Source organism: Cellulomonas terrae (assembly GCF_007990265.1).
Classification (GTDB): Bacteria; Actinomycetota; Actinomycetes; order Actinomycetales; family Cellulomonadaceae; genus Cellulomonas; species Cellulomonas terrae.
The window spans coordinates 1-108,292 of the sequence record NZ_BJWH01000014.1 but is presented as its reverse complement, the minus strand read 5'-3'; the positions used below and the strand labels follow the sequence as shown (position 1 = coordinate 108,292).

Sequence of the window (108,292 nt, the reverse complement as noted above, 5' to 3'; positions counted from 1 at the left end):
CGGGGGTGGCGCGGGCCTCCGCCCCTGCGGGCGGGACGAGCCGGTGGACTTGCCGGACGCGCGCGACGTCGCCGGCGCACCGGAGCGGGCGCGGGGGGTGGACGTGCGAGTCGCCATGGTCCTCAAACTAGTCGGGGCCGTGGCCGACACGTCGACGGACGGGCGCGTGTCGGGCGCGCGTTCACCCGAGCAGCAGGCCGACACCGAGGGTCGCGACGCCCCCGGCGAGCAGGACGGCCCCGGCACCGAGCAGGACGACCGCCCGGTTGGGCGCCTCCCGGCCGCGGCCCATCGCCGAGAAGAAGAAGCCCGCCGACATGACGATCGCTGCGACGAGCACGCCGGTCTGCGCGAGCCAGCGCCAGAAGCCGGTGAGCGTCGTGGCCTCGCCGAGGACCAGGCAGACCAGGCCGAGCGTGACCAGGACGCCCGCGTGGGCGTGCCCGGCCCGGAAGAAGCTCCTCTGGAAGTCGGTGACCTCCTCCTTGCCGGCGACGACGCGCAGCAGGAACGCACCGCCGGACTCGATCGCGACCACCGACAGCGCGACGATGCCGGCCGTGACCCGGGCGGCCTCGGTGAGCTCGATCATGCGCGTCCTCCTCGTTTGCGAACACTGTTATAGAACACTGTGCGTAAACTCCCGTCAACCCTCTAGACTCGCCCGATGGCCCGCCCGCGCGTGCACGACGACGCCCTCCGCGCCCGCCTGCTCGAGGAGGCGTCGGCGATCGTGGCATCCGTCGGCGCGACCGGGCTGACCGTCCGCGACCTCGCGGCCCGCGCGGGGACCTCGCCCTCGGCGGTGTACTCGCTCTTCGGCAGCCGCGAGGACCTGGTGCGGGCCGTCGGCGACGAGGCGTTCGCGCGCTTCGCCGAGCGGCTCGCCGCCGTCCCCCGCACCGCGGACCCCGGTGCGGACCTGCTCGGGCTCGGCCTCGCGTACCGGGAGAACGCCCTGGCGGACCCCCACTTCTACCGTGTCATGTTCAGCGCGACGGGCGCCGGGCTGCAGGACGGGACGCGCGGACCGGCGACGTCGAGCACGACGTTCCTCGTCCTGCGCGACGCCGTCGCCCGGGTCCTGGGCGACCCTTCCGGGGCCGAGGAGCCGGCCCTGGGGCTGTGGGCGTTGGTGCACGGGCTCGTCGAGCTGGAGCTCGACGGGATCCTGCCGGACGGAGGCGAGCAGCGGTACGCGCACGTGCTGCGCGTCGCAGGGCAGGGGATCCTCGGCGGCTGACCTGACGGTGTCGCAGGCACGTGCCACCGTGGACCCATGGCCGTGACCCGCACGCAGGTGCTCCGCTACCGCGTCCACGCCCAGCAGCTCGACCGGGCGACCAGGAAGGACCGGCGTCCCGACGCGGCGGCGGTCCTGGATCTCGGCGTGCAGGACACCGGCCCCGACGGCGCGCTCTGGGCGCTCGCGCTGCGCGGCGTCCCCGTCTCCGCGCACACCTGGCCGAAGGAGCTCGCGCTGGCGTGGTCCGTGCGCGCCTCCCCGCACGCGTACCGCAGGGCCGACCTGCCGGCGGTCCAGCGGGCGCTGCGCCCGTACTCCGAGGCCGACGCGGCCAAGCGCGTGCTGAGCGCGTCGCAGCCCCTGAAGGCCGCCGGGATCCCCGCGCTGGACGCACTCGCGACGGTGGCCCGGACGATGCACGACCTCGTGGCCGAGCCGATGGTGAAGGGGACGCTCTCCACCCGGCTGACCACGAGGATGACCGAGCCGTACCTGCGCTGGTGCCCCGCCTGCCACGCCACGCACGTGTACGAGATGCCGTTCCGGCTGGGCGCGCTGCACGGCGGGCTCGAGCTCGAGCCGGACACCTCTCCCCCGGTGGTCCGGCGCATCCCGCGCTGGCCCGCCGGCCAGGTGGGGAACCTCGAGCGGCCCACGGACGACGACGACGGCCCCGTGGACCTGCTGCGCAACCTCCTGCACCTGCTGGGACCGATGACGCCCGCGCAGGCCGCGACCTACCTGGACGGGGCCGTCCGGGACGTGAAGGCTCGGTGGCCGCAGGACGCCGTCGAGGTCACGGTCGACGGCCGGCCCGCCAGCATGCTCGACGGCGACCTCCCCGCCCTGCAGGACCCCCCGGACCAGCCGGTCGTGCGCCTGCTCGGCCCGTACGACCTGTACCTGCAGGGTCGCGACCGTGACCTGCTCGTCCCGGACACCGCCCGGCACAAGGCGCTCTGGCCGGTGCTCGGCCGACCGGGTGCGGTGCTCGTGGACGGCGAGGTCGTCGGGACGTGGCGGCCGCGCGCGAAGGGGAAGGTGCTCGCGCTCGAGCTCGACCCGTGGGTGCCGTGGTCCGCGGCGACGACGACCGCGGTCGGCGTCGAGCACGAGCGGCTCGCGCAGTTCCGGGGCCTGACCCCGGCCTGACCCACGACCGACCGGGACAGGGTGTCGGTGGTCGGTCCTACGGTGAGCGCTATGCGTTCTCGTCTCGTCGCGGTGCCCTCGTGAGCCGCCGCGGTTGGTTCCTGCTCGTCGCCGTCGGCATCATCTGGGGCGTCCCGTACCTGCTCATCAAGATCGCCGTCACCGACGTCACACCTGTCATGGTCGTGTTCGTCCGGACCGCGCTCGGCGCCCTGCTCCTCCTGCCGTTCGCGCTGCGCGGCGGTGGCCTGCGGGTGCTGCGCGGACACTGGCCGGCCGTGCTGGGCTTCTCGGTGCTGGAGATCGTCCTGCCGTGGATCCTGCTGTCCAACGCGGAGCGCACCCTGTCCAGCTCGACGACCGGCCTGCTGGTCGCGACCGTCCCGATCGCCGCCGTGATCCTCGGTCGCCTGGTCGGCGACCGCCGTCCCGTCGCCGCGATCCGCTGGGTCGGCCTGCTCGTGGGCCTCGGCGGTGTCGCGCTGCTGCTCGGCCCGGGCGCGGCCGGCGGGGACCCGTGGGCCGTCGCCCAGGTGCTCCTCGCGGCCCTCGGGTACGCGGCCGCGCCGATCATCGCGGACCGGTCGTTGCGCGACGTGCCCGCCATCCCGCTCACGGCCACCTGCCTCGGCATCACCGCGCTCGCGTACGCGCCGGTCGTGCTCGTCACAGGTCCGCACCCGTGGCCGCCGGTCGACGCCGTCCTGGCCCTCGTCGGGCTCGGGGCGCTGTGCACCGCGCTGGCGTTCGTGCTGTTCTTCCGGCTGATCGTCGAGGTCGGCGCCGCGCGGTCCACCCTCGTCGCCTACCTCAACCCGGTCGTCGCGGTGGCCCTGGGCGCCCTCGTGCTCGACGAGGTCATCACCCTCACCGTGCTCGCCGCGACCGCGCTCATCCTGATCGGCTCGGCGGCGGCGTCCCGGCGCACGCGTGAGGTCGCTGCGGGCGTCGACGAGCCGACACCCACCGCCGACGAGGTCGCGCGCGTCACCCCGACGTGACGACGGCCCCATCCTGCCGTGGCAGGACGGGGCCGCGCTGACCGGACGGTCAGGCCTCGACGACCACCGGGATGATCATCGGGCGACGGCGCAGGCGGTTCGACACCCAGCGCCCCACGACGCGGCGCATGACCTGCTGGAGGACGTGCGCGTCGGAGTTCCCGTTGCGTGCCGACTCCTCGAGAGCGGCGGTGAGCTCCGGGAGGATGTCCTCGAACACGGCGTCCTGCTCGGCGAACCCGCGGGCGTGGATCTGCGGCCCGGCGAGCACCTTGCCGTCGGCGGAGCTGACCACCGCGAAGATCGAGATGAACCCCTCGTCGCCCAGGATCCGCCGGTCCTTGAGCTCGACCTCCGTGATCTCCCCGACGCTCGAGCCGTCGACGTACACGTACCCGCAGGGCACGGCGCCGACGATCCGGGCGCGACCGTCGATGAGGTCGACCACCACGCCGTCCTCGGCGAGCACCACACGGTCGGCGGGGATGCCGGTCTGCACCGCGAGCGCCGCGTTGGCCACGAGGTGCCGGATCTCGCCGTGCACGGGCATGACGTTGCGCGGCTTGAGGATGTTGTAGCAGTAGAGGAGCTCACCGGCGCTGGCGTGGCCGGAGACGTGCACCTTGGCGTTGCCGGAGTGCACGACGCGGGCACCGAGCCGGGTCAGGCCGTTGATCACGCGGAAGACGGCGTTCTCGTTCCCGGGGATGAGCGACGACGCCATGATCACGGTGTCGCCGGGGCCGACCGAGACCTTGTGGTCGTTGTTGGCGATCCGGGACAGCGCGGCCATCGGCTCGCCCTGCGACCCGGTGCACATGAGCACGATCTCGTCGTCGCGCAGGGTGTCGACCTGCTTGAGGTCGATCAGCACGCCCTCGGGCACCTTGAGGTAGCCGAGGTCGGCGGCGATGCCCATGTTGCGGACCATCGACCGGCCGACGAGCGCGACGCGACGCTGGTGCGTGTACGCGGCGTCGAGCACCTGCTGGACGCGGTGCACGTGCGAGGCGAACGACGCGACGATGATCCGCTTCGTGGAGTCCGCGAAGACCTGGTCCAGGACGGGACCGATCCCCCGCTCCTGCGCGACGAACCCGGGCACCTCGGCGTTGGTGGAGTCCACCATGAACAGGTCGACGCCGCGCTCGCCGAGCCGGGCGAACGCCCGCAGGTCGGTGATCCGGCCGTCGAGCGGCAGCTGGTCCATCTTGAAGTCGCCCGTGTGCAGCACGGTGCCGGCGGCGGTGTGCACGGCGACGGCGAGCGCGTCGGGGATGGAGTGGTTCACGGCGACGAACTCGCACTCGAAGCCGCCGAACGTCGCGGTCTGCCCCTCGCGCACCTCGCGCGTGACGGGCTGGATGCGGTGCTCCTTGAGCTTCGCCTCGATGAACGCGAGCGTCAGCCTGGAGCCGACCAGCGGGATGTTCTTGCGCAGGCGCAGCAGGTACGGCACGGCACCGATGTGGTCCTCGTGGCCGTGCGTGAGGATGATCGCCTCGATGTCGTCGAGGCGGTCCTTGATGTACTCGAAGTCGGGGAGGATCAGGTCGACGCCGGGCTGGTGGTCCTCGGGGAACAGGACGCCGCAGTCGATGACGAGCAGACGTCCGGCGTGCTCGAGGACGGCCATGTTGCGGCCGACCTCGCCGAGCCCACCCAGTGCGACGACGCGCAGGGCACCGTCGGGCAGTGCCGGCGGCAGGGTGAGCTCGGGATGCGGGTGACTCATAGGGCTCCTGGTGGGATCAGCGCACGACGACGTCGAGCAGCCCGGCGGCCCGCAGGCCGTCGCGGATCAGCGCGAGCTCGTCGTCGGTCGCGGGGACGAGCGGGAGGCGCACCGAGCGCTCGGGCAGGACGCCCAGCACCTGGAGCGCGGCCTTCGCGGCGACGGCCTGGAAGCCGGCACCGTTGAGTGCGTCGATCGCGGGCATGATCGATCGGAAGGTCTGGAGGGCGGCCGTGTGGTCGCCGGCGTCGAACGCGGCGACGATCTCGCCCAGCTGCCGGCCCACGACGTGGCCCGCGACGCTGACGATGCCGACCGCACCGTGCGCGAGCAGGCCCAGCAGCGCGCTGTCGTCGCCGGAGTACCAGGCGAGGCCCGTCTGGGCGATCGACTTGGCGGCGGCGTACGAGTCGCCGCCGGCGTCCTTCATCGCGATGACCCGGTCGTGGCCCGCGAGCGCCGCGATCGTCGACGGCGCGAACCGCACGCCGGTGCGGCCGGGCACGTCGTAGAGCATGACGGGCAGGTCCGTGGCGTCGGCGACGGCCTCGACGTGCCGGCGGACGCCGTCCTGCGAGGGACGCGAGTAGTACGGGCTGACGACGAGCAGGCCGTGCGCTCCGGCCTCGGCCGCCTGCTCTGCCATGCGGACGGCGTGCGCGGTGTCGTTGGACCCGGCACCGGCGACGACGGACGCGCGGTCGCCGACGGCCTCGACGACGGCCCGGACCAGCTCCGCCTTCTCGGGTGCGTGCGTGGTCGACGCCTCGCCCGTCGTGCCGTTGAGCACGAGCCCGTCGTTGCCGTGGTCCACGAGGTGCTTCGCCAGCCGCACGGCTCCCGCGAGGTCCACCGCTCCGTCCGCCGTCATCGGCGTGACCATCGCGGTGAGCACGGACCCGAACGGGCGGGTGGGCGTGGAGGTGCGCGGCATGGGGCCACGGTACCGCCCCGCGCGCGCCTGCCGTCGTGCGGTTCCGCCCCTCAGGCGCGCAGGTACGACTCGAACCGGTACCGCGTGCCACCGGCCGACGAGACGTGCCAGCCGCGGTCGGGGTCGACACCCGCCCGTCGCCAGGCGCCTGTGTCCAGCGCAGGGGCCCGGGTATCGCCGCCGACGTCGAGCGACACGACGGTGACCTCGACGCGGTCGGCGAGCGGGAGGAACGCCCGGTAGACCTCTCCCCCGCCGATGATCCAGGCGTCACGGTCGCCGACCAGCCGGAGCGCCTCGTCGATGCCGTGCACGACGAGAGCCCCGGCGGCCTCGAAGCCGGGAGTCCGGGTGAGCACGACGTTGTCGCGGCCGGGCAGCGGCCGGAACCGCGCGGGCAGCGACGCCCACGTGGCGCGGCCCATGATCACGGGGTGACCCCGCGTGAGGTCACGGAAGTGCGCCATGTCCTCCGGGACGTGCCAGGGCAGGCTGCCGTCGCGCCCGATGATCCCGGTGGGGGTCTGGGCCCAGACGAGCGCGAGGCTCACACGGCCACCGGAGCCTTGATGGCCGGGTGGTACCGGTAGTCGACGACCTGGACGTCCTCGAACGTGTAGTCGAACAGCGAGTCGGCCTTGCGCAGCTCGAGCGTCGGTGCCGGGTAGGGCGTCCGGCTGAGCTGCTCGCGGACCTGGTCGACGTGGTTGTCGTAGATGTGGCAGTCGCCGCCGGTCCACACGAAGTCGCCGACCTCGAGGCCCACCTGCTGGGCGACCATGTGCGTTAGCAGCGCGTACGACGCGATGTTGAACGGCACCCCGAGGAACAGGTCGGCGGACCGCTGGTAGAGCTGGCACGACAGCCGCCCGTCGGCGACGTAGAACTGGAAGAACGCGTGACAGGGTGCGAGCGCCATCGAGGGGATGTCGGCGACGTTCCACGCCGAGACGATGTGCCGGCGCGAGTCGGGGTCGCGACGCAGGTTGGCCAGCAGCTCGGTGATCTGGTCGACGTGGCCGCCGTCGGGCGTCGGCCAGCTGCGCCACTGCACGCCGTACACCGGGCCGAGCTCGCCGTCCGGGCCGGCCCACTCGTCCCAGATGGTCACGTCGTTCTCGTGCAGGTAGGCGACGTTCGACTCCCCCCGCAGGAACCACAGCAGCTCGTGCACGATCGAGCGCAGGTGGACGCGCTTCGTCGTGACCAGCGGGAACCCCGCGGACAGGTCGAACCGCATCTGGTGGCCGAACACGCTGCGCGTCCCCGTCCCCGTCCGGTCCGCCTTCGGGGTGCCGGTCTCCAGGACGAGCCGGAGCAGGTCCTCGTACGGGGCGGGCGTCTCGCTCATGCGCGCCATCGTAGGTCGCCGCCGACGGCGGGTCCGAGCGCCGACGCGCCGCGGACGACATACTGGCGGGTATGACGCCGCCGTCCCTGCCCCCCACCGTCGCCGCCCACGTCCCCACCGGGGTCCTGATCGACGGGGCGTGGCGCCCCGCGAGCACGGGCCGGACGTTCGAGGTGGCCGACCCGGCGACCACCGAGGTGCTCTTCGACGTGGCCGACGGGGGCGAGCAGGACGCGCTCGACGCCCTGACCGCCGCGGACGGGGCGTTCCCGGAGTGGCGGGCGACCGCTCCCCGGGTGCGCGCCGAGCTGCTCCGGGCGGTCTTCGAGACGATCACCGCCCGCACCGAGGACATCGCCGCCCTGGTGACGGCCGAGGGCGGCAAGCCGCTGGCCGAGTCGCGTGCCGAGGTCGCCTACGGCGCCGACTACGTCCGGTGGTACTCCGAGCAGGCCGTCCGCTTCGAGGGGCTGGCCCGGCGCGCGCCGTCGGGCGCCAACCACCAGCTCGTCCTGCGCCGGCCCGTCGGCCCCGCGCTGCTCATCACCCCGTGGAACTTCCCGATCGCGATGATCGCCCGCAAGGTCGCCCCGGCACTGGCCGCGGGGTGCACCGTCGTCATCAAGCCGGCCCAGCTGACCCCGCTGACCACCGCGTACGTCGCGGAGATCATCCGGGAGGAGCTGGAGGGCCGCGGGCTCCCGACGGGCGTGGTCAACGTGGTGCCGTCGGCGTCGGCGCGCACCATCTCCGGTCCCCTGCTGGCGGACCCGCGGCTGCGCAAGCTCTCGTTCACTGGCTCGACCGAGGTGGGTGCCGCGCTGCTCAAGGCGTCGGCGGACAACATCCTGCGCACGTCCATGGAGCTGGGCGGCAACGCGCCGTTCCTCGTCTTCGAGGACGCCGACATCCCCGCCGCCGTGCAGGGTGCCGTGCAGGCCAAGATGCGCAACGCCGGCCAGACGTGCGTCGCCGCCAACCGGTTCCTCGTGCACGCGTCCGTCGCCGAGGAGTTCACCGCGGGCCTCACGGAGGCCTTCGACCGGCTCGTGGTAGGGCACGGAGCCGACGAGGGCACGACGGTCGGTCCGCTGATCGAGTCGTCGGCCGTGGACCGCGTCGAGGAGGTCGTCGCGGAGGCCGTCGACGCCGGGGCGCGCGTCCGCATCGGCGGCGACCGGCCCGACCGCCCCGGGTACTTCTACGCACCGACCGTCCTCGACCGGGTGTCGGCGGACCTGCGCGTGATCACCGAGGAGACCTTTGGTCCCGTCGCCCCCGTCGTGACGTTCGGCTCGGAGGACGAGGGTGTCGCCCTGGCGAACTCGACCCCGTTCGGTCTGGTGGCCTACGCGTACACGCGGGACATCGCTCGGGCGCTGCGCCTGGCGGAGTCCGTGGACACCGGGATGCTCGGCGTGAACCGGGGCCTGGTGTCCGACGCGAGCGCCCCGTTCGGCGGCGTGAAGTCGTCGGGACTGGGCCGCGAGGGCGGCGAGGCCGGCATCGAGGAGTATCTCGACAGCGTGTACGTCGCGATCTAGCCGACGCCGCCTGTGCGACAGTTGCCCGCGTGACGCACGACGCCGAAGGACGGGCCGCCATCCGGCAGGCCGTCTCGGTCTCGCTGGCCACCGGTCTGTACGGCGTCTCCTTCGGCGCGCTCGCGGTCGCCGCCGGGCTGACCGTCCCCCAGGCCATGGCGCTCAGCCTCCTGATGTTCTCCGGCGGCTCGCAGTTCGCGTTCATCGGCGTCGTCGGCGCGGGCGGGCTCGCCGGAGCAGCGATCGCGACCGCGGGACTGCTCGGGGTGCGCAACGGGCTCTACGGTCCGCAGGTCGCGCCCCTGATCGACTCCCGCGGCTGGCGCCGGCCGCTCGCCGCGCAGCTGACCATCGACGAGTCCACCGCCGTCGCGACCGCGCACAAGCCCCCCCACGCCGCGCAGCTCGGCTTCTGGTGGACCGGCGTGGGCGTCTTCGTGCTCTGGAACGTGTTCACGCTCGTCGGGGCCGTCGCCGGCGACCGGATGGGTGATCCCGCGAGGTACGGGCTCGACGCCGCCGCGGCGGCCGCGTTCCTCGGCCTGGTGTGGCCGCGGATCACCGGGCCGGGCTCCCGCCTCGCGCAGACGGTGGCGGCGGGCGCGGTCGTCGTCGCGCTGGCCCTCACCCCCCTGGTGCCCGCCGGGATCCCCGTGCTGCTGGCCGCCGTCGTCGCCATCGCCGCGGGTCTCGTCGCGCGCGAGCCGGAGCCGGTCGCATGAGCCCGGTCGGCACCTGGATCGCCCTGGTCGTCGCCAGCGCCGTCGTCTTCGCGCTCAAGCTCGCCGGCCACCTGGTGCCCAAGCACTGGCTCGCCGAGCCGCGCGTCGCGCGCACCGCGGCGCTCGTCACCGTGGCCCTGCTGTCCGCGCTCGTCGCCGTGCAGACCGCCACCCGCGGGAACGAGCTCGTGCTGGACGCCCGCCTGCCCGCGCTCGTCGTCGCCGCGATCGCCCTGGCGCTGCGGGCCCCGTTCATCGTCGTCGTCCTGCTGGCCGCCGTCACGGCGGCCGTGCTCCGGGCACTCGGCATGCCCTGAGATCATGGGCACCATCGACGGCCGTCGGCCGTTGGGGTGTCGGAACACCCCCCCGCTGGGCGCCGCAGTCGCGCGCCCGCACCATCATCTTCCCGGAGGACCCCGTGGCCACTGCCGCCCAGCGCAGCTCGCTCGGTTCGCTCATCTTCCTGTCGCGCTGGCTTCAGGTGCCGCTCTACCTCGGACTGATCGTCGCCCAGGCGATCTACGTCTGGCAGTTCATGCTCGAGCTCTGGCACATCTTCGAGGAGGTGTTCCTGCACGGCGGCATGAAGGAAGCCGACATCATGCTGGCCGTCCTCGGCCTCGTCGACGTCGTGATGATCGCGAACCTGCTGATCATGGTGATCATCGGCGGCTACGAGACCTTCGTGTCCCGCATCAAGCTCGACGACCACCCGGACCAGCCGGAGTGGCTCTCGCACGTCAACGCGAACGTCCTGAAGACCAAGCTCGCGATGTCGATCATCGGCATCTCCTCGATCCACCTCCTCAAGAGCTTCATCGAGGCACCCACGATCCTCGCCCGCCCGGACGGGTTCGACACCCTGCTGTGGCAGACGATCATCCACCTGGCGTTCATCGTGTCCGCGATGGCGCTGGCGTGGATCGACAACCTGTCGGTCAAGCACCCGCCGAAGGCGGTGCCCGCGGTCGACCACGGCCGGGAGCCGCTCGCCAACCCGCCCAAGGTCACGGACGACCGCCACGACCCGGTGCACGTCCTCTGATGCCCCTGTTCAGCGAGAACGCCGACGTCTCCGTCCGCCCCGCGATCCGGGGCGACGAGCACGCGATCGCCCGCATCCAGGTCCAGGCGTGGCAGCTGTCGCACGCCGAGGTCCTGGGTCAGGGTGCGCTCGACATGCTCGACACGTCCGCCATCGAGGCGCAGTGGGCCGCGGCGGTCTCGTCACCGCCCGGAGCGGGGTACCGCGTGCTGGTCGCCTGCGACGGTCCGACCGTCGTCGGCGTGGTCTCCGTCGCGCCGGTCCCGACCCCGGAGGACCGTCCGTTCGACGCCCCGGGCGGTGCGATCCTCGCGCTCGAGGTCGAGCCTGCGCACCAGCGCGTCGGTCACGGGTCGCGGCTGCTCGCCGCGGCGGTCGACACGCTGCGCGAGGACGGCGCCGACCAGGTGCACACCTGGGTGCTCGACGGCGACGACGCGCGGGCGCAGTTCCTGTCGTCCGCCGGTCTCGGTCCCGACGACGTGGTCCGCGAGCTGGTCTCCGGCCGGATGCCCGACGGGTCGACGCGGACCGTCACCGAGCACCGCTGGTCGGCCTCGATCTAGCCCCGGTGCAGCCGGCTGGCCGTCCGCAGCGACTCGCGGGCGCGCCGCCGGTCCCCCGCCGCGTCGTAGGCGAACGCCAGGTGGTACCAGGAGCGCCAGTCGTCCGGGTGCTCCTCGGCCCGCTCGCGCGCCGGCCCGAACGCCTCCCGCGCAGCGGCGCGGTCGATCCTTCCGGCGGGCGACCTGGGCAGGTCGTCGACGGGCAGCTCGTCGGCGTCCGCCAGCTCGTCGGCCATCCGCTGCACGTCGATCGCGAGCCGCCACTCCCGCGCGACCAGCCAGATCACCAGCGGCGGCAGGATCCAGAACGCGATCCCCAGGCCGATCCCGACGGGCTCGCCGGTCCGGATGAGGGCGGTCGCCCGGGTGGCGACGAGCCACACGTACAGCCCGAGCAGACCCGTGAGCGCGACGGCAGCGGCGATCGACGTCCAGCGCAGGCGGCTCGAGCGGGCGGCCACGGTCATGCCAGGTCGAGCAACTGCTCGAGACCGACGGTCAGCCCCGGCCGCGAACCCACCTGGCGCACCGCCAGCAGGACGCCGGGCATGAAGCTGACCCGGTCGAACGAGTCGTGCCGGATGGTCAGCTGTTCGCCGGCGTTGCCGAGCAGGATCTCCTCGTGCGCGACGAGCCCACGCAGGCGCACCGAGTGCACCCGCACGCCGTCGACGTCCGCCCCGCGCGCACCGTCGAGGGACTGCGTGGTCGCGTCCGGCAGCGGACCGAGGGCGGCCGCAGCGCGCGCCGCCGCGATCGCGGAGGCCGTGTGCCGTGCGGTGCCGGACGGAGCGTCGACCTTGTCGGGGTGGTGCAGCTCGATCACCTCGACGGACTCGAACCAGCGCGCCGCGCGCGCCGCGAACGCCATGGCGAGCACGGCGCCCAGCGCGAAGTTCGGGGCGACCAGGACGCCGACGCCGGGCCGGTCGGCGAGGTGGTCGCGGACGCGTGCGAGCGAGTCGTCGTCCCAGCCGGTGGTGCCGACGACCAGGTGCACCCCGGCGTCCACGAGCGCGTGCACGTTGCCCTCGGTGGCCGACGGGACGGTGAAGTCGACCGCGACCTGCGCACCGGCGTCGACGACCACCGACAGGTCCTCGTGGGCGTCGACGGCGGCGACCAGCTCGAGGTCGGGGGCGTCCTGCACGGCCCGGACGACCGTCGATCCCATGCGTCCCGCCGCACCCAGCACGGCCACCCTGATGCGCTCGCTCACGAGGAGAAACCCTAACGTCAGGCGGCGACCCCGAGCGCCGCCGCGATGCCTGCCTCCAGACGACGCAGCTCCACGTGGCTGAGGCCCGTGAACCGCTCGACCTCCCGGGGCGGGTAGCCGGCCCGCAGGTACCACTGCAGGACCGCCAGGACGTCCTGCGGCCGCACGGGACCCGGGCCGACGGCGTCCCGGACGAACGCCGAGAACCGCACGGCGGCCAGGAACGCCTCCGGGGTGATCCCGAGGGTCTCGACGATCTCGCGGTGCAGGACACCGATCGCCAGGTCGGCGCGCCGCGCCAGGTCCGACGCGCGCACCAGTCCGCGCTGCTCGACGACGTCGCGCAGCACGGGCGTGAGAGCCTCCAGCGGCGACCCGACCGGGGCGGGCACGGCGTGGGCCGCGAGAGCCGCGCCGAGCGTCGCGGCCGCGTCCGCGTCCCGCCCCTGCTCCAGCGCGGTCGCGCACTCCTCCTCCACCCCGGTGCCGAGCACGTCGGAGATCGCGACGGGGTCGTGGGCGCCCGCGTGCACCCCCGTCCGCGCGAGCGCCACCGGGTCGAGCTGGGCGCCGAGCCGGACCGCCGGTCCGTGCTGCTCCCGGACGAACGCCCGGTCGGCGAGGCCGCGAACACCGCTGCCGTCCGTGGTGCGCACGAGGCTCAGCGGGTCGATGTGCACCCCGGCGGTGCCGACGGCCACGGTCACCAGGCCGTGCCCGTCGGGCAGCAGCACCTCGCGCTCGACGGCGCCGTCCGGCAGGCGCACCACCCACAGGTGCTCGACGATCCCGTGCGCGCCCGGCGGGGGTGGGTAGCGGTGGTAGACGACCTGCTTGAGGGCCATGCCCCATCATCGCGCGCGCGGGCCCTCGCCGGGAGCGCATCGCGGTGGCGCCGCCACGCGTCCTCATCCCGGCACCGGTGCGTACCGATGCGTCAGTGTGCCTGCCTCGCGTCCCGGTCCCCTGACCCAGGCCGCGTGCGGGGTTCTCGTCGTCGCGTGCGTCGTCGCGTTCGGCGTCCTCGCCATCGTCACCCGGGAGGCCGAGCTCGCCGCCGCGTGGGGCCTGCGGCCCGGGATGCCGCGCGCCTTCTGGTGGTACGTGTGGCGCTGGCCCGTGGAGACGGTCGGCTGGCTGGTGCTGGTGTGGGCCGCCACCCGACGCCTCGCCGCCGCGGGGTCCCGGCTGGTGCACGCCCCGCTCGCCGTGGGCGGCGCCCTCGTCGGGGCGTCGGTGGTCTCGGCGTTCCTCGACGGCCCCGGCCTGGGGTGGGCAGGTCCTGTCGGCATCGTCGACAGCGACGTCCCCGCCTTCTCGCAGTCGTGGTGGTGGGGCGTCGCCGGCCCGTTCGTCGTGGGCGGCGGGCTGCTGGCCGCAGGGTGGCTCGCGCGACGCGGCGCACGCCCCTCGCCGGCGCCGGTGCTGCGGTCCCTCCTCGAGGCCGGCGCGCTCGTCGCCATCCCGCTGCTCAGTCTGGCGTTCGGGGCGGTCGCCCTGACGGCGACCGCGCTCGGGCTCGAGCTCGCGCTGGTCGAGTCGGGGCTGCCGTTCGTGCTCCTCGCGATCGGCGCGCTGGCGGCGTCGGGCGGCGGCCGCACGAGCACCGTCGCCGTCTCGGTCGCGACGCTGCTGGTGGTCAACCTGTCCCTGGTGTGGCGGCCTGCGGCCTACCTGACCGTCTTCGCGGTGGCGTGCGCGCTCGCACTCGTCCCCACGGCCAGGGGGATCGAGTGGCTCACCGCACCGCGGCGCCCGATCCCGGCCGACCGACCGTCAGTCCCCGAACGGGCCGACGCGGACGACCGAGCGCGGGCGTGACGCCAGCTCGGCGGCGAGGTCCTGCACGTCCTGCACCGTGACGGCACGGATCAGGTCGAGCGACTCGTCGATGCTCAGCAGCGAGCCGTGCACGAGCTCGGACTTGCCGAGCCGGCTCATGCGCGAGCCGGAGTCCTCCATGCCGAGCACCAGTCCCCCGGCGAGCTGCCCCATCGACCGCTCGAGCTCGGCCTGCGTGATGGGCGCGTCGGCCATCCGCTCCCACTCCGCGACCATGAGGGCGACGACCTCGTCGACCTTGCCCGGCGTGCAGCCCGCGTAGAGGCCGAAGACGCCGGTGTCGGCGTGCCCGGAGGCGAACGAGTAGGTGGAGTAGGCCAGGCCGCGGCGCTCGCGGATCTCCTGGAACAGTCGCGACGACATGCCGCCGCCGAGGACCGCGTTCAGGACCGAGAGCGTGAACCGCTTCGGGTCCGTCGCGGTGAGCGAGGTGCCGCCGACGATGACGTTCGCCTGCTCGGTGTGCCGTCGGATCGTGCGCTCGACACCGGAGGCGGGGATCCCACCCTGGCCGGCCTGCACGGCGACGTCCGTCGGCACGCGGCGGCTGTGCGGCTCCGCGCCGACGTCCAGGGGCCAGCCACCCGTGGTGAGCGCCTCGCTGACCTGGGCGCACAGCACGTCGTGGTCGACGCCACCGGCGGCCGTGACGACGAGCGTCGAGGGCCGGTAGTGCTCGCGGTAGTGCTCCCACACGGCGTCGCGCGGGACCGCGCGGATGGTGTCGGGGGTGCCGCCGATCGGGCGACCCAGGGCGTGGTCGCCCAGGACGGCGGCGGCGAACTGCTCGTGGACGACGTCGCTCGGGTCGTCGTCGTTCATCGCGAGCTCTTCGAGGATCACGCCGCGCTCGGTCTCGAGCTCGTCGGTGTCCAGGCGCGCGGAGGTGACCATGTCGGCGATGACGTCGACCGCCATCGGGAGGTCCGAGTCGAGCACCCGTGCGTAGTAGCAGGTGTGCTCCTTGCCGGTGGCGGCGTTGGCCTCACCACCGACGGCGTCGAACGCCTCCGCGATGTCCATCGCGGTACGGCGTGCGGTGCCCTTGAACAGCAGGTGCTCGAGGAAGTGCGTCGAGCCGTGGTGGCCGTCGGACTCGTCGCGCGAGCCGACACCGACCCACGCACCCACGGTCGCCGAGCGCAGGCCCGGCATGTGCTCCGTGAGCACGCGGACCCCGCCGGGCAGGACGGAACGACGCACGATGGCGTCGCCGTCCTGCCCGACGGACTGCTCGGCCCCGGGCTGACCCGGGCGGACGAGCGGGAGGTCCAAGGGCATCGTCAGGCGTCGACCGGCTCGGCCGTGCCCTCGACCGAGGAAGCCGCCGCGTCGCCGTCGGCGCCCTCCTCGATCACCGCGTGCAGCGACAGCTTGCCGCGCGGGTCGATCTCGCCGATCTCGACCTGGACCTTCTGGCCCACGGCCAGGACGTCCTCGACGTTCTCGACGCGGCGACCACCGACGAGCTTGCGGATCTGCGAGATGTGCAGCAGACCGTCCTTGCCCGGCGAGAGCGAGATGAACGCGCCGAACGTCGTGGTCTTGACGACCGTGCCGACGAAGCGCTCCCCGATCTCGGGCATGTGCGGGTTGGCGATCGCGTTGATCGCCGCACGCGCGGCCTCCGCCGACGGACCGTCGGTGGCGCCGATGTAGACCGTGCCGTCGTCCTCGATCGAGATGTCGGCGCCGGTCTCCTCCTGGATCTGGTTGATCATCTTGCCCTTCGGCCCGATGACCTCGCCGATCTTGTCGACGGGAACCTTCACCGTGATGACGCGAGGAGCGAACGGGCTCATCTCGTCGGGCACGTCGATCGCCTCGGCGATGACGTCGAGGATCGCCAGGCGAGCCTCCTTGGCCTGCGTGAGCGCGCCACCGAGCACCGAGGCGGGGATGCCGTCGAGCTTGGTGTCGAGCTGGATGGCCGTGACGAACTCGCGGGTACCGGCGACCTTGAAGTCCATGTCACCGAACGCGTCCTCGGCGCCGAGGATGTCGGTGAGCGCCGCGTAGCGGGTCTCACCGTCCACCGTGTCGGACACGAGGCCCATCGCGATGCCCGCGACGGGTGCGCGCAGCGGCACACCGGCGTTGAGCAGCGACAGGGTGGACGCGCAGACCGAGCCCATGGACGTCGAGCCGTTGGAGCTCAGCGCCTCGGAGACCTGGCGGATGGCGTACGGGAACTCTTCGCGGCTCGGCAGCACCGGCATGAGCGCGCGCTCGGCGAGCGCCCCGTGGCCGATCTCGCGACGCTTCGGCGAACCGACGCGACCCGTCTCACCCGTGGAGTAGGGCGGGAAGTTGTAGTTGTGCATGTAGCGCTTGCGCGTCTCCGGGGAGAGCGTGTCGAGCTGCTGCTCCATGCGCAGCATGTTCAGCGTGGTGACACCCAGGATCTGGGTCTCGCCGCGCTCGAAGATCGCCGAGCCGTGCACGCGGGGCAGGACCTCGACCTCGGCCGAGAGCGTGCGGATGTCCCGCAGGCCACGGCCGTCGATGCGGAAGCCGTCCGTGAGGATGCGCTGGCGGATGAGCTTCTTCTGCACCGAGCGGTACGCCGCGGACAGCTCCTTCTCGCGACCCTCGAACTGCGCGGAGAGCTGCGCGACGACCTCGGCCTTGATCTCGTCGAGGCGGTTCTCGCGGGACTGCTTGTCCGCGATGCTCAGCGCGTCGCTCAGCGGCTGCGTCGAGGCGGCCTCGACGGCGGCGTAGGCGTCGTCCTGGTAGTCGGGGAACGTCGGGAAGACCTGGGTCTCCTTGGCGGCCTTCGCCGCGAGCTCCTGCTGCGCCTGGACGAGCACCTTGATGAACGGCTTCGCGGCCTCGAGGCCCTGGGCGACGATCTCCTCCGTGGGGGCGACGCCACCCTCGAACTTGATGATGTTCCAGGACTTCTCGGGGGCCTCGGCCTCGATCATGGCGATGGCGACGTCGTCACCGACGACGCGACCCGCGACGACCATGTCGAACGTCGCACGCTCACGCTCGGAGTACCGCGGGAACGCGACCCACTGGCCGTCGACGAGCGCGATCCGCACGCCACCGACGGGGCCGGAGAACGGCAGGCCCGACAGCTGCGTCGAGATGGACGCGGCGTTGATGGCGAGCGTGTCGTACGCGTCGTCCGGGTGGATCGACAGGACGGTGATGACGACCTGGACCTCGTTGCGCAGGCCCTTGACGAACAGGGGACGCAGCGGGCGGTCGATCAGGCGGCACGCGAGGATGGCCTCGGTGCTCGGGCGACCCTCACGGCGGAAGAACGAGCCGGGGATCTTGCCCGCGGCGTACTGCCGCTCCTCGACGTCGATCGTCAGCGGGAAGAAGTCGAACTGCTCCTTCGGGTGCTTGCCGGCCGTCGTGGCGGCGAGCAGCGTCGTCTCACCGTCGAGGTAGGCGACGGCGGCACCGGCGGCCTGCTTGGCGATGCGGCCGGTCTCGAAGCGGACGGTGCGGGTGCCGAAGCGACCGTTGTCGATCAGTGCCTCGGCGAACTGGATCTCGGGACCCTCCACGGGTGCCCTCCTCTTTCTTGAAGGCGCCGGCCGTCCGCGAGCGATCTTCGATCGAGGCCACCGGACTCCCCTCGCGGAGCTTCCGGAAGCCACTACCGAGGACCGAACCGAGCGGACCGACGCGGTGTGGTGGTGCTGTGGTGCTGGACGTGCGTACTGAAAGGCCGTGACGCCAGACCAGCCCGGACCCTGAGCGGGTCCGGGCTGGTCGGAGGCGTTATCGGCGCAGGCCGAGCCGCTCGATGATGCTGCGGTAGCGGTTGATGTCGACCTTCTGCAGGTACCCGAGAAGGCGGCGACGCTGACCGACGAGCAGCAGCAGACCGCGGCGGCTGTGGTGGTCGTGCTTGTGGGTCTTGAGGTGCTCCGTGAGGTCCTTGATGCGCTGCGTGAGCATCGCGATCTGGACCTCGGGGGAACCGGTGTCACCCTCGTGGGTGGCGTACTCGGTCATGATGGACTGCTTGACGGCACTTTCGAGCGGCACGGTTCTCCAGGTTGTCTCGTTGCGCGGTGCGCCGGGGCATGTCCACCCGGGCTCTCTCTGTCCGCGGCCGTTCGTACGGCGCCCATAGACTATCAGGCTGCGGGGATGCCTCCGGCACCGGGCTGGTCTCCCAGGATCGCCCGCACCCGTGCGACGTCCTCGTGCATCCGCTCGACCAGGTCGTCGATCGAGTCGAACCTCAGCGTCGGCCGCAGCCGCTCGACGAGCTCGAGCACCACGACCTCGTCGTACAGGTCGAGGTCGGTGCGGTCCAGGACGTACGCCTCCACGCGGCGCTCGACGCCGTCGAAGGTCGGGTTGGTGCCGATGGAGACCGCCGCCGGCAGGACCCTGTCGGGGTCGTCGGCGGCGGCGGACGTGCGCCGCAGCCAGCCCGCGTACACGCCGTCGGCCGGGACCATGCCCGTCGCGTCAGGTCCGAGGTTGGCCGTCGGGAAGCCGAGGTCACGACCCCGTGCGTCGCCGTGCACGACGACGCCGCGCAGGCGGTGCGGCCGGCCCAGCACCCGTGCCGCCTGGACGACGTCGCCGGCCTCCAGCAGCTCGCGCACCCACGTCGAGGACCAGCGTCGCCGCAGGGGGTCCGCCACCCGGTCCTCCGCGCTGCCCGGGTCGGCGGACTCGGCGGGGGTCACGTCGTCGATGACCTCGACGTCGAAGCCGTGCTCGCGTCCCAGCTCGACCATGGTCGACAGGTCGCCGGAGTTGTTCCAGCCGAACCGCACGTCGCGCCCGACCACGACCGTGCACGCGTGCAGGACGTCCACCAGGTACCGCCGGACGAACTCCTCGGGCGTCTGCCGGGCGAACTCGAGGGTGTACTCCAGCAGCAGCACGGCGTCGAGACCCGTCTGCTCCAGGAGCTCGAGGCGGTCCGCGTCGCCCGTGAGCAGCGGCGGGGCGGTGTCCGGCCGGTGCACCTGCTGCGGGTGCGGGCTGAACGTCACGGCGACCGCCTGCGCCCCCACCGCCGCAGCGTCGGCGCACATCCGGCGCAGCACGCCCACGTGACCGCGGTGGACGCCGTCGAAGTTGCCGATCGTCACCACCGACGGACCGAAGTCCGCGGGCACGTCGGACAGCTCCCTCCAGACCTGCACACCTGCTCCTCGTCGTCCGTGCCCGCGCGCGATCGAGGGCTCGACGGACAAGCCTGCCATCCCGTCCACCCGGCGCACGCCATCGAGGCGCGCGCCGGGCGGAGGAGCAGGACCTACGAGGGCTTCCCCGGGTGGTGCCCCGGCAGCGTGACCGTGAGCCGCGCAGGGTTCGTCGCCGCGGTCCCGGCCGGGTTCTTGAAGACCGCCCGGTACTCCGTGCCGACGCTCAGCACGCTGGTCCTGAACGTGAGCGTCGTGCTCTTCGCACCCGGCACCGTGACCCACGGGCTGCCGAACCAGCGCACCTGCCACGTGACCGACGGTGCCGGGTAGCCGGTCGCGGCCGCGGTGAACGACACGGTCTTCCCGAGCGCCGCACGGACCGGCTCCGGGTGCTTGGTGACGACCGGGGCCGACTTCGCCACGGTCAGCGTCGCCACCTTGGTCGTCGCCGAGCCGGCCGCGTTGGTGAACACCGCGCGGTACCGGGCGCCGGCGGTGACCACGACGTCCAGGGTGGTCGACGTCGCGCCCACGACGTCGCGCCACGGTCCGGCCTGCTGGACCTGCCACTGGACCGTCGGCGTGGGCCGCCCGGACGCCGCCGCGGTGAACGACGCCGTGGAGCCGAGGGCCGCCGTCACCGACGCAGGCTGCTGCGTGATCTCCGGAGCCACCTGCGCCGGGGCGCCGGCACCGAGGTCCGCGACGAACGACGCCACCCACGACATCGACGAGTTCCAGTTGATCGTGATCTCGTTGGACGCCCAGGAGGAGATGACGTCGAGGTAGCACATCGCCGGCGCGCAGCCCTGCGTGAACGTCGCCTGCATCGTCGGGTCCCAGGTGCCGGTGACCGAGTTGGGTCCGCCCGCGAGCGAACCCGGCGGGGGCTCCGGCAGGCCCGGGTCGAGGGAGTGCGCGAACCAGCGGCTGTGCTGCTGGTGCGAGGCCACCTCGCCCCACCCGGTGACGTACGACTGGTTGAGACCGTTGCGGCCGAGCAGGTAGTCCATCCCTTCGAGCACCGCGTTGCTGTACGTCGTGTCACCGGTGAGGTCGTAGGCGACGCCGAGGACGACCAGGTTGTTGGTCACCGACGAGCTGGAGCCCCAGTCGTAGGTGCCCGACGTGGGCGAGTAGACCGAGCCGAACGGGTGCACCGCCTGGCTGGCGACATACTCGTCCGCCCCGGCGACGACCGACGCCTTGACGTCGGCGAGCCCCGGCAGGTCGTTCGGCACCGTAGCCAGGTCGATCCGACCCAGCGCCGCGGTGCTCCCCCAGTTGAACCCGCCGGCGGTGAACACGTCCGCGGTGTGCTGCGGGCTCGTGAGGACGAACTGCTCGAACTCGTCCTCACCGGTGGTGAGGAACAGCTCCGCGGCCGCCCAGTAGAACTCGTCCGTGACGACGGAGTCGTCGTACGGGCCACCGCCGTCGGAGCCCGCCGCGGCCGGCGCGTAGACGGCCGGGTGCTCGAGAGCGGCAGCCCAGGTCGACCGCGCCGTCTCCAGCAGCGAGTCGGCGAACGCCGGGTCGTACTCGCGGAACAGGCGGGCGCCCTGCGCAGCCACCGCGGCGACGTTCAGGGTCGCGGCCGTGGACGGACGGTGCAGCGAGCGCACCTGCGGGTCGTCCGCAGGAGCCAGCGGCAGGCCCGTCCAGCCCTCGTCGTGGATCTTGTGGTGCACCATGCCCGCGTACTCGCCGGACGGCGCGATCATCTTCTGCATCCACTCGAGCTCCCAGCGCGCCTCGTCCAGCACGTCGGGCACGCCGTTGCCGTGCTCGGGCACGTCGAGGGTGCCGTCGCCGAGCGCTCCGGGCGTCGCCGTGGACGCCGTCAGGGTGCGCTCGTACGTGCCGAGCAGCTGCGCGACCGAGATGCCGCCGTTGACGACGTACTTGCCGTGGTCACCGGCGTCGTACCAACCGCCCGAGACGTCGAGCGTGTAGTCGCAGGTCCAGCCGTCGTAGTAGTCGCGCGGCCCGATGCACGGGACCTCGGTGTCGCCCTGGTTGGGTGCGACCCCGACGTGCCCGGCCTCACGGGCGTACTCCTCGCCGACGATCGCGCCGTCGATCGGCGTGCCGGAGCGGGCCAGGTAGAAGTAGTCCAGCGCGTCCTGGCGGAGCTGCTGGTACAGGTCCGCGTCGATGTCGAACGGCCGGCTCGTCTCCCCGTCGGCCACCAGCGTGTAGCCGGCGCCGGAGGTCGTCACGTCGGAGAAGTCGATGACGTGGACGTTCAGGTCGGTCGAGGCGTCCGTGCCCTCCGGCGTGGTCGTCCCGCTGGCCACCACGGCGTCGGCAGCGTCGTGCAGCTCCCACGGGAGCGCCTCGGTGGCGTCCGTCACGAGGGTCGCGCGCTTCGGTCCCTCGGGGACGTAGCCGACCTGGTTCACGCGCACGCGCGGCCCGGTCTCGGGCTCGTACGGCGGCGGCGGGCTCGCGGTGGTCCGCAGCGACACGTCCGTGATGCAGAACTCGTACGGGACCGACTTGCCCAGGTGGAAGGCCAGCTGGCCGGGCGCCGTGCCGTCGGCGGGGAACGTGAGGTTCGCCGTGAACGGATAGGTGTACGTCGTCAGCTCGCTGGTCAGCGGCACCGAGGCCTGCTCGAACGTGGTCCGGTACGCGCCGCCGCCCTCGCCGACGATGACCCGCACGGGAGTGTCGGGCGTCGCCTTGGCGGTGAAGGACAGGACGTAGTTCTGCCCCTCCTCGACCGGGATCCCGGTGAAGGCCAGCCCGGCGTCCCACGGGTTGCTCTGCCCACCGGGCAGCGTGGTGCAGACGCCGCCGTCGGCGAACACCGGGTCCGCCCCGCCGTACAGGCCCCACGGCCCGAGCGACTCGGCGAACGAGGTGTGCGGCAGGAGCTCGACGTCGGAGGACAGCGACACGTCGTCCAGGCAGAACGTCCACGCGTCGGGGCTGAAGCCGCCGAGCTGGAACGCGATCTGCCCCTCGGGCTCGTCGGGCGTGGCGGTCGCGGGGTAGCTGTCCGCCGCGGTGAACTCGTAGGAGAAGTCCGTGAGGTCCGAGGTCAGCGCCGGGCTCGTGTCGACCACGGTGCCGTACGGGGCTCCGTTCTGGCCGACGAGCGCGCGGATCGTGACGTCGGTCGTCGCCGACGCCGAGAACGCGAGCGTGTACGTCGACCCCTGCTCGACCTCGACGCCGTTGAGCAGGACGCCGACGCCGTACTGCGCCGAGCCGGCGGGGACGTCGACGCAGAAGGCGTCGCCGCTGGTGTCGATCGCCCCCTCGTGGCCGTAGGCGACCCACGCTCCGGGCCCGTCGTCGAACGACTCCTCCGGCACGTCGGCGACGGCCGGGGCGATGCCCACGAGGACAAGTGCGGCTGTAGCGGTCAAGGCGGCGCCTGTGCGCCAGGTGCGACGAGAAACCACGGTGTCTCCCTAGATAGGAGCGCTCCCACAACCCTGTGGGGCGCCGATGACGCTCCGCGCAGAGTAGCCCTCGAAGCGGACATATCGGAAGGGCCTCGAAACGATTCGCCCGGACGGGTGACCGACGCTCAGGCAGGTGCGAACACCAGCGCCGGACGGACCGCGCCGCCCCGCTCCTCGAGCAGCGCCACGAGCTCGCCGTCCGGGCCGATCCCCGCGACGGTCGCCCCCGGTGCGCCGTCGACCACCGCGATGGACTGCCCGTAGGACAGGGCGCGCGCCTCGGCGGCGGTGAGGTCCCGCACCGGGAACGTGGCACGGGCGGAGTCGGCGAGCGACACGACGTCGATCGGCACGTCCGTCGGCAGGGCACCGAGGTCGTCCAGCGACCTGGCCACGTCGAGCGCGTAGCCCCCGACCCGCGTGCGCCGCAGCGCCGTCAGGTGCCCGCCGACGCCGAGCCCGGCGCCGAGGTCGCGGGCGAGGGCGCGGACGTAGGTTCCCGACGAGACGACGACCGTCACGTCGACGTCGAGCGCGGGCGAGCCGTCGTCGGTCCGCACCGGTCGCACGTCGTGCACGTCGAACCGGCTGACGGTGACCGGGCGTGCCGCCAGCTCGACGTCCTCGCCGGCGCGGACCCGGGCGTACGCACGCTGACCGTCGACCTTGATGGCGGAGACGGCGCTGGGCACCTGCTGGATCGCTCCTGTCAGCGCGGCAGCGCCCGCGACGACGTCCGCCGAGGTCACCCCGGACGCGTCGACGGTGGCGAGGGTCTCCCCCTCGGCGTCGTCCGTGGTCGTGGTGACGCCCAGCCGGACGGTCGCGGTGTACTCCTTGTCGGCACCGACGACGTAGGTCAGCAGCCGCGTCGCGCGCCCGATCCCGACGACGAGGACGCCGGTCGCCATCGGGTCGAGCGTGCCCGCGTGCCCGACCTTGCGGGTGCTCGCCAGGCGGCGCATGCGCGCCACGACGTCGTGGCTGGTCCACCCCGCCGGCTTGTCGACGACGACCACACCGTCCGCAGCGGTCGGCCGACGGGGACCGGGATCGGTCCGCGTCACGCGGTGCGCCGCTCGGTGATGCTGTCCTCGACGCACTGCACGAGCGCGTCGAGGCCGCCGTCCTCGCCCCGGTGCGCGGGCGCGTCGACCGCGAGCAGCACGTTGATGAGCATCCCGTGCGCGACGAACCCGCGGGCGGTCTCGTCGTCGGCGCCCGACCGTTCCCGGAACAGGTGGAACGCCTCCCCCAGCGTGTGCCGGGCGACGCGACCGACCTCCTCGTCGGCGCCGGCGATGAACCCGTGCATGACCAGGCGGAGCAGGTCGCGGTCCGCCAGGAGGCTCACGTACGCGTCGCCCATCGCGCGCCCGGCGTCGGGCCCCGCAGGCACGGCGCCGAGCGTGGCGAGGATCTGCTCGCTGGCCTCCGAGTACGCCGCGAGGAAGAGCTCACGCTTGGTGCCGAACAGGCGGACGACGTACGGCTGGGACACCCCCGCGGCGCGGGCCACCTCGTCCGTGCTGGCGGCGTATCCCCGCTCCGCGAACACCCGGCGGGCGGCGACCAGGATCTCGGCGCGCCGCTGCGTGCCGGACATGCGCCGGCCCGGCTTCTTCGCCGTCCAGTCGACGGGCTGCTCCTGAGACATGGTTGACATGTTATCAGCCGATGCCTACGGTCTGCTCTTGTTAGTAATCAATCAATGCCAACGAGGAGACTCCCGTGGCCGTCACGATGCCGGCACCCGCCGAGCTGCCCGTCGCGCCACCTCCGGTCCGGCGCCGCCGGGGCACCGCCGTCGCGCTCGTCGCCGCGTCCGTCCCGATGTTCATGGCCACCCTCGACAACCTCGTCATGACGACCGCGCTCCCCGTCCTGCGCACCGAGCTCTCCGCCACGCTCGAGCAGCTCCAGTGGATGGTGAACGCCTACACGCTGAGCTTCGCCACCCTGATGATCGCTGCGGCGACCCTGGGTGACCGGTGGGGACGCCGCCGGGTGTTCGTCGCCGGCATCGTCGTGTTCGCGCTCGCCTCGATCGCGTCCGCCCTGGCCACGAGCGCCGAGCTGCTCATCGCCGCCCGCGCGGTCCAGGGCGTCGGCGCCGCGGCGATCATGCCGCTGTCCCTCACGCTCCTCGCCGGCGCCGTGCCCGCAGCACGACGGGCGATGGCGATCGGGATCTGGGGCGGGGTCTCCGGGCTCGGCGTCGCACTCGGGCCCGTCATCGGCGGCGCGGTGGTCGACGGCATCTCCTGGGAGGCGATCTTCTGGATCAACGTGCCCGTCGCCGTCGTCGCGATCCCCCTGGTGCTCTGGGCGCTGCCCGAGTCGCACGGCCGGCGCCAGCCGCTCGACCTCGCCGGGCTCGCCCTGGCCGGTGCGGGCATCCTCTCGCTGACCTGGGCGATCATCCGGGGCAACGACGACGGCTGGGGCTCGGTCACCGTCGTCGGTGGGATGGTGCTGGGCGCGCTGCTGCTCGTCGCGTTCCTCGTCCGTGAGTCACGGACCGACCACCCGCTCATCCCGCTGCGGCTGTTCCGGGTGCGCTCGTTCGCGGTGGCCAACGGGAGCGCGCTGGTGTTCTCGTTCGGCGTCTTCGGTCTGGTGTTCCTGCTGGCCCAGTACCTGCAGATCGGGATGGGCTACACGCCGCTCGAGGCAGGCATCCGCACGCTGCCCTGGACCGCGGCGCCCATGATCTTCGCGCCGATCGCCGGCATGCTCGCGCCGCGCGTCGGGGTGCGGCCCCTGCTCACCCTGGGACTCGCGATGCAGGCCGCCGGCCTGGCGTGGCAGGGGTTGATCGTCTCCACCGACGGTCTCGTGTACGCCGACCTCGTGCCCGGGCTCGCCCTGGCCGGCATCGGCATGGGCCTGACCTTCGCCCCGAGCGCGACCGCCGTCCTCTTCGACATGGCGCCCGACGACCACGGCACCGCGAGCTCGGTCAACGCGACGATCCGGGAGGTCGGCGGCGCGCTCGGCATCGCCGCGCTGGTCGCGGTCTTCACCGCGTCCGACGGCACGCTGACCCCCGACGGCTACGTCGCGGGCCTGCAGCCGGCCGCCCTGGTCGCCGCCGGCGTCGTGGCGCTCGGAGCGCTGATGGTGCTGCTGTGGATGCCGCGGGAGACCGGACGCCAACGCGTCTGACCCCACGCGCACGACGGCGCCCCCTGGTTCTCCAGGGGGCGCCGTCGTGTGCGTGCGTCAGTCGTCCGCAGAGTCCTCGTCGTCAGCCCTCTTGTACGGGTCCGCATCGCCCGCGAAGCTCGCCTGCGCGGCCAGCGCCGCGACCTCACGGTCGCGACGGGCAGCCTCGAGCAGCGCCGCGTCGAGCTGCGCCGAGGTGTCCGGCAGCGCGTCGAGGTGGAAGTCCAGCGACGGGGTCAGCCGGATGCCCGTCTGCTTGCCCACCTCGGAGCGGATGATGCCCTTCGCGCTCTCGAGCGCGGCGGCGGTGTCGGTGCGTGCGGCGTCGTCGCCGAGCACGGTGTAGAAGACGTCGGCGTGCTGGAGGTCGCCGGTGACGCGTACGTCGGTGACCGTGACGAAGCCCAGACGCGGGTCCTTGATCCGGGTGTCGAGCATCTGTGCGACGACCTGCTGGATGCGCTCGCTGAGCTTGCGGGCGCGGGCGGTGTCCGCCATCGGCATGCTCCTTTCTGGTGAGAGACCGCGGGGCGGGCGAGGAGGATTCCTCGCCCGCCCCGCGGGCGTTGATCACTGGGGTCAGGCGCGAGGCTTCTCGCGCATCTCCCAGGTCTCGATGATGTCGCCGGTCTCGACGTCGTTGAACGACCCCAGGCCGATACCGCACTCGAAGCCCTCGCGGACCTCCGTGGCATCGTCCTTGAACCGCTTGAGCGACTCGATCGACAGGTTGTCCCCGATGATCTTGCCGCCACGCGTGATGCGGGCCTTCGAGTTCCGTCGGATGAGGCCCGACCGCACGATCGAGCCGGCGATGTTGCCGAACTTCGACGAGCGGAAGACCTCGCGCACCTCGGCGGTACCGAGCTGCGTCTCCTCGTACTCCGGCTTGAGCATGCCCTTGAGAGCAGCCTCGACGTCGTCGATCGCCTGGTAGATGACCGAGTAGAAGCGCACGTCGACGCCCTCGCGGTCCGCCAGCTCCTCGACGCGCTCCGCGTACTTGACGTTGAACCCGATGATGATGGCCGAGTCGACCGTGGCCAGGTTGACGTCGTTCTGCGTGATGGCACCCACCCCACGGTGGATGACGCGCAGCTCGACCTCCTCGCCCACGTCGATCTTGAGCAGCGCGTCCTCGAGCGCCTCGACGGCACCCGACACGTCGCCCTTGAGGACCAGGTTGAGGGTCTCGACCTTGCCCTGCTGGAGCGCCTGCGTGAAGTCCTCGAGGCTGATGCGCTTGCGGCGCTTGGCCAGGAGGGCGGCACGCTCGGCCGCCTCGCGCTTCTCGCCGATCTGACGCGCGGTGCGGTCGTCCGGCGCCACGATGAACGTGTCGCCGGCGCGAGGCACCGAGGTCAGGCCGAGGACCTGCACGGGACGCGACGGACCGGCCACGGTGACCGGCTCGCCGTGCTCGTCGAACATCGCACGGACGCGGCCGTAGGCCGTTCCCGCCACGACGGCGTCGCCGACCTCGAGCGTGCCCGACTGGACCAGCACCGTCGCGACGGCACCGCGGCCCTTGTCGAGGTTCGCCTCGATCGCGACACCACGAGCTGCCTTGTCGGCGTTGGCCCGCAGGTCGAGCGCGGCGTCCGCCGTGAGGAGGACGGCCTCGAGCAGCTGGTCGATGCCCTGGTTCTGCTTGGCGGAGACGTCGACGAACATCGTGTCGCCGCCGTACTCCTCGGCCACCAGGTTGTACTCGGTGAGCTGCTGGCGGATCTTGGCGGGGTTGGCCCCCTCCTTGTCCACCTTGTTGACCGCGACCACGATCGGCACACCGGCCGCCTGGGCGTGGTTGAGCGCCTCGATGGTCTGGGGCATCACGCCGTCGTCGGCCGCGACCACGAGGATCGCGATGTCGGTCACCTGCGCACCACGGGCACGCATGGCGGTGAACGCCTCGTGGCCCGGGGTGTCGATGAACGTGACGGCACGGTCGATGCCCTCGTGCACGGTGTGCACCTGGTAGGCACCGATGTGCTGCGTGATCCCACCGGCCTCGCCCGCGACGACGTCCGTCTGGCGGATGGCGTCGAGCAGCTTGGTCTTTCCGTGGTCGACGTGGCCCATGACGGTGACGACCGGCGGGCGCGCCGTCAGCTCGTCGTCGCCCTCGGCCTCGAGCTCGGCGTCCAGGTCGATGTCGAAGGCCCCGAGCAGCTCGCGGTCCTCCTCCTCGGCCGACACCATCTCGATGACGTAGCCGAGCTCGACCGCGAGGGTCCCGAAGGTGTCCTCGTCGAGCGACTGGGTCGCCGTGGCCATCTCACCGAGGTGGAACAGCACGGTGACCAGCGAGGCCGGGTTGGCGTCGATCTTGTCGGCGAAGTCGTTCAGCGACGAGCCGTGACGCAGGCGGACGACGGTCTTGCCGTTGCCGCGAGGAACCTGCACGCCACCCAGCGAGGGGGCCTGCATCTGCTCGAACTCCTGACGCTTCGCGCGCTTCGACTTGCGGCCACGGACGGGACGACCGCCCGCACGACCGAAGGCACCCTGCGTGCTGCCGCGACCGGCACCGCCGGGACGACCGCCACCGCCACCGGGGCGACCGGCGAAGCCGCCGCCACCAGGAGCGCCACCGGGCGCACCGCCACCGCCGCCGGGACGCCCGGCGTAGCCGCCGCGCGCGCCGCCACCGGCACCGCCGGGGCCACCACGGCCGCCACCGGGACCAGCGGGACGCTCGCCGGGGCGACCGACACCGCTGGAGGTGCGACCGGGCATCATGCCCGGGTTGGGACGCGGGCCACCGGGACGGGGACCGCCCGGACGGGGACCGCCGGGACGCTCGCCGGCCGAGGCGGCCGGAGCACCCTCGGCGGCGGGACGCCGGTCACGGTCACCCGGACGCGGCATGCCCTGCGAGGGCGCGAACGGGTTGTTGCCCGGACGCGGCGGACGGGGACCGCCGCCACCGGGACGCTCGCCCTGACGGGGCATGCCCTGGGACGGAGCGAAGGGGTTGTTGCCCGGGCGGGCGGCAGGCGGGGCCTGACGCGGGCCGGGTCGGACAGCAGGGCTGGCCGGAGCAGCGGCAGCAGGGGCCTGCGCGGCGGCCGGGGCCGGGCGCGCGGGAGCCGGACGTGCCGGAGCGGGGGCTGCCGGAGCCGGGGCTGCGGGGGCAGCCGGCGCGGCGGGGGCCGCAGCGGCCGGCGCGGGGCGCGGAGCCTCGACCGGTGCCGCGGGTGCGGGTGCTGTGGGCGCAGCGGCGGCCGGGGCGGGCGCCGGGCGTGCCGGTGCCTTCGGGGCGGGTGCTGCTGCGGGGGTGGAACCTCCACCACCACCGACCGGGTAGGTGTCCCGCAGCTTGCGGACGACCGGCGGTTCGATGGTCGAGGATGCTGAACGGACGAACTCTCCGAACTCGTTCAGCTTGGTCATGATGGTCTTGCTGTCGACCCCGAGCTCTTTGGCGAGCTCGTAGACGCGGACCTTGGCCACATCTCTCCTGTCTCGGTCCGCCCGGACAGGGTCGGACCGTCGTTAGTGCTGGGTACTCATCGCTGGGTACTCATCGGTGCGTGCTCATCGGGCAGCCATCGGCTTCCAACCCGCTTTCCGTATCGACGATCGGCCTCGCCGCCGGGAACTACCCGACGACGTCCTGCTCCTGCTGCTCGAGGTGACGGTGGACCGCGCTCGTACCGGGCTGCCCTGCAACTCGCAGGGCACGCCCGAACGCACGCCGGCGTTCGGCCTTCTCGAGACATCCAGGATCGGGGTGCAGCCATGCCCCCCTGCCCGGCATCCGGCGAGCGACGTCCACGACGAGCTCGTCCTGGACGACGACCACCCTCAGCAGGGCTGACCTCGGGCCGGTGGTTCGGCACCCCACGCACGTGCGCACCGGACCCATGCCAGAGACACCGTTGGGTGTCTGTGGGGTCCGCCGGCTCGACGGGAGGAGCCGGACATCCGGCCCAGCCGCAGCAAGTCTACCGCGCCGCGGCTCGGGCGGCGTCACTCGTGAGGTCACTCACTGCCGTCCGCTCCGTCACGCCCGCCCCGGGCCGCGGACTCGGGCACCTCGGCGTCGGACCGGATGTCGATGCGCCAGCCCGTGAGCTTCGCGGCCAGGCGGGCGTTCTGGCCCTCCTTGCCGATGGCGAGCGACAGCTGGTAGTCCGGCACGATCACGCGCGCCGCACGCGCCACGGGGTCGACGACGGTCACGGAGAGCACGCGGGCGGGCGACAGCGCGTGGGCGATCATCTCCGCCGGGTCGTCGGCGTGGTCGACGATGTCGATCTTCTCGCCGTGCAGCTCCGCCATGACGGCACGCACACGGCCGCCCATCGGACCGATGCAGGCGCCCTTGGCGTTGACGCCCGGGACCGTCGCGCGGACGGACATCTTCGTGCGGTGACCGGCCTCGCGCGCCATCGCGGTGATCTCCACCGTCCCGTCGGCGACCTCGGGGACCTCGAGCTCGAACAGCTTGCGCACGAGGTTCGGGTGGGTCCGCGACAGGGTGACCTGCGGGCCGCGCTGGCCGCGAGCGACCTCCAGGACGTAGCCGCGGATCCGGTCGCCGTGCACGTACTCCTCGCCCGGGACCTGCTCGTGCGCGGGCAGGACCGCCTCCGTGCCACCGACGTCGACGAGCACCGTGCGGGGGTCGCGACCCTGCTGGATGACCCCACCCAGGACCTCGCCCTCCTTGCCGCGGAACGCGCCGAGGACCTGGTCGTCCTCGGCGTCCCGCAGCCGCTGCACGATGACCTGCCGAGCGGTCGCCGTGGCGATGCGCCCGAAGCCGTCCGGGGTGTCGTCGAACTCGGGGCCGTCAGGACCGGGCGGCGGCAGGACGCCCTCGTCGTCGGGCTCGCCCACGGGTGCGGCCTCGCGCGCCCACACGGTCACGTGCCCGGTCTTGCGGTCCACCTCGACGCGGGCCCGTGCCTGCGCGCCCGGCGTGCGGTGGTAGGCGGACAGCAGCGCCTGCTCGATCGCGGAGACCAGCACGTCGAGGCTGATCTCCCTCTCGCGCTCGAGCAGCCGCAGCGTCTGCATGTCGATGTCCATCTCAGCTCTCCTTGCCGGCAGCGGCGTCGGAGCCGGCCATCTCGTCGGGGTCCACGCCGTCCACAGGGCCGATGCCCGACAGGTCCACCTCGACGTGCGCGTGGCGCACCTCCGACAGGGACACGCGCACGGGGTCGCCCACCACCGGCTTGCGGCCCTTGAGCCCGGGCGTCACGGGCACGACGACGATCGCGTCGTCGGAGCGGTCCACCTCCGTCAGGCGGCCCGCGAGCGTGCCACCGTCCGCCAGGGTCACGGTGACGAGGTGCCCGACGGCGTGCGTGAAGTGGCGACGCTCGGTCAGGGCGCGGTCGACGCCGGGGCTCATGACGTCGAGGGTGTACTCGCCGACGATGATGTCGGCCGCGTCGAGGGCGTCGGAGACCGCTCGGGTGGCCTCGGCCACGCGGTCGAGGTCCAGGCCGTCCTCGTCGTCCTCCGTGACGTCGAGGACCACCTCGACGACGGACCGCGAGCCCGCCTTGCGCACGGTGACGTCCTCGAGCAGCAGACCTGTGGCGACGACGGCAGGCTCCACGACGTCCCGGACCCGATCAGCGTGTGTCGGGTGTGCTGGCGCGACCATGTCAGCCTCCTGTCGGTCCAGCGGGTCGTCGGCGAGCGACGTTGCGACCCTGTGATGTTGTGGGACCACAGTAACGAGTCCGCGCGCGCCCGACGGCCGCGGGCCCGCGGCATGGCAGGATCACCGGCGATGAGCGCGGACGAGAACCCTGCAGGCCACCGGGATCACGCGCGCCCGGCGCGGGTCGCCGTGCGCGCGCTCGCCGCGGCAGTGACGGTTCTCACGCTCGCGGCCTGCGGGCTCCGGGTGGAGACGCCCCCTCCGGTCGAGCCGTCCCCCGACGCCGTCGAGCAGGTCCGGGCGCGGACCGTCGCCGACTCCCTGGCCCTCTCCGCCGCGGCGAGCGCGGCCGCGCTGCTCCCCGACGGCGCCGTCGAGCCCGTCGCCCCGGTGCTCGCCGACGTCACCGGCTTCTCCGACCAGCACGCCGACCAGCTCGGTGGGGTGTACGTGTCCGGCCTGCCCGCACCGTCCGGCTCGACGACCGCCACCAGCGCGCCGCCCACCCCGTCCGTGGCGGACGTCCTGGACGAGCTCGCGGCGGCGACGCGCACGGCGCTGACGGATGCCGACGCCGTCACCGACGGACCTCTCGCCCGCCTCGTCGCCTCCGTCGCGACCTCCCGGGGCGAGCTCGCGACCCGGCTCGCGCAGGCGACCGGCGCCGAGCTGCCGTCGCTCGTGCCGGACGGGACCACCGCACCGACCGCCCCGACGCCGACCGCCGACAGCACCGCGCCCGAGGCCGACGCGCTGTCCGCCACCGAGGTCGGGGTGCTCGCCCTCGTGCACGACGAGGCGGGGTACGGGTTCGAGGTCATCGCCGCCAAGTCCTCCGCGGAGCGGCGCGCGACAGCCTCCGCCACGGCTGCCGCCCACCGTGCCCGCAGCGAGGACTGGGCGGCTGCCGCCGGCATCGACGGGTCGGCGCAGGATCCCCGCCGCGCGTCCTACACGCTGCCGGCAGGACTCGACGACCCGGCCGTCGCGACCGCCCTCGGGCGCACGCTCGAGACCGCTGTCGCCGACGCCTACGCGAACGCCGTCGCGCAGGCGGGAGCCGGCAACCGGACGGCGCTGGTCGAGGGCCTGCGCCGGGCGACCGTGGACGCCGCGGTCTGGGGCGCCACCCCGGTCCCGTTCCCGGGCCTCCCGGAGCGCGCCCAGCAGCCCACGGGCTGACCCGCACCGGCGGAACGGGACGTCCGAGCATCCGGTCGTCCGGGCGACCGCATGCTCGGACGTCCCGACCAGGTCAGGCGGTGAGGAGCTCCGTCACCAGGGCCTCCACGCGGTCCGCGGCCTCCGCCACCGCCACCTGCTCGGTCGTGCCGCCGACGCGCGGACGCACCTCGACGACGCCCTCGGCCAGCCCGCGGCCGACGACGACCACCAGCGGGACGCCCAGCAGCTCGGCGTCGGCGAACTTCACGCCGGGCGAGACCTTGCCGGGGCGGTCGTCGTAGAGCACCTCGACACCGCGCGACGACAGCTCGGTGGCGAGCGCGTCGGCGGCCTCGAACACGGCCGGGTCCTTGCCGGTCGCGACGACGTGCACGTGCGCCGGGGCGACGTGCGCCGGCCAGGCCAGCCCGCGCTCGTCGTTGTTCGCCTCGGCGAGCGCGGCGAGCACGCGGGTGACCCCGATGCCGTACGAGCCCATCGTCACGACCTGCGCCTTGCCGTTCTGGTCGAGCACCGTCAGGCCGAGCGCCTGGGCGTACTTGCGCCCGAGCGCGAAGATGTGGCCGATCTCGATGCCGCGCGCGAGCTCGAGCGGACCGGAACCGTCCGGCGCCGGGTCGCCCGCCCGGACCTCGGCCGCCTCGACGGTGCCGTCGGCCGTGAAGTCACGGCCGGCGACGAGGTCGAACACGTGCTTGCCCTGCTCGTTGGCGCCGGTGATCCACCGGGTGCCCGGCACGACCCTCGGGTCGAGCAGGTACCTGATCGCGGTGCGCTCCTGGCCGTCCGCGACCGGGACGTTCGGGCCGAGGACATCGGGTCCGAGGTAGCCGCGGACCAGCTCCGGGTGCGGTGCGAAGTCGGCGTCGCCGGCGGCCTCGACCTCGGCCGGTGCGACGGCGGCCTCGAGCCGCTTGAGGTCGACCTCGCGGTCCCCGGGCAGGCCGACGACGAGCAGCTCGCGCTCGCCGCTCGGGTGCACGAGGGCGAGGACGACGTTCTTGAGCGTGTCGGCGGCGGTCCACGCCCGGTCCGGGCGCGCGAACTTCTCGTTGGCGACCGCGACGAGCGTCTCGATCGTCGGCGTGTCCGGCGTGTCCTCGACGTGGGCCGCGGGTGCGTCGTCGAACGGGATCGCGTCGGGCACGACGGTGGTGACCGCCTCGACGTTCGCCGCGTAGCCGCCCGGCGAGCGCACGAACGTGTCCTCGCCGATCGCGGTCGGCGTGAGGAACTCCTCGGAGCGCGAGCCACCCATCGCGCCGGACGTGGCCGCGACGATGACGTACTCGAGGCCGAGCCGGTCGAAGATGCGCCGGTACGCGTCACGCTGCGCCTGGTAGGAGGCCTCGAGCCCGGCGTCGTCGACGTCGAACGAGTACGCGTCCTTCATGATGAACTCGCGGCCGCGGATGAGGCCCGCACGCGGGCGCGCCTCGTCGCGGTACTTGGTCTGGATCTGGAAGAGCGCGAGGGGCAGGTCCTTGTACGACGAGTACAGGTCCTTGACGAGCAGCGTGAACATCTCCTCGTGCGTCGGCGCGAGCAGGTAGTCACCGCCCTTGCGGTCCTTGAGCCGGAAGATGTTCGGCCCGTACTCGGTCCAGCGGCCCGTCGCCTCGTACGGCTCCTTGGGCAGCAGCGCCGGGAAGTGCACCTCCTGCGCGCCGGCCGCGGCCATCTCCTCGCGGACGACCTGCTCGACCTTGGCGAGCACCCGCAGGCCCAGCGGCAGCCAGGTGTAGATGCCGGGCGCGGCGCGACGGATGTAGCCCGCGCGCACGAGCAGACGGTGGCTGGCGACCTCGGCGTCGACCGGGTCCTCCCGCAGCGTGCGGAAGAAGAGCTGGGACAGGCGGATGAGCATGGACGGAGCCTAGTTCCCTCGCCGTGGTGGCTCGCACGGGATTCCGGCGTACGCCACGATGGGCCCGTGCCAGAGCTTCCCGAGGTCGAGGCGCTCGCGCAGTTCCTGCGCGGGCGGGCGGACGGCCACGCCGTGACCGAGGTGTCGATCGGCGCGATCAGCGCGCTCAAGACGTTCCGGCCACCGCCCGACGCGCTCGTCGGCGGCACCGTGGTCGACGTGCAGCGGCACGGCAAGTGGCTGGACCTCATGGTCGTCCGGTCGACCGGCGAGCCGCTGCACCTCATCTGGCACCTGTCGCGCGCGGGCTGGGTGCGCTGGTCCGAGCAGCTGTCGACCAACCCGGTGCGGCCCGGCAAGTCACCGCTCGCGCTGCGGGTGCGTCTCGACGACGGCTCCGGGTTCGACCTCACCGAGGCGGGCACCCGCAAGCGGCTCGCGGTGCACGTCGTCGAGGACCCCACCGACGTCCCGCAGATCGCGACGCTGGGCGTCGAGCCGCTCTCCGACGAGTTCACCGAGGACCGCCTGGCGGAGCTGCTCGCGTCGCGCAACCAGCAGGTCAAGGGCCTGCTGCGCGACCAGGGGACGCTCGCGGGGATCGGCAACGCCTACTCGGACGAGATCCTGCTGGCCGCTCGGATGAGCCCGTTCGCGATGACGAGGTCGTTCGACGCCGACCGGACGCGCGTCCTGTGGGAGGCGATCCGCGAGGTGCTGACCGGCGCCGTCACGGCGTCGTCGGGAAAGCCCGCAGCCGAGCTCAAGGACTCGAAGCGGCGCGGGATGAAGGTGCACGGGCGCACCGGTGAACCCTGTCCGGGATGGGACGACGTGCCGTGCGGGGACACCGTGCACGAGGTGTCGTTCGCGGACTCGTCGCTGCAGTACTGCCCGACCTGCCAGACGGGCGGCAAGCCGCTCGCGGACCGGCGGATGTCCCGGCTGCTGCGCTGAGGCTCCGCGGCTGCTGCGCCGAGCGTCAGAACAGGACGGTCGCGTACGTCCCGACCTGGCGGAAACCCACCGCGCGGTAGGCCGCGAGCGCCCGCGTGTTGTAGCTGTTCACGTAGAGGGACACCAGCGGCGCGACCTCGCCGCGGGCGATCTGCACCACGGCGGCCATCCCGGCCTCGGACAGCCGCTCGCCGCGCCGGTCGGGCGCCACCCAGACTCCCTGGACCTGCGCCACTCCCCCGGCGACCGCACCGAGCTCGGCCTTGAACACGACGTCACCGGGCTGGTCGACCCGCACGAACGAGCGCCCCTGGGCGATCAGACCGTGCACCCGCGTCTCGTACGGTCCGCCGGGGCCGCTGACGGGCGAGTAGCCGACCTCCTCGGTGAACATCCGGACGCAGGCCGGGAGCACGATGTCGAACTCCTCCGGGAGCGACCGGCGGACGCGGGCGTCGGCGGTGATCAGCGGGGCGTGCTCGATCACCATCGAGGGCTGGTCGTCCCGGACCTCCCGCGCGGCCGGCCAGTAGTAGCGGAGCCTGTTCCACAGCCCGAGGACCGCCTCGGCGGGCCCGACGATCGACGAGCAGCGCCGCCCCTGACCGCGCGCGAGCCCGGCGAAGGCGTCGAGCGCGCGGCTCACGACGTGCGGGTCGTCGACGGGCACGACCGGGACCATGTTCGCGCCGGCGTAGCAGATGCCGAGGAGCTCGCCGCCCTCCTCGTAGCCCCAGAGGGTCCCGCCTGCGGCACGCAGGCTCCGCCCGACGGCCTGCTCGAGCCGGGCGGTCGCGAGGACGGAGCCGACCGCGTCCCGTGCGCAGACGGCCAGGGCTGCGGTGAGGTCGACGTCCCCGAGGACCCGACCTCCCGCCCGACCGTCGAGCAGAGCAGCGCGGCGTTGCACCATGGGTAGATCCTGCACCACGGGCGTCCGGTTCACCCCCTGTCCGACACGTCGATCGAGTGAACGCCGGGCGTCAGCACCTGTCAGCCGACAGTGACGACCGGCGAACCGTCGCCGGACTCGACGGGGTCCATGCTCTCGGCCAGGCGCATGGCCTCCTCGATGAGCGTCTCGACGATGAGCGCCTCGGGCACGGTCTTGATGACCTCGCCGCGGACGAAGATCTGACCCTTGCCGTTGCCGGACGCGACCCCGAGGTCGGCCTCGCGGGCCTCCCCCGGACCGTTGACGACGCAACCCATGACGGCGACGCGCAGGGGCACCTCCATGCCCTCGAGCCCAGCGGTGACGCGCTCGGCGAGCGAGTAGACGTCGACCTGGGCGCGGCCGCACGACGGGCATGAGACGATCTCGAGCTTGCGAGGGCGCAGGTTGAGGGACTGCAGGATCTGGATCCCGACCTTGACCTCCTCGACCGGCGGCGCGGACAGGGACACGCGGATGGTGTCGCCGATGCCCTTGCTCAGCAGGGCGCCGAACGCGGTCGCGGACTTGATGGTGCCCTGGAACGCCGGGCCGGCCTCGGTCACGCCGAGGTGCAGGGGCCAGTCGCCGCGCTCGGACAGCAGCTCGTACGCGCGGACCATGATCACGGGGTCGTTGTGCTTGACCGAGATCTTGAAGTCGCGGAAGCCGTGCTCCTCGAACAGCGACGCCTCCCACACGGCGGACTCGACGAGCGCCTCCGGGGTGGCCTTGCCGTACCTGGCGAGCAGGCGCGGGTCGAGGGAGCCGGCGTTGACGCCGATCCGGATCGACGTGCCCGCGTCGGTCGCCGCGCGGGCGATCTCCTTGACCTGGTCGTCGAACTTGCGGATGTTCCCCGGGTTCACGCGGACCGCGGCACAGCCCGCGTCGATCGCGGCGAACACGTACTTCGGCTGGAAGTGGATGTCCGCGATCACGGGGATCTGCGACTTGTGGGCGATCGCGGGAAGCGCGTCGGCGTCGTCCTGCGTCGGGACGGCCACCCGGACGATGTCGCAGCCGGCGGCGGTCAGCTCCGCGATCTGCTGCAGCGTCGAGTTGATGTCCGTCGTCTGCGTCGTGCACATCGACTGGACGCTGACGGGGGCGTCGCCGCCGACGTCGATCTTGCCGACCTTGATCTTGCGGGTCTTGCGCCGGGGTGCCAGGACCAACGGGGGCGCCTCCGGCATGCCGAGGCTGATCGGGATGCTCACGGGTTCATCATCGCACCCGCGAGGTGACGCGCCCGCCCGGGAAGGCCGGTGTGCACGAGATCACCCCAGGGTTCCCACCGGTCAGATCTGCACCGGGTTCACGATGTCGGCGTAGATGAGCAGCAGCCCGACCGCGCCGAGCAGGACGAACACCGAGTAGGCGAGCGGGACCAGCTTGGCCGAGTCGAACGGACCGGGCCGGGGCAGCCCACGCAGGCGCGCGACCTGCCGTCGGCCGCCCTCCCAGAGAGCAGCGGCCACGTGCCCGCCGTCGAGCGGCGGGAGCGGGATGAGGTTGAAGACGAACAGCGCGACGTTCAGCGCGGCGAGCATCTGGAGGAGGGCCGCGGTCTTGAGCTGCCACTCGATGCCGTCGGTCGAGGCGATCTCCCCCGCGAACCGGCCGATGCCGACCACGCCGACGATGCTGCTGGTGTCCCGGGGCGTGCCGTTCACCTGCGCCTCGACGAGGTCCCCGACACGGGCCGGCAGGGTGGCGACGACCTCGATCGTCCGCCAGGTCGTGTCCGCCACGGCGCCGACGACGGCCAGCGGGGACTGCCGGACCATCTCCTGCGTCGGGGTGATGCCGAGGAACCCGACAGGTTCCGTCACGGGCTCACCGGCGCTGTCCACGACCAGGACGTCGTTCTCGTCGTAGACGGGACGCTCGGCGACGATGGGGGTGATCGTGAGGTCCACCAGCTCGCCGTCGCGCTCGACGACGATCGGGACGGGTTCGGCGGCCGTGCCGCGGATCAGGCCGGAGAGCTGGTCCCAGGACGTGATCTGCGTCCCGTCGTAGGACACGACGGTGTCGCCGGGCTCGATGCCGGCCGCGGCGGCTGGTGCGGCCTCGTCGGCCGGGGTGCACTCGCGCGACTGGTCGGCGCCGACCGGGATCACGCACGTCGACACGCTCGCGAGGTTCGGCGTGTACGTCGGCAGACCGATGCCGACGAGCACGATCGCCATCAGGAAGACCGCGATGACCAGGTTCATCACGGGCCCGCCGAGCATGACGACCAGCTTCTTGGGCGTCGAGAGGTGGTAGAAGGCGCGGGCGTCCTCGCCGGGACGGATCTCCTCGGCGCTGGCCTGCCGGGCGTCACGGGCGAGCCGGCCGAGCCAGGTGCGCGCCGGAGGGTTGCCCACCGCTGCGTCGGGCGGGTACATCCCCACGAGCCGCACGTAGCCGCCGAGCGGGATCGCCTTGAGGCCGTACTCCGTCTCGCCCTTGGTGCGCGACCAGAGCGTGGGGCCGAAGCCCACCATGTAGTGGCTCACGCGGACGCCGAAGCGCTTGGCGGGCACCATGTGACCGATCTCGTGCAGCCCGATGGACAGCAGCAGCACGACGACCACGACCAGTACAGCGCCCAGGTACTCCATCGACCCCTCCATCAGCGGCCCGCACGCACGCGCGGGAGCGGGGCCTGCTCGACCCTCGCGGGGGACATCTTCCCCCCGAACCCTGAGAACCTCCTGAACCCACGCTGGGGTCACTCGATCGGACGCGGACGGGCCCGTTCTGCCGCTCGGCGGATTTCGTCGTGGGTTGCTTTCCCGAGCACGAGATCGGCACTAGCGTCCCCCTATGACCACCGTTTCCACCCCGGTGCCTCCGCTGGAGCAGCGCCGCGTCCTGACCACGCCGATCCCGGGACCCCTCTCGGTCGCCCTGGGGGCCCGCCGCGCGGCTGCTGTCGCGGCCGGGGTCTCGTCGACGCTGCCGGTCTACGTGAGCCGCGCGGCGGGCGCCGTGATCGAGGACGTCGACGGCAACGTGCTCATCGACCTGGGCTCCGGCATCGCGGTCACGTCCGTCGGGGCGAGCGCACCGGAGGTCACCGCGGCGGTCGCCGCACAGGCGGCGGACTTCACGCACACCTGCTTCATGATCAGCCCGTACGAGGAGTACGTGGCCGTGTGCGAAGGCCTCGCGCGGGTCACCCCCGGCGACCACGACAAGCGCTCCGTCCTCGTGAACTCCGGCGCGGAGGCCGTCGAGAACGCCGTGAAGATCGCGCGCCGCGCCACCGGCCGGCCTGCGGTCCTCGTGCTCGACCACGCCTACCACGGCCGCACCAACCTCACGATGGCCATGACCGCGCGGGCCATGCCCTACAAGACGGGCTTCGGGCCGTTCGCCGGCGAGGTCTACCGCATCCCGGCGTCGTACCCGTTGCGCGACCCCGCGGGGATGACCGGCAAGCAGGCCGCGCTGCGGGCCATCGGCGTGGCCGAGCGCCAGGTGGGCGCCGACCAGGTGGCCGCGCTCGTCGTCGAGCCGATCCTCGGGGAGGGCGGCTTCGTCGTCCCGGCGCCCGGGTTCCTGCCGACGCTCGCGGCGTGGGCGACCGACTGCGGGATCGTGCTCGTCGCGGACGAGGTGCAGACCGGGTTCGCGCGTACGGGCGCGATGTTCGCGATGGATCACGAGGAGGTCGTCCCCGACCTCGTCGCGATGGCGAAGGGCATCGCGGGCGGGCTGCCGCTCGGTGCCGTGACCGGGCGGGCCGAGCTGCTCGACGCCGTGCACGCGGGCGGGCTGGGCGGCACGTTCGGCGGGAACCCCCTGGCGTGCGCAGCGGCCCTGGCAGCGCTCGAGATCTACGAGCGCGACGACCTGGCAGCCGCCGCGCGGGCGATCGAGGCGGCCGTCGTCCCCCGGCTGACGGCTCTGCGCGACGAGGTCCCGGCGCTGGCGGACGTGCGCGGCCGTGGCGCGATGCTCGCGGTCGAGCTGGTCCGGCCCGGGACGCTCGAGCCCGACAAGGCCGCCGCCCAGCAGGTCGCGGCGGCGTGCGCGGCACAGGGTGTCCTGGTGCTCACGTGCGGCACCTGGGGGAACGTGCTGCGGCTGCTCCCGCCGCTCGTGATCGGGCACGACCTCCTCGACGAGGCCCTGACGGTGCTCGAGGACGCTCTCCGCGCCCTCTAGGCGGGGACGCGCTCCTCCATCCCCCACGGCGAGCCGTAGCCCGCCGGGCTCGGCGCGGCGAGGAGCTCGAGGAACGGGACGGCGTCGAACGCCTCCGGGCCGAGCACACCCGTCCCGGACCACGTGCCGGCGGCGAGGAGCTCGAGCGCGACGACCGGGTTCACGGCGGTCTGCCACACGACGCACTGCGCGCCGTACTCCGCCATCGACCACGCGTTGTCGACCAGGTGGTACAGGTACACCTCGCGCGGTGCGCCGTCGACGCCCGTGCCCGTCACCAGCAGGCCGGCACACGTGGACCCCGTCATGCGCGGGCCGATGGTCGCGGGGTCGGGCAGCGCCGCGGCGACCACGTCACGCGGGCTGACCTGCACGCCGCGGACGGTCACCGGTTCCGTCCGGTCCAGGCCCAGGCGGTGCAGCGTCCGGAGCACGCCGATGAACTCCTCGCCGAGCCCGTACTTGAACGTGACCTTCCGGGCGTCCACCCAGCGGGGCATGAGGAGGACCTCCTCGTGCTCGACGTGCACGCACTCCACGTCCCCGATCGGGTCGGGGAACCGGAACACCTCCGGCTCGTGGAACGGGGCGACGGTGAACCAGCCGTCCTCGAGCCCGGCTCCGGCCTCCGCGCGGTCCGCCGACCAGATCACGGGCGGGTTGAGGCACTCCTCGATCGTCGTCCAGATGGAGAACGAGGGCGCGAAGATCGGCTCGCCGTCGTCGCCGAGCACCTCGAGGTTGGCGCCGTCGCGCACACCGAGCTCGTCGATCGCGGAGAAGAGATGGTCGGCGGCGTACCGCGCGAACACGTCCGACAGGCCCGGCTCCACACCGATGCCGACGAGGGCCAGCTGTCCGGCAGCCTCCCAGTCGGCGGTCTGCGCGAACTGCTCGTCGCCGAGCTTGACGCCGGGGAGCTCGTAGGGGCGGTCGGGGTGCGCGCGGGACAGCGACATCGCCATGTCGAGGTAGTGGGCGCCCGCCGCCCGCACGCCCTCGAAGATCGGCAGCACGAACCGCGGGTCGACGGCGTTGAGCACGTGCGTCGCGCCGTGCTCGCGCACCAGGGCCTCCACGGCAGCCGCGCTCGACGCATCGACGACCGCGGCGACGAACCGGTCGCCCACCGCGTCGTGCGAGCTCGCCGCCTCGACCGTGCGCTGCGCACGCGCGAGGTCCACGTCCGCCACGACCATCCGCTCGAAGAAGGACCGTCGCGCCGCGATCCGCGCCACCGCGTCGCCCACCCCGCCACTTCCGACCACCAGGATCCGCACGAGACCAGCCTCCGACGTCATCGTCCCCGGAGCTTCTTGCTCCGGGCGTAGCCGAGCACCTGGACCAGCACCACGATCGCGAGGGCCAGGACGAACATGAACGAGCTGATCACGTTGGCCTGCGGCGGGATGCCCCGGGTGGCCGAGACGTAGACGAACTTGGGGAACGTCGTGTAGCTGCCGGACGTGAAGTTGGTGACGATGAAGTCGTCGAAGCTCAGGCTGAACGCGAGCAGCGCCGCCGCGGCGATGCCCGGGATCAGCAGCGGGAAGGTGACGCGCCAGAAGGCCTGCCACGGCGACGCGTACAGGTCCGCGGCTGCCTCCTCGAGCGCGGGGTCCAGGCTGGCGACGCGCGCCTTGACGGTGACGACCACGAAGCTGATGCAGAACAGCACGTGGGCTGCGACGACCGTGCCGAAGCCGAGCGGGACGCGCAGGGTCAGGAACTGCGCGAGCAGCGCCGCGCCGAGCACGACCTCGGGCGTCGACATCGGCAGGAAGATCAGCAGGTTGGCCGAGGCGCGCCCTCGGAACCGGAACCGGACCAGCGCGATCGCCACCAGCGTGCCGAGCGCGGTCGCGATCAGCGTCGAGACGACGCCGACCTGCAGCGAGTTGGCGAACGCCTCGCACACCTGCGGAGCACCGCACGGGTTCTGCCAGTTGTCCAGCGTGAAGCCCTGCCACACGAGGTTGGTCTTGCCGGCGTCGTTGAACGAGAACACGACGGTGTACGCCACCGGGACGAGCAGGTAGACGAACGCGAGCGCGGCGAAGACCGGGACGATCACGTCTCCGAGACGCCGGCGCTGACGACGCGGCGTGCGCACCGGGGAGGGCGCGGCCGTCGACTCCCCCGCCCGGTCGAGGACGGCCGTCACAGCAGGTCCTCCGTCCCCGAGCGCCGGACGTACGCGCCGACGAGGACCAGGATCGCGACCATCAGCACCACCGACAAGGACGCCGCCGTCGGGTAGTCGAGGACCTTGAAGAACCGGGCGTCGATGACCTGCCCGATCATCGTCGTGTTGGTGTTGTTCCCGAGCAGCGACGCGTTGACGTAGTCACCGGCCGCCGGGATGAACACGAGCAGCGTGCCGGCGACCACCCCCGGCATCGACAGCGGCCAGGTGACCGTCCGGAACGTCGTGACGGGTGACGCGTACAGGTCCGCGCCGGCCTCCAGGAGCCGGGGGTCCAGCCGCTCCAGGGCCGCGAAGATGGGCAGCACCATGAACGGCAGGAAGTTGTAGGTCAGGCCGCTGACCACCGCGAACGGGGTGGCCGTGAGCCGGGCGTCGGCAGGCAGCAGGTGCAGGAAGTGCATCGCCGTCACGACGAAGGCGTCGTCGGCCAGGATCTGCTTCCACGCGATCGTGCGCAGGATGAAGCTGGTGAAGAACGGCGCGACGACCAGCACGAGCAGCAGGCCCTGGAGGAGCTTGCGCCCCCGGGCCCGCACCGCGATGACGTACGCCATCGGGTAGCCGATGACCAGCGCGGCGACCGTCGCCAAGAACGCGAACCAGAACGAGCGCAGCAGGGCCGGCCAGAACTGGGCGAGCGCGTCGACGTAGTTCTGCCAGTGGAACGCGGGCTGGTACTCCCCCACGTCCCCACCGGGCACCGGCACGTAGAGCGACGTCGCCAGCAGGGCTCCGACGGGCACGACGAAGAACAGCACCAGGTAGATCAGCCCCGGTCCGAGGAGGACCAGGTGGGCCCGACGTGCGCGGCGGCGCGGGGGCTCGGCGGCGACACCCGCGACGCTGTCGCCGAGCGCGGCCGTGATGCTCACAGCTCGTCGTCCAGGTCGACCGCGCCGTCGTCGCGAGCCTGCGCGCCGTCCAGCCCGAACGTGAAGTCGACCGCCCAGGCCAGCCGCGCGGACGTCCCGACCGTGACCGTGGCACCCCCGACCAGGTTCTGCGCGAAGACGCCGAACGTCCCGAGGCCGGGAATCTCGACCTGGTACTGCGTGCTCACGCCCAGGAACGAGACGTCGGTGACGGTCCCCGGACCGAGCACGTTCTCGCCGCGTCCCGGCGTCTGGTCCCCGACGAGCAGCCGCATCTTCTCCGGCCGCGCCCCGACGAGCACCGCGCCGTCCGTGCGCACCGCGCGCGCCGCCGGGACCAGGACACGCGTTCCGCGCACGTCGACCCCGAGCAGGCCGCGCTTCGTGAGCCGCTCGGTGACCGTGCCGGCGACGAGGTTGGACTGGCCGAGGAAGTTGGCGACGAACGCGGTCCGCGGCAGCTCGTACAGCTCCGCCGGCGAGCCCAGCTGCTCGATCCGGCCGTGGTTCATCACGGCGACCGTGTCGGCCATCGTCATGGCCTCCTCCTGGTCGTGCGTCACGTGCACGAACGTCAGGCCCACCTCGGTCTGGATGCGCTTGAGCTCGAGCTGCATCTGGCGGCGGAGCTTGAGGTCCAGGGCGCCCAGCGGCTCGTCCAGGAGCAGGAGCGCCGGCCGGTTCACCAGGGCGCGGGCGAGCGCCACGCGCTGCTGCTGACCGCCGGAGAGCTGGGCCGGCTTGCGGTCGGCCAGGTGACCCAGCTCGACCAGGTCGAGACCGTCGACCACCCGCGCGGCCACGTCCTTCGCCTTCGAGCGCTTCAGCCCGAACGCCACGTTCTCACCGACCGTGAGGTGCGGGAACAGCGCATAGCTCTGGAACACGGTGTTCACCGGACGCTGGTGCGCGCGGGTGCCGGTCACGTCCCGACCACCGAGGGCGATGGTCCCCGCGGTGGGCTGCTCCAGCCCGGCGACCATGCGCAGCGTCGTGGTCTTGCCGCACCCGGACGGGCCGAGGAGCGCGAAGAACGAGCCGGACGGGACCGTGAGGGTGAGGTCGTCCACCGCGACGAACTGCCCGAACGCCTTGGTCACGCCCTCGAGCTCGAGCGCGGCCCCGCCCGCACCTGTCGCGTCCGCCGTCACGGCGGACGACGTGCTCGTCATGCGCCGATCACGGTGAGGAACTCGCCGTTGTACCGCTCCTCCTCGTCGGGGCTGAGCGTCCGGAACACACTGACCTTGGACAGGATCTCGTCGGTGGGGAAGATCATCGGGTTCTCGGCGAGCTCGGGGTCGATGGCCATCATCGCCTCCTGGGCTCCCTGCACCGGGGTGATGTAGTTGACCCAGGCGGCGACCTGAGCGGCGACCTCGGGGTCGTAGTAGTAGTTCATGAGGTCCTCGGCGTTGCTCAGGTACGGCGAGCCGATCGGCACCATCATGTTGTCGCTCCAGAGCGTCCCGCCGGCCTCCGGGATCGCGAACTCGAACTTGTCGTCGGCCTCGTAGTTGAGCGAGGTGATGTCCCCGGACCAGCCGATGACCGCGATCGCGTCGCCCGAGGCCAGGTCCTGGGTGTACGCGTTGCCGCGGACCTGCCGGATGTGGCCGGAGTCGATCTTCTCCTTGAGCACCTCGAGCGCTGCGTAGAAGTCGCTGTCGCTCCAGCTGCCCGCGGGGTCGACGCCCTGGTCGAGCATGATCAGCCCCATCGTGTCGCGCATCTCGGAGAGCACCTCGACGCGGCCCGCCAGCTCGGGGGCCCACAGGTCCGACAGCGTGTGCAGGCCGCCCGGCACCCTCTCCTTGTCCCACGCGAGCCCGGCGAAGCCGGACTGCCACGTGAGGGAGTGCGTGCGCGCCGGGTCGAAGTCGACGTTCGCCAGACCGGGCAGGATGTTGTCCGCGTTCGGCATGCGCGACTTGTCGAGCGCCTGGGTGTAGCCCAGGCGGATCATCCTGGCCGCCATCCAGTCGGTCAGGGTGACGATGTCGTAGCCGATGTCCTGACCGTTCTTGAGCTGACCGGAGACCTTCCCGAAGAACGCGTCGTTGTCGTCGATGTCCTCGGCGTAGGTGGCCTTCAGGCCCGACTGCTCCTCGAACGCCTGGAGCGACGGGTAGCTGGTCCCCTCCTCGTCCTGGTCGAGGTACTGCGTCCAGTTGGCCCAGCGCACGATCTTGTCGCTGTCGGAGAGGTCCTCCGCCGACGACGCGGCCGAGGACGGCGACCCGGTGCCGCACGCCGCGAGCAGCGCGCCGGCCCCCGCGGTGCCCAGGGCAGCGACGAGGAACGACCGCCGGGACATCCCGCCGCGGTGCGACGCCCGGGCGACGAGCGCCCGGACCCGGGGGTCGGCGGGGGCGGGGCGACGGTGGGGGCTCATGGTGCTCCTAGGTGCCGACGGGCGCCGTGCTGCACGGCGGGTCGCTGGATCTTCGCAAACGGACGGCTGTCCAGCAAGGAATCCGTCGCATCAGAACCCGTCCGCAACGAAAATGTTGCACGCACGGAACATGCGACCCCGGGATCCGTCGACCTAGGCGTCGAAAGCAGACATCACGTGCTTGATGCGGGTGTAGTCCTCGAACCCGTACATCGACAGGTCCTTGCCGTACCCGGAGTGCTTGAAACCGCCGTGCGGCATCTCCGCCACGAACGGGATGTGGGTGTTGATCCACACCACCCCGAAGTCCAGTGCGCGGGACACGCGCAGCGCCCGGCCGTGGTTCTGCGTCCACACCGAGCTCGACAGGCCATACCGCACGCCGTTGGCCAGCGTGACGGCCTCGTCCTCGTCGGTGAACGTCTGCACGGTGATGACCGGCCCGAAGATCTCCTCCTGCACCGCCTCGTCGTCCTGCTTCAGCCCCGAGACCACGGTCGCCTCGACGAAGTACCCGACGTCCCCCACGCGGTGACCGCCCGCCACGACCGACGCGTGGTCCGGGAGCCGGTCGAGGAAGCCCGTGACCCGGTCGAGCTGCAGGGCGTTGTTCACGGGCCCGAACGCGACGTCCGGGTCGCTGGGCACACCGGTGCGCTGCCCGCGGGCGGCCTCGGCGAGCGCCGCGACGAAGTCGTCGTGCACGGACGCGTGCACGAGCACGCGGGTCGCCGCCGTGCAGTCCTGGCCGGCGTTGTAGTACCCGGCGCCCGCGATGCCCTCGGCGGCAGCGGCGAGGTCGGCGTCGGCGAAGACGATGACCGGCGCCTTGCCGCCCAGCTCCAGGTGGACACGCTTGACGTTCGCCGCAGCCGCAGCCGCCACCTGGGAGCCGGCGCGCACCGAACCCGTGATGGCCACCATGTCGGGGCGCTGGTGGGAGACCAGGGCGCGGCCCGTGTCGCGGTCGCCGCAGACGATGTTCAGCACGCCGGGCGGCAGGACCTCGTTGGCGACCTGGCCGAGCAGCAGCGTCGAGGCCGGCGTCGTGTCCGACGGCTTCAGGACGATCGTGTTGCCCGCCGCGAGCGCCGGGGCGATCTTCCAGATCGCCATCATCAGGGGGTAGTTCCACGGCGTGACCTGGCCGACGACCCCGACCGGCTCGCGTCGCACCCAGGACGTGTGACCCGCCATGTACTCCCCCGCGCTCAGCCCGTCGAGCACGCGGGCGGCGCCGGCGAAGAACCTCAGCTGGTCGACGCAGGGCGGGACCTCGTCGGTGGCGGTCAGGTGCAGCGGCTTGCCGGTGTTGCGGGACTCGACGGCGACGAACTCGTCGGCACGCTGCTCGATCGCGTCGGCGAGGCGCAGCAGCGCCAGCTGGCGTTCCGCCGGGGTGGTGCGGCCCCAGGTGGTGAACGCGTCCGACGCGGCGTCGTACGCGGCGTCGACGTCCTGTGCGCCGGACAGGGGCGCGCGTGCGTACTCCTGACCCGTCGACGGGTCGACCACCGACGTGGTGCGACCGTCCGCGGAGGGCCGCTGGGCGCCCCCGATCACGTTGCGCAGCTCGATCAGGTCGGCGGTCTGGCTCACGGGTGCTCTCCTCACAGTCGGTGCGCCGCACGCTACGCCGCAACGCGCCGCCGCGGGAGCCCCTGGTGCCCCATTCGGCTGAGAGGACCCCTGTTGACGCCGGAATCAGAAGTTCCCGCGGCATGTCACGACGAAATCCTTTGCTCCCGGCGCGCGGTTCTCTTGCATTGAGACGCGACGCGCACCACCATCGGCAGGTGGGCACACGCAGACCAGCACCGGGGCACCCGGCACTCGACGACGTCTCCAAGGCCATCGTCGAACAGCTCCAGGAGGACGGTCGGCGACCGTACGCCACCATCGGCAAGGCGATCGGGCTGTCCGAGGCCGCGGTGCGCCAGCGCGTCCAGCGCCTCACCGACTCCGGGGTCATGCAGATCGTCGCGGTGACCGATCCGCTGCAGGTGGGCTTCTCGCGGCAGGCGATGATCGGCCTGCGGTGCGAGGGTGACCTGTCGCTCGTCGCGGACGCGCTCGCGGCGATGACCGAGGTCGACTACGTCGTGATCACCGCGGGCGGCTTCGACCTGCTGTGCGAGGTCGTCTGCGAGGACGACGACCACCTGCTCGAGGTGCTGAACCAGAAGATCCGCACGCTCCCCGGGGTGCGGACCACCGAGACGTTCGTCTACCTGAAGCTGCGCAAGCAGCTCTACAACTGGGGGACCAGATGAGCACGACTCCCGCCGGGACGCCCCGTTCGGAGGCTGCCCGGGCGCACCTGTGGGGGCACTTCACCCGACAGAGCGCCTGGGACGACGGCGTCCCGACGATCGTGCGCGGCCAGGGTCACCACATCTGGGACGACCAGGGCCGCCAGTACATCGACGGCCTCTCGGGGCTGTTCGTCGTGCAGGCCGGGCACGGGCGCGCCGAGCTCGCCGAGGTCGCCCGCGTGCAGGCCGAGAAGCTGGCGTTCTTCCCGCTGTGGTCGTACGCGCACCCGCAGGCGATCGACCTCGCGGAGCGGCTGGCGGCCTACGCCCCGGGCGACCTCAACCACGTGTTCTTCACCACCGGCGGCGGCGAGGCCGTCGAGACCGCCTGGAAGCTGGCGAAGAACTATTTCAAGCTCACCGGCAAGCCGAACAAGTACAAGGTGATCTCGCGGTCGATCGCGTACCACGGCACCACGCACGGCGCGCTGTCGATCACCGGGCTGCCGACGCTCAAGGCCCAGTTCGAGCCGCTGGTGCCCGGCGCCCACAAGGTGCCGAACACCAACGAGTACCGGGCGCCCGCTCATCTGCGCGACGACCCGAAGGCGTTCGGGCGGTGGGCGGCGGACCGGATCGGTGACGCCATCGAGATGGAGGGGCCCGACTCGGTCGCCGCGGTGTTCCTGGAGCCCGTGCAGAACGCCGGCGGCTGCTTCCCGCCGCCCCCGGGCTACTTCGAGCGGGTGCGGGAGATCTGCGACCAGTACGACGTCCTCCTGGTCTCCGACGAGGTCATCTGCGCGTTCGGCCGGATCGGCTCGATCTTCGCGTGCGACGACTTCGGCTACGTCCCGGACATGATCACGTGCGCGAAGGGCATGACGTCGGGGTACTCCCCGATCGGCGCCCTCATCGCGTCCGACAAGCTCTACGAGCCGTTCGCGACGGGCAGCGCGTCGTTCTCGCACGGCTACACCTTCGGCGGTCACCCGGTCTCCGCGGCCGTGGCCAACGCCAACCTCGACCTGTTCGAGCGCGAGGGCATCACCACGCACGTCAAGGAGTCGGCCCCCGCGTTCCGGCGCACCCTCGAGACCCTGCTCGACCTGCCGATCGTCGGTGACGTGCGCGGCGAGGGGTTCTTCTACGGGATCGAGCTGGTCAAGGACAAGGTCACGCGGGAGACGTTCGACGACGACGAGAGCGAACGGCTGCTGCGCGGGTTCCTGTCCGGCGCCCTGTTCGACGCCGGGCTGTACTGCCGCGCCGACGACCGCGGCGACCCGGTCATCCAGCTCGCCCCGCCGCTGACGTGCGGGCAGGCGGAGTTCGACGAGATCACGGGCATCCTGCGCAGCGTGCTCACTGACGCCTGGGCGCGTCTGTGACGGGTCGGTCGCTCTGGTCCGAGCAGGTCGAGGAGCGTGCCCCGCACGACCCGCTCGACGGGGACGACCAGGCGGACGTCGTCATCGTCGGAGCCGGTCTGACCGGCCTCTGGACCGCGTACTACCTGCTGGAGGCGGACCCGTCGCTCGACGTGCTCCTCGTCGAGGCGCAGGTCGCCGGCTTCGGTGCGAGCGGACGCAACGGCGGCTGGTGCTCCGCGCTCCTGCCGGTGTCCGCCGACGAGCTGGCCCGCCGGCACGGTCCCGACGCCGCCGCGGCGATGCGCGCAGCGATGCGGGACACGGTCGTCGAGGTCGGTGGGGTGGCCGCCGCGGAGCTGATCGACTGCGGGTTCACCTTCGGTGGCACCGTGACGGTCGCCCGCAACCGACCGCAGCTCGAACGCGTCGCCGACGCCGTCGCCGCCGACGCGCGGTGGGGCGACGAGTCGCACCTGCTCGACGCCGACGGGGTCGCCGAGCACGTCCGCGCGTCCGGTGCCGTCGGCGGCTCGTTCACCCCGGACTGCGCGCGGGTGCACCCCGCCCGGCTGGTCCGCGGGCTGCTGGACGTCGTCCTGGCGCGCGGTGCCCGGCTGGTCGAGGGGACGCGCGCGCTGCGACTCTCGCCGCGTGCGGTCGTGACGGACCACGGCACCGTCCGCGCCCGCTGGGTGGTCCGCGCGACCGAGGCCTGGAGCGCACACCTGCCCGGGTCGCACCGCGACGTCGCGCCCGTGTACTCCCACATGATCGCCACCGAGCCGCTGCCGCCCGAGGTCTGGGCGCAGATCGGCCTGGCGCGAGGGCAGACCTTCACGGACGCGCGGCACCTCGTCGTCTACGGCCAGCGCACCACCGACGACCGCCTCGCGTTCGGCGGCCGGGGCGCGCCCTACCACGTGCGCTCCGCCATCCGGCCCGCGTACGACCGCGTCGACGCGGTCGCCGCGCACCTGGAGCACGAGCTGGTCGACCTGTTCCCCGTGCTCGACCGGGCCGAGATCACCCACCACTGGGGCGGTCCGCTCGGGGTGCCGCGCGACTGGCACCCGTCCGTCGGGCTCGACCTGGAGACCGGTATCGCGTGGGCGGGCGGCTACGTCGGCGACGGTGTCGCGCTGACCAACCTCGCGGGCAGGACGCTCGCGGACCTGCTCACCGGGGCCGACAGCCCCCTGGTCCGGCTGCCGTGGGTCGACCACCGCTCCCCCGCCTGGGAGCCGGAGCCGATCCGGTGGGCGGGCATCACGGCGACCCGACGCGCGACCGCGTGGGCCGACCGCACGGAGGCCCGGACAGGTCACCCCAGCCGCATGGGCGGCCTGCTGAGCCAGGTCCTCGGGCACTGAGCGGTCAGGCGCGCGCCAGGATCTCCTGGGCGCGCGCGCGGGCCCACCGCTCTGCAGCCAGGACGGCGTCGAGCGTCAGGTCGGCCGGCGGGGTGCCGTCGTGCTCCCCGAGCACCCGCTCGACGGTGGTGACGATGTCGAGGAACCCGATCCGCCCCGCCAGGAACGCCTCGACGCACTCCTCGTTCGCCGCGTTGTAGACCGCAGGGTGCGTCGCGGACGTCGCGACGGCCGCCCGGGCCAGCCGCACCGCGGCGAACACCTCCTCGTCCAGAGGCTCGAACGTCCAGGCCGTGGCCTGCGTCCAGTCGCACGGGGGCGCGACCTGCGGGACCCGGTCCGGCCAGGAGAGACCGAGGGCGATCGGGAGACGCATGTCGGGCGGCGACGCCTGCGCCAGCGTGGAGCCGTCGACGAACTCGACCATCGAGTGCACGACCGACTGGGGGTGCACCACCACGGTGATGTCCGCGACCGGCACGTCGAACAGCAGGTGCGCCTCGATGAGCTCCAGGCCCTTGTTCATCAGGGTCGCGGAGTTGATCGTCACCACGGGACCCATCGACCACGTCGGGTGCGCGAGCGCCTGCTGCGGGCTGACCGCCTTGACGTCGTCGTGGGACCAGCCGCGGAACGGCCCGCCCGACGCCGTGAGGATCAGCCGTCGGACCTCGGCGTGGGTTCCGCCCCGCAGCGCCTGCGCGATGGCCGAGTGCTCGGAGTCGACCGGCACGATCTGGTCCGGGCGCTGCCGCGCGGCGTGCACCAGCCGGCCGCCGACGACGAGCGACTCCTTGTTGGCCAGCGCGAGCGTGGAACCTGCCTGCAGCGCGGCGAGCGTCGGCCCCAGACCGACCGAGCCCGTGACTCCGTTGAGCACGACGTCGGCGCCGCGCCCGGCCAGGTCCGTGGACGCGTCGGGGCCGGCCAGCACCTCGACGCCCGGGAGCGCGTCGCGCAGGGGCTGCTCGGCGCGGGGGTCGGCCACCGCGACGGTCGAGACCCCGAGCTCGCGGGCCTGCCGCGCGAGCAGGTCGACGTCCCCGCCGCCTGCGGACAGGCCCGTCACGGCGAACCGGTCGGGGTTGCGGGTGATGACGTCGACGGCCTGCGTGCCGATGGAGCCGGTGGACCCGAGGAGGACGACGCTGCGCTGTGTCACGCTGCCCATCTTCGTGCATCGCCCGTGGCAGGATCGCCGCATGTCCGCTCCTGCGACGCCCCAGGGGTCCTCGACGCGCCTGCTCGTGCTCGGCTGCGTGCGCATCTTCCAACCCGTGCACGGGTACTTCCTGCGCAGGGAGCTCGTGAGCTGGGAGGTCGACCAGTGGGCGCACGTGCACCCGGGGTCGATCTACAACGCGCTGAAGTCCTTGACGCGCTCGGGGCTGCTGGAGGAGGTGGGCGTCGCCGCTGCGGGTCCGCGACCGCCGCGGACGACGTACCGGCTGACCGACGCCGGCGAGTCCGAGTTCCTCGCGCTGGTGCGCGCTGGCCTGGTCACGACCGACGACCCGACCCTGTTCCTCACGGCCGTGAACATGGCGTTCGCCCTCCCCCGCGACGAGGTCGTCCAGGCGGTCCGGACGCGCGTCGAGCTGCTCGAGGAGTACCTCACCGTGCTCGCGACGCAGATCGACCAGATCCTCGAGGCGAAGGACACACCGGACACCGCGACCGAGGTCCCCCGGTTGATCATGGCCCGGACCCGGGGCGAGCTGGCGTGGTCCGGGGAGTACCTCGACCGGCTGGCAGGCGGTGCCTACGCGTTCCAGGACGAGCCGCCGCTGTGGACCCCGACCCCTGAGCAGATCGAGATCGCGCGCGCCGCCGGCGTAGGGCCGGGCGTCGTCCTCGCGATGGCCGAGGAGAACACGTAATAGTCAAGGATGACGAGTAATAGTCCATCTTGAATACTGGGGTCTCCACTCGAAGGAGAACCCCGCATGATCCATGCCCGCGGCCTGGCCCGCACCTACCAGACCCGACGAGGGGACGTCGACGCCGTGCGCGGCGTGGACCTCGACGTCGAGGCCGGCGAGATCGTCGGCTTCCTCGGCCCCAACGGCGCCGGCAAGACGACCACCCTCCGGATGCTCACCACCCTCCTGCGCCCCACCCGCGGCGAGGCGACCGTCGCCGGCGCCGACCTGCGGCGCGACCCCGGCACCGTCCGCCGCCGCATCGGCTACGTCGCCCAGTCCGGCTCCACGTCCGGAGAGGCGCGCGCCGGCGAGGAGGTCGTCGACCACGCGCTGCTCTACGGCGTCGACCGCGCCGCCGCCACCGCCCGCGGCCGCGACCTGTTCGCCCGGCTCGAGCTCGACGGCCTCTGGGACCGAACGTGCTCCTCGCTGTCCGGCGGCCAGCGACGCCGGCTCGACATCGTGACAGGCCTGATCCACACGCCGCGGCTGGTGTTCCTCGACGAGCCGACCACCGGCCTCGACCCGCAGGCGCGCGCGAACCTCTGGACCCACGTGCGTGGCCTGCGCGACGAGCACGGCAGCACCGTGTTCCTCACGACGCACTACCTCGACGAGGCCGACGCCCTGTGCGACCGCATCCTCGTCATCGACCACGGCGCGATCGTCGCGCAGGGCTCCCCGGAGGAGCTCAAGCAGCGCGTGAGCGGCGACGCCGTCCTGCTCAGCGTCGCGCAGCTTGGCGACGTCGCCCGCATCGCCGCCGTCGCCGCGCAGCTGCCCGGCGCCGACACCCCGACGGTCGACGGCACGCTGGTCGAGGTCCGCGTCCCCCAGGGCCGCACCCTGCTCACCGGTCTGCTCCGGACGCTCGACGCGGAAGGCCTCGAGCTGGACGGCGTCGAGCTGCGCCGCCCCACGCTCGACGACGTCTTCCTCACCCTGACCGGCCGGTCCCTGCGCGACGGAGAGAGCCCGGCGCAGCCCACCGAAGGAGCAGCAGCATGACCGCCGCCACCGCCACCTCCCCCGCCGTCACCGACGAGCAGCGCAGCCGGAGCACCTTCGTCCGGGACACGCTCACGGTCTTCCGGCGGGCCATGCGGATCTCGCTGCGCAACCCCGTGTGGGCCGTCATGGGACTGCTCCAGCCGGTGCTCTACCTGTCCCTGTTTGGTCCGCTCCTCGAGCCGCTGGCCCCGGCGCTGGGCGCTAGCAACGCGTACCAGCTCTTCGTCCCGGGCCTGCTCGTGCAGCTCGGCATGTTCGGAGCCCTGTTCGTCGGCTTCGGGCTCATCGGCGAGTGGCGCGACGGGGTCATCGAGGCGGAGCGCGTCAGCCCCGCACCCCGCTCCGCGCTCGTCGTCGGGCGCGTGCTGCGCGACGTGATCGTCGTCGCCGTCCAGGGCGTCGTCCTGGTGTCCGTGGCGTTCCTGTTCGGGCTCGAGGCGCCCTTCTGGGGCATCGTGCTCGGCATCGTCACCGCCGCGCTGCTCGCCGCCGCGTTCGCCTCCGCGTCCTACGCCGTGGCGCTCACCCTCAAGAGCGAGGATGCCCTGGCTCCCCTGATGAACGGGGTCGCCCTGCCGCTGCTCCTGCTGTCCGGGATCCTGCTGCCGATCACGGCCGCATCGGCACCCGCGTGGCTCAACACGCTCTCGAACCTCAACCCGATCAAGCACGTGGTCTCGGGCATCCGCGCCCAGTTCGACGGCGACATCGGCAGCTCCGTCGCGCTGTGGGGCTCCGCGCTGACGATCGTGCTCGCCGCCGTCGGCCTCTGGTTCGGCACCTGCACCTTCAAGCGCGAGGACGGCTGACACCTCACGACCCGGCGCTGGTCCGGAGCGCAGGATCAGCGCGAGGACACGACGGCCGCGCTCCCTCGCAGGGGGGCGCGGCCGTCGTCACGTCGGGAGCTACTCGACCCCGAGGAGCACCTCGACCGCGCGGGACAGGAACGCGTCGACGGGGCCCTCCGCGTACGCGTTGTGGCCCTTGCGGCGGCGGAACGTCGCGGACCGGACCTCCGCGGCCGACAGCGGCGTGCCCTTGTCGAAGTAGGCGACGAGGCGCTGGCAGAGCGCGTCGACATCGGCCGGCTCGTACCCCTGCTGGCGGCCGTCCGGCGGGGCGAACCGGTCACCGTCGGGACGGCCCAGACGGCCGTACAGCGTACGGGCCTGCTCGCTCAGGTGGTCCATCCAGCCCTGCTGGCCGCGCGTCGCGATGTACTCCGAGCGGGCGCGGGCCACGAACGCGGCCTCCAGGCGGTCGAGCGCCGCGTCGACCGCCGCGGTCACGTACCCGCCGCGCACCATGTCGAACGCGACGCCACGGACGTCCTTGCTGGCCAGCCCGGAGGCCGGCCCCTGCTCGTACACGGCCCGTGCGTGGGCGAAGAAGTCGTCGACCTCGTCCGGGTCGTACCCCTGCTTGAAGCCCGAGACGGTCCGGAACATCCCGTCGCTCACTCGTCCTCCTCCGCTGCCAGCTGTCCGCAGGCGCCGTCGATCTCGCTGCCCCGGGTGTCCCGGATCGTCGTCGGGATCCCGTGCGCACGCAAGCGTGCCACGAACTCCTGCTCGACCCGGGGATCGCTCGCGGTCCACTTCGAGCCCGGCGTCGGGTTCAGCGGGATCGGGTTGCAGTGCACCCAGCCGCGGCCGCGGGCGTTGAGCTTCTCTCCCAGGAGGTCCGCCCGCCAGGCGTGGTCGTTGATGTCCCGGATCAGCGCGTACTCGATGGAGACGCGCCGGCCGGTGACCTCGAAGTAGCGGTGCGCGGAGTCGAGCGCCTCGTCCACGCTCCACCGCGTGTTCACCGGGACCAGCTCGCTGCGCAGCTCGTCGTCCGGCGCGTGCAGCGACAGCGCGAGGGTCACCGGGATGCCCTCCTTGGCGAGGCGGTCCATCGCCGGCACCATCCCGACGGTCGAGACCGTGACGTTCCGCGCCGACATGCCCAGACCGTCGGGCGCCGGAGCCACCAGGCGGCGGACCGTCTCCATCACGGACTTGTAGTTGGCGAGCGGCTCGCCCATGCCCATGAACACCACGTTGCTCAGGCGCGTCGGGCCGCCCGGCACCTCGCCGTCGGCCAGCGAGCGCGCCGCCGCACGGACCTGCTCGACGATCTCCGCCGTGGACAGGTTCCGCGTCAGGCCGAGCTGGCCCGTCGCGCAGAACGAGCACGCGAGCCCGCACCCCGCCTGGCTCGACACGCACAGCGTCGTGCGGTTGGCATACCGCATGAGGACCGACTCGACCTTGGCCCCGTCGAACAGGTGCCACAGCGTCTTGACCGTGGTGCCCTTGTCGGCCGTCTGCGTCCGGTGCGCCGTGAGCAGCTGCGGGAACAGGCCCTCGACGAGCTTGTCGCGCGTCGCCTTCGGCAGGTCGGTCATCAGGGCCGGGTCGTTGGTCAGGTGCGTGAAGTAGTGCGTCGCCAGCTGCTTGGCGCGGAACGGCTTCTCGCCGAGCTCGGTGACCGCCTCGACCCGCTGCTCGGGCGTGAGGTCGACGAAGTGCTTGGGCGGCTTGCCACGAGGTCCCCGGCTGGGCGAGGACAGGTCGAGGCGTACGGGTGTACCGGTCATGGCCGGGTACCCCCTCTCGGACTAGGGCGGGTCACGCGGGCTGGAAGACCGTGAGCACGACGTACACGGCGGGGGCGGTCAGGACGAGCGAGTCGAGACGGTCCAGCAGGCCGCCGTGGCCCGGCACGAGCCGGCCCATGTCCTTGAGCTCGAGGTCGCGCTTGAGCATCGACTCGGCGAGGTCGCCGAGCGTGGCGGTCACGACCGTGGCGAGGCCGAGGATCACGCCGACCAGCGGCTCCCCGTCGAACGCGACCTGCACACCGACGACGCCGACGACGCACGCGAGGATCAACGAGCCCGCGAGACCCTCCCAGGTCTTCTTCGGGCTCACCGAGGGGGCGAGCGGGTGCCGGCCGAGCAGGACGCCCACCGTGTAGCCGCCCACGTCGCTGGCGACGCACAGGAGGATGAAGAGCATCACGCGCGCAGCACCGTCGGGCTCCGCGAGCATCAGCATCACGAACCCGCCGAGGAACGGCAGGTACGCCGCCGCGAACGCTCCCGCGGTCGCGTCCCGCAGGGCCGGCTGACCGCTCCCGTCGAGCACGCGCCACACGACGACACCGCCGACCGTCAGCATGAACGCGACGAACAGCGCCTCCGGGCCTGCCGTGTACGCGGACACCAGGATGCCGATCGCGCCGACCAGCAGCGGGAGCAGGGGCAGGTGGATGTTGCGGCGCGTGAACGCCTGCGCCAGCTCCCACAGCCCTGCGCTGACGGCCAGGACGGCGACGACCGCGAAGGCTTCCTTGCGGATGAACAGCGACGCGACCACCGCCACGAGCATGGCGACGCCGACGACGATCGCGACCGGGAGGTCACGACCGGGGCGGGGGGTCCGGGTGGCGGCGATGGCTGTCTGGCTCATCAGACCTCGAGGAGCTCGTTCTCCTTGGACGCGAGCAGGTGGTCGATGAGGTCCACGTGCTTCTTCGTCAGGGACTCGAGCTCCTTCTCCGCACGACCGACCTCGTCCTCACCGGCCTCACCGTCCTTGACGATGCGGTCCAGCTCCTCCTTCGCCCGCCGCCGGACGTTGCGCACCGAGACCCGGGCGTCCTCCGCCTTCGACTTGGCGAGCTTGACGAAGTCCTTGCGACGCTCCTGCGTGAGCGCGGGCAGCACGATCCGGATGACGTTGCCGTCGTTGGTCGGGTTGACTCCCAGGTCGGAGTCGCGCAGCGCCTTCTCGATCGCGGCGGTCGACGACTTGTCGAAGGGCGAGACGAGGATCGTGCGCGCCTCGGTGACGTTGAACGACGCCAGCTGCTGCAGCGGGGTGGGGCTGCCGTAGTAGTCGACGAACACCTTGGAGAACATCGCCGCGTTCGCCCGACCGGTGCGGATCGTCGAGAAGTCCTCCTTGGCGACCTCGACGGCCTTGTCCATCTTCTCTTCAGCCTCGAAGAGGGTCTCGTCGATCACCGGAGCTCCTTCGTGTCGTCAGTTCGTGGTGCTGCGTCCGTACAGCGTCGGCATTGTCAGCTGGCCGTGATCAGCGTGCCGATCTTCTCACCCCGGAGCGCCCGCGTGACGTTGCCGGCCTCCTCGAGGCCGAAGACGCGCATCCGCACGTCGTTGTCACGGCACAGGCTGAGCGCCGAGCCGTCCATCACGCCGAGGTCGTTGACGAGGGCGTCGGTGTACGTCAGGTGGTCCAGCTTCACTGCGTCGGGGTTGGTCCGCGGGTCCGCGGAGTACACGCCGTCGACGCCGTTCTTGCCCATGAGCACCTCGTGGCAGTGCGTCTCGAGGGCACGCTGCACGCTCACGGTGTCCGTCGAGAAGTACGGCATGCCCGCGCCCGCGCCGAAGATGACGACGCGACCCTTCTCGAGGTGCCGGATGGCGCGCAGCGGGATGTACGGCTCGGCCACCTGGCCCATCGCGATCGCCGTCTGCACGCGCGTGCTCACGCCGGCCTGCTCGAGGAAGTCCTGGAGCGCCAGGCAGTTCATGACCGTGCCGAGCATGCCCATGTAGTCGGCACGCGCCCGGTCCAGACCGCGCTGCGAGAGCTCGGCGCCACGGAAGAAGTTGCCGCCGCCGACGACGATCGCCACCTGCACACCTGCCCGGACCGCCACGGCGATCTCGGCCGCGACGCGCTGGACGACGTCCGCTGCAAGGCCCACGTCGCCACCACCGAACGTCTCGCCGGACAGCTTGAGCAGGACGCGCCGGTCCGGCACCGCTCCGCGGGTCGACTCGGGGTCCAGGGTCACGGTGCCTCCACGGAAGTTGGATCGGGCTGGTTGCGACGGTGGCCCCGACCCCGCAGGGCCGGGGCCACCGTCGATCACCTGAGGTCAGGCTCCCACGCGGTAGCGGACGAAGCCCGTCAGCGTGCCGCCGGCCTCGGCGAGGACCTGCGCGACCGTCTTCTTGTTGTCCTTGGCGAACGCCTGCTCGAGCAGCACGTTCTCCTTGAAGAAGCCGTTCAGACGGCCCTCGATGATCTTCGGCAGCGCAGCCTCGGGCTTGCCCTCGTTGCGGGCCGTCTCCTCGGCGATGTGGCGCTCGTTCGCGACGACGTCGGCCGAGACCTCCTCGCGCGTGAGGTACGTGGGCGAGAACGCCGCGATGTGCGTCGCGATGTCCCGCGCCACGCCGGCGCCGGCCGCGTCGGTCGCGACGAGCACGCCGACCTGCGGGGGGAGGTCCTTGCTGACCTTGTGCAGGTAGACCTCGACGTGCTCGCCGGCCACGCGGGCCAGGCGGCGCACGACGACGCGCTCACCCAGGGTGGCGGCCGTCTCGTCGACGATCGTCTGGACGCTGGAACCGTCGACGTCCGTGGCCAGCAGCGCGTCCGCGTCGCGGGCCGGGCTGTCGACCGCAGCCGCGAGCACGCGGTCCGCGAGGGCCACGAAGTTCGGGCTCTTCGCCACGAAGTCGGTCTCCGAGTTGATCTCGACGAGCACGCCCGTCTGACCCTCGCCGTCGGCCGTCGGGCCCACGTGAGCGACCACGAGGCCGTCCGAGGCCGCACGGCCCTCACGCTTGCCGACGCCCTTGAGGCCCTTGACCCGGATGAGCTCGAGCGCCTTGTCGGAGTCGCCCTCAGCCTCCTCGAGCGCCTTCTTGACGTCCATCATTCCGGCACCGGTCTTCTCGCGCAGCGCCTTGATGTCTGCGAGCGAGTAGTTCGCCATCAGTCGTGTCCGTTCCTCGTGTGTCGTGACGTTGATGCGGGACCTCAACGGTCCGGTGACGTGCCGCGGTGCCGGCGGCCCCGTGCAGGGGGCGCCGGCACCGGCAGGATCACTTGGAGTCGGCGTCGCCCTCGGTGGCGGCCTCGTCGGCGGCAACCTCGGTCGCGGCCTCCTCGGTGGCGGCCTCCTCGGCGACAGCCTCGGCGACGACCTCCTCGGCAACAGCCTCGGCGACGACCTCCTCGGCGACCGTCTCGGTGGCGGCCTCCTCGGCTGCGACCTCCTCGGCGACCTCGGTCTTCGCCTCGGCGACCTCGGCGGTCGCGTCAGCGGCGACCGCGGTGCCGGCCAGGTCGGCCTCGGCGCCGGCGAGCAGCTCGCGCTCCCACTCGGCCAGCGGCTCGGCGTCGGCCGGGGCGCCCTCGGCGGCCGCGGTGCGACCCGAGTGGCGCTTGAGGAGACCGTCGGCGGCGGCGTCCGCGATGACGCGGGTCAGCAGCTGGACCGCGCGGATCGCGTCGTCGTTGCCCGGGATCGGGTAGTCGACGACGTCGGGGTCGCAGTTGGTGTCCAGGATCGCGACGACCGGGATGCCGAGCTTGCGCGCCTCGTTGACGGCGAGGTGCTCCTTGTTCGTGTCGACGATCCACACGGCCGAGGGGACCTTGGCCATGTCACGGATGCCACCGAGCGTCTTGGCCAGCTTGTCCTTCTCGCGACGCAGGACGAGCAGCTCCTTCTTCGTGAGGTTCGAGCCCGCCACGTCGTCGAAGTCGATCTGCTCGAGCTCCTTGAGGCGCTGGAGACGCTTGTGCACCGTGCTGAAGTTGGTGAGCATGCCACCGAGCCAGCGCTGGTTGACGTAGGGCATGCCGACGCGGGCGGCCTGGTCCGCGACCGGCTCCTGCGCCTGCTTCTTGGTGCCGACGAAGAGGATGGTGCCGCCGTGCGCGACGGTCTGGCTCACGAAGTCGTAGGCGTTGTCGATGTACGACAGCGACTGCTGCAGGTCGACGATGTAGATGCCGTTGCGCTCGGTGAAGATGAAGCGCTTCATCTTGGGGTTCCAGCGGCGGGTCTGGTGCCCGAAGTGGACACCGCTCTCGAGCAGCTGGCGCATGGTCACGACGGCCATGGCACGTCCTTCCGGCGCGCACCGCACGGTGCACGCGTCAAGGCGGACCCGTCTCGGGGCCCGCATCTCGGTTGTCGGCTCCGACCAGCAGGCCGGCGCCCCTGGTGTCATGTCGTCGTCCGCTCCGGCACCTGTCACGTGGACAGACGCTCGGACCGCTGCGGAGATCGACCCCGTCCTGGCCCTGGTCGGCGGTGACGCCGATGGTCCGGGGATCGGGTGGATGACACGCGAAGTCGACCGGTACGGACCGGTCGCACCCGAAGTCTAGCCGATCGGCGAGGCTGCTCCCGACCGCGGCCTCGCTCACGCGCACCGCGAGCCGACCACAGCCCGTCCGGCGGCATCGGCATCCACAGACTCGCCCAAGCCCACCCCGCGGGTCACCGTCGCCGCGAACCATCACGCCATGACCCGACGACTCCCCGCCGCTCGCCTCGCTACCGCGCTCGGGACCGCGGTCCTCCTGCTCGGCCTCATGACCGTCGCCGCCGCCACGGCGGGCACGGCCGGCCCCCCGGGCTCCCCGCCACCGGCCACCTACCGGCTGCCGCTCACCGGGGCCGCCGACGTGGTCCGCGACTTCGAGCCACCGCCCGTGCGCTGGGCCGCGGGACACCGCGGCGTCGACCTGCGATCGAGCCTCGGCGCCGAGGTCGTCTCCCCCGTCCCCGGCGTGGTCACCTTCGCGGGAACCGTGGGCGGTCGACCGGTGGTGACGGTGACCGACGGCGAGGGGCGCAGGTCGAGCGTCGAACCGCTCGCTCCCGCCGTCGAGGTCGGCCAGCTCGTCCCCGCGGGGGCCGTCCTCGGCACTGTCGTGGCCGAGGGATCCCACTGCGCGCCGGGAGCGTGCCTGCACTGGGGTGTGCGGGTGGACGACGAGTACGTCGACCCGCTCAGCCTGCTCCCCGGCGCCGGACCGGCCGTCCTGCTCCCGCTCGAGGCCGGGGGGTAGACCGGTCGCGCCGAGCGTCGGCCGTGCCGACGTCGCTCGACGCGGGAGGTGGATCGGTCGCGGTGGGCGCCGGACCGGCGCCCGTCCCGCCGTCGCTCGACGCCGGCAGACCGGTCAGGCGCGCTCGGCCTCGACGAGGCGGGTGCGGAGCCGGACCATCGCCGCCGTGTGCATCTGGGAGATGCGCGACTCGGTGACGCCGAGGACGCGACCGATCTCGGCGAGCGTCATGCCCTCGTAGTAGTAGAGGACGACCACGATACGCTCGCGCTCACCGAGACACTCGATCGCGCGGGCCAGGAGGAACTTCGTCTCGGCCGCCTCGATCGAGCTGGCGGGGTCGAGGATCCGGTCGTCGCCGAGGGTGTCGCCGAGCGAGACGCCGCCGGGGCGGTCGTCGCCGCCGCCGAGCAGCTCGTCGAGCGCCGCGACGTTGACCGTCGAGAGCTGGGAGTAGATGGTGCGCAGGTCCTCGACCGGCATCTCGAGGTGCTGGGCGACCTCGTCCTCGGTGGGCGTGCGGTGCAGCTTCGCCTCGAGCTCGGCATAGGCGCGGTCGACGGAGCGGGCCTTCGTGCGGACCGAGCGCGGAACCCAGTCCATCGCGCGCAGCTCGTCGATGATGGCGCCGCGGATGCGGGACGAGGCGTAGGACTCGAACTTGACCGAGCGGTCCGTCTGGTACTTCTCGATGGCGTCGATGAGTCCGAACATGCCGTAGGAGACCAGGTCGGCCTGCTCGACGGTGCTTGGCAGACGCATCCCGACACGGCCGGCGACCGCCGACACGAGCGGGGCGTAGTGCAGGATCAGGCCCTCACGAGCACGGGCCGACGGCGCCGCCTTGTAGTCCTCCCACAGAGCGTCGACCTCTTCGACAGAACGTGTCGGGGCCACCGGCGTCCGGGGGGCCGGCACGCCGCGCGTGATCGGGACGGAGGCGGGCGCAAGCAGGTCGACGTCGGCCGAGCGCGGCTGCGGGATGACGCCCTCGGGCGCCGTGCTGGTCAGTCGCGTGTGCACCGGGAAGGCGGTGTCCAGCTGCGTCGTCATCGTCGACTCCATTGTCTTCGTCATGCTCGTGGGTGCGCTTGCTGGAACGCCGGGCGGAGCCGCTCGGCAAAGACGGGGGTGTCGCGCTGCCCGGCGGGGAGGCCGGCACGACCGAGCAGGTCCTGGACGCTGCGCTGGGCCGAGCCGTCCGTGAATGCGAGGGTGGCTGCGGAGTGCACCGTGTTCTGGCCGGACTGCGGGATGCCACCGGAAAGAATGTCGACATCGCCCAGATATGCGCGACCTGCGTTCTTCGACAATCCCCGCGCGTGGCCCGGGTGAACCGAGAACGCGGGCTGGAGGAGCGCCCGATCAGGCGTCCCCGTCGCGTTCTCGTCGGTGTTCATGTGAGTACGGTGGCCTGAAACACAGCAGGTAACAAGCAGCACTTTCACCTGCCCGGCCTAACCGTGGGCGAATCCCGGCACAATGTCCGATTCGTCGACGAACAATGGCCCGATTGCGCGAGTTTTTCACCCGGGGAACTCCTCACCCCCTCTCGCCCGCGTCCCCTCCCGGCGCGCCTTCTGGACAGCGGCCCGCCGTCATGGTTCGTCGGGCCGCGCGGCGACCCAGCCGTCACCTCGGCGACCCGCCCATCCTTCGAGCTCCAGGAGACCCACGGCGCCCCGCGCTTCGGCGACGGTGACGCCCGCGAGGCTCGCCAGCCGGTCGAGCTCGGTGGGCACGCGACGCGAGAGGGCGTCGAGGACACGCTGGGACAGCGGGTCGAGCGCGTCGCGCCGCCGCGCAGCACGCTCGTCCGCCGCGCTGGCCGCCTCGGCCACGGCGGCGACACCGGAGCCGATGACGCCCGCGAGCTCACGCACCTCGGCCGCATCCGTGACGCACACCGCGACCCCCTCCCGGAGCAGCCGGTGACATCCCGCGGACGCCATCGACGTCACCGGTCCGGGCACGGCGCCCACGGGACGCAGGAGACGTGCCGCATGGTGCGCGGTGCTCATCGCACCCGAGCGCCACGCCGCCTCCACGACGACCGTCGCCCGGCCCGCTGCGGCGATGAGGCGGTTGCGCTGCAGGAACCGGCTCCTGGTCGGCAGACTTCCCGGAGGCACCTCGGACAGGAGCGCTCCGCCTGAGGCCACGACCGCGTCGAGCAGCCGCGCGTTTCCCGCCGGATAGGCGCGGTCGACACCACCCGCGAGGACCACGAGGGTCCGGCCGCCCCGGGTGACGGCTCCGCGGTGCGCCGCCGCATCGATGCCGTACGCACCGCCGGAGACGACGCACAGGCCTTCGGCAGCGAGTCCGTCGGCGAGGTCGAACGCGACACGCTCCCCGTACGACGTGGCAGCACGCGACCCGACGACCGCCACCGCCAGCGTGAGCGTCTCCCGGAGTTCCGGCTCACCGCGGACCCACACGCAGAACGGCGCCCCCGTCCCGAGGTCGTCGAGCGCGGTCGGCCATCGAGGATCTCCCGGCACGAGGAGCGTGCCCCGGAGCCGGTCCAGGGCCTCGAGGTCGCGGCCCGGGTCGCAGTCGGGCAACCGGACCGCCCACCGCGCGACCGCCTTCAGCACCCGTCTGCGGTCGGCGTCGGTGAGGGGCCCGCGCACCTCCTCGAGCCGGACGAGGTCCGCGCCGTGCCGATCGGCTGCACGCACCCAGTCGAGCGCCTCCACGGCACCGAGCAGTCCCACGAGCGTGCCGGCGACCGCGTCGCCCGGCTCGACCAGGGCACTCCACGTCGCACGTGCATGCACCTCCGCGACGTCACGGCTCATGCGCCGTGCCCACGCGTCCGGAGCAGCAACGCGTGCCCCACGTCGGCGCGGCTGGGCGCGCTGCGTCCCGCCAGGTCGGCCACCGTCCACGCCACGCGCAGCACCCGGTCCACGCCCCGCAGGCTCAGGGTGCCGCGGTCGACCGCGCGGTCCAGGTCGGCGACGAGCGCGCGGTCGGGACCCAGCCGCTCGCGCAGCCAGCTGCCCGGGACGTCGCCGTTCGTACGCCACGGCGTCCCCGCGAGCCGGTGCGCCTGCGCAGCCCGCGCGTCGAGCACCCGTCCCGCGACGACGGCCGTGGACTCCCCCGCGCCCGCTCCCGCCCGGGCCGGGCTGAGCTCGACCTGCAGGTCCACCCGGTCCAGCAAGGGGCCCGACAGCTTCCCGAAGTACCGACGGCGCTGCTCGCTGCGGCACGTGCACGCGAGCCCCTTCCCGACGGCCAGTCCGCAGGGGCACGGGTTGGCCGCGAGCACGAGCTGGAACCGCGCCGGGTAGCGAGCCGTCCCGGCGGCCCGGTGGAGCACCAGCTCGCCGTGCTCCAACGGCTGTCGCAAGGTCTGCAGCACCGCGGTCGAGAACTCCGGCGCCTCGTCGAGGAAGAGGACGCCGCGGTGCGCGCGGGAGGCCGCCCCGGGGCGCGGGACGCCCGACCCCCCGCCGACGACGCTCGCCGGCGTCGCCGTGTGGTGCGGGTCCTCGAAGGGTGGCCGGCGCAGCAGCCCGTCGCCGGGGTCGAACGCTCCCGCCACCGAGTGCACCGCCGTGACCTCGACCGCGTCGGCCTCCGACAGGTCCGGCAGCAACCCGGGCAGACGGGCCGCGAGCATCGTCTTGCCCGTCCCCGGCGGACCGACCATGAGCAGGTGGTGCCCACCCGCCGCGGCGACCTCGAGGCACGCCCGAGCGTCGTCCTGCCCGACCACGTCCGCGAGGTCCAGCGCCGATCGGCCCGGATGCCGCGGGACCGCCTCCGGGGACACGGGCGCCACCTCCGGGACGTCGACAGTCGCGCCATAGCCTGCCGCCACCTGTGCGAGGCTCGCCGCACCGACGACCCGGGCACCGGGCACCAGCCGCGCCTCTGCCGCATTGGCCTCCGCGACGACCACGCGGCACCAGCCTGCGGCCACGGCGGCTGCGACGGCGGGCAGCACGCCGCGCACGGGCCGCAGCCGACCGTCGAGCCCGAGCTCCCCGAGGTGGACCACCCCGCGCGGCGCAGCGGGGTCGATGGCCTCCGCACCCGCCAGCGTGGCGACGGCGATCGCGAGGTCGAAGCCCGAGCCGGACTTGGGCAGCGTGGCGGGCGAGAGGTTCACGGTGATGCGCCGGTTGGGCCACGCCAGGCCCGACGAGGTGACGGCCGCCCGGACCCGGTCGCGCGACTCGGCCAACGAGGCGTCGGGCAGGCCGACGAGGGTGAACGCAGGCAACGAGGGTGCGAGGTGCGCCTCGACCTCGACCACGTGCCCGGTCAGCCCCACGAGCGCGACACCGAGCGTCCGACCGAGGACCACCTAGACCACCCCGACGAGGTGGTCGACCTGCGCGGCACCCCGCGCGGGCAGCACCACGGCGATCACGTCGATCCGCACGGACCTCGGGTGCACGTCGTGCGCGGCGAGCCACTGCGCCGCGAGCCGGCGCACGCGCGCGAGCTTGCGGGCGGTCACCGCCTCGGCGGGGTGCCCGTACGCGGCCGACCGCCGCGTCTTGACCTCGACGACGACCAGCTCGTGGCCGTCGAGCGCCACGAGGTCCAGCTCACCGTCCCGGGTCCGCCAGTTCCGGTCCAGCACGTCCCATCCACGGTCCCGGACGTGGGCTTCCGCCACGTCCTCCCCGTACCGCCCCACTGCGTCCTTCGCGCGCACCGGACCACCTCCGCGCAGGACGCTGCCAGCGTGGGACGGTCGGTCGGCCTGCGGCGCTCGACCCCGTGGAGGCGACGGCGTCGCGCCGGGCTGTGGGCGGCTCGACGCCCGCCGTGCCGATCCCGGACCGCGCGGGACAGTCTCGGGTACCCGCGCTCCGCGGGTACCCCCCGACGGACGTCAGCGGGCGAAGCCCGCGCTGCCGCCGAGGTCGAGCTCGGCCTTCGCCAGCTCCTCCACGTTCACGTCCTTGAAGGTGACCACGCGCACCGACTTCACGAACCGGGCGGAGCGGTAGACGTCCCACACCCACGCGTCCGCGAGCGTCAGCTCGAAGTAGACCTCACCGGCCGCCGAGCGGACCTGCAGGTCCACCTGGTTGGCGAGGTAGAAGCGCCGCTCGGTCTCGACGACGTAGGAGAAGAGCCCCACGACGTCGCGGTACTCGCGGTACAGCGCGAGCTCCATGTCGGTCTCGTAGTTCTCCAGGTCCTCCGCGCTCACCGGGACATCATCCCCCATGCACGCAGCCGGGACCGCGCGACGCCACGAGAGCGGCCCCTCAGAACACCTCGTCGGGATCGACGAGCTGGTCGAGGAGCTCCTCGTCGACGGGGAGCGGCGCGTCGTCGCCCGTCCCCGGCAGCCGCCACGATCGCCGGTGCAGGACGCTCGGGCCGAGCTCGCGCAGTGCCGCCATGTGCTCGGCCGACGCGTAGCCCTTGTTCTCGTCCCACCGGTACGCCGGGTGGTCGGCCGCCAGGGCGACCATCATCGCGTCCCGCTCGCACTTGGCGAGCACGCTCGCCGCCGCGACGGAGGCGCACGTCCGGTCGGCCTTCACGCGCATGTGCACGCGTGGCGCGGGCGGCGTCGGCTCCTCGTCGAGCGTGAAGAGATCAGCCTGGGCCGGCCGGCTGAGCCAGTCGTGCGACCCGTCCAGGAGCACGACGTCGACCGGTCCGACGCTCGCCGCGACGGTCTCGAGCGCCCGCGTCCCCGCGAGCCGCAGGGCCGCGATGATGCCGATCTCGTCGATCTCCGCGGCGCTCGCGTGACCGACCGCCCGGGCGAGCCCCCATCGGCCCAGCGCGGGCAGCAGCCGGGTGCGCGCCGCGGGAGCGAGGAGCTTGGAGTCCGCGACGCCTTTCGGGGCGGACCTCGTCGTCACGTCGACGACGACGACGCCGACGCTCACCGGGCCGGCCAGCGAGCCGCGACCGACCTCGTCCATGCCCGCGAGGAGCCGTGCCCCGTCGCGCAGGAGCAGGCGCTCGTGGCGCAGGTGCGGCGCGACCCGCGGGGTGGTCGTCCTCGGTGCGTCGAGCAAGGTCACGGCTGGTCGGGCACGTCCGCGAACGTGCTGGTCGGGTTGCGCAGGAGACCCATGCGCTCGATGGGCCACACCGTCACGAAGGCCATGCCGACGACGTTGTCGACGGGGACCGAGCCTCCCCCGGGGTTGCCCTGGTTGTAGCGGGAGTCCGACGAGTGCGACCGGTTGTCGCCCATGACCCAGATGCTGTTCTCCGGCACCGTGACGTCGAACGCGATGTCGCTGGGCTGCACGCCCGCCGCGAGGTAGGGCTCGTCGAGCGGCTCGCCGTTGACCACCACGGGCCCACCGACCTCGGCGGAGACGTGGTCGCCGGGCAGCCCGATCAGGCGCTTGACCAGGTGCTCGTTGGCGTCGGCCGGGTAGAGCCCGATGAACGTCAGCGCGTTGTTGATCGCACCCCGCACCGGTCCCGGGTCGGGGGCGGTGTCGGACGGCAGCCACCCCCCGGGGTCCTTGAAGACGACGATGTCGCCGCGGCGCAGGTCGAACGGGCCCGGCGTGAGCTTGCTGACCAGGATCCGGTCGTGCTCGATGAGCGTGTCGTGCATCGACTGGCTCGGGATGAAGAACGCCTGCACGAGGAACGTCTTGACCAGCAGCGACAGGACGATCGCGCTGACGAGGATGATCGCCGTCTCGCGCAGGAGGGACCCGGCGCCGCTCGGCCGACGGGCTGCGGCGTGCCGACGGGTCGTCGAGTGCTCGGTCGCTCCGTCGTCAGGCACGGTCACGTCCGGCATCCGGGGTCCGGTGGCGGCTCCGTCGGGCGCCTCCCGGCTCGGCCACGACGTCGCTGGCGTGCCTTCGTCGAGGTCGCGGGGAGGTCGGTCGATCACTCGCACACTCTCGCACGCGGCAGGCCCGGACGCGCACACGACCAGCCCCCGAGATCGCGCGTCGTGACCGGGTCATCGTCGTCGTGACCCCGTCGTCGGGACGCGGCGCCCTGACCAGCGTGTCCTCCCGTCGGGCACGCCGACGGGCGGCCACCGACACCGGTGACCGCCCGTCAGGACGCGCGGGCGAGAAGGCTCAGGCCTTCTTCGCGGCGGGGGTGAACTCGCGCTTCTCCTTGATCTTGGCCTTCTTGCCACGGAGCTTGCGCAGGTAGTACAGCTTCGCGCGGCGCACGTCGCCGCGCGTCACGACCTCGATCGACTCCAGGCTCGGCGAGTGCACGGGGAACGTCCGCTCGACCCCGACCTGGAAGCTGACCTTGCGGACCGTGAACGTCTCGCGGACACCGTCGCCCTGGCGGGCGATGACGACACCCTGGAACGCCTGGATGCGGGAGCGGTTGCCCTCGACGACCTTGACGTTGACCTTGAGCGTGTCGCCGGCGCGGAACTCCGGGATGTCGGAGCGCAGCGAGGCTGCGTCGACCTGGTCGAGCGTGTGCATGTGATGTCACTTCCCCGCCCTGCCACAGGTCAGGAACGTCGTCGAGGGCGTCTCGGCCGCCCCGTGCAGGGCAGGACCGGCGTCCTTGGTCTGATGGTCCGGTGCGTCCGGGACGATCCCCGGGTGGCCGTGAGTCGTCTCCCCTGTGGCAGAGACGCAGCCTGCGCGCACCAACGGGCAAGTCTGCCACACCGGCCGCACCCGCAGTAAATCGGGTGCTGGACGTCACGGGCGCGCGAGGCGCCCGTCCACCGGCAGCCACCCGAGCGACTCGAGCAGGGACAGGTCGTGCTTGTCGAGCTCGTCGACGGGCAAGGCCTCGATGAGGTCCGGGCGGCGCACGGCCGTCCGCTCGAGCGCCGTGTCCCGACGCCACCGGGCGATCCGCGCGTGGTGCCCGGACAGGAGCACCTCGGGGACCTCCAGCCCGGCCCAGACCGGCGGCTTGGTGTAGACGGGGTACTCCAGCAGGCCGGCCGCCCCGTGGGACTCCTCGACCAGCGACTCGGGGTTCCCCACGACGCCGGGCAGCAGCCGCGCCACCGCCTCGACCACGACGAGCGCAGCCACCTCCCCGCCGTTGAGCACGTAGTCACCGAGGGAGAGCTCGGTGACGCGTCCCCGCGCGCGGTAGTGCTCGGCCACCCGCGCGTCGATCCCCTCGTACCGCCCGCACGCCAGCACCAGGTGGCTCTCGCCCGCGAGCGCCTCGGCGGTGCGCTGCGTGAACGGCTCCCCCGACGGCGTCGGCACCAGCAGGTGGGCGTCGTCGTCGAGCAGGTCGTCCAGCGCGGTCCCCCACACGTCGGGCCGCATCACCATGCCGGCACCACCACCGAACGGGGTGTCGTCGACCGTCCGGTGGCGGTCCGTGGTCCAGTCGCGCAGGTCGTGCACGCGCAGGTCGAGCAGGCCGCTCGTGCGGGCCTTGCCGACGAGCGAGAGCTCGAGGGGCGCCAGGTACTCGGGGAAGATCGAGACGACGTCGATGCGCACGGTCAGTCGTCGTTCCCGACGGTCTCCTCGGAGACGACGAGGTTCGCGGCGTCGGACGCCAGGAGCCCGCCCGGCGGGTCCAGCACCACGCGGCCGCCTGCCACGTCGACCACCGGGACGATGACCTTCACGAACGGGACCAGCGTGCGGGCACCGTCGGGCTCGCGCAGGACCAGCATGTCGTGCGCCGGCAGGTGCTCCAGGCCGACGATCTCGCCGAGCACCCGACCGTCCACGTGCTCCGCTCGCAGCCCGGCGAGCTCGTGCGGGTACCAGGCGTCGTCCTCGTCGGAGCTGTCCTCGTCGACCACGAGCTCGGTCCCGCGCATCGCCTCGGCCGTGGTCCGGTCGGTGATCTGCGCGAACGTCACGTACCAGCGGTCCTGCTGCGTGCGCGTGCTCACCACCGTGAGGGGTCCGCGTGCGGCGGGCTCCGTGGCGAGCACGGCGCCGACGCCGAAGCGCTCCTCGGGGTTGTCGGTACGCAGGTCGAGGGCGACCTCTCCGCGCAGGCCGTGGGCACGGCCGATCCGCGCGACGGTCAGCTGCATGGGAGTCCTCACGATCGAAGTGGGCGGTCATGGCGAAGGCCCGGTCCCCAGGTTAGGGGACCGGGCCTCGCGGAGGAGTTCAGCGCCGGTCGACGTCCACGACGTCGACGCGGACGGCGCCGTCCGTCGAGAGCGCACCGACGACGGTGCGCAGCGCGCGAGCCGTCCGACCGCCACGGCCGATGACCCGGCCGAGGTCGTCGGGGTGCACGCGCACCTCGAGCAGGTCGCCACGACGCAGCGTCGACGCGTTCACGCGGACGTCGTCCGGGTGGTCGACGATGCCACGCACCAGGTGCTCGAGAGCGTCGGCGAGCATCAGGCCTGCTCGTCCTCGGCGGGAGCCTCGGCAGCGGCGGCCTTCTGCGAGGCAGCCTTCTCGGACGCCTTGGCCTTGGCCTTCTCGGCGTCGAGAGCGACGGCGTCGATGGCAGCCTTCGGGTCGACCTTGTCGGCCTTCGTGCGCAGGGTGCCCTCCTGGCCGGGGAGGTTCTTGAACTTCTGCCAGTCACCCGTGATCTTGAGGAGCACGGCGACCTGCTCGGTCGGCTGCGCGCCGACGCCGAGCCAGTACTGCGCACGCTCGGAGTCGACCTCGATGAACGAGGGCTCCTCGGTGGGGTGGTACTTGCCGATCTCCTCGATCACGCGGCCGTCGCGCTTGGTGCGCGAGTCGGCGACGACGATGCGGTAGTACGGAGCGCGGATCTTGCCGAGACGCTTGAGGCGGATCTTGGTGGCCACGGTGTGGTCTTCTCCTGATGTCTGCTGTGGGTGACCTCTCCGCGCATTGCCCGTGGGGTGGGCGCGCCGGGAAGGTCGGGGACACGACGAACGCAGGTAGAGGGGCTGCAGACGTCGGGTACAGCCGACCATTGTGCCAGATGGGGGCGACCACTCCCAACCACGTGCGGCACGTCACCGACCGCCGAGCACGACCTCGCCCCGCAGCACCACGGCGCGGGGCGCAGCCAGCACCTCGACGTCCTGGCGCGGGTCCGCGTCGTAGACCACGAGGTCCGCCGACGCACCCTCGTCGAGACCCTCGGCGCCCAGCCACGCGCGGGTGCGCCAGCTCGCGGCCGCCACGACGTCGCGAGCCGGGATGCCGGCGCGGACCAGCTCCGCGGCCTCGTCGGCGATCCTGCCGTGCGCGAGGGTGCCGCCCGCGTCCGTCCCGACGAGCACCGGCACACCCGCGTCGTACAGGTCCCGGACGAGCGCGTACCGGTGCTCGTACAGCGCGCGCATCCGCGCGGCGAACACCGGGTAGCGGGAGCCCTGCGCGGCGATGGCCTCGAACTGCCCGATCTGCAGCAGCGTCGCGGTGACGGGGATCCCGGCGGCCGCGATCCGGTCGATGTGGTCGCCGGTGGCGCCGGTGGCGTGCTCCAGGCAGTCGACCCCGGCGTCGAGGAGCGCGTCGAGCGACTCCGTCGCAAAGGTGTGGGCGGTGACGCGGGCGCCCGCGGCATGGGCGGCCGCCACCGCGTCGGCCAGCACGTCCGCGGGCCACAGCGGGCGCAGGTCGCCCTCGGCACCCAGGTCGCGGTCGATCCAGTCGGCGACGAGCTTGACCCACCCGTCGCCGCGGGCCGCCTCCACGCGCACGGCGTCGGGCAGCTCGTCGACGGACCCGAGCTCGCGGCCGTAGTTCCGCAGGTACCGCTTGGGACGGGCGAGGTGGCGTCCGGCCCGGATCAGGCGCGGCAGGTCGTCGCGCTCGTGCACCCACCCGGTGTCCGCGGGCGAGCCCGCGTCGCGCACCAGGAGCACGCCCGAGTCACGGTCGGCGAGCGCCTGCTTCTCGGCGGTGCCGTCGTCGACCGGGCCGTCGGACGCGAGCCCGATGTGGCAGTGCACGTCGACCAGTCCGGGCAGGACCCAGCCGTCGAGCACTGTGTCCTGCGCGTCCCGCGCGGACGACGGACGCTCGAAGGTGATCCGACCATCGATGACCCACGCCTCGCCGACCTCCCGCTCGTCGTCGAGGACGACCGTGCCGCGCAGGTGCAGGACCACGTGGTCTCAGCGTCCGCCGAGGAAGCGGTCCAGACCGGCGGGGAGCTCGATCTCGGCCGGCGACGTGGGCTCGGCCTTCGGCGCGATCCCGAACGCCGAGCCCTGCGGTGCGGCCGGCTTGCTCGTGATGCCGCGCTCCTGCTCCGCGCGCCTCGCCGGGTTGCCCGACTTGCCCTTGACCTTGCGCACCGGCGCCGCCGTGCGGCCGCGCGACTTCTTGCCGCCCATGCCCGGCAGGTTGCCCATGCCCGGAGGCATGCCCGGCACGCCGCCGCCCTTGGCCATCTGGCGCATCATCTTCTGCGCGCCGTCGAAGCGCTCCAGCAGCTGGTTGACGTCGCTGGGCTTGGTGCCCGAACCGGCGGCGATGCGCGAGCGGCGCGAGCCGTTGATGATCTTCGGGGTCCGGCGCTCCGCGGGGGTCATCGAGCGGATGATCGCCTCGATGCGGTCCACCTCGCGCTCGTCGAAGTTGTCGAGCGCCTCGCGCATCTGCCCCATGCCCGGCAGCATGCCCATCATCTTCTTCAGCGGGCCGGCGTTGCGCAGCTGCTGCATCTGCGTCAGGAAGTCCTCGAGCGTGAGGTCCTTCCCGGACGCCAGCTTGTCCACCATCTCCTCGGCCTGGCCGGCGTCGAACGCCTTCTCGGCCTGCTCGATGAGCGTGAGGATGTCGCCCATGTCGAGGATCCGCGACGCCATGCGGTCGGGGTGGAACACCTCGAACTCGGTGAGCTTCTCGCCGGTGGACGCGTACATGATCGGCTTGCCGGTCACGCTGGCGACCGACAGGGCGGCACCGCCGCGCGCGTCGCCGTCGAGCTTGGACAGGACCACGCCGGTGAACCCGACGCCGTCCGCGAACGCCTGCGCGGTCGTGACCGCGTCCTGGCCGATCATCGCGTCGATGACGAAGAGGATCTCGTCGGGGTCGAGCGCGTCGCGGATGTCGGAGGCCTGCTGCATCAGCTCGGCGTCGACGCCGAGACGGCCGGCGGTGTCGACGATGAGGACGTCGTGCAGCTTCGTCTTCGCCGTGGCCAGACCCTCGCGCGCGACCGCCACCGGGTCCGCGCCGAACGGCAGGAGGTCCTCGCTGCCCTGGTTGCCGGGGTGCGGGGCGAACACGGGCACCCCCGCGCGCTCCCCCACCACCTGGAGCTGCGTGACGGCGTTCGGGCGCTGGAGGTCCGCCGCGACGAGCAGCGGCGTGTGGCCCTGACCCTTGAGGTGCAGCGCGAGCTTGCCCGCGAGGGTCGTCTTGCCCGCACCCTGCAGGCCCGCGAGCAGGATGACGGTCGGCGGGTTCTTGGCGAGGTTGAGCGTGCGCGTCTGGCCACCGAGGATGGCGACGAGCTCCTCGTTGACGATCTTGACGACCTGCTGGGCCGGGTTGAGCGCGCCGGACACCTCGGCGGACAGCGCGCGCTCGCGCACCGCACCGGTGAAGGAGCGGACGACCGGGACGGCGACGTCGGCGTCCAGCAGGGCCCGGCGGATCTCGCGCACGGTGGCGTCGATGTCCGCCTCGGACAGCCGGCCCTTGGTGCGCAGGTTCTTGAAGGTCGACGTCAGACGGTCGGACAGGGTGGCGAACACCTGGCGGTCCTCACACTTCGGGGGTTCACGGACGTCCTAGGGTACCTGCCAGCTCCCGGGTGGCCCGTGCTGTCAGGTCGTCGACGAGGGTCGCGCGCCACGTGCTCCACGCCTGCGGGCCCGCCGCGCCGGCGTCGGCCTCGGTCAGGGCGCGCAGCAGCTCGAGGAGGTCCGGCCGGTGGTCGACGGCGTCGAGCAGCCGGGCCAGCGTCGCCGGGTCGTCGGGGTCGGCCGTCGTGGCCAGCTCGGCGAGCGTCAGGTGCTCCCGCACGAGCCGGGTGACGTCCGCCGCCACCTGCTCGTCGAACCCCATCCGCAGGACGATCGGGCCCGCCAGCCGTGCGCCCTCGGTCGAGTGGTCACCCGCGCCGGCGCGCTTGCCGATGTCGTGCAGGAGCGCCGCGAGCAGCAGCGTCTCCCCGTGCTCGACGACACGCTTGTCCCGTCCGGCCCGTGCGACCGTCTCGACGAGGTGACGGTCGACGGTGTGCCGGTGGATCGCCGAGCGCTGCGGCCGGTTGCGGACGCCGGCCCACTCCGGGATCCAGGTCGTCACGACGCCGGCGAGGTCGAGCGCCTCCCAGATCGGCACCTGCGCCGGCCCCGAGCCGAGCAGCTGCAGCAGGTACCCGCGGGCCGCCCGGGGCCACGGGGTCGGGAGGGACGGCGTGGCGGTCAGGCTCGCGACCGTGACGGGCGAGAGGGTCAGCCCGGTGCGCGCCGCCGTCGCCGCCGCCCGCAGGGACAGCAACGGGTCCTCCGCCGGACGCGCCTCGACGGCGAGCACGATCTCGCCGTCGTGCTCGACGAGGTCCTCCGCGATGGTCCGCAGCCGCGGGGCGGAGCGACGACCGCGCACCAGCATCGTCGTGCGCGCCGGTCGCTGCAGGGCCTGGCGGGCGTTGCGGACGGTCGTGTCGAGCGCGTAGGAGATGACGCGCGCCGCCTCGGCGATGCTCGCCAGCAGGTCGTCGCGGTCGTCGAAGCCGACCAGCGCCGCGACCTCGTCCTGGTCCGCGAGCAGCAGCCGGTTGGTGTGCCGCCGGGTGACCACCTGCACCGTGTCGCGCACGTCGAGCAGGTGGGCGTACGCCATGTCGACAGCACCGTGCGGCCGGTCGGTGAGCCAGGTCGCCGCGAGGGCGCTCAGCACGACCGCGTCGCGGATGCCGCCGCGCGACTCCTTCAGCTCCGGCTCGATGAGGTATGCCAGCTCACCGTGGCGCTCCGCGCGCTGCCGCGTGGACGCCAGCAGCTCGGGCAGGCGCCGCCGGGCGGCCGACCGCCAGTCCTCCAGCAGCGCGGACTTCGCCCGGGCGATGACGACGGCGTCGCCCGAGACGGGCTGCAGGTCGAGGAGCCCGACCGCGGCCGGGAGGTCCTTGGACGCGACCTGACGGCACTGCGCGAGCGACCGGACCGAGTGGTCGAGGTCGAGGCCCGCGTCCCAGATGGGGTACCAGAGCTTCTGCGCGAGAGCGGAGAGCGCCTCGGTCGAGTGGCCACGGCCCTCGTGCACGAGGAGCAGGTCGAGGTCGCTGACCGGGCTCGCGTCCCCGCGTCCGACGCTCCCGACGGCCCCGAGCGCGATGCCCGACACGTCCTCGCCGTCGGTGGCCAGCTCCCACTGCTCCCGCAGCCGGCCCACGACGAGCTCGACGATCGCGGCCCGCCGGGCGATGCCGTCGGAGCCGGGGCCGGTCAGGCCGGCGGCGAGCTCGAGCCGCTCAGAGCGGAGGTCCCGCACCCCGATCGCGGGGTGCGGGACCTCGGGCGACCCGTTCGCGGCCGCGCCCCCCGCGGGCGGCCGTTCCTGTGTCATGTGTGTCTGGTGACCGTCCTGATCAGAGGGCGTCGTCGCCGTGCTCACCGGTGCGGACGCGAGCCACGTCCTCGACCGGCACGACCCAGACCTTGCCGTCGCCGATCTTGCCGGTCTGCGCCGCGCGGACGATGACCTCGGTGACGCTGGCCGCGTCCTCGTCGCTCACGAGCACGTCGATCTTGACCTTGGGGACCAGGTCGACCGTGTACTCCGCACCGCGGTAGACCTCGGTGTGACCGCGCTGACGGCCGTAGCCGCTGGCCTCGCTCACGGTCAGTCCTCGGACACCCGCGGCCTCGAGGGCCGACTTCACGTCGTCCAGCCGGTGCGGCTGGATGACCGCCGTCACGAGCTTCGTCATCACTTCACCTCCGTCACGACGCGGGCGCCGACGCCCAGCGTCTCGTATGCGGTCTCAGCGTGGACAGCCAGGTCGATACCGCCGACCTCGGCCTCGTCGGAGACCCGCAGACCGATGGTCGCCTTGAGGATGAGCGCGATGACGTACGTCGCCGTGAAGCTGAACAGGATCGCGGCGAGCGCCACGATCGTCTGCGTGGCCAGCTGAGTGACGCCCCCACCGTAGAACAGACCGTTCTGCGCACCGTCCGGGTACCACGTGCTGTTGGCGTCCGTGGCGAAGAAGCCGATGAGGATCGTGCCGACCAGACCGCCGACGAGGTGGACACCGACGACGTCGAGCGAGTCGTCGTAGCCGAACTTGAACTTCAGGCCGACGGCGAGGGCGCAGAGCACACCCGCCACGATGCCGATCGCGATCGCGCCCCACGTGTCGACCGCAGCAGCGGCCGGGGTGATGGCGACGAGGCCCGCGACGATGCCGGACGCGGCACCGAGCGACGTGGCGTGACCGTCACGCACCTTCTCCGTGGCGAGCCAGGCGAGCATCGCGATGCCCGTGGCGAGCAGCGTGTTGAGCCAGGCACGACCGGCCACGTTGTCCGCAGCGAACTCCGACCCGGCGTTGAAGCCGAACCAGCCGAACCACAGGAGCGCGGCACCGAGCATGACGAACGGCAGGTTGTGGGGCCGCATGGCCTCCTTGCCGAAGCCGCGGCGCGCACCGAGCACGAGTGCCAGCACCAGGCCGGCCGTACCGGCGTTGATGTGGACGACCGTCCCACCGGCGAAGTCGATGGGGGTCGACAGCCCTTCGGTGAGGCCGGTCGCGCTGAGCAGCCCGCCGCCCCAGACCCAGTGGGCGAGCGGCAGGTAGACGACGGTGACCCACACGGCCGTGAAGGCCAGCCAGGCACCGAACTTCATGCGGTCCGCGACGGCACCCGAGACCAGGGCGACCGTGATGATCGCGAACGTCGCCTGGTAGCCGGCGGCCACGAGGAACGGCACACCGGACGCGGCCATCAGGCTCTGGTCGTCGGTGGCGCCCTGCAGGCCGAAGAACTCGAACGGGTTGCCGAGCCACCCGCCGCCGAGGTCGCCGCCGAAGACGGCCGAGTACCCGTAGAGCACCCAGATGAGCCCGGCGACGCCGATCGCGCCGAAGCTCATCATCATCATGTTCAGCACGCTCTTGCCGCGCACCATGCCGCCGTAGAAGAACGCCAGCCCCGGCGTCATCAGCAGCACGAGGGACGCGGCGGTCAGCATGAACGCCGTGTTCCCGCTGTCCAAAGCGAATTCTTCCATCGAGATCGCCTCTCCACTCGCCAGCCGGGGGTGGCTGGTCGGGGATCACAGTTGACGAACGGCGTTTCCGTCAGAGGCGAAGGACGTTACGGCGGTGTGACAAGCCTCACCCGCACGTAAACGTTCGGTTTCGTGGTGAGCGGACGTCCAGGAGCGTCAGCCCTGGAGGAGGGCGTCGACGAAGGCCTCCGGGTCGAACGGGGCCAGGTCGTCCGGGCCCTCGCCGAGCCCGACCAGCTTGACCGGGACACCCAGCTCCCGCTGCACGGCGACCACGATCCCGCCCTTGGCGGTGCCGTCGAGCTTGGTGAGCACGATGCCCGTCACACCGGCCACCTCGCTGAACACCCGCGCCTGGTTCAGACCGTTCTGGCCGGTGGTCGCGTCGAGGACCAGGAGCACCTCGGACAGGGGGGCCTCGCGCGTGATGACGCGCGTGATCTTGCCCAGCTCGTCCATCAGGCCGGCCTTGTTCTGGAGACGTCCGGCCGTGTCGACGAGCACGACGTCGATCCCCTCGGCGCGGCCCGTCCGGACGGCGTCGAACGCGACGGCGGCCGGGTCGGCGCCGTCGCGGTCGGAGCGGACCGTGTGCACGCCGACGCGCGAGCCCCAGGTCTGGAGCTGGTCGGCGGCGGCGGCGCGGAACGTGTCCGCGGCACCCAGGACGACGGTCCGGCCGTCGGCCACGAGCACGCGGGCGAGCTTGCCGACGGTGGTCGTCTTGCCGGTCCCGTTGACGCCGACGACGAGCACCACGGCAGGGACGCGGGAGCCGTCGGCCGCCTCGCCGGGAGCCGTGTGCAGGCTGCGGTCCAGCGTCGGGTCGACGAGCGCGATCAGCTGCTCCCGCAGGAGCGCGCGGACCTGGGCCGGGTCCTTGAGGCCCTCCACGCGGACGCGGGTGCGCAGGGCGTCGATGAGCTCCCCGGTCGGGCCGGCGCCGACGTCGGCGAGCAGGAGCGTCTCCTCGAGCTCGTCCCAGTCGTCCTCCGTGAGGTGGTCCTTGGACAGCACCGCGAGCAGCCGGGCACCGAGCGGGGAACCCGACCGCGAGAGCCGGTCACGCAGCCGCGAGAGCCGCCCGGCGACGGGTGCGGGCACCTCGAGGACCGGCGGTGCCTCGACCTCCTCCGGGAGCACCTCGACCGGAGGTGCTGCCGTCTCGGCCTCGGGCACGGAGGTCGGCAGGTCGACCGGGGGCGGGGCCTCGTCGACGGTGGAGCCGCGGCGGCGGCGGACGAGCAGCGTCGTCAGCGCGACGACGATGGCCGTCGGGATGCCGGCCGCCAGGAGGATCTCGAGCGTCTCGTTGGTCACCGGGACAGTGTGTCTGGCGGCGGGCTCAGGACGCGAACCGGCGCGTCAGGCGGGGTTCAGCGGTCGCGGTGGCCCGGCAGGACGCCGGTGGCCTTCTCCTTGGCGCGCTGCAGGGTGGCCGCCAGGTCGTCGACCTGCAGGTACGCCTCGCCCTCGTCGACCGTCTCGCGCAGGAACTGCGCGAGCGAGAGGTCGACGGGCTCGACGGCGGCCGCTGCGGCTGCTGCACGCTGCTCGGCGTCGGGGTTCTTGCGGGCCGCCCACCCGCTGCGGAACGTGGCCAGGGGTGACTCCCGCCTGTCCTTCGCCGACGAGAACAGGCTGGCGGCGACCAGGACGGCTGCGGCGACGAGGACGGCAAGGAGGATCGCGACGAGGACAGCCATGGGTCCAGTGTCCGCGCCCGTGGCCGGTCCATCAGCGCTCGACGCACCCCGGGAGGCAAACGGCACACAATCTCCACAGGCAGACCGGGCCTACCGGTCAGACCGCGACATCCTCCCGCATGCGCTGGCTGATGACGGTGGTGACGCCGTCGCCGCGCATGGTCACGCCGTACAGGGCGTCGGCGATCTCCATGGTGCGCTTCTGGTGCGTGACGACGATCAGCTGCGAGTCCTCCTGGAGCTCGCGGAAGATCTCGAGCAGCCGGCCGAGGTTGGCGTCGTCGAGGGCCGCCTCGACCTCGTCCATGACGTAGAACGGGCTGGGCCGCGCCTTGAAGATGGCCACCAGCAGCGCGACGGCCGTCAGCGAGCGCTCCCCGCCCGACAGCAGCGAGAGCCGCTTGACCTTCTTGCCGGCCGGTCGCGCCTCGACGTCGATGCCGGTGGTGAGCATGTTGTCGGGGTCCGTCAGGACGAGCCGACCCTCTCCGCCGGGGAACAGCCGCGGGAACACGACGTCGAACGCGGCAGCCGTGTCCCGGTACGCCTCCGCGAACACCTGCTCGACGCGCTCGTCGATCTCCCTGACGATCTCGAGGAGGTCCGCACGGGACTTCTTCAGGTCGGCGAGCTGCTCCACCAGGAACTGGTGGCGCTCCTCCAGGGCGGCGAACTCCTCCAGCGCGAGCGGGTTGACGCGACCCAGCAGCGACAGCGCCCGCTCGGCGGCCCGCAGGCGCTTCTCCTGCTGCTCGCGGACGTACGGGACCGCGGTCGGGGCGTCGGGGTCCACCTCGGCGCCCGGGAGCGGGATCACGGGCACGTCCTGGTGCGGGCCGTACTCCTCGAGCAGGACGGCGGGATCGAGCCCCAGGTCGTCGACGGCACGGGCCTGGAGCGCCTCGATGCGCAGACGCTGCTGCGTGCGGGCGACCTCGTCCCGGTGCGCGACGTCGGTGAGCTGGGCGAGCTCCGTGGCGCGGACGTCGACCTCGGCACGGGCGGCACTGACCTCGCGGTCCCGTTCGCCGCGCGCCAGCTCGGCGGCGTCGCGCTCGGCCGACGCGCGGCGCAGCGACTCGTCGAGCACGACCAGTGCGCGGGTGGCGCCGTCGCGCACGGCCTCGGCGACGCTCGCCTGCCGCGACCGGGCACGCTCGCGCTCGGCGGCCCGCTCGCGGGCGACCCGCTCCGTCTGGGCGGCTCGTTCGAGGGACTCCGCGCGACCGGACAGCGCGCGTGCGCGTTCCTCGCCGGTGCGCAGCGTCAGGCGCGCCTCGGTCTCGCGCGCACGTGCGGCGGTGGCCAGCTCGGCCAGCCGGTCCCGGCGGGCGCTGCCCTCGACGATGGCGGCCTCGCTCTCGGCGGGCTCCACCTCGGCGGCGGCCAGCCGCTCGGCGAGCTCCGTGAGCTCGGCTGTGTCGGCCTCCAGCGTCCGCGACGCGGCCTCCAGCGACTGCTGCAGCCGCGCGGCCTCGGCGTTCGCGGCGCGGGCCGCCGAGCCGAGGTGGCCCAGCTGCTCGGCGACGGCGGCAAGCGCCGCGTCGGACTCGTTGAGCCGGTCGAGCGTCCGCTCGTGCGCCTCGCGCGCCGCCGTCAGGGCCTCCGTGGCGCCGGCGAGCTCGAACCGGACCCGCTCGGCGTCGGCGGTCACCTTCGCCGCGCCCGAGCGCGCCTGGTCGAGCGCCGACTGCAGGTGCAGGGCGCTCGGTGCCGTCGCCGAACCTCCGGACGCGCGGTGCCGGGACAGCACGTCACCGGTGCGCGTGGCCACGACGAGGTCGGGGCGGGTGGCGACGATCGCGCGCGCAGCGGCCAGGTCGTCCACGACGACCACGTCGGCGAGCAGGGTCTCGACGGCCGCGCGGACGTGCTCGGGCGCCCGGACGAGGTCGACCGCGCGGGCCGCGCCGGCGGGGACGTCGGCCAGCGGCGTGGACGCGTCCGACGAGCCGCTGACCAGCAGGGTCGCGCGGCCCGCGTCCTCGGTGCGCAGGTACCGGATCGCGTCGACGGCCGCGTCGACCGAGTCGACCGCGACGGCGTCGGCCACCGCGCCGAGCGCGGCGACGATCGCCTCCTCGTTCTCCGGGTCGACCGCGAGCAGGGCCGCGACCGACCCGACGAGGCCGGGCTGGCCGTCCGCGGCGAGCAGCGCGCCGACGCCGTCCTTGCGCGTGAGGCTCAGCTCGAGGGTCTCGGCGCGGGACTCCAGCGCGGCGCGCTCACGCTCGGCAGCGCTCAGCTGGTCCTGCAGGGCGCTCAGCCGCTCGGTCGCCCGCTCCAGAGCCTCGACGGCGGCCTCGTGCTCCGCGTCCAGCCCCTCCTCGCCCTCCTCGACACCGGCGACCTGCGACTCGAGCACGGCGAACTGCGTGGTCGCCTCCTGGCCGCGCTGCTCGGCGGCGGTCAGCGACTCCCGGAGGCGTCCGAGCTCGGCCTGCGTCGCCTCGACACGGCTGCGGCGCGCGGCGACCTGACCGGCGAGCCGGGCGACGCCCTCGCGGCGGTCGGCGGCCCCGCGCAGCGCGGTGGCGACCTCCTTCTCGGCAGCGGTCGCCTCGGCCTCGGCCTCCTGCCGCGCGGCCACGGCCGCCTCGAGAGCGGCCCGCGACAGCTCGACCTCGCTGGCCAGCTCGGCCTCGGCGGAGCGCACGCGCTCCGCCTGGGCGGCCAGGTCGTCGGGGTCGGCCCCGCCGGTGCGCTCCTGCCCGGCGCTGCCGAGCAGCCGGACCCGGTCGGTGGCGAGGGACGCGGTGCCGCGCAGGCGCTCGCGCAGCGACGAGAGGCGGTACCAGACCTCGCTGGCCTCGCTGAGGGCAGGTGCGGCCTCGGCGGCCTCGCGCTCGAGGGTGGCCAGGCGGGCGCGGGTGGCGGCCAGCGCGCCCTCGACCTCCTCGCGACGGACGCGCAGGGCGCTCTCGTCGGCGATCTCCTGCTCGAGCGTGGACGTCAGCTGCGCGAGGTCGTCGGCCAGCAGCCGGGCGCGCGAGTCGCGCAGGTCGGCCTGGACCACCGCCGCCTTGCGGGCGACCTCCGCCTGCCGGCCGAGCGGGCCGAGCTGGCGCCGGATCTCCCCCGTCAGGTCACCCAGCCGCGTCAGGTTGGCCTGCATGGCCTCGAGCTTGCGGAGCGCCTTCTCCTTGCGCTTGCGGTGCTTGAGGACGCCCGCGGCCTCCTCGATGAACCCGCGGCGCTCCTCGGGCGTCGCGCGCAGCACCGCGTCGAGCTGGCCCTGGCCGACGATGACGTGCATCTCGCGGCCCAGGCCGGAGTCGGACAGCAGGTCCTGGATGTCGAGGAGCCGGCAGCCCTGCCCGTTGATCGCGTACTCGGAGCCGCCGTTGCGGAACAGCGTCCGCGAGATCGTGACCTCGGAGTACTCGATCGGCAGGGCGCCGTCGGAGTTGTCGATGGTGAGCGCCACCTCGGCGCGACCCAGCGGCGGGCGCCCGGCGGTGCCGGCGAAGATGACGTCCTCCATCTTGCCGCCGCGCAGCGACTTGGCGCCCTGCTCCCCCATCACCCAGGCCAGGGCGTCGACGACGTTGGACTTGCCCGAGCCGTTGGGCCCGACCACGCAGGTGACGCCCGGCTCGAAGTTCAGGGTCGTCGCCGAGGCGAACGACTTGAACCCCCGCAGGGTGAGGGTCTTGAGGTGCACCCACGAAGCCTAAGGCGCGCGCGACGCAGCCCCGGGGACGTCCACCTGCTCGGCGGTGCGGTTCAGCCGCCCTGTCCGGCCGGGTCGGGCAGGTCGAGGCGCTCCGCCAGCTGTCGCCGGGCCCGGTCGACCACCGCGTCGGCGCCGGCGATGGTCGCGAACGCCTCCAGGTCGTCGTGCTCGCCGACGACGGCCAGCGCCGTGGCCGCCGCGGCGCGCACCCGGGGAACCTGGTCGGTGAGCAGGCCGCGCAACGCGCCGGCGGTCTCGCCCAGCTCGTGCTCGCGGGCCAGCGCGGCGGCGTGCTCCCGCACGCGCCACGCCGGGTCGTGCAGCGCCGCGAGGACCGCCCCGTGCACTCCCGGACCGTCGTGCCAGGCGTACCGCAGGGCGCGGGCGGCCCAGACGCGCGGCCAGTAGTCGGGCTTGCCGGGGGTGGTCTCGTAGCCGGCGACCAGGTCCGCGGCTCCCGGTCCGCCGATGCGGTCGAGGGACGGCGCGTCGTCGACCGTCTGCCCCGTGAGGAGCCCCACGCACCAGGCGACCACCGCGTCGGTGCCGAGGTCGGCACACGCGTCGGCCACCCAGTCCGCGGGGCGCCCGGTCATCGGGTCAGAGCGCGGGGAACCAGAGGGCGATCTCGCGGGCTGCCGACTCCTCGGAGTCCGAGCCGTGCACGAGGTTCTGGATGACCTTCAGGCCCCAGTCGCGGCCCAGGTCGCCGCGGATGGTTCCCGGTGCGGCGACGGTGGGGTCGGTGGCACCGGCCAGGGAGCGGAAGCCCTCGATCACCTTGTGGCCCTCGGCGACGACCGCGAGCACCGGGCCGGAGCTCATGAACTCGATCAGCGGAGTGAGGAACGGCTTGCCGGCGTGCTCGGCGTAGTGCTCGGCGAGCAGGGCCTCGTCCGCCTGTCGGAGCTCGACCGCGACGAGCGTGTAGCCCTTGGCCTCGATGCGGCGGACGATCTCGCCCGACAGTCCCCGGCGGACGCCGTCGGGCTTGACCAGGACGAGGGTGCGCTGCGTGGTGGGTGCGTCAGTCATGGCGTCACCCTAACGGGGAGCTAAGGGCCGACCGCGCCCGGGTTCGCGGCGTCGTACTCGGCGCGCTCCCGGTCGATCCGGCCTCCGAGGCGCAGCGCCACGATCCACAGGACGACGAAGATCCCGCCCACGACGAACATCATCGGGACGAAGAACCCCACCGCCAGCACGAGCGCCTGCACGACCGACCCTGCCACGTAGCCGCCGGGACGGGTCATGAGACCCGAGAGCACGATCAGGGTCACCGACAGCGTCCCGCCGACCCACCAGACGGCCGCCGGCTCGGCGAGCCGCAGACCGTACGCCACGAGCGTCGCGAAGAACACCAGGACGGCCTCGAGGACGAGGATCGTCTGGGTGAACTGGGGCTTCGCGGGGCGCTTGCGGCGTACGGCCTGGCCGCCGTCCGGGACGGTGGAGCTCATGAGGGAAGGCTACCGGCGCGTCGACGCCTCGACGTCGTCGGGGGCGGTGTCCCGCTGCGTCGGGAAGCCGGCCGAGAGGTCGTCCACGACGACCGACCCGTCGACCGTCTCGGACGCTACCCCGGAGCCGTCGGCCGCGAGGGCCTCCCCGCGGGCGACCATGCCGGCCATGTCGGACAGCTTGACCTCACGCAGGAACAGCGCCAGGACGAAGCCGATGGCGATCACCGGCACGAGGTACCAGAACGAGGGCGCCAGCGCGGTGGTGAACGCGTCGATGACCCCGGACTTCAGCGGCTCGGGCAGGGCCTGGACCGCGGCGGGCGTCAGGCTGGAGGCCTCGCCACCGGAACCTGCGGGTGCCCCGGCGAAGACACCGGCCAGGTTGTCCGCCAGCTTGGTGGTGAACATGGTGCTGAACAGCGCCGTGCCGACGGCCGCGCCGATCTCGCGGAAGAAGTTGTTCGTGCTGGTGGCCGTCCCGATCTCGTGCGGGTCCACCGAGTTCTGCACCGCGAGCACGATCGTCTGCATGACCAGGCCCATGCCGGCGCCGAGCACGAAGATCATGGCGCCGAAGAGCCACATCGACATGTCGCCGGTGATCTGCGTGAGCCAGGCGACGCCGCCGGTCGTGATGGCCAGGCCGACCACGGGGTAGACCTTGTAGCGACCGGTCTTCGTGATCGCGAGGCCGGAGCCGATCGCGGTGAGCATGACACCGACCATCATCGGGAGCAGCAGGAAGCCGGACTCGGTGACGCCCGCGCCGGTCGACATCTGCAGGAACGTCGGCAGGAACGCCAGGGCGGCGAACATGCCCATGCCGAGGATGAGGCCGATCGCGGTGGCGATGGTGAACGTCGGGTTCTTGAACAGGCGCAGCGGCAGGAGGGGCTCCTCGGCGCGCAGCTCGACCATGATGAACGCGGCGATCGCGACGAGCGTGCCGATCACCAGGGCGAGCAGGCCCGGGTCGGACCAGTCGTAGCCGCGGTTGCCCGTCCAGCTGTCCCAGCTGGTGGCCAGCACCAGGCCGGACGTCGCGACCACCATGAAGAAGATGCCGGCGACGTCGATCTTCTTGCCCGACCGGTGCGTCGGCAGCTTGAGGGTGAACCAGGCCACGGCGAACGCCGCGAGGCCGATGGGGATGTTGATCCAGAAGCACCAGCGCCAGTCGGCGTGCTGCGTGAACAGGCCACCCAGGAGCGGGCCGATGACCGCGGAGATGCCGAACAGCGCACCCATCGGGCCCATGTACTTGCCGCGGTCCTTCGCGGGGACGATGTCCGCGATGATCGCCTGCGACAGGATCATCAGACCGCCGCCGCCGAGGCCCTGCACGCCGCGCCAGAACACGAGCTCGCCGAACGACTGGGCGAAGCCGGCCCCGGCCGAGGCGATCGTGAACAGGCCGATGGCGATGAGGAACGGCCAGCGCCGGCCCCACAGGTCACCGAACTTGCCGTACAGCGGCATGACGATGGCGATCGCCAGGATGTAGGCGGTCACCACCCAGCCCTGGTGCTCGACCCCGTTGAGCTCGCCGACGATCGTGGGCATCGCGGTGCCGACGATCGACTGGTCGAGCGAGGACATGAACATGCCCGCCATGAGCGCACCGAAGATGAGCCAGACGGTCTTGGGGGTCAGGTGGATCAGCGGCTTGTCGGTCGCTGGTGCCGGTGGGGCTGCGGTGGCCATGCGGAGGGACCTCGTTCGGGGGTGGTGGGTGGTGGGGTGCGTCAGTCGGTGAGGATGGAGCGCAGGTCGGCGACGACGGCGCTGACGTGCTCGTCCGCGGTGCCGGCTCCTCCGGCCGCGTCCCAGCGCAGGAACGTCGCGTGGGTGAGGAACAGCAGCGTCGAACCGACGATCTCGGAGGAGTACGGGGCGTCGTCGCCGAGGCGCCGTTCGATCAGCGCGGACAGCTGCCCCTTGTGCTGCTCCATCCAGGCGAGGTGCCGGGCGAGCAGCCGGGGCTCCTTCGCGGCCAGCTCGAGCGCGCGGGCGACTCGCTGGCGGCCGATGGGGGCGTCGGTGAGGAACGAGCTGACGAGCGCCTGGAGGTCGGCGAGCAGGTTTCCCGTGGGTCCCCCGGTCGCGAACTCCTCCGTCGCCGCCGAGTCGAGCGGCCACGGGGTGTGGCCGAGCACCGCGTCGTCCTTGGTCTCGAAGTAGTTGAAGAACGTGCGTGCGGAGACGCCCGCCTCCTCGCAGATGGCCTCGACCGTGACGGCGTCGAGGCCGTGCTCGGCGACGAGCCGGTGGGTCGCGTCGATCAGCGCCTCGCGGCGGGCGCGCTTCTTGCGCTCACGCAGCCCGAGGGCAGGTTCGTCGACCGAGGAGTTCTGCACGAGGTGCAACTTTACACACACTGCAACTTTGCAGTGGGCGCACGTTCATGTGCAGTTGATCACAGCAACTGTCAGACCTCGCCGAACCCGCCCTCGACCGCCGCGACGAGCGCGTCGCGCGCCTCGGCGGCCTGCGGCCCCTCCGTCTCGATGGTCAGCTCGACGCCCTGCTTCGCGCCCAGTTTCATCAGCTCCAGCACGCTCGCCGCGTTGGCGCCGTTCACCCGGACCTTCGCGTCGTACGCCGCCAGCATCCGCGCCACGACCGCCGCCGGGCGCGCGTGCAGGCCGAGCGGGTTGCGCAGCACCGCCACCGCCCGGAGCACGCCGTCGTCAGGGGTCCGCTCGGCCGCCGCGGGCGACCCGGCCACGTCGCCGAAGGTCGAGCCCGCGTGCACCGCGGACGCGAGGACGCCTCCCAGGTCCGCGCCCCCGTGCGCCGTGACGGCCGCCGCGACCGCCCCCTCGACGAAGGGCGCGTCCGCCAGGCGCACGCGCGCCGCGACGTCCTCGTCCAGCAGCTCCAGCACCGACTCGGTGGTCAGCACCGCCGAACCGAGGTCCGTGAGGACGACCGCGGAACGGTCGCCCTGCGTCGCCTCGACGAGCGCCTGCTCGACGAGCTCGTAGCTGGTCCCGAGGCCCCCGTCGTCCATGCCGCCCGCGGCGATCAGCAGCACGCCCGGCGCCATCTGCCCGGCGAGCTCGACCGTCCCCTGCGCGAGCGCGCGCGAGTGGGACACCAGGACCAGCGCGACGGGTGCGAGCTCGCGCGTCACGCGGCCGCCTGCGCAGCGGCCCGCAGGATCAGCTCCGTCGAGCGGGCTCCCGGGTCGAGGTGCCCGGCCGACCGCTCGCCGAGGTAGCTCGCGCGGCCCTTCGTCGCGACGAGCGGGATGGTGGCCTCGGCACCGTCGCGCGCCGCGTCCGCCGCCGCGGCGAGCACCTGGGCCGGCGACGCTCCACCGTCGGCAGCCGCCACCGCGGCCTCCGTCGCGGGCGTCCAGGCGTCGACCATCGTCTTCTCGCCGGTCGTGGCCTTGCCGCGCGCGACGATCCCTTCGAGCGCAGCCTCGAGCAGCGCGACGACCCCGTGGCTGTCGAGCTGGGTGACGCCCGTGGCCTTCGCGGCGCGCAGGTAGGCCGTGCCGTACAGCGGACCGGCGGCACCGCCGACGGTGGACATCAGCGTCGTCGCGACGAGCCGCAGGACCTCGCCGATGTCCGCAGGCTCCGCCGGGAGCGCGTCGAGCTTGGCGACGACCGCCGAGAAGCCGCGGAACAGGTTCTCGCCGTGGTCACCGTCGCCGATCTGCCGGTCGAGCTCGATGAGCTCCTCCCGGTGCTCGGTGACGGTCTGCGCCGAGCGGCGCACCCAGTCGACCGCCCACGCCACGTCCAGCGTCATGCCCACGCTCCCTCGAACAGCTCAGGCCCCTGGACTGGTGCTCACCACCGCAGGGCGGTCGTGTGCACCGGGGCGTCCCAGAGCGCGGTCAGCTCGTCGTCCAGGCGGAGGACCGTGACCGACGCACCCTGCATCTCCAGCGATGTCACGTAGTTGCCGACGAGCGAGCGGGACACCTCGACCCCGCGCCCTTCGAGCAACGCGCGGGCCTGACGATAGACCACGTAGAGCTCCGAGGCGGGGGTGCCGCCCATGCCGTTGACGAACAGCAGCACCTTCTCGCCGCCGGTCAGTCCCAGGTCGTCCGCGACCGGCGTGAGCAGCAGCTCGGTGATCTCGTCGGCACCCGCCAGCGGGATCCGCCGGCGGCCCGGCTCCCCGTGGATGCCGATACCGATCTCGATCTCGTCGTCGGGCAGGTCGAAGCTGGGCTTGCCCGCGTGCGGGACCGTGCAGGCGGTCAGCGCGACCCCCATCGAGCGCACGTTCGCGATGACCTTCTCCGCGACGGCCACCACGGCGTCGAGGTCGTCCCCGCGCTCGGCGGCCGCCCCCGCGATCTTCTCGACGGCGACCGTGCCGGCCACCCCGCGGCGCCCCGCGGTGTACAGGGAGTCCTCCACCGCGACGTCGTCGTTGACCACGACGGTCCGGACCTCGACGTCGTCGGCCAGCTCGGCGGCCATCTCGAAGTTCAGCACGTCGCCCGTGTAGTTCTTCACGATCGCGAGCACTCCGGCGCCCGCGTCGGCCGCCTGGAGGGCGGGGGCGATCTGGTCCGGGGTGGGCGACGTGAACATCGCGCCCGGGACGGCCGCGTCGAGCATGCCGGCACCGACGAAGCCCCCGTGCAACGGCTCGTGCCCGCTGCCGCCACCGCTGACGAGCCCGACCTTGCCGGCCGACGTGCCGCCGGCGCGCGTGACGAACCAGGGGTCGCGGTGGATCGCCACCACGTCGGGGTGGGCCGCCCCGAACCCCTCGAGCGACTCGGCCACGACGGTCTGCGGGTCGTTGATGAGCTTCTTCACAGCGGCCATCCCTCCTACCGGGCGCCCACGGCGGGGCCCGCACGTCCGTCGCGACCGTCGTCGGCCCGACAGGTCTCACCGTGGTGTCGACGTGGGAGGTCGTCAAGGGGAGGACGTGCGCCGTCGGTGCACGTTCGTGCAGCACTCCCGACGGAGCCGGACGGATGACCAGGAATCAGGGCCGGCCCAGCAGCCGGCGGGCCTCGGCGACCAGCAGGATCGAGCCGGTGACCAGGACGCCGGACCCCCGCTCGACCTCGCTCTCGGCCCGCGCCACAGCGAGGTCGAGGGCGTCGTTCAGCCGCTCGGCCACGTGGACCCGGTCCTCGCCGAAGATGTCGATCGCCACCTCGGCGAGGTCCTCGACGTCGAGCGCCCGGGTGTTCGACGCGCTCGTGATCACCACCTCGGCGAGCAAGGGCTCGAGGAGCGCGAGCATGCCCTCGGGGTCCTTGTCCGCCATCACCCCGACGATGCCGACCAGTCGGTGGAACTCGAACGCCTCCTCGACCGCGTCGACGAGCGCCTCGACGCCCGCGGGGTTGTGCGCGCCGTCGACGATGATCGTCGGGCTGCTGCGCACGACCTCGAGCCGGCCGGGCGAGTCCACGTCGGCGAACGCCGTCTCGACGATGCCGGGGTCCAGCGCCCGGCCGCCCGTGAGGAGCGCCTCGGTGGCGGTCAGGGCGAGCAGGGCGTTGTGCGCCTGGAACTCGCCGTGCAGCGGCAGGAAGATCTCCGTGTAGGTGCCGCCGAGCGTCTGCAGCGTGATGAGCTGACCGCCGACGGCCACCTGCCGCTCGCCGACCTCGATGTCCACGCCCTCGCGCACGACGCGCGCACCCTTCTCGGCCGCCGCGGCGAGCACGACGCCCTCGACGTCCTCCTGCTGGGCGGCCAGGACCAGCGTCGCGCCGTCCTTGACGATCCCCGCCTTGACCGACGCGATGTCGAGCAGGGTGTCGCCCAGGTAGCGCTCGTGGTCCATGGAGATCGGCGTGATGATCGCGACCTCGCCGTCGGCGACGTTGGTCGAGTCCCACAGGCCGCCCATGCCGACCTCGACCACGGCCACGTCGACCGGGGCGTCTGCGAAGGCGGCGAACGCCATCACCGTGAAGACCTCGAAGAACGACAGCTGCGGCTTGCCGTCGGCCGCCGACCGCTGGTCGACCAGGTGCACGTACGGCGCGACGTCCTGCCACACCTCGACGAAGCGCTCGTCGCTGATGGGCTCACCGTCGATGACGATGCGCTCGTTCACGCGCGACAGGTGCGGGCTGGTGAACCGGCCGGTGCGAAGGCCGTGCTCGCGGACCAGCCGCTCGACCATGCGCGACGTCGACGTCTTGCCGTTGGTGCCGGTGACGTGGACGACCCGGTAGGCCTTCTGCGGGTCGCCCAGCAGCTCCATGACGGCCAGCGTCCGGTCGAACGACGGGTCGATCTCGTGCTCGGGGGCGCGCGCGAGGATCCCGCGGTACACCTCGTCCGCGGCCGCCCGGGCCTCCTTCTCGGCCTCGGTGCGCAGGTGCTCGGCCCCTCCGTGCTCGCGTGGGCTCATGCCTCGTACCCTCCGGCGTCGACGGCTTCGACGGTGGCCTGCAGCGCCGGCCCCGTCTCGATCTCGACCGAGAGCGCCAACGTCTCGCGCGCGATCGTGTCACGGTGCTGCTCGACCGCGGCGACGTGCTCCGTCGGGACGTCGAGGGTCAGCAGGATCCGGTCCCCCACCTGCAGGCCGGCCGCCTTGCGGGCGTCCTGGACCACCCGGACGACGTCACGCGCGTAGCCCTCGGCCCGCAGCTCGTCGTCCAGGGTCAGGTCCAGCACGACGAAGCCGCCACCGGCCAGGACCGCCGCGGCACCCCCCTCGCCGCCCACCACCGTCGTCAGCTCGTACTCGGCCGGCTCCAGCGCGACGTCGCCGTCGTCGGTGGTGACCACGACCGCGTCCCCGTCCACGCGCCAGGCCTCGGCGCGCGCCGCCTTGATGACGGCCTGCACACCGCGACCCAGCCGCGGCCCGGCCGCGCGGGCGTTCACCGCGAGGCGCTGCGTGATGCCGAAGCGGTCGGCCGTGCCGGCGTCGGCGGTGACCAGGTCGACGCGCTTGACGTTGAGCTCCGCCGCGAGCAGGTCGCGGTAGGGGGCCAGGGCGTCGGAGTCGTCGACCGCCACCGTGAGCGTGCGCAGCGGCTGCCGGACCCGCACGCCCGCGGCCTTGCGCAGGCCCAGCGCGGTCGACACGACGGACCGGACCTGGTCCATGGCTGCGACGAGGGCCTCGTCGGCGGGTGCGAGGTCCGGCGTCGGCCAGTCGGTCAGGTGCACGCTGCGCCCCCCCGTCAGGCCGCGCCAGACCTCCTCGGTGACCAGCGGTGCCAGCGGCGCCATGACGCGCGTGAGCGTCTCCAGCGACGTCCACAGCGTGTCGAAGGCGTCGGGGTCCTCGGCCCAGAACCGGTCCCGCTGCGTGCGCACGTACCAGTTGGTCAGCACGTCCAGGTGCTCACGGATGCTCTCGCACGCCGCCGAGATGTCGTACGCGTCCAGCTGCTCCGTGCTGCGCTCCACCAGGTCCCGGGTGCGCGCCAGGACGTACCGGTCCATGGGTGCGAGCGTCGCCGCGCGCGCGGGGTCGACGGCCTTCGCCGTGTAGCCGGCGCCGCCGTCGGCCGCGTCCGCGTACAGCGCGAAGAAGTAGTACGTGCTCCACAGCGGCAGCAGCACCTGGCGCACCCCGTCGCGGATGCCGTCCTCGCCCACGATGAGGTTGCCGCCGCGCAGGATCGAGCTCGACATGAGGAACCAGCGCACGGCGTCCGAGCCGTAGACGTCCCACATCTTCGCCGGGTCGGGGAAGTTGCGCAGCGACTTGCTGGCCTTGCGCCCGTCGTCGCCCAGCACGATGCCGTGGCACAGGACGTTGCGGAACGCCGGGCGGTCGAACAGCGCCGTGGCCAGCACGTGCAGCGTGTAGAACCAGCCGCGGGTCTGGCCGATGTACTCGACGATGAAGTCGCCCGGGTAGTGGTGCTCGAACCAGTCGGCGTTCTCGAACGGGTAGTGCACCTGCGCGAACGGCATCGAGCCCGAGTCGAACCACACGTCGAGCACGTCGGGGATCCGGCGCATCGTCGAGGTGCCCGTGGGGTCGTCCGGGTTCGGGCGCGTGAGCTCGTCGATGAACGGCCGGTGCAGGTCCGGCTCGCCCGCCTCGTTCGTCGGCACCCGGCCGAAGTCCGCCTCCAGCTCGGCCAGCGAGCCGTAGACGTCGACGCGTGGGAACGCGGGGTCGTCCGAGACCCACACGGGGATCGGCGTGCCCCAGTAGCGGTTGCGGCTGATCGACCAGTCGCGCGCGTTCGAGAGCCACTTGCCGAACTGGCCGTCCTTGATGTGCTCCGGCGTCCAGCTGATGTCCTGGTTGAGCTCGACCATGCGGTCGCGGAAGCCGCTCACGCGCACGAACCAGCTGGTCACGGCCTTGTAGATCAGCGGGTTCCGGCAGCGCCAGCAGTGCGGGTAGGAGTGCTCGTACGTCTCGTGGCGCACCACGACCGCGCGCTGGTCCGCTGGGACGCGTGCGAGCGGGCCGGTGCCGGCCTTGAGGTCGGCGATGATCGGCTTGTTCGCGTCGAACACGAGCTGACCGACGTAGTCGGGCACCTCGGTGGTGAACTTCCCCTGCGAGTCCACAGGCACCGCGGGCACGATCCGTGCCGCGTCGCACGCGACCATGTCGTCCTCGCCGAACGCGGGCGCGAGGTGCACGATCCCCGAGCCGTCCTCCGTGGTCACGAAGTCGGCGAGCAGCACCTGGTGCGCGTTCTCGCGGCCGGCGAAGTAGTCGAACGGCGGCGTGTAGCGACGGCCCGCCAGGTCCGCACCCTTCACGGTCGCCACGACCGTGGCCTCCCCGAGCTCCTTGGCGTACGCACCCAGGCGGGCGGCCGCGAGGAGCACGCGCTCCCCCGCGAGCGCCGAGTCCGGTCCCGGCTCGACGGTCACGTAGTCCACGTCCGGCCCGACCGCGATCGCGAGGTTGCTCGGCAGCGTCCACGGGGTCGTCGTCCAGATGAGCGCCAGCTCGCCGGTCTCCAACCGCAGGCCCACCGTCAGCGCTGGGTCCTGGCGCGACTGGTAGACGTCGTCGTCCATCCGCAGCTCGTGGTTGGACAGCGGCGTCTCGTCGCGCCAGCAGTACGGCAGCACGCGGTAGCCCTCGTACGCCAGGTCCTGGTCGTAGAGGCGCTTGAACGCCCAGAGGACCGACTCCATGAACGTCACGTCGAGCGTCTTGTAGTCGTGGTCGAAGTCGACCCAGCGGGCCTGGCGCGTCACGTACTCGCGCCACTCGCCCGTGTACCGCAGCACCGACTCGCGGCACGCCCGGTTGAACGCGGCGAGCCCCATCTCCTCGATCTGGGAGGTGTCCGTGATGCCCAGCAGGCGCTGCGCCTCGAGCTCGGCCGGGAGCCCGTGGGTGTCCCAGCCGAACCGGCGCTCGACCCGGCGGCCGCGCATCGTCTGGTAGCGAGGCACGACGTCCTTGGCGTACCCGGTCAGCAGGTGGCCGTAGTGCGGCAGGCCGTTGGCGAACGGAGGTCCGTCGTAGAAGACGTACTCGTTGCTGCCGTGCTCGCCGGCCTCGCGCGCGTCGATCGACGCCTGGAACGTGCCGTCCTCCGCCCAGAACGCGAGGACGTCCTTCTCGAGGGCGGGCAGGTCCGGCGACGCGGGCACGGACGAGTCGGGGCGGTGCAGCGGGTAGCGCGGTGCGGCAGTCACCGTCGGTTCTCCTGGTCGATCTCGCTCACGGCCGCGAGGACGACCACCCCCGGGACGGGGACGACCGCGGTACCACCTCGCTTGCCGGCGTCCCCGGGGGGTCGTCGACCACTCTCTGCGGCTGTGACGGGCCTGCCCGTCCGGTTCTACTGGGGCCGCTCGCGCGGCCTGTTCTTCCGGAGGCTCACCGGTGATGGCCGGGTCGACGCCTGTGCCGCCCAGGATACCCGGACGTCCAGCCCTTTACCCACGCGCCAGGTACGACGCGACCCACGCGAGGGCGGAGTTCCAGTTGATCGTCATCTCGTTCACGCCGTACGCGCCGATGTCGTCGACGAAGCAGCACTGTGCCGGGCTGCCCGCGAGCGCCGCCGAGACGGGGTCCGGGCAGTCGGAGTTCGGACCGCCCGACACCGTGCCGCGGGGCGGGTGCGGGAGGCTCGGGTCGAGCTGGTGGGCGTACCAGCGGCTGTGCTGGTTGCGGACGTCGCGCGTGCCGTACCCGGTGACGTAGGAGACGCCGAGGGCGTTGCGGCCGAACAGGTAGTCGACGCCCCCGAGGACGGCGTCGCGGTACGCCGGGTCGCCCGTGATCTCGTGCGCCGCCGCGAGGAGAGCGAGGTTGTTGAGGACCAGCCCGTTGGAGCCCCAGTCGTACCGTCCTGTCGTCGGGACGTAGGGGTGGCCGAACGGCTGCGTGGCCTGCTGGTCCCGCAGCGCGTCGGCGGCCTCGACGACGGCGGCCCGGACGGTGTCGCGCTCCGGCAGGGCGCTGGGCACCGTCGCCAGCTGGAGGTAGGCCCAGGCCGCGACGTGGTTCCAGTCGAAGCCCTCGGGCCGGAACACGGGCGTGCACGGGTTCGCCCGCAGGTCGTCGGCGTACCGGTCCTCCCCCGTCGTCAGGAACAGCTCGGCGGCCGCCCACAGGCGGTCGTCGTCCAGGTCGGCGTCGTCGTACGGGCCGGACCCGGCGTCCGCGAGGACGTTCGTGTCGGGCGCGAGCAGCACCGGGTGGTCGTGCGCGGCGTCGTAGGCATCGCGCGCGGCGCCGAGCAGCTGCTCCGCGAACGCCGCGTCGTGGGGTGCGAACAGCCGGGCGCCGTGGGCCGCGACGGCCGCCAGGTTGAGCGTGGCCGCCGTCGACGGCCGGTGCAGGTAGCGCGGCTGCGGGTCGTCGGCGGGCAGGGTCGGCAGCGGCACCCACCGCTCGTCGGACACCTTGTGGTGCACCAGCCCTGCGTACGGCTCCCCCGCCGGGACGCGCATGCGGAGCATCCACTCCAGCTCCCACCGCGCCTCGTCCAGCACGTCGGGGACGCCGTTCCCGCGTTCGGGCACGCGCAGCGACCCGTCGCCCAGGGGGTCCGTCGTCCCCGTCCGCAGCGCGCGCTCGTACAGGCCGAGCAGCTGCGCGACGGCGATGCCGCCGTTGACCACGTACTTGCCCTGGTCGCCCGCGTCGTACCAGCCGCCCGTCACGTCGAGGACGTAGCCGGCGGTCCAGCCGTCGTACAGGTCGACCCCGTCCGCGGTCGTCGCGTGGCCTGCCGGGAGGCACGGGACCGCACCGTCGCCACGGTTGGGTGCGACGTCGACGTGACCGGCGGCGCGTCCGTAGCCGGGGCCGAGGAGCGCCTCGTCGATCGTGACGCCGCTGCGCTGGCCGTAGAACACGACGAGGGAGTCGACGCGGAGGCCGTCGTAGAGGTTCTCTGCGACGGCGAACGGGTCGGACGTCGCCCCGTCCGCCTCCAGCACGAACGAGCCGACCTCACGCACCTCGTCGAACCTGACCACGTGCACGTCCAGGCCCGCCGAGGGGTCGTGACCGCGCGGCTGGGACTCGCCCTGCGCCACGGCCACCCCGTCGCGCAGCAGCCGCCACGGCACCGGGGCGGTCGCGTCGGTCACGAGCGTGGCCGCCTTGGGCCCGTCGGGCAGGTAGCCGACCTGGTTGACGCGCACGCGCGGCACCTCTGTCACGAGTCCTCCTGAGCGTCCGAACGGAAGCGGCGTGGCTTGCCCGGGCCGAGCGCCGACGGGTCGGTGACGACCTCGACGCGGACCGGACGGTCGAGCCAGCGAGCGATCGCGTCACCGGCGGCGGCCGGGTCGACGGTCACGCCCACGAGCGGCAGCGCGGTCAGCCGGACCGTGCCGTCGGCGGCCTGGACGAGCTCCCACCCGGCCAGGCCGTACGCCTGGAGGAGCTGGGTCGCGTCGATCGACGAGTGCCACGACCCGTCGGCCGCGAGGAAGCGCACGGGCGCCCGCCCCTGCAGGCCGACGAGCACCGTGCCGCGGTGGTCCCGGACCAGCGCGGCCGTGTCACCGGTGCGGTAGCGCAGCAGCGGCAGGTACGGGTTCTCGTCGACGGTCACCACCACCTCGCCGCGCTCCCCGTCCGGCACCGCACGTCCCGCGTCGTCGAGGATCTCGACCCACACCCGGCGCGGCACGACGACGTGCCCGTCCCCGTCGGCCGACGCCGCGACCGGGCCCGTCTCGCGCAGCCCGTACAGGTCGATCACCGGGCAGCCCCACGCGGCCGCCGCGGCGTCCCGGACAGCCGGCGGCAGGTCCGTCGCCCCGTTGACGACCGCGACCGGGTGGAGGTCCAGCCCGTCGCGGGTCAGGTCCAGCAGCCGCAGCAGCGGGAGCGTCGAACTGCTGATCACCTGCGGGTCGGCCGCGGACAGGAACCGCTCGCGGTCACCGGCGGCCCGCCACACCGACGGGTCCAGGTTGACCCGGGCCATCACCGGGACGGGCGCGTCGGACGGTCGACCGAACGCCGTCATCGCCGACACGTACGTGAACGACGCCCGCTGGTCGACCAGGTTCACCAGGCCGAGCCGGTCCGGGTCCGGCTGCCAGTCGGCGCCCGCCGCGGTCACGAGGTGCTGGAGCAGCACCAGGTCCGCCGCCACCGACACCGGGTGCAGCGGCACGTTCAGCGCGGCGCCGGTGTGACCTGAGCTGCTGCCCTCCAGCACGCGGTCCAGGGGCACGTCGAGCGGCACGTGCGCCGCGGCGTCCGCGAGGTCGGCGCGGGTGGTCGTCGGCAGGTCGTGCAGCGGGGTCGTCGGGCCGCTGCGCCCCTCGCGCGCGGCTCGTCGCCAGCGCGGCACGGTGTCGTGGACGCGGGCGACGAGCTCGGCGACCCAGGCCGGCTCCGCCGGACCTCCCGCCGGCCGCACGCGCACCTGCTCGAGGGCGGCGAGGTCGGAGGCATCGAGGCGGTCCCCCGTCGCGTGCACCCAGACCGGCGCGTCGGGACGTCCACGCCACGCGTCGACCCGTGCCAGCCCGTCGGCGTCCAGCGTCGGCCAGCGCTCCGCGTCCGTCAGCGCGACCGCGCCCATCGCGGTGTACTCGCCGAGCGCCGGGTCCGGGACGTCCGGGACCGGCGTCGTCTCGTCAGTAGTTCGCATACTGCGCCGCCGCCTCCTTCGCCCGCTGCTCGGCGAGCGCCCGAGCGAGCTCCTCCGCGCGCGCGACCTCGACGGCCATCGACTGCGCGACCTTGCGCTGGTACGCCGAGCTGACCGCGAGCCAGCGGTCGTCGGACGTCTCGGCGCGCTCGCCCGCGGGCAGCACCCCGCCGAGCCGGCAGAACGCCCGGGCGAGCTCCTCGCGGGCCACGTCGTCCTGCACCCACTCCCGGTCGGGGCGCTGCCCGGCGAGCACGCGCTGCACGCCCTCGACGATGCGCACGAACCATGCCGTCCGCCCGCCGGCCGCCGCCGCGCGCACGCCGGGCGCCCCGAGCACTGCCGGGTCGAGCACCAGCCAGCAGACCAGTCCGACGAGCGGCGCCCGGTGCAGCCCCTGATCGGCCGGACCCGTCAGGTCCGCGTCGAGCGCGCGCAGCACGCGCCGGTCCAGGACGGTCCCGTCGAGGGACACGGCGACGTCCGCGACCAGCGCGGACACGCTCACGGACGGCTCGAACAGATCGGGCGGGGCGAGCGCCAGGCGGTGCACGAGGGTGGCCAGCGCGGGCCCGTCGGGCTCACCGCCGCGGACCCGCTCCAGGTCATCGGGTCGACGCTCCACGGTCACCTCCCCACGTGTTCGCGGCCATGCGGCGCACGAACGTCATCAGGTCGTCCTCGGTCACCACGCTGTGCACGGCGTAGCCGTCGGCCATGGCCTCGAAGAGCAGGGCCGACTCGGGGGTGACCTGCAGCGCGAGCGTGCCGCCCCCGTCCGCCGCGCGCAGGGCCTCGCCTGCCGTCGGGTCTACGGGCTCGCCGTACTGCCGGAACATCGTCGAGACCCCGTCGTCCGAGATGACGGCGATGTGGGTCGGGCCGCGCCGCGTGGGCTCAGCACCCGTCGCGGGGTCTCCGAGGTGGGTCCGGCGCAGCAGGTCGAGCGGGAAGGCCGTGGACCCGCCGAAGTACGCCACGACGGCCCTCAGCACCGCGTCCGCGTCGCGCGTGAAGCCGTCCGTCCCCGCCACCTGGTCGGGACCGCTCCACGTCGTGGCCTGCACCCGTGCGCCCGCACGCAGCGCCGAGAGGGCGAGGATCGCGCCGGCCAGCGCGATGGGCGCGCGCGTCCTGCGGGGGTCGGGCATGGACCCCGACGAGTCGAGGTACAGGTCGAGGTCGACCGGACGGACCTCGACGGCCTCCTCGGGGTCGTCCAGGTACGCCCGGCGCACGGTCGTCATCCCGGGCACCACGACCGGGGACGCCGTCATCGTGCCGGTCCAGTCGACGGTCGACAGGTCGTCGCCGACCTCCCACGGCTCGAGCCCGGCGAGCAGCTCGTCGGACCGCCGGGGCCGGGGTCGGCTCGGGAACGGCACCAGGTGGCGGGCCGCGTGCTCCCGGTACCAGGCGACGGCGACCTGCTCCGCGGTCGTCGCGAAGCCGAGCGACCGGAGCACGGTGTGCAGCGCCCCCGGCATCAGGGCGTTCCCGGTGGCCGCCCCCGGGGTCTCGTCGGGGGCGGTCTCCTCGACGAGAGCGGCACCGACGACCCGCGGGTCCCGCGACGGGTGGATCCCGGGCGCCCCGAGCGTCGGGTCGGTCGCGACGCCGTACGGCACGGAGCCGTCGCCGCCCGCGGCGCCACCGCACGCGACGACGCTCCTCGGCCGCTGGGCAGCCCGCAGCTCCTCGACCGGGATCGTCGACCGCACGAGCAGCGCGAAGCCCGCGGCGCCACCGACCGGGTCGCGGGTGTAGGCCCGCACGAGCCGCGAGCAGAGCATCGCCTGGTCGTCGGGGGTGACGTTGTCGCCGACGAGGGTGCCGCGCGCCAGGCCCCAGAGGATCTCGTTCGTGCGCAGGACCAGGAGCATGAGGGTGTCGTCCGGGTCGGGCGGACCGACCGCCGCGGACAGCGCCGCGCGGTCCACCCCGAGCTGTCGCTGCAGCCGGTCGTTGATCAGCAGGTCGCACCACAGGTTGGAGACGAGCCCGACCAGGTGGTCGAGGTCGACGAGCCCGATCTGGACGCGCGCGGCGATGCGCACGTGCGACGCCAGGTCCACCGGCGCCAGCAGGTGGTGGCCGATCTCGTGGGCGAGGACCGCGAGCGCGTGGTCCTCCACGTGCCGTTCCTGCACCACGGTCAGGTCGACGTGCACCTCGACGTCGTCGAGGGAGTACCACGCCCACGACGGCATGCCGCACGGTTCGGTGTGCAGCACCGGTGCGTGCAGCCGCGACGTGCGGCCCCAGGTGGCGAGCGCGGCGGGCCACGTCTCGCGCCAGCGCTCCTGCAGCTCTGCGAGGGACGTCACGACGCGAGCCGCACGACGTCGACCGAGTACGAGTGCCGCCGGCTGACCAGGACGACCCGGGGGTCGTCGTCGACCGTGGACCACCCCGTGACCTCGTCGTCCCACGGGACGGGCAGGTGCGGCGCAGGCGCGCGCTGGGGCACGTCCGTGGAGTCCAGTCGCACGACGGCGCTGCCGTGGACGTCGGCGAGCACGGCCCAGCACTCGTCGTCGGTCCGGACGTGGCAGCCCCAGGGTGCCCCCGACGAGACGCGCGGCACCGCCAGCCACGGGCCACCGAAGCCCCGGAAGCCGCCGACCCGACGCAGCACACCCGTCGCCTGCGACTGCCCGGGCCACCACCACCGGTCGACCGCGTGCGCGTCGAGCACAGGTCTCGCCTCGGTGCCCGGAGGCAGCCCGAGAGCCGCGACCGCCAGAGGTGCGGGGAGCCCGGCAGCGGCCGCGAGCGCGGCGGAGCGGAAGCGGACGGCCCCGGCGCGCCAGGTCGCGACGAGGACCGTCGCCCGCAGCTCGTCGGCGTCCCGCGAGGCCGGTGCTGCGGCGAGCAGGTCGGCGAGGAGCGCGCGGTCGGCGCTGCGCTCGACGGTGCGCGCGGACGCCACGAGCAGCGGCACGACCACGTCGGGTCTCGCCCGCACGAGCGTGCCCGTCCGGGGCACGACCTCCAGGACGGCCGCACGCTCCGCGGTGCCGGCCCGCCAGCGGCCGCGTGCGGCGAGGTCCGTCGCGGCCGTCAGCAGCGCGCGCCCGACCAGCGGGTCGAGGTCGCCGTCGCCGGCCAGCCCGTCGCCGACTGCAGCGACGTCCACGACGGAGGCGCCCACGACCTCCGGGTCGCCGCAGCGCGCGACGGCTGCGCCCAGGGCGTCGTCGACGAAGGCGCGGTCCAGCGCCACGAAGCGGCCGAACGCGGTCGCCCGGTCGAGCACCGCTGTCACGCGCCGCTCCAGCGCAGCCACGCGAGGTAGCCGGAGTAGCGCTGGTGGGCGTACTTCAGGGCGAGCGCGTCCTCGTAGAGGCTGCCGTGCAGCTTGGTGGTGTCCTGCCACCCGGCGAGGATCCCCTCGATGTGGGCGAGGCGGCGGCGCACCTCGGCCTCGGGCAGGCCGTCGAGGCCGGCGTGGAGCTCGTCGAGGACCGCGCCGACGGGGTCGTCGGTGTCGAGGCCCTCGGCGTCGTAGAGCACGCACGCGCTGTCGAAGAGGTCCCGCAGCCAGGAGACCCGGTCGATCCGCAGGGCCTCGCGGGCCGGGTCCTCGAACGACGGGGACGCCAGGTCGGGCTGCAGCTTGTCGTGCAGGACGAACGGCAGGACGGCACGCAGGTCGTCGAGCCCGACCTCGGGCTGCCCGCGGAAGTACGCCATCGCCTTGGCGTAGAGCACGAGGGACTGCAGGGCACGCACGGACAGCCCGTTGAGCGTCTGCGCGCCGATGTCCGCACGGAGGTCACGGCCGGTGTCCTGCGCGAGGACCCGGTGCGGGTCCTCCCCTGCCAGCCGCACGGTGTCCTTGGTGCGGTACTCGAGCTGCACGGCACCCTTCTCCGCGAGCTCGAGCTGCGCGGCGAAGTACTCGAGCCGCCGCCGCACGTGCTGCGGCACGGGGACGGCGACGACCTCGCGGTGCAGCCGGTCGTGCTCGTCGGCGTCGAAGACGACCGCCGGCGGGACGTGCTCCTCGGGTCGCAGCCGGCGCTCGGCGCGGTCGACGAGGTCCCCGACGAAGCGCGAGTTGAACGACAGCGCCTTCACGACGACGTCGATGCGGTCGCGCAGCGCGTCGACGACCTGGAACGTCCCGCCACCGGCGTCGTCGTTCGCGGTGAGGTACCAGGCCGCGGCACCGGTCTCGTAGACCTGGTCGAAGACCTCGACGTAGCCGTCCGCGAGCACGGTGAGCAGCGCGGACTGCGTGCGCGTCGGGATGCGGTTGTACTCGTCGACGATCTTCACGCGCCGCCCCAGCCACGACCGCCAGGCGACGTCGATGTCCGCGAGGCTCTTCGCGGCGACCAGGTCGCTCGGCAGGGGCGTGCCGAACATGTCCTGGACGGTGAGCTGCGGGTGGCCGTGCTGCATGGCCCGGCGGACCTCGCGCACCGGGTAGCCCGCGAGGACCCCCATGAGCACGGCGCTCGCCGTCTTGCCGCGGCCCGGTCCGCCGACGAGCAGGCAGCGGCCGCGCACGGCGAACGTGAGCAGCGGGAGCAGGACGAAGGAGGAGTACGACTGGTCGGTGGGCAGGTCCACCTCGGCCTTGGAGTCACCGAGGCGGAAGCGCGTGCGCGGGCGGTCCGGGTCGTGGAACTCGACGTCGTAGTGGGGGCTGATGATCCCGTGGTTGACCATCCAGAAGTAGGCCTGGCGCAGCTTCTCGTCGAGCGCAGGGCCGACGGCACCAGTGTGCGCGTCGGCACCCGAGAAGAGCTGGTCGACGTCGAGGTCCAGGCGGGCGCGCGGCGCTCCCGTGCCCGCGCGCGTCGGGGCGGCGGAGACCTGCGAGAACGTCTCGGCGGGGTGCGTCGTCACGCGCCCGAGTGTGGCAGAGACAGTGCGGCGACCAGGTCGGGGACCACCTCGTGGCGCTGCTCCATCGGCTCGGCCACCCACCGTGGCCGGTCCCGCAGCGGCTCGACCAGGGCCAGTGCCTGCGCGAGCCGCTCGCGGGGCGTGCCCCGCACCTCGACCCACGGGGCGCCCTGGGCGGCGAGCACCTCCCGGAAGCGGTCCTGCATCGCGTGCCGCAGGTGCTCACCGTCGCGCAGCCCGTCCTGCACGAACGGGATCTCGTCGCCGGTCAGGAGGTAGAGGTCGGGCACGCGGTCCGCGGCGAGAGCCTCGACCGACGGCGACGGTCCGCCGACGTAGCGCTCGTGCCAGACCGCGGTCGCGAGCACGTCGGTGTCGCAGACGAGCAGCGGGACCGGGGTGCGGGCGGCGGCGTCGTCCTCGAGGCGCGCCTGCTCGCGGGCGATGAGGTCGAACTCCGCGGGGTGCCACGGCGCCTCGAAGCCGCCGGGCCGGACCTGCGACCACTCCCGCCCGAACTCCGGGACCGTCGGCAGCCCGAGGTGCGCGGTGAGGCCCTCGGCGAGCGTCGTCGTGCCGGTCGACTCGGCCCCGATCACGACGACCCGTCGCACGAACCACGCGCGGACAGCCGCAGGCAGCGCCCACCAGTACGCGGCCGGGTCGGCGCGGACGGCCCGGGCGCTGACCGGCGTGCCGGACCGGGTGGGGTCGATCTGCACCCAGCGCGCGCCGAGCCGGCGGGCGAGCTCCTCGCCGTAGTCGTCGGAGCTGAACAGGGCGTCGACGGGGGCGTCCAGCACGTCCTCGATGATCGCGGTGTGCGCCCGCCAGGCGGTCTCGCTGGCGTAGTCGACGGGCTCGTCGTCGAGGCCGGCGACGACGTGCGCGCCGGGCAGCTCGTCGCGCAGCCAGCCCGCCCGGACCTCGGCCGGGATGCTCTCCTGCGACGACCCGAGGACCAGGACGGTGACGCGGTCGCAGCGGGCGAGCGCGGACCGGACGAGCGCGAGGTGACCCGCGTGGGGCGGGTAGAACTTCCCGATGACGAGGCCGTGGCTCATGCCGGGACCGCCACGGGCGCGGGCTCGGAAGCGGTCGCCAGCGCCCGCCGCCAGTCGCGCCATCCCAGCACGCAGAGCCCGATGAAGCCCGCGTACAGGACCGCGGTGAGGTGCAGCCCCTGGCTGGCGTAGAGGCCGACGAGGACGATGTCGGTGCCGATCCACACGGCCCAGCTCTCGAGCCACTTGCGGCCCAGCATGACCTGCGCGACGAGGCTCGAGGACGTCGTCAGCGCGTCCCAGAACGGCGCCGCGGACCCCGCCGTGGTGGACAGCAGCGCGGTCAGCCCGACGGTGGCCGCGGCGAGCACGGCCGCACCGGCCGGCCAGACCCACCGGGGTGTCCGGGTGACCGCGAGCGCTCGACGGTCCGGCCCGCCGCGCACCCACCACACCCACCCGAGCACGGCGAGGGCGGCGAAGACCACCTGCAGCCCGGCGTTCGCGTAGAGGCCGGCGTCCGTGAACAACCAGAGGAACAGCAGGTTGTTCGCGATGCCGACGGGGAAGTTCCACACGTTCTGCCGGGTCGCGAGCCAGACGCACACCGCACCGCTGACGAACCCGAGGACCTCGACCCAGCTCACGAGCGGACACCCTACGGCGGTGAGAGAGGATCGGTGGTGTGACCTCACCCCTCGTCCTTGTCGACCTCGACGGCACGCTCATCGACTCCATCTCCGGCATCACGGCCTCGATCGCGGTCGCGTTCCGCCGGTGCGGCCTGCCCGTCCCGACCCCCACGGAGCTGCGCACGTTCATCGGCCCCCCGATCTACGACGGCCTCCGCGCGCACGGCGTCCCCGAGGACCGGCTCGACGAGGTCGTCCGCGCGTACCGCGAGGACTTCGGGGCGACGGGGATGCACGACGCGACGGTGTTCGACGGCATCCCCGAGCTGCTCGCCGACCTGCGGTCCGCGGGCTGCCGGCTGGTCGTGGCGACGTCCAAGCCGGAGGTGTTCGCGGTGCCGATCTGCGCGGACCTCGGCCTCACCCCGCACCTCGACGGCGTCTTCGGTGCCCCGCTCGACGAGTCGGGAACGAAGGCGGACGTCATCGCCCGGGCGCTGGCGGCGGAGCCGGGCCCGGTGTCGGCCGCTCTCATGGTCGGGGACCGCGAGCACGACGTGCACGGCGCGCGCGAGAACGGCATCGACTGCGTGGGCGTGACCTGGGGCTACGCAGCACCCGGCGAGCTCACGACCGCCGGTGCGGCGGTCATCGTCGACACCGTCGAGGACCTGCGGCGCACGGTCCTGGCACGCCTCGACGGAGTGCTGGTGCCCCGGGCTTGACCTTGACGCTGCGTCAACTCCTACCGTGGATCAGGAACGAGAGGAGGGGCGCATGGAGGCCTCGATCCAGGAGGTGGCCCGGCTGACGGGCACCACCAGCCGCACGCTGCGGCACTACGACGCGATCGGGCTGCTCGAGCCCAGCCGCGTCGGCGACAACGGGTACCGCTGGTACGACGACCGCGCGCTGGTGCGGTTGCAGCGGATCCTGCTGCTGCGCGGGCTCGGGCTCGGGCTGCCGGACATCCGGCGGGTGCTGGAGCGCGAGCAGGACGAGACCGCCGCCCTGCGCCACCACCTCGACTGGCTGCGCAGCGAGCAGCGACGACTGGAGCGGCAGGCCGCCTCGGTCGAACGGACGATCACCGCACGGGAGAACGGAGGGCCGGTCGTGGCCGAGGACATGTTCGACGGTTTTGACCACACGCAGTACAAGGACGAGGTCGAGGAGCGCTGGGGCAAGGACGCGTACGCGTCGTCCGACGCCTGGTGGCGAGGGATGAGCGACGACGAGCGCGAGGCGTGGAAGGCGACGACCGCGCGGCTCGCCACCGAGTGGGGCGAGGCGGCCGCGGCCGGGACCGACCCCCTGTCCGACGAGGCGCAACACCTGGCGCGACGGCACGTCGCGTGGCTCGGCGGCATCCCCGGCACCCCGGGGTACGGCACGCCGCCGGTGAAGGAGTACGTGCTCGGGCTCGCCGACCTGTACGTCGCCGACGAGCGGTTCGCCGCGAGCTACGGCGGCGTCGCCGGCGCGACGTTCGTGCGCGACGCGCTGCACGAGTACGCAGCGCGTCACCTGTAGGACGTCCACGTGGGGAGGCCTTCTCGGCCTCCCCACGTGCGTGTTGTCGTCGGGTGCGACAGAGTGACACCCGGCGATGACTGGACCGTCGCCCAGGACCCTCCCCGACGGCGCGGCAGGAGCAGACCATGCGACGACACCTTCTCCGGATTCCCGCGGCGGTCGTCGCCGCGCTCGCGCTCGTCGTGACCCTCGCAGGGCCGGCCCCGGCCGCAGTCGTCGCAGGGCCGGCCACCATCACCGGCGTGGGCTCGGGCAGGTGCCTCGACGTCAACGGTGGGGCGCAGACCGCGCGGACGGGCGTCGCGATCCGCGACTGCACCGGCGCCGCCAACCAGGCGTGGACGCTCACGACGAACGGCGAGCTGCAGGTCTACAACGCGACGACCTGCCTCGACGTCGCCGGCCAGGACACCACCGCCCCCGCGGCCGTCCAGATCTACCCGTGCAACGGCGGGACGAACCAGAAGTGGCGGCTGCAGACCAACGGCACGATCGTCGGCGTGCAGTCCGGGTTGTGCCTCGACGTCACCGGCCGCGGCACCGCCAACGGGACCACGGTCGGGATGTGGACCTGCAACGGGCAGACGAACCAGAGCTGGACCACGACGCTGCGCACCGGTGACACGACCGCACCGACCGTGCCCGGCAACCCCCGGGTCAGCAACCTGACCTGCAGCACCGTGACCTTCGCGTGGAACGCCTCCAGCGACGCGGTCGGCGTGGCGTTCTACGACGTCTACCACGACGGCCAGCTCATGCGGTCGGTCAGCGGCAGCACCCTGTCGACCAGCCTGCCCGTCGCCGCCGGTGCGGTGTGGGGCCTGTACGTGAACGCCCGCGACGCGGCGGGCAACGTCTCACAGGCCAGCTCGACCGTGACGATCACGGTCCCGCAGTGCCAGGCCGACACCCAGGCACCCAGCGCTCCCGGGCAGCCGACGGCCACCGTGTCCGGCACCACCGTGACGCTCGGCTGGGCGGCGGCGACCGACGACGTCGGGGTGCGGACCTACGAGGTGCGGCGCGGCGGGACCGCCGTGGGCACCGTCACCGGGAACCCGCCCGCCACCACGTTCACCGACAGCGGCCTGGCGGCGAACACCGCCTACTCCTACGCGATCGTCGCGAAGGACGCCCAGGGCAACACCTCGGCCGCGAGCGCGTCGAGGACCGTGACCACCGGCGCGGCGTGCGCGTCGGCGGTGTGCGGCGTGCAGCAGGTCGGGACCGAGACCGACATCCCGTGGGGCCTGGACACGCTGCCCGACGGCTCGGTCCTCTACACCCGCCGCGACGCGCACCAGGTCGTGCGGCTCGACCCGGCCACCGGCGCGAAGACGACGGTCGGCACCGTGCCCAACGTGCAGAGCACCGACGGCGAGGGCGGGCTGCTCGGCCTCGCGCTCTCCCCCACGTTCGCGACCGACCAGTGGGTCTACCTGATGCACACCTCGCCCACCGACAACCGGATCGTGCGGATCAGGCTGGTGAACGACGCGCTCGTGACCAGCAGCGCGCAGGTGCTGCTCACCGGGATCCCGCGCAACAAGTACCACGACGGCGGCCGCCTGCGCTTCGGCCCGGACGGGAAGCTCTACGCAGCCACCGGCGACGCGCAGAACGGCGACTACGCGCAGAACACGTCGAACCTGGCCGGAAAGATCCTGCGCCTCAACCCGGACGGGACGGTGCCGTCCGACAACCCGTTCGGCAACTACGTGTGGAGCTACGGGCACCGCAACCCGCAGGGCATCGCGTTCGACTCGCAGGGCCGGCTGTGGGAGCAGGAGTTCGGCAACTCGGTGATGGACGAGACCAACCTCATCGTCCGGGGCGGCAACTACGGCTGGCCCGCCTGCGAGGGGACCGTCGGAACCTGCGGCACCGCGGGGTACATCGCCCCCAAGCGGACCTACCCGACGTCCGAAGGCTCGTGCTCCGGCATCGCGATCGTGCGCGACGCGCTCTACGTCGCCTGCGCCCGCGGGGCGCGGATGTACCGCGCGGTCATCAGCGGGTCCTCCCTGACGAACGTGCAGACCTTCTTCAGCGGGACGTACGGCCGGCTGCGCACCGTCGAGCCGGCACCCGGCGGCGGGCTGTGGCTGACCACGACGACGACCGGGGACAAGGACAGCGTGCCGAACAACAGCAACGAGCGGATCCTGCGGGTGACGTTGGGCGGCTGATCGACCTGCCCGGTTCGGCGGGCGTCGCGCCCTGGTGCCCGGGACGCG

100 protein-coding genes are annotated in these 108,292 nt (G+C 72.9%); 23 read left to right on the top strand and 77 right to left on the bottom strand.

Annotated elements, in window-relative coordinates; all coding sequences use genetic code 11:
• Nucleotides 1–181 precede the first annotated feature (181 nt).
• Entirely contained in the window at nucleotides 182–592 is a 411-nt protein-coding gene (locus CTE05_RS13590) for a hypothetical protein (protein ID WP_146846849.1), read from the bottom strand.
• Between the two features lie 75 nt (nucleotides 593–667).
• Here CTE05_RS13590 and CTE05_RS13585 point away from each other — a divergent pair, with 75 nt between their 5' ends.
• The 3 genes from CTE05_RS13585 (at nucleotide 668) to CTE05_RS13575 (ending at nucleotide 3,399) form a co-directional block, all read left to right on the top strand.
• Nucleotides 668–1,243, top strand: coding sequence for a TetR/AcrR family transcriptional regulator (locus CTE05_RS13585; RefSeq protein ID WP_146846848.1), 576 nt, complete (start codon nucleotides 668–670; stop codon nucleotides 1,241–1,243).
• Between the two features lie 36 nt (nucleotides 1,244–1,279).
• A complete protein-coding gene (locus tag CTE05_RS13580; RefSeq protein ID WP_146846847.1) occupies nucleotides 1,280–2,398 on the top strand; it encodes a winged helix DNA-binding domain-containing protein in 1,119 nt (372 codons plus the stop codon).
• 80 nt (nucleotides 2,399–2,478) lie between these two features.
• Nucleotides 2,479–3,399, top strand: coding sequence for a DMT family transporter (locus tag CTE05_RS13575; RefSeq protein WP_146846846.1), 921 nt, complete (start codon nucleotides 2,479–2,481; stop codon nucleotides 3,397–3,399).
• Nucleotides 3,400–3,448: 49 nt separating this feature from the next.
• Here CTE05_RS13575 and CTE05_RS13570 read toward each other — a convergent pair whose 3' ends face one another.
• The 4 genes from CTE05_RS13570 to CTE05_RS13555 are packed head-to-tail and all read right to left on the bottom strand — an operon-like array spanning nucleotide 3,449 to nucleotide 7,419.
• Entirely contained in the window at nucleotides 3,449–5,134 is a 1,686-nt protein-coding gene (locus CTE05_RS13570) for a ribonuclease J (protein ID WP_146846845.1), read from the bottom strand.
• 16 nt (nucleotides 5,135–5,150) lie between these two features.
• Nucleotides 5,151–6,068 carry a 4-hydroxy-tetrahydrodipicolinate synthase gene (gene dapA / locus CTE05_RS13565; RefSeq protein WP_146846844.1) on the bottom strand — a complete coding sequence of 306 codons (918 nt, stop codon included), beginning with the start codon at nucleotides 6,066–6,068 and terminating at the stop codon, nucleotides 5,151–5,153.
• Nucleotides 6,069–6,118: 50 nt separating this feature from the next.
• Nucleotides 6,119–6,619 carry a dihydrofolate reductase gene (locus tag CTE05_RS13560; protein WP_146846843.1) on the bottom strand — a complete coding sequence of 167 codons (501 nt, stop codon included), beginning with the start codon at nucleotides 6,617–6,619 and terminating at the stop codon, nucleotides 6,119–6,121.
• Complete coding sequence (locus CTE05_RS13555) at nucleotides 6,616–7,419, bottom strand: thymidylate synthase (protein WP_146846842.1); 804 nt, start codon at nucleotides 7,417–7,419, stop codon at nucleotides 6,616–6,618. The genes CTE05_RS13560 and CTE05_RS13555 overlap by 4 nt, the downstream gene beginning before the upstream one ends.
• Before the next feature lie 71 nt (nucleotides 7,420–7,490).
• On the opposite strand from CTE05_RS13555, the gene CTE05_RS13550 reads away from it, so the two are divergent.
• The 5 genes from CTE05_RS13550 (at nucleotide 7,491) to CTE05_RS13530 (ending at nucleotide 11,299) form a co-directional block, all read left to right on the top strand.
• Nucleotides 7,491–8,963, top strand: a complete 1,473-nt coding sequence (locus tag CTE05_RS13550; RefSeq protein WP_146846841.1) for an NAD-dependent succinate-semialdehyde dehydrogenase — start codon at nucleotides 7,491–7,493, stop codon at nucleotides 8,961–8,963.
• A gap of 29 nt (nucleotides 8,964–8,992) precedes the next feature.
• Entirely contained in the window at nucleotides 8,993–9,685 is a 693-nt protein-coding gene (locus CTE05_RS13545) for an AzlC family ABC transporter permease (RefSeq protein ID WP_146846840.1), read from the top strand.
• Nucleotides 9,682–10,002 carry an AzlD domain-containing protein gene (locus tag CTE05_RS13540; protein ID WP_146846839.1) on the top strand — a complete coding sequence of 107 codons (321 nt, stop codon included), beginning with the start codon at nucleotides 9,682–9,684 and terminating at the stop codon, nucleotides 10,000–10,002. Before CTE05_RS13545 ends, CTE05_RS13540 begins: the two co-directional genes overlap by 4 nt.
• Nucleotides 10,003–10,106: 104 nt before the next feature.
• Nucleotides 10,107–10,733, top strand: a complete 627-nt coding sequence (locus tag CTE05_RS13535) for a TIGR00645 family protein (protein ID WP_246123601.1) — start codon at nucleotides 10,107–10,109, stop codon at nucleotides 10,731–10,733.
• Nucleotides 10,733–11,299, top strand: a complete 567-nt coding sequence (locus tag CTE05_RS13530) for a GNAT family N-acetyltransferase (protein WP_146846838.1) — start codon at nucleotides 10,733–10,735, stop codon at nucleotides 11,297–11,299. Before CTE05_RS13535 ends, CTE05_RS13530 begins: the two co-directional genes overlap by 1 nt.
• On the opposite strand, the gene CTE05_RS13525 is transcribed toward CTE05_RS13530, so the two are convergent.
• From CTE05_RS13525 to CTE05_RS13515, 3 genes are read right to left on the bottom strand one after another with little or no spacing between them, the layout of a single operon-like run.
• Entirely contained in the window at nucleotides 11,296–11,766 is a 471-nt protein-coding gene (locus tag CTE05_RS13525) for a hypothetical protein (protein WP_146846837.1), read from the bottom strand. The genes CTE05_RS13530 and CTE05_RS13525 overlap by 4 nt on opposite strands.
• Nucleotides 11,763–12,518 (bottom strand): 4-hydroxy-tetrahydrodipicolinate reductase, encoded by a 756-nt coding sequence (gene dapB / locus CTE05_RS13520; RefSeq protein ID WP_146846836.1) that lies wholly within the window; start codon nucleotides 12,516–12,518, stop codon nucleotides 11,763–11,765. Before dapB ends, CTE05_RS13525 begins: the two co-directional genes overlap by 4 nt.
• 17 nt (nucleotides 12,519–12,535) lie before the next feature.
• The gene (locus tag CTE05_RS13515) at nucleotides 12,536–13,363 is read right to left on the bottom strand and encodes a hypothetical protein (protein ID WP_146846835.1); all 828 of its coding nucleotides are present in this window, start codon (nucleotides 13,361–13,363) and stop codon (nucleotides 12,536–12,538) included.
• A gap of 97 nt (nucleotides 13,364–13,460) precedes the next feature.
• Here CTE05_RS13515 and CTE05_RS13510 point away from each other — a divergent pair, with 97 nt between their 5' ends.
• Nucleotides 13,461–14,339, top strand: coding sequence for a hypothetical protein (locus CTE05_RS13510; RefSeq protein WP_146846834.1), 879 nt, complete (start codon nucleotides 13,461–13,463; stop codon nucleotides 14,337–14,339).
• Here the strand turns inward: CTE05_RS13510 and CTE05_RS13505 are convergent.
• From CTE05_RS13505 to CTE05_RS13475, 7 genes are all read right to left on the bottom strand, one after another.
• A complete protein-coding gene (locus CTE05_RS13505; RefSeq protein WP_146846833.1) occupies nucleotides 14,295–15,641 on the bottom strand; it encodes a M16 family metallopeptidase in 1,347 nt (448 codons plus the stop codon). The genes CTE05_RS13510 and CTE05_RS13505 overlap by 45 nt on opposite strands.
• A 2-nt stretch (nucleotides 15,642–15,643) precedes the next feature.
• On the bottom strand, nucleotides 15,644–17,887 hold the full coding sequence (locus CTE05_RS13500; RefSeq protein WP_146846832.1) for a polyribonucleotide nucleotidyltransferase: 2,244 nt from the start codon (nucleotides 17,885–17,887) through the stop codon (nucleotides 15,644–15,646).
• 217 nt (nucleotides 17,888–18,104) lie between these two features.
• Complete coding sequence (rpsO, locus tag CTE05_RS13495; protein ID WP_028049909.1) at nucleotides 18,105–18,374, bottom strand: 30S ribosomal protein S15; 270 nt, start codon at nucleotides 18,372–18,374, stop codon at nucleotides 18,105–18,107.
• Nucleotides 18,375–18,466: 92 nt separating this feature from the next.
• On the bottom strand, nucleotides 18,467–19,495 hold the full coding sequence (locus tag CTE05_RS13490; protein WP_146846831.1) for a bifunctional riboflavin kinase/FAD synthetase: 1,029 nt from the start codon (nucleotides 19,493–19,495) through the stop codon (nucleotides 18,467–18,469).
• Nucleotides 19,496–19,608: 113 nt separating this feature from the next.
• Nucleotides 19,609–22,914: a glycoside hydrolase family 9 protein gene (locus CTE05_RS13485; RefSeq protein WP_146846830.1), complete on the bottom strand. Its 3,306-nt coding sequence runs from the start codon at nucleotides 22,912–22,914 to the stop codon at nucleotides 19,609–19,611.
• Between the two features lie 128 nt (nucleotides 22,915–23,042).
• On the bottom strand, nucleotides 23,043–23,984 hold the full coding sequence (gene truB / locus CTE05_RS13480; RefSeq protein ID WP_146846829.1) for a tRNA pseudouridine(55) synthase TruB: 942 nt from the start codon (nucleotides 23,982–23,984) through the stop codon (nucleotides 23,043–23,045).
• The gene (locus tag CTE05_RS13475) at nucleotides 23,981–24,574 is read right to left on the bottom strand and encodes a TetR/AcrR family transcriptional regulator (RefSeq protein ID WP_246123599.1); all 594 of its coding nucleotides are present in this window, start codon (nucleotides 24,572–24,574) and stop codon (nucleotides 23,981–23,983) included. Before CTE05_RS13475 ends, truB begins: the two co-directional genes overlap by 4 nt.
• 74 nt (nucleotides 24,575–24,648) lie before the next feature.
• On the opposite strand from CTE05_RS13475, the gene CTE05_RS13470 reads away from it, so the two are divergent.
• Nucleotides 24,649–26,085: an MFS transporter gene (locus tag CTE05_RS13470; RefSeq protein WP_246123597.1), complete on the top strand. Its 1,437-nt coding sequence runs from the start codon at nucleotides 24,649–24,651 to the stop codon at nucleotides 26,083–26,085.
• Nucleotides 26,086–26,142: 57 nt separating this feature from the next.
• Here CTE05_RS13470 and rbfA read toward each other — a convergent pair whose 3' ends face one another.
• The 5 genes from rbfA to rimP all read right to left on the bottom strand — a co-directional run bounded on the left by rbfA (nucleotide 26,143) and on the right by rimP (nucleotide 31,711).
• Nucleotides 26,143–26,583 (bottom strand): 30S ribosome-binding factor RbfA, encoded by a 441-nt coding sequence (gene rbfA / locus CTE05_RS13465; RefSeq protein ID WP_146846828.1) that lies wholly within the window; start codon nucleotides 26,581–26,583, stop codon nucleotides 26,143–26,145.
• Between the two features lie 81 nt (nucleotides 26,584–26,664).
• On the bottom strand, nucleotides 26,665–29,541 hold the full coding sequence (gene infB / locus CTE05_RS13460; protein WP_146846827.1) for a translation initiation factor IF-2: 2,877 nt from the start codon (nucleotides 29,539–29,541) through the stop codon (nucleotides 26,665–26,667).
• A 148-nt stretch (nucleotides 29,542–29,689) separates the two neighbouring features.
• On the bottom strand, nucleotides 29,690–29,956 hold the full coding sequence (locus CTE05_RS13455) for a YlxR family protein (RefSeq protein ID WP_146846826.1): 267 nt from the start codon (nucleotides 29,954–29,956) through the stop codon (nucleotides 29,690–29,692).
• Between the two features lie 116 nt (nucleotides 29,957–30,072).
• The gene (gene nusA, locus CTE05_RS13450) at nucleotides 30,073–31,125 is read right to left on the bottom strand and encodes a transcription termination factor NusA (RefSeq protein ID WP_146846825.1); all 1,053 of its coding nucleotides are present in this window, start codon (nucleotides 31,123–31,125) and stop codon (nucleotides 30,073–30,075) included.
• 1 nt (nucleotide 31,126) lies between these two features.
• The gene (gene rimP, locus CTE05_RS13445) at nucleotides 31,127–31,711 is read right to left on the bottom strand and encodes a ribosome maturation factor RimP (protein ID WP_146846824.1); all 585 of its coding nucleotides are present in this window, start codon (nucleotides 31,709–31,711) and stop codon (nucleotides 31,127–31,129) included.
• A gap of 129 nt (nucleotides 31,712–31,840) precedes the next feature.
• Here rimP and CTE05_RS13440 point away from each other — a divergent pair, with 129 nt between their 5' ends.
• A complete protein-coding gene (locus CTE05_RS13440; protein ID WP_146846823.1) occupies nucleotides 31,841–32,893 on the top strand; it encodes a DUF4439 domain-containing protein in 1,053 nt (350 codons plus the stop codon).
• 73 nt (nucleotides 32,894–32,966) lie between these two features.
• Here CTE05_RS13440 and CTE05_RS13435 read toward each other — a convergent pair whose 3' ends face one another.
• Nucleotides 32,967–34,763, bottom strand: a complete 1,797-nt coding sequence (locus tag CTE05_RS13435; protein WP_146846822.1) for a proline--tRNA ligase — start codon at nucleotides 34,761–34,763, stop codon at nucleotides 32,967–32,969.
• 66 nt (nucleotides 34,764–34,829) lie between these two features.
• On the opposite strand from CTE05_RS13435, the gene CTE05_RS13430 reads away from it, so the two are divergent.
• Entirely contained in the window at nucleotides 34,830–35,720 is an 891-nt protein-coding gene (locus CTE05_RS13430; protein ID WP_146846821.1) for a DNA-formamidopyrimidine glycosylase family protein, read from the top strand.
• Between the two features lie 25 nt (nucleotides 35,721–35,745).
• Here CTE05_RS13430 and CTE05_RS13425 read toward each other — a convergent pair whose 3' ends face one another.
• From CTE05_RS13425 to CTE05_RS13415, 3 genes are all read right to left on the bottom strand, one after another.
• Entirely contained in the window at nucleotides 35,746–36,633 is an 888-nt protein-coding gene (locus CTE05_RS13425) for a GNAT family N-acetyltransferase (RefSeq protein ID WP_146846820.1), read from the bottom strand.
• Between the two features lie 80 nt (nucleotides 36,634–36,713).
• Nucleotides 36,714–37,874: a flavodoxin-dependent (E)-4-hydroxy-3-methylbut-2-enyl-diphosphate synthase gene (gene ispG / locus CTE05_RS13420; RefSeq protein WP_146846819.1), complete on the bottom strand. Its 1,161-nt coding sequence runs from the start codon at nucleotides 37,872–37,874 to the stop codon at nucleotides 36,714–36,716.
• Between the two features lie 81 nt (nucleotides 37,875–37,955).
• Nucleotides 37,956–39,266, bottom strand: coding sequence for a M50 family metallopeptidase (locus tag CTE05_RS13415; RefSeq protein ID WP_146846818.1), 1,311 nt, complete (start codon nucleotides 39,264–39,266; stop codon nucleotides 37,956–37,958).
• Between the two features lie 205 nt (nucleotides 39,267–39,471).
• Between CTE05_RS13415 and gabT the strand changes: the two genes are divergently transcribed.
• Nucleotides 39,472–40,818, top strand: coding sequence for a 4-aminobutyrate--2-oxoglutarate transaminase (gene gabT, locus CTE05_RS13410; protein WP_146846817.1), 1,347 nt, complete (start codon nucleotides 39,472–39,474; stop codon nucleotides 40,816–40,818).
• On the opposite strand, the gene CTE05_RS13405 is transcribed toward gabT, so the two are convergent.
• The 6 genes from CTE05_RS13405 to CTE05_RS13380 form a co-directional block, all read right to left on the bottom strand.
• Entirely contained in the window at nucleotides 40,815–42,098 is a 1,284-nt protein-coding gene (locus CTE05_RS13405) for a saccharopine dehydrogenase family protein (protein ID WP_146846855.1), read from the bottom strand. The two genes, gabT and CTE05_RS13405, sit on opposite strands and share 4 nt — an antisense overlap.
• A gap of 17 nt (nucleotides 42,099–42,115) precedes the next feature.
• Nucleotides 42,116–42,892 carry an ABC transporter permease gene (locus tag CTE05_RS13400; RefSeq protein ID WP_246123607.1) on the bottom strand — a complete coding sequence of 259 codons (777 nt, stop codon included), beginning with the start codon at nucleotides 42,890–42,892 and terminating at the stop codon, nucleotides 42,116–42,118.
• 86 nt (nucleotides 42,893–42,978) lie between these two features.
• Nucleotides 42,979–43,899: an ABC transporter permease gene (locus tag CTE05_RS13395; RefSeq protein WP_371863371.1), complete on the bottom strand. Its 921-nt coding sequence runs from the start codon at nucleotides 43,897–43,899 to the stop codon at nucleotides 42,979–42,981.
• Nucleotides 43,896–45,071, bottom strand: coding sequence for an ABC transporter ATP-binding protein (locus CTE05_RS13390; protein ID WP_146846816.1), 1,176 nt, complete (start codon nucleotides 45,069–45,071; stop codon nucleotides 43,896–43,898). Before CTE05_RS13390 ends, CTE05_RS13395 begins: the two co-directional genes overlap by 4 nt.
• Nucleotides 45,068–46,294 carry an ABC transporter substrate-binding protein gene (locus CTE05_RS13385; protein WP_146846815.1) on the bottom strand — a complete coding sequence of 409 codons (1,227 nt, stop codon included), beginning with the start codon at nucleotides 46,292–46,294 and terminating at the stop codon, nucleotides 45,068–45,070. Before CTE05_RS13385 ends, CTE05_RS13390 begins: the two co-directional genes overlap by 4 nt.
• 153 nt (nucleotides 46,295–46,447) lie before the next feature.
• Nucleotides 46,448–47,893, bottom strand: coding sequence for a gamma-aminobutyraldehyde dehydrogenase (locus CTE05_RS13380; RefSeq protein ID WP_146846814.1), 1,446 nt, complete (start codon nucleotides 47,891–47,893; stop codon nucleotides 46,448–46,450).
• Nucleotides 47,894–48,090: 197 nt separating this feature from the next.
• Here CTE05_RS13380 and CTE05_RS13375 point away from each other — a divergent pair, with 197 nt between their 5' ends.
• Genes CTE05_RS13375 through CTE05_RS13365 form a run of 3 tightly spaced genes read left to right on the top strand, consistent with a single transcriptional unit; the run spans nucleotide 48,091 to nucleotide 51,292 of the window.
• Nucleotides 48,091–48,567 carry an Lrp/AsnC family transcriptional regulator gene (locus CTE05_RS13375; RefSeq protein ID WP_246123595.1) on the top strand — a complete coding sequence of 159 codons (477 nt, stop codon included), beginning with the start codon at nucleotides 48,091–48,093 and terminating at the stop codon, nucleotides 48,565–48,567.
• Nucleotides 48,564–49,940 (top strand): aspartate aminotransferase family protein, encoded by a 1,377-nt coding sequence (locus CTE05_RS13370; protein WP_146846812.1) that lies wholly within the window; start codon nucleotides 48,564–48,566, stop codon nucleotides 49,938–49,940. Before CTE05_RS13375 ends, CTE05_RS13370 begins: the two co-directional genes overlap by 4 nt.
• Nucleotides 49,937–51,292, top strand: a complete 1,356-nt coding sequence (locus tag CTE05_RS13365; protein ID WP_246123593.1) for an NAD(P)/FAD-dependent oxidoreductase — start codon at nucleotides 49,937–49,939, stop codon at nucleotides 51,290–51,292. Before CTE05_RS13370 ends, CTE05_RS13365 begins: the two co-directional genes overlap by 4 nt.
• Before the next feature lie 4 nt (nucleotides 51,293–51,296).
• Here the strand turns inward: CTE05_RS13365 and dxr are convergent, their stop codons facing one another.
• Nucleotides 51,297–52,454: a 1-deoxy-D-xylulose-5-phosphate reductoisomerase gene (gene dxr / locus CTE05_RS13360; protein ID WP_222595484.1), complete on the bottom strand. Its 1,158-nt coding sequence runs from the start codon at nucleotides 52,452–52,454 to the stop codon at nucleotides 51,297–51,299.
• 40 nt (nucleotides 52,455–52,494) lie between these two features.
• Here dxr and CTE05_RS13355 point away from each other — a divergent pair, with 40 nt between their 5' ends.
• The 3 genes from CTE05_RS13355 to CTE05_RS13345 all read left to right on the top strand — a co-directional run bounded on the left by CTE05_RS13355 (nucleotide 52,495) and on the right by CTE05_RS13345 (nucleotide 55,037).
• Nucleotides 52,495–53,172 (top strand): PadR family transcriptional regulator, encoded by a 678-nt coding sequence (locus CTE05_RS13355; RefSeq protein WP_146846809.1) that lies wholly within the window; start codon nucleotides 52,495–52,497, stop codon nucleotides 53,170–53,172.
• A 66-nt stretch (nucleotides 53,173–53,238) separates the two neighbouring features.
• On the top strand, nucleotides 53,239–54,225 hold the full coding sequence (locus tag CTE05_RS13350; protein WP_146846808.1) for an ATP-binding cassette domain-containing protein: 987 nt from the start codon (nucleotides 53,239–53,241) through the stop codon (nucleotides 54,223–54,225).
• Nucleotides 54,222–55,037, top strand: a complete 816-nt coding sequence (locus CTE05_RS13345; protein WP_146846807.1) for an ABC transporter permease — start codon at nucleotides 54,222–54,224, stop codon at nucleotides 55,035–55,037. The genes CTE05_RS13350 and CTE05_RS13345 overlap by 4 nt, the downstream gene beginning before the upstream one ends.
• Before the next feature lie 99 nt (nucleotides 55,038–55,136).
• On the opposite strand, the gene CTE05_RS13340 is transcribed toward CTE05_RS13345, so the two are convergent.
• The 7 genes from CTE05_RS13340 to rpsB all read right to left on the bottom strand — a co-directional run bounded on the left by CTE05_RS13340 (nucleotide 55,137) and on the right by rpsB (nucleotide 61,111).
• A complete protein-coding gene (locus tag CTE05_RS13340) occupies nucleotides 55,137–55,691 on the bottom strand; it encodes a DivIVA domain-containing protein (RefSeq protein ID WP_146846806.1) in 555 nt (184 codons plus the stop codon).
• Entirely contained in the window at nucleotides 55,688–56,815 is a 1,128-nt protein-coding gene (gene rlmN, locus CTE05_RS13335) for a dual-specificity RNA methyltransferase RlmN (RefSeq protein ID WP_146846805.1), read from the bottom strand. The genes CTE05_RS13340 and rlmN overlap by 4 nt, the downstream gene beginning before the upstream one ends.
• A gap of 31 nt (nucleotides 56,816–56,846) precedes the next feature.
• Nucleotides 56,847–57,689 (bottom strand): phosphatidate cytidylyltransferase, encoded by an 843-nt coding sequence (locus CTE05_RS13330; protein WP_146846804.1) that lies wholly within the window; start codon nucleotides 57,687–57,689, stop codon nucleotides 56,847–56,849.
• Nucleotides 57,689–58,246 (bottom strand): ribosome recycling factor, encoded by a 558-nt coding sequence (gene frr / locus CTE05_RS13325; protein WP_056093138.1) that lies wholly within the window; start codon nucleotides 58,244–58,246, stop codon nucleotides 57,689–57,691. Before frr ends, CTE05_RS13330 begins: the two co-directional genes overlap by 1 nt.
• Before the next feature lie 56 nt (nucleotides 58,247–58,302).
• Nucleotides 58,303–59,046 carry a UMP kinase gene (pyrH, locus tag CTE05_RS13320; RefSeq protein WP_055922247.1) on the bottom strand — a complete coding sequence of 248 codons (744 nt, stop codon included), beginning with the start codon at nucleotides 59,044–59,046 and terminating at the stop codon, nucleotides 58,303–58,305.
• Between the two features lie 84 nt (nucleotides 59,047–59,130).
• Nucleotides 59,131–59,976 carry a translation elongation factor Ts gene (tsf, locus tag CTE05_RS13315; protein ID WP_146846803.1) on the bottom strand — a complete coding sequence of 282 codons (846 nt, stop codon included), beginning with the start codon at nucleotides 59,974–59,976 and terminating at the stop codon, nucleotides 59,131–59,133.
• A gap of 109 nt (nucleotides 59,977–60,085) precedes the next feature.
• Nucleotides 60,086–61,111, bottom strand: coding sequence for a 30S ribosomal protein S2 (gene rpsB, locus CTE05_RS13310; protein WP_146846802.1), 1,026 nt, complete (start codon nucleotides 61,109–61,111; stop codon nucleotides 60,086–60,088).
• A 409-nt stretch (nucleotides 61,112–61,520) separates the two neighbouring features.
• On the opposite strand from rpsB, the gene CTE05_RS13305 reads away from it, so the two are divergent.
• Nucleotides 61,521–62,069 carry a M23 family metallopeptidase gene (locus CTE05_RS13305; protein ID WP_146846801.1) on the top strand — a complete coding sequence of 183 codons (549 nt, stop codon included), beginning with the start codon at nucleotides 61,521–61,523 and terminating at the stop codon, nucleotides 62,067–62,069.
• Nucleotides 62,070–62,183: 114 nt separating this feature from the next.
• Here the strand turns inward: CTE05_RS13305 and whiG are convergent, their stop codons facing one another.
• The 39 genes from whiG to pnuC all read right to left on the bottom strand — a co-directional run bounded on the left by whiG (nucleotide 62,184) and on the right by pnuC (nucleotide 104,534).
• Nucleotides 62,184–63,122 (bottom strand): RNA polymerase sigma factor WhiG, encoded by a 939-nt coding sequence (whiG, locus tag CTE05_RS13300; RefSeq protein WP_246123592.1) that lies wholly within the window; start codon nucleotides 63,120–63,122, stop codon nucleotides 62,184–62,186.
• A gap of 20 nt (nucleotides 63,123–63,142) precedes the next feature.
• Nucleotides 63,143–63,469, bottom strand: coding sequence for a hypothetical protein (locus tag CTE05_RS13295; protein ID WP_146846800.1), 327 nt, complete (start codon nucleotides 63,467–63,469; stop codon nucleotides 63,143–63,145).
• A 198-nt stretch (nucleotides 63,470–63,667) separates the two neighbouring features.
• Complete coding sequence (dprA, locus tag CTE05_RS13290; protein WP_146846799.1) at nucleotides 63,668–64,873, bottom strand: DNA-processing protein DprA; 1,206 nt, start codon at nucleotides 64,871–64,873, stop codon at nucleotides 63,668–63,670.
• Nucleotides 64,870–66,393, bottom strand: a complete 1,524-nt coding sequence (locus CTE05_RS13285) for a YifB family Mg chelatase-like AAA ATPase (protein ID WP_146846798.1) — start codon at nucleotides 66,391–66,393, stop codon at nucleotides 64,870–64,872. Before CTE05_RS13285 ends, dprA begins: the two co-directional genes overlap by 4 nt.
• Nucleotides 66,394–66,750 (bottom strand): YraN family protein, encoded by a 357-nt coding sequence (locus CTE05_RS13280; RefSeq protein ID WP_146846797.1) that lies wholly within the window; start codon nucleotides 66,748–66,750, stop codon nucleotides 66,394–66,396.
• A 180-nt stretch (nucleotides 66,751–66,930) separates the two neighbouring features.
• Nucleotides 66,931–67,254 (bottom strand): DUF2469 domain-containing protein, encoded by a 324-nt coding sequence (locus CTE05_RS13275; RefSeq protein WP_055922267.1) that lies wholly within the window; start codon nucleotides 67,252–67,254, stop codon nucleotides 66,931–66,933.
• Nucleotides 67,255–67,312: 58 nt separating this feature from the next.
• The gene (gene rnhB, locus CTE05_RS13270; protein ID WP_246123590.1) at nucleotides 67,313–68,086 is read right to left on the bottom strand and encodes a ribonuclease HII; all 774 of its coding nucleotides are present in this window, start codon (nucleotides 68,084–68,086) and stop codon (nucleotides 67,313–67,315) included.
• A complete protein-coding gene (lepB, locus tag CTE05_RS13265; protein WP_246123589.1) occupies nucleotides 68,083–68,814 on the bottom strand; it encodes a signal peptidase I in 732 nt (243 codons plus the stop codon). Before lepB ends, rnhB begins: the two co-directional genes overlap by 4 nt.
• A gap of 307 nt (nucleotides 68,815–69,121) precedes the next feature.
• Complete coding sequence (gene rplS / locus CTE05_RS13260) at nucleotides 69,122–69,490, bottom strand: 50S ribosomal protein L19 (protein WP_056591315.1); 369 nt, start codon at nucleotides 69,488–69,490, stop codon at nucleotides 69,122–69,124.
• A gap of 225 nt (nucleotides 69,491–69,715) precedes the next feature.
• Nucleotides 69,716–70,486, bottom strand: a complete 771-nt coding sequence (gene trmD, locus CTE05_RS13255; RefSeq protein ID WP_146846795.1) for a tRNA (guanosine(37)-N1)-methyltransferase TrmD — start codon at nucleotides 70,484–70,486, stop codon at nucleotides 69,716–69,718.
• Between the two features lie 2 nt (nucleotides 70,487–70,488).
• Entirely contained in the window at nucleotides 70,489–71,037 is a 549-nt protein-coding gene (gene rimM, locus CTE05_RS13250; protein ID WP_146846794.1) for a ribosome maturation factor RimM, read from the bottom strand.
• Nucleotides 71,038–71,116: 79 nt separating this feature from the next.
• Nucleotides 71,117–71,356, bottom strand: a complete 240-nt coding sequence (locus CTE05_RS13245; RefSeq protein ID WP_055922281.1) for an RNA-binding protein — start codon at nucleotides 71,354–71,356, stop codon at nucleotides 71,117–71,119.
• Complete coding sequence (rpsP, locus tag CTE05_RS13240) at nucleotides 71,356–71,781, bottom strand: 30S ribosomal protein S16 (protein WP_056093095.1); 426 nt, start codon at nucleotides 71,779–71,781, stop codon at nucleotides 71,356–71,358. Before rpsP ends, CTE05_RS13245 begins: the two co-directional genes overlap by 1 nt.
• A 174-nt stretch (nucleotides 71,782–71,955) precedes the next feature.
• Nucleotides 71,956–73,059: an amidohydrolase family protein gene (locus CTE05_RS13235; protein ID WP_146846793.1), complete on the bottom strand. Its 1,104-nt coding sequence runs from the start codon at nucleotides 73,057–73,059 to the stop codon at nucleotides 71,956–71,958.
• 6 nt (nucleotides 73,060–73,065) lie between these two features.
• Nucleotides 73,066–74,658 carry a signal recognition particle protein gene (ffh, locus tag CTE05_RS13230; protein WP_146846792.1) on the bottom strand — a complete coding sequence of 531 codons (1,593 nt, stop codon included), beginning with the start codon at nucleotides 74,656–74,658 and terminating at the stop codon, nucleotides 73,066–73,068.
• Nucleotides 74,659–74,683: 25 nt separating this feature from the next.
• Nucleotides 74,684–76,480 (bottom strand): [protein-PII] uridylyltransferase, encoded by a 1,797-nt coding sequence (locus tag CTE05_RS13225; protein WP_146846791.1) that lies wholly within the window; start codon nucleotides 76,478–76,480, stop codon nucleotides 74,684–74,686.
• Between the two features lie 22 nt (nucleotides 76,481–76,502).
• Nucleotides 76,503–76,844 carry a P-II family nitrogen regulator gene (locus CTE05_RS13220; protein WP_055922297.1) on the bottom strand — a complete coding sequence of 114 codons (342 nt, stop codon included), beginning with the start codon at nucleotides 76,842–76,844 and terminating at the stop codon, nucleotides 76,503–76,505.
• The gene (locus CTE05_RS13215) at nucleotides 76,844–78,154 is read right to left on the bottom strand and encodes an ammonium transporter (protein WP_146846790.1); all 1,311 of its coding nucleotides are present in this window, start codon (nucleotides 78,152–78,154) and stop codon (nucleotides 76,844–76,846) included. The genes CTE05_RS13220 and CTE05_RS13215 overlap by 1 nt, the downstream gene beginning before the upstream one ends.
• Nucleotides 78,155–78,310: 156 nt before the next feature.
• A complete protein-coding gene (ftsY, locus tag CTE05_RS13210; protein WP_146846789.1) occupies nucleotides 78,311–79,474 on the bottom strand; it encodes a signal recognition particle-docking protein FtsY in 1,164 nt (387 codons plus the stop codon).
• A 56-nt stretch (nucleotides 79,475–79,530) separates the two neighbouring features.
• A complete protein-coding gene (locus tag CTE05_RS13205; RefSeq protein ID WP_146846788.1) occupies nucleotides 79,531–79,860 on the bottom strand; it encodes a hypothetical protein in 330 nt (109 codons plus the stop codon).
• A gap of 97 nt (nucleotides 79,861–79,957) precedes the next feature.
• Nucleotides 79,958–83,524, bottom strand: coding sequence for a chromosome segregation protein SMC (gene smc, locus CTE05_RS13200; protein ID WP_146846787.1), 3,567 nt, complete (start codon nucleotides 83,522–83,524; stop codon nucleotides 79,958–79,960).
• 62 nt (nucleotides 83,525–83,586) lie between these two features.
• Nucleotides 83,587–84,132: a HEAT repeat domain-containing protein gene (locus CTE05_RS13195; RefSeq protein ID WP_146846786.1), complete on the bottom strand. Its 546-nt coding sequence runs from the start codon at nucleotides 84,130–84,132 to the stop codon at nucleotides 83,587–83,589.
• A 4-nt stretch (nucleotides 84,133–84,136) separates the two neighbouring features.
• The gene (gene ndk / locus CTE05_RS13190; protein ID WP_146846785.1) at nucleotides 84,137–84,571 is read right to left on the bottom strand and encodes a nucleoside-diphosphate kinase; all 435 of its coding nucleotides are present in this window, start codon (nucleotides 84,569–84,571) and stop codon (nucleotides 84,137–84,139) included.
• 20 nt (nucleotides 84,572–84,591) lie between these two features.
• Nucleotides 84,592–84,996: a DUF4233 domain-containing protein gene (locus CTE05_RS13185; RefSeq protein ID WP_146846784.1), complete on the bottom strand. Its 405-nt coding sequence runs from the start codon at nucleotides 84,994–84,996 to the stop codon at nucleotides 84,592–84,594.
• 9 nt (nucleotides 84,997–85,005) lie between these two features.
• Nucleotides 85,006–86,703: an MDR family MFS transporter gene (locus CTE05_RS13180; RefSeq protein ID WP_146846783.1), complete on the bottom strand. Its 1,698-nt coding sequence runs from the start codon at nucleotides 86,701–86,703 to the stop codon at nucleotides 85,006–85,008.
• Between the two features lie 41 nt (nucleotides 86,704–86,744).
• Complete coding sequence (locus CTE05_RS13175; protein ID WP_246123587.1) at nucleotides 86,745–87,356, bottom strand: TetR/AcrR family transcriptional regulator; 612 nt, start codon at nucleotides 87,354–87,356, stop codon at nucleotides 86,745–86,747.
• A 71-nt stretch (nucleotides 87,357–87,427) separates the two neighbouring features.
• Nucleotides 87,428–88,135 (bottom strand): dihydroxyacetone kinase phosphoryl donor subunit DhaM, encoded by a 708-nt coding sequence (gene dhaM, locus CTE05_RS13170; RefSeq protein ID WP_146846781.1) that lies wholly within the window; start codon nucleotides 88,133–88,135, stop codon nucleotides 87,428–87,430.
• Nucleotides 88,132–88,764 (bottom strand): dihydroxyacetone kinase subunit DhaL, encoded by a 633-nt coding sequence (dhaL, locus tag CTE05_RS13165; protein ID WP_146846780.1) that lies wholly within the window; start codon nucleotides 88,762–88,764, stop codon nucleotides 88,132–88,134. The genes dhaM and dhaL overlap by 4 nt, the downstream gene beginning before the upstream one ends.
• A 41-nt stretch (nucleotides 88,765–88,805) precedes the next feature.
• Complete coding sequence (gene dhaK / locus CTE05_RS13160) at nucleotides 88,806–89,795, bottom strand: dihydroxyacetone kinase subunit DhaK (RefSeq protein WP_146846850.1); 990 nt, start codon at nucleotides 89,793–89,795, stop codon at nucleotides 88,806–88,808.
• A gap of 175 nt (nucleotides 89,796–89,970) precedes the next feature.
• Nucleotides 89,971–91,359: a bifunctional folylpolyglutamate synthase/dihydrofolate synthase gene (locus tag CTE05_RS13155; protein ID WP_146846779.1), complete on the bottom strand. Its 1,389-nt coding sequence runs from the start codon at nucleotides 91,357–91,359 to the stop codon at nucleotides 89,971–89,973.
• The gene (gene ileS, locus CTE05_RS13150; protein WP_146846778.1) at nucleotides 91,356–94,589 is read right to left on the bottom strand and encodes an isoleucine--tRNA ligase; all 3,234 of its coding nucleotides are present in this window, start codon (nucleotides 94,587–94,589) and stop codon (nucleotides 91,356–91,358) included. The genes CTE05_RS13155 and ileS overlap by 4 nt, the downstream gene beginning before the upstream one ends.
• Nucleotides 94,590–94,832: 243 nt before the next feature.
• Nucleotides 94,833–96,572, bottom strand: coding sequence for a glycoside hydrolase family 9 protein (locus CTE05_RS13145; RefSeq protein ID WP_146846777.1), 1,740 nt, complete (start codon nucleotides 96,570–96,572; stop codon nucleotides 94,833–94,835).
• A complete protein-coding gene (locus CTE05_RS13140; RefSeq protein WP_146846776.1) occupies nucleotides 96,569–98,023 on the bottom strand; it encodes an AMP-binding protein in 1,455 nt (484 codons plus the stop codon). The genes CTE05_RS13145 and CTE05_RS13140 overlap by 4 nt, the downstream gene beginning before the upstream one ends.
• On the bottom strand, nucleotides 98,010–98,648 hold the full coding sequence (locus tag CTE05_RS13135) for a hypothetical protein (RefSeq protein ID WP_146846775.1): 639 nt from the start codon (nucleotides 98,646–98,648) through the stop codon (nucleotides 98,010–98,012). The genes CTE05_RS13140 and CTE05_RS13135 overlap by 14 nt, the downstream gene beginning before the upstream one ends.
• Nucleotides 98,629–100,350, bottom strand: coding sequence for a hypothetical protein (locus CTE05_RS13130; RefSeq protein WP_146846774.1), 1,722 nt, complete (start codon nucleotides 100,348–100,350; stop codon nucleotides 98,629–98,631). Before CTE05_RS13130 ends, CTE05_RS13135 begins: the two co-directional genes overlap by 20 nt.
• The gene (locus CTE05_RS13125) at nucleotides 100,347–101,291 is read right to left on the bottom strand and encodes a hypothetical protein (protein ID WP_186814861.1); all 945 of its coding nucleotides are present in this window, start codon (nucleotides 101,289–101,291) and stop codon (nucleotides 100,347–100,349) included. Before CTE05_RS13125 ends, CTE05_RS13130 begins: the two co-directional genes overlap by 4 nt.
• The gene (locus CTE05_RS13120) at nucleotides 101,288–102,883 is read right to left on the bottom strand and encodes a MoxR family ATPase (RefSeq protein ID WP_146846772.1); all 1,596 of its coding nucleotides are present in this window, start codon (nucleotides 102,881–102,883) and stop codon (nucleotides 101,288–101,290) included. The genes CTE05_RS13125 and CTE05_RS13120 overlap by 4 nt, the downstream gene beginning before the upstream one ends.
• Nucleotides 102,880–103,947: an AAA family ATPase gene (locus tag CTE05_RS13115; protein ID WP_146846771.1), complete on the bottom strand. Its 1,068-nt coding sequence runs from the start codon at nucleotides 103,945–103,947 to the stop codon at nucleotides 102,880–102,882. Before CTE05_RS13115 ends, CTE05_RS13120 begins: the two co-directional genes overlap by 4 nt.
• Entirely contained in the window at nucleotides 103,944–104,534 is a 591-nt protein-coding gene (gene pnuC, locus CTE05_RS13110) for a nicotinamide riboside transporter PnuC (RefSeq protein WP_146846770.1), read from the bottom strand. Before pnuC ends, CTE05_RS13115 begins: the two co-directional genes overlap by 4 nt.
• Before the next feature lie 38 nt (nucleotides 104,535–104,572).
• Between pnuC and CTE05_RS13105 the strand changes: the two genes are divergently transcribed.
• The 3 genes from CTE05_RS13105 (at nucleotide 104,573) to CTE05_RS13095 (ending at nucleotide 108,244) form a co-directional block, all read left to right on the top strand.
• Nucleotides 104,573–105,244: an HAD hydrolase-like protein gene (locus tag CTE05_RS13105; protein WP_146846769.1), complete on the top strand. Its 672-nt coding sequence runs from the start codon at nucleotides 104,573–104,575 to the stop codon at nucleotides 105,242–105,244.
• A gap of 52 nt (nucleotides 105,245–105,296) precedes the next feature.
• Nucleotides 105,297–106,052 carry a MerR family transcriptional regulator gene (locus CTE05_RS13100; RefSeq protein WP_146846768.1) on the top strand — a complete coding sequence of 252 codons (756 nt, stop codon included), beginning with the start codon at nucleotides 105,297–105,299 and terminating at the stop codon, nucleotides 106,050–106,052.
• A gap of 128 nt (nucleotides 106,053–106,180) precedes the next feature.
• Nucleotides 106,181–108,244 (top strand): PQQ-dependent sugar dehydrogenase, encoded by a 2,064-nt coding sequence (locus CTE05_RS13095; RefSeq protein ID WP_146846767.1) that lies wholly within the window; start codon nucleotides 106,181–106,183, stop codon nucleotides 108,242–108,244.
• Nucleotides 108,245–108,292 lie beyond the last annotated feature (48 nt).

Bases quoted from the DNA above. Each gene is read 5' to 3' on its own strand.
- CTE05_RS13590 (WP_146846849.1), bottom strand. From the start codon at position 592: ATGATCGAGCTCACCGAGGCCGCCCGGGTCACGGCCGGCATCGTCGCG.
- CTE05_RS13585 (WP_146846848.1), top strand. From the start codon at position 668: ATGGCCCGCCCGCGCGTGCACGACGACGCCCTCCGCGCCCGCCTGCTC.
- CTE05_RS13580 (WP_146846847.1), top strand. From the start codon at position 1,280: ATGGCCGTGACCCGCACGCAGGTGCTCCGCTACCGCGTCCACGCCCAG.
- CTE05_RS13570 (WP_146846845.1), bottom strand. From the start codon at position 5,134: ATGAGTCACCCGCATCCCGAGCTCACCCTGCCGCCGGCACTGCCCGAC.
- dapA (WP_146846844.1), bottom strand. From the start codon at position 6,068: ATGCCGCGCACCTCCACGCCCACCCGCCCGTTCGGGTCCGTGCTCACC.
- CTE05_RS13555 (WP_146846842.1), bottom strand. From the start codon at position 7,419: ATGAGCGAGACGCCCGCCCCGTACGAGGACCTGCTCCGGCTCGTCCTG.
- CTE05_RS13550 (WP_146846841.1), top strand. From the start codon at position 7,491: ATGACGCCGCCGTCCCTGCCCCCCACCGTCGCCGCCCACGTCCCCACC.
- CTE05_RS13540 (WP_146846839.1), top strand. From the start codon at position 9,682: ATGAGCCCGGTCGGCACCTGGATCGCCCTGGTCGTCGCCAGCGCCGTC.
- CTE05_RS13530 (WP_146846838.1), top strand. From the start codon at position 10,733: ATGCCCCTGTTCAGCGAGAACGCCGACGTCTCCGTCCGCCCCGCGATC.
- CTE05_RS13525 (WP_146846837.1), bottom strand. From the start codon at position 11,766: ATGACCGTGGCCGCCCGCTCGAGCCGCCTGCGCTGGACGTCGATCGCC.
- CTE05_RS13515 (WP_146846835.1), bottom strand. From the start codon at position 13,363: ATGGCCCTCAAGCAGGTCGTCTACCACCGCTACCCACCCCCGCCGGGC.
- CTE05_RS13505 (WP_146846833.1), bottom strand. From the start codon at position 15,641: ATGCCCTTGGACCTCCCGCTCGTCCGCCCGGGTCAGCCCGGGGCCGAG.
- CTE05_RS13475 (WP_246123599.1), bottom strand. From the start codon at position 24,574: ATGTCTCAGGAGCAGCCCGTCGACTGGACGGCGAAGAAGCCGGGCCGG.
- rbfA (WP_146846828.1), bottom strand. From the start codon at position 26,583: ATGGCGGACACCGCCCGCGCCCGCAAGCTCAGCGAGCGCATCCAGCAG.
- CTE05_RS13455 (WP_146846826.1), bottom strand. From the start codon at position 29,956: ATGGGTCCGGTGCGCACGTGCGTGGGGTGCCGAACCACCGGCCCGAGG.
- nusA (WP_146846825.1), bottom strand. From the start codon at position 31,125: ATGGACATCGACATGCAGACGCTGCGGCTGCTCGAGCGCGAGAGGGAG.
- rimP (WP_146846824.1), bottom strand. From the start codon at position 31,711: ATGGTCGCGCCAGCACACCCGACACACGCTGATCGGGTCCGGGACGTC.
- CTE05_RS13440 (WP_146846823.1), top strand. From the start codon at position 31,841: ATGAGCGCGGACGAGAACCCTGCAGGCCACCGGGATCACGCGCGCCCG.
- CTE05_RS13435 (WP_146846822.1), bottom strand. From the start codon at position 34,763: ATGCTCATCCGCCTGTCCCAGCTCTTCTTCCGCACGCTGCGGGAGGAC.
- CTE05_RS13425 (WP_146846820.1), bottom strand. From the start codon at position 36,633: ATGGTGCAACGCCGCGCTGCTCTGCTCGACGGTCGGGCGGGAGGTCGG.
- CTE05_RS13415 (WP_146846818.1), bottom strand. From the start codon at position 39,266: ATGGAGTACCTGGGCGCTGTACTGGTCGTGGTCGTCGTGCTGCTGCTG.
- gabT (WP_146846817.1), top strand. From the start codon at position 39,472: ATGACCACCGTTTCCACCCCGGTGCCTCCGCTGGAGCAGCGCCGCGTC.
- CTE05_RS13390 (WP_146846816.1), bottom strand. From the start codon at position 45,071: ATGACGAGCACGTCGTCCGCCGTGACGGCGGACGCGACAGGTGCGGGC.
- CTE05_RS13385 (WP_146846815.1), bottom strand. From the start codon at position 46,294: ATGAGCCCCCACCGTCGCCCCGCCCCCGCCGACCCCCGGGTCCGGGCG.
- CTE05_RS13370 (WP_146846812.1), top strand. From the start codon at position 48,564: ATGAGCACGACTCCCGCCGGGACGCCCCGTTCGGAGGCTGCCCGGGCG.
- CTE05_RS13355 (WP_146846809.1), top strand. From the start codon at position 52,495: ATGTCCGCTCCTGCGACGCCCCAGGGGTCCTCGACGCGCCTGCTCGTG.
- CTE05_RS13350 (WP_146846808.1), top strand. From the start codon at position 53,239: ATGATCCATGCCCGCGGCCTGGCCCGCACCTACCAGACCCGACGAGGG.
- CTE05_RS13345 (WP_146846807.1), top strand. From the start codon at position 54,222: ATGACCGCCGCCACCGCCACCTCCCCCGCCGTCACCGACGAGCAGCGC.
- rlmN (WP_146846805.1), bottom strand. From the start codon at position 56,815: ATGACCGGTACACCCGTACGCCTCGACCTGTCCTCGCCCAGCCGGGGA.
- CTE05_RS13330 (WP_146846804.1), bottom strand. From the start codon at position 57,689: ATGAGCCAGACAGCCATCGCCGCCACCCGGACCCCCCGCCCCGGTCGT.
- tsf (WP_146846803.1), bottom strand. From the start codon at position 59,976: ATGGCGAACTACTCGCTCGCAGACATCAAGGCGCTGCGCGAGAAGACC.
- rpsB (WP_146846802.1), bottom strand. From the start codon at position 61,111: ATGGCCGTCGTGACCATGCGCCAGCTGCTCGAGAGCGGTGTCCACTTC.
- CTE05_RS13305 (WP_146846801.1), top strand. From the start codon at position 61,521: ATGACCCGACGACTCCCCGCCGCTCGCCTCGCTACCGCGCTCGGGACC.
- whiG (WP_246123592.1), bottom strand. From the start codon at position 63,122: ATGACGACGCAGCTGGACACCGCCTTCCCGGTGCACACGCGACTGACC.
- CTE05_RS13295 (WP_146846800.1), bottom strand. From the start codon at position 63,469: ATGAACACCGACGAGAACGCGACGGGGACGCCTGATCGGGCGCTCCTC.
- dprA (WP_146846799.1), bottom strand. From the start codon at position 64,873: ATGAGCCGTGACGTCGCGGAGGTGCATGCACGTGCGACGTGGAGTGCC.
- rplS (WP_056591315.1), bottom strand. From the start codon at position 69,490: ATGCACACGCTCGACCAGGTCGACGCAGCCTCGCTGCGCTCCGACATC.
- rimM (WP_146846794.1), bottom strand. From the start codon at position 71,037: ATGCAGCTGACCGTCGCGCGGATCGGCCGTGCCCACGGCCTGCGCGGA.
- CTE05_RS13245 (WP_055922281.1), bottom strand. From the start codon at position 71,356: ATGCTCGCCGACGCTCTCGAGCACCTGGTGCGTGGCATCGTCGACCAC.
- CTE05_RS13225 (WP_146846791.1), bottom strand. From the start codon at position 76,480: ATGACACAGGAACGGCCGCCCGCGGGGGGCGCGGCCGCGAACGGGTCG.
- CTE05_RS13220 (WP_055922297.1), bottom strand. From the start codon at position 76,844: ATGACGAAGCTCGTGACGGCGGTCATCCAGCCGCACCGGCTGGACGAC.
- CTE05_RS13215 (WP_146846790.1), bottom strand. From the start codon at position 78,154: ATGGAAGAATTCGCTTTGGACAGCGGGAACACGGCGTTCATGCTGACC.
- CTE05_RS13205 (WP_146846788.1), bottom strand. From the start codon at position 79,860: ATGGCTGTCCTCGTCGCGATCCTCCTTGCCGTCCTCGTCGCCGCAGCC.
- CTE05_RS13195 (WP_146846786.1), bottom strand. From the start codon at position 84,132: ATGACCGGGCGCCCCGCGGACTGGGTGGCCGACGCGTGTGCCGACCTC.
- ndk (WP_146846785.1), bottom strand. From the start codon at position 84,571: ATGACTGACGCACCCACCACGCAGCGCACCCTCGTCCTGGTCAAGCCC.
- CTE05_RS13185 (WP_146846784.1), bottom strand. From the start codon at position 84,996: ATGAGCTCCACCGTCCCGGACGGCGGCCAGGCCGTACGCCGCAAGCGC.
- CTE05_RS13180 (WP_146846783.1), bottom strand. From the start codon at position 86,703: ATGGCCACCGCAGCCCCACCGGCACCAGCGACCGACAAGCCGCTGATC.
- dhaL (WP_146846780.1), bottom strand. From the start codon at position 88,764: ATGACGCTGGACGTGGCGTGGGCGGTCGACTGGGTGCGCCGCTCGGCG.
- CTE05_RS13155 (WP_146846779.1), bottom strand. From the start codon at position 91,359: ATGAGCCCACGCGAGCACGGAGGGGCCGAGCACCTGCGCACCGAGGCC.
- CTE05_RS13140 (WP_146846776.1), bottom strand. From the start codon at position 98,023: ATGCGAACTACTGACGAGACGACGCCGGTCCCGGACGTCCCGGACCCG.
- CTE05_RS13115 (WP_146846771.1), bottom strand. From the start codon at position 103,947: ATGAGCCACGGCCTCGTCATCGGGAAGTTCTACCCGCCCCACGCGGGT.
- CTE05_RS13100 (WP_146846768.1), top strand. From the start codon at position 105,297: ATGGAGGCCTCGATCCAGGAGGTGGCCCGGCTGACGGGCACCACCAGC.
- CTE05_RS13095 (WP_146846767.1), top strand. From the start codon at position 106,181: ATGCGACGACACCTTCTCCGGATTCCCGCGGCGGTCGTCGCCGCGCTC.